The 94,441-nt window shown below is 42.5% G+C and carries 78 protein-coding genes, 2 tRNA genes and 7 pseudogenes; 61 read left to right on the forward strand and 26 right to left on the reverse strand.

Annotation, left to right across the window (positions count from 1 at the left end):
* A pseudogene (locus CKY02_RS09205) lies at positions 1–203 on the forward strand (IS4 family transposase); the annotation flags it as partial.
* A gap of 50 nt (positions 204–253) precedes the next feature.
* On the opposite strand, the gene CKY02_RS09210 reads toward CKY02_RS09205, so the two are convergent.
* Positions 254–329 (reverse strand) — tRNA-Asn (locus tag CKY02_RS09210).
* A gap of 714 nt (positions 330–1,043) precedes the next feature.
* Here CKY02_RS09210 and CKY02_RS09215 point away from each other — a divergent pair.
* Complete coding sequence (locus tag CKY02_RS09215) at positions 1,044–2,120, forward strand: hypothetical protein (RefSeq protein ID WP_112895061.1); 1,077 nt, start codon at positions 1,044–1,046, stop codon at positions 2,118–2,120.
* 146 nt (positions 2,121–2,266) lie between these two features.
* Here the strand turns inward: CKY02_RS09215 and CKY02_RS09220 are convergent.
* Both CKY02_RS09220 and CKY02_RS09225 read right to left on the reverse strand, forming a co-directional pair.
* A tRNA-Asn gene (locus tag CKY02_RS09220) sits at positions 2,267–2,342 on the reverse strand.
* Between the two features lie 144 nt (positions 2,343–2,486).
* Positions 2,487–2,993, reverse strand: a complete 507-nt coding sequence (locus CKY02_RS09225) for a YlaC family protein (RefSeq protein WP_112895062.1) — start codon at positions 2,991–2,993, stop codon at positions 2,487–2,489.
* Positions 2,994–3,602: 609 nt separating this feature from the next.
* Here CKY02_RS09225 and cspE point away from each other — a divergent pair.
* The 20 genes from cspE to CKY02_RS26260 all read left to right on the forward strand — a co-directional run bounded on the left by cspE (position 3,603) and on the right by CKY02_RS26260 (position 22,636).
* Positions 3,603–3,815, forward strand: coding sequence for a transcription antiterminator/RNA stability regulator CspE (cspE, locus tag CKY02_RS09230; RefSeq protein ID WP_011146114.1), 213 nt, complete (start codon positions 3,603–3,605; stop codon positions 3,813–3,815).
* A gap of 368 nt (positions 3,816–4,183) precedes the next feature.
* Positions 4,184–4,318, forward strand: coding sequence for a hypothetical protein (locus CKY02_RS26255; RefSeq protein WP_274382151.1), 135 nt, complete (start codon positions 4,184–4,186; stop codon positions 4,316–4,318).
* A gap of 74 nt (positions 4,319–4,392) precedes the next feature.
* Complete coding sequence (locus CKY02_RS09235) at positions 4,393–5,091, forward strand: MgtC family protein (RefSeq protein ID WP_162120013.1); 699 nt, start codon at positions 4,393–4,395, stop codon at positions 5,089–5,091.
* A gap of 808 nt (positions 5,092–5,899) precedes the next feature.
* Positions 5,900–6,082, forward strand: a complete 183-nt coding sequence (locus CKY02_RS09240) for a hypothetical protein (protein WP_112895063.1) — start codon at positions 5,900–5,902, stop codon at positions 6,080–6,082.
* 2,546 nt (positions 6,083–8,628) lie between these two features.
* Positions 8,629–8,979, forward strand: coding sequence for a flagellar transcriptional regulator FlhD (flhD, locus tag CKY02_RS09245; RefSeq protein WP_112895064.1), 351 nt, complete (start codon positions 8,629–8,631; stop codon positions 8,977–8,979).
* A gap of 3 nt (positions 8,980–8,982) precedes the next feature.
* The gene (gene flhC / locus CKY02_RS09250) at positions 8,983–9,564 is read left to right on the forward strand and encodes a flagellar transcriptional regulator FlhC (RefSeq protein WP_112895065.1); all 582 of its coding nucleotides are present in this window, start codon (positions 8,983–8,985) and stop codon (positions 9,562–9,564) included.
* A 136-nt stretch (positions 9,565–9,700) separates the two neighbouring features.
* Complete coding sequence (motA, locus tag CKY02_RS09255) at positions 9,701–10,588, forward strand: flagellar motor stator protein MotA (protein ID WP_112895066.1); 888 nt, start codon at positions 9,701–9,703, stop codon at positions 10,586–10,588.
* Positions 10,585–11,586, forward strand: coding sequence for a flagellar motor protein MotB (motB, locus tag CKY02_RS09260; RefSeq protein WP_112877896.1), 1,002 nt, complete (start codon positions 10,585–10,587; stop codon positions 11,584–11,586). The genes motA and motB overlap by 4 nt, the downstream gene beginning before the upstream one ends.
* A 2-nt stretch (positions 11,587–11,588) precedes the next feature.
* On the forward strand, positions 11,589–13,634 hold the full coding sequence (cheA, locus tag CKY02_RS09265) for a chemotaxis protein CheA (RefSeq protein ID WP_112895067.1): 2,046 nt from the start codon (positions 11,589–11,591) through the stop codon (positions 13,632–13,634).
* Positions 13,635–13,686: 52 nt separating this feature from the next.
* Positions 13,687–14,184: a chemotaxis protein CheW gene (gene cheW, locus CKY02_RS09270; RefSeq protein ID WP_011146122.1), complete on the forward strand. Its 498-nt coding sequence runs from the start codon at positions 13,687–13,689 to the stop codon at positions 14,182–14,184.
* 170 nt (positions 14,185–14,354) lie between these two features.
* The gene (locus tag CKY02_RS09275; RefSeq protein WP_112895068.1) at positions 14,355–16,049 is read left to right on the forward strand and encodes a methyl-accepting chemotaxis protein; all 1,695 of its coding nucleotides are present in this window, start codon (positions 14,355–14,357) and stop codon (positions 16,047–16,049) included.
* Positions 16,050–16,102: 53 nt separating this feature from the next.
* Positions 16,103–17,737 carry a methyl-accepting chemotaxis protein gene (locus tag CKY02_RS09280; protein ID WP_112895069.1) on the forward strand — a complete coding sequence of 545 codons (1,635 nt, stop codon included), beginning with the start codon at positions 16,103–16,105 and terminating at the stop codon, positions 17,735–17,737.
* A gap of 6 nt (positions 17,738–17,743) precedes the next feature.
* Positions 17,744–18,631: a protein-glutamate O-methyltransferase CheR gene (cheR, locus tag CKY02_RS09285; RefSeq protein WP_112895070.1), complete on the forward strand. Its 888-nt coding sequence runs from the start codon at positions 17,744–17,746 to the stop codon at positions 18,629–18,631.
* Positions 18,624–19,676: a protein-glutamate methylesterase/protein-glutamine glutaminase gene (locus CKY02_RS09290; RefSeq protein ID WP_112895071.1), complete on the forward strand. Its 1,053-nt coding sequence runs from the start codon at positions 18,624–18,626 to the stop codon at positions 19,674–19,676. The genes cheR and CKY02_RS09290 overlap by 8 nt, the downstream gene beginning before the upstream one ends.
* 69 nt (positions 19,677–19,745) lie before the next feature.
* A complete protein-coding gene (gene cheY, locus CKY02_RS09295) occupies positions 19,746–20,135 on the forward strand; it encodes a chemotaxis response regulator CheY (protein ID WP_011146127.1) in 390 nt (129 codons plus the stop codon).
* A gap of 9 nt (positions 20,136–20,144) precedes the next feature.
* Positions 20,145–20,795: a protein phosphatase CheZ gene (gene cheZ / locus CKY02_RS09300; RefSeq protein ID WP_112895072.1), complete on the forward strand. Its 651-nt coding sequence runs from the start codon at positions 20,145–20,147 to the stop codon at positions 20,793–20,795.
* A 27-nt stretch (positions 20,796–20,822) separates the two neighbouring features.
* Complete coding sequence (locus CKY02_RS09305; RefSeq protein WP_193493102.1) at positions 20,823–21,098, forward strand: 3-isopropylmalate dehydratase small subunit; 276 nt, start codon at positions 20,823–20,825, stop codon at positions 21,096–21,098.
* Complete coding sequence (locus CKY02_RS09310) at positions 21,095–21,880, forward strand: class I SAM-dependent methyltransferase (RefSeq protein WP_112895073.1); 786 nt, start codon at positions 21,095–21,097, stop codon at positions 21,878–21,880. The genes CKY02_RS09305 and CKY02_RS09310 overlap by 4 nt, the downstream gene beginning before the upstream one ends.
* The gene (locus tag CKY02_RS09315; protein WP_112895074.1) at positions 21,880–22,143 is read left to right on the forward strand and encodes a GNAT family N-acetyltransferase; all 264 of its coding nucleotides are present in this window, start codon (positions 21,880–21,882) and stop codon (positions 22,141–22,143) included. Before CKY02_RS09310 ends, CKY02_RS09315 begins: the two co-directional genes overlap by 1 nt.
* A gap of 367 nt (positions 22,144–22,510) precedes the next feature.
* A complete protein-coding gene (locus tag CKY02_RS26260) occupies positions 22,511–22,636 on the forward strand; it encodes a hypothetical protein (RefSeq protein ID WP_274382150.1) in 126 nt (41 codons plus the stop codon).
* Positions 22,637–22,688: 52 nt separating this feature from the next.
* Here CKY02_RS26260 and CKY02_RS09320 read toward each other — a convergent pair whose 3' ends face one another.
* The 7 genes from CKY02_RS09320 to CKY02_RS26265 all read right to left on the reverse strand — a co-directional run bounded on the left by CKY02_RS09320 (position 22,689) and on the right by CKY02_RS26265 (position 42,062).
* A complete protein-coding gene (locus tag CKY02_RS09320; RefSeq protein ID WP_112895119.1) occupies positions 22,689–23,048 on the reverse strand; it encodes a nuclear transport factor 2 family protein in 360 nt (119 codons plus the stop codon).
* 57 nt (positions 23,049–23,105) lie between these two features.
* A complete protein-coding gene (locus CKY02_RS09325) occupies positions 23,106–26,297 on the reverse strand; it encodes a non-ribosomal peptide synthetase (RefSeq protein WP_112895075.1) in 3,192 nt (1,063 codons plus the stop codon).
* 28 nt (positions 26,298–26,325) lie between these two features.
* Positions 26,326–27,591 (reverse strand): MFS transporter, encoded by a 1,266-nt coding sequence (locus tag CKY02_RS09330; protein WP_112895076.1) that lies wholly within the window; start codon positions 27,589–27,591, stop codon positions 26,326–26,328.
* The gene (locus tag CKY02_RS09335; protein WP_240002030.1) at positions 27,588–40,115 is read right to left on the reverse strand and encodes a hybrid non-ribosomal peptide synthetase/type I polyketide synthase; all 12,528 of its coding nucleotides are present in this window, start codon (positions 40,113–40,115) and stop codon (positions 27,588–27,590) included. Before CKY02_RS09335 ends, CKY02_RS09330 begins: the two co-directional genes overlap by 4 nt.
* Before the next feature lie 120 nt (positions 40,116–40,235).
* A complete protein-coding gene (locus tag CKY02_RS09340; protein WP_112895077.1) occupies positions 40,236–41,054 on the reverse strand; it encodes a 2OG-Fe dioxygenase family protein in 819 nt (272 codons plus the stop codon).
* 270 nt (positions 41,055–41,324) lie between these two features.
* Positions 41,325–41,654 (reverse strand): hypothetical protein, encoded by a 330-nt coding sequence (locus tag CKY02_RS23765; protein WP_146747420.1) that lies wholly within the window; start codon positions 41,652–41,654, stop codon positions 41,325–41,327.
* Between the two features lie 279 nt (positions 41,655–41,933).
* The gene (locus CKY02_RS26265; RefSeq protein ID WP_274382149.1) at positions 41,934–42,062 is read right to left on the reverse strand and encodes a hypothetical protein; all 129 of its coding nucleotides are present in this window, start codon (positions 42,060–42,062) and stop codon (positions 41,934–41,936) included.
* 547 nt (positions 42,063–42,609) lie between these two features.
* Between CKY02_RS26265 and CKY02_RS25650 the strand changes: the two are divergent.
* Positions 42,610–42,823, forward strand: a pseudogene (locus CKY02_RS25650) (transposase); the annotation flags it as partial.
* Positions 42,824–42,898: 75 nt separating this feature from the next.
* On the opposite strand, the pseudogene CKY02_RS09350 reads toward CKY02_RS25650, so the two are convergent.
* Together CKY02_RS09350 and CKY02_RS09355 are read right to left on the reverse strand one after the other, a co-directional pair.
* Positions 42,899–43,084: pseudogene (locus CKY02_RS09350) on the reverse strand (helix-turn-helix domain-containing protein); the annotation flags it as partial.
* A complete protein-coding gene (locus tag CKY02_RS09355; protein WP_112895079.1) occupies positions 43,081–44,487 on the reverse strand; it encodes a carbohydrate porin in 1,407 nt (468 codons plus the stop codon). The pseudogene CKY02_RS09350 and the gene CKY02_RS09355, both read right to left, overlap by 4 nt.
* 1,378 nt (positions 44,488–45,865) lie before the next feature.
* Between CKY02_RS09355 and CKY02_RS09365 the strand changes: the two genes are divergently transcribed.
* The 5 genes from CKY02_RS09365 to CKY02_RS09380 all read left to right on the forward strand — a co-directional run bounded on the left by CKY02_RS09365 (position 45,866) and on the right by CKY02_RS09380 (position 52,503).
* A complete protein-coding gene (locus CKY02_RS09365; RefSeq protein ID WP_240002031.1) occupies positions 45,866–47,863 on the forward strand; it encodes a dehydrogenase E1 component subunit alpha/beta in 1,998 nt (665 codons plus the stop codon).
* Positions 47,864–47,872: 9 nt separating this feature from the next.
* Entirely contained in the window at positions 47,873–49,438 is a 1,566-nt protein-coding gene (locus CKY02_RS09370) for a biotin/lipoyl-containing protein (RefSeq protein WP_112895082.1), read from the forward strand.
* Positions 49,431–51,281, forward strand: a complete 1,851-nt coding sequence (locus CKY02_RS09375; RefSeq protein ID WP_112895083.1) for a type I polyketide synthase — start codon at positions 49,431–49,433, stop codon at positions 51,279–51,281. The genes CKY02_RS09370 and CKY02_RS09375 overlap by 8 nt, the downstream gene beginning before the upstream one ends.
* 546 nt (positions 51,282–51,827) lie before the next feature.
* A complete protein-coding gene (locus tag CKY02_RS24485; protein WP_205068466.1) occupies positions 51,828–52,031 on the forward strand; it encodes a hypothetical protein in 204 nt (67 codons plus the stop codon).
* 49 nt (positions 52,032–52,080) lie between these two features.
* Positions 52,081–52,503, forward strand: coding sequence for a cupin domain-containing protein (locus CKY02_RS09380; protein WP_112895084.1), 423 nt, complete (start codon positions 52,081–52,083; stop codon positions 52,501–52,503).
* A gap of 392 nt (positions 52,504–52,895) precedes the next feature.
* Here CKY02_RS09380 and CKY02_RS25655 read toward each other — a convergent pair.
* Positions 52,896–53,067: pseudogene (locus tag CKY02_RS25655) on the reverse strand (IS982 family transposase); the annotation flags it as partial.
* Between the two features lie 86 nt (positions 53,068–53,153).
* Here CKY02_RS25655 and CKY02_RS26690 point away from each other — a divergent pair.
* Positions 53,154–53,252, forward strand: a pseudogene (locus tag CKY02_RS26690) (DUF4160 domain-containing protein); the annotation flags it as partial.
* 74 nt (positions 53,253–53,326) lie between these two features.
* On the forward strand, positions 53,327–53,578 hold the full coding sequence (locus CKY02_RS09395) for a DUF2442 domain-containing protein (RefSeq protein ID WP_046397162.1): 252 nt from the start codon (positions 53,327–53,329) through the stop codon (positions 53,576–53,578).
* A gap of 135 nt (positions 53,579–53,713) precedes the next feature.
* Here the strand turns inward: CKY02_RS09395 and CKY02_RS09400 are convergent, their stop codons facing one another.
* The 7 genes and pseudogenes from CKY02_RS09400 to CKY02_RS09425 all read right to left on the reverse strand — a co-directional run bounded on the left by CKY02_RS09400 (position 53,714) and on the right by CKY02_RS09425 (position 57,799).
* Positions 53,714–54,133: a DUF6392 family protein gene (locus CKY02_RS09400; protein ID WP_112895085.1), complete on the reverse strand. Its 420-nt coding sequence runs from the start codon at positions 54,131–54,133 to the stop codon at positions 53,714–53,716.
* Positions 54,134–54,238: 105 nt separating this feature from the next.
* Positions 54,239–54,706, reverse strand: a complete 468-nt coding sequence (locus tag CKY02_RS09405; RefSeq protein ID WP_112895086.1) for a DUF6392 family protein — start codon at positions 54,704–54,706, stop codon at positions 54,239–54,241.
* A gap of 107 nt (positions 54,707–54,813) precedes the next feature.
* Positions 54,814–55,272, reverse strand: a complete 459-nt coding sequence (locus CKY02_RS09410; protein ID WP_112895087.1) for a DUF6392 family protein — start codon at positions 55,270–55,272, stop codon at positions 54,814–54,816.
* Between the two features lie 2 nt (positions 55,273–55,274).
* Positions 55,275–55,679, reverse strand: coding sequence for an S-type Pyocin family protein (locus CKY02_RS09415; RefSeq protein ID WP_338015631.1), 405 nt, complete (start codon positions 55,677–55,679; stop codon positions 55,275–55,277).
* 12 nt (positions 55,680–55,691) lie between these two features.
* Positions 55,692–55,775, reverse strand: a pseudogene (locus tag CKY02_RS26545) (hypothetical protein); the annotation flags it as partial.
* An 81-nt stretch (positions 55,776–55,856) separates the two neighbouring features.
* Entirely contained in the window at positions 55,857–56,114 is a 258-nt protein-coding gene (locus tag CKY02_RS09420) for a bacteriocin immunity protein (protein WP_011146157.1), read from the reverse strand.
* Positions 56,111–57,799, reverse strand: coding sequence for an S-type pyocin domain-containing protein (locus CKY02_RS09425; protein ID WP_112895088.1), 1,689 nt, complete (start codon positions 57,797–57,799; stop codon positions 56,111–56,113). Before CKY02_RS09425 ends, CKY02_RS09420 begins: the two co-directional genes overlap by 4 nt.
* 304 nt (positions 57,800–58,103) lie before the next feature.
* Here CKY02_RS09425 and flhB point away from each other — a divergent pair, with 304 nt between their 5' ends.
* Entirely contained in the window at positions 58,104–59,255 is a 1,152-nt protein-coding gene (flhB, locus tag CKY02_RS09430; protein ID WP_112895089.1) for a flagellar biosynthesis protein FlhB, read from the forward strand.
* On the forward strand, positions 59,248–61,329 hold the full coding sequence (gene flhA / locus CKY02_RS09435) for a flagellar biosynthesis protein FlhA (protein WP_011146160.1): 2,082 nt from the start codon (positions 59,248–59,250) through the stop codon (positions 61,327–61,329). Before flhB ends, flhA begins: the two co-directional genes overlap by 8 nt.
* A 263-nt stretch (positions 61,330–61,592) precedes the next feature.
* Here flhA and CKY02_RS09440 read toward each other — a convergent pair whose 3' ends face one another.
* Complete coding sequence (locus CKY02_RS09440) at positions 61,593–61,859, reverse strand: type II toxin-antitoxin system HicB family antitoxin (RefSeq protein WP_105399072.1); 267 nt, start codon at positions 61,857–61,859, stop codon at positions 61,593–61,595.
* Positions 61,860–62,206: 347 nt separating this feature from the next.
* On the opposite strand from CKY02_RS09440, the gene CKY02_RS09445 reads away from it, so the two are divergent.
* From CKY02_RS09445 to CKY02_RS09525, 18 genes and pseudogenes are all read left to right on the forward strand, one after another.
* Positions 62,207–62,524: a hypothetical protein gene (locus CKY02_RS09445; protein ID WP_112895090.1), complete on the forward strand. Its 318-nt coding sequence runs from the start codon at positions 62,207–62,209 to the stop codon at positions 62,522–62,524.
* Positions 62,525–62,990: 466 nt separating this feature from the next.
* Positions 62,991–63,269: pseudogene (gene speD / locus CKY02_RS09450) on the forward strand (S-adenosylmethionine decarboxylase); the annotation flags it as partial.
* Positions 63,270–63,276: 7 nt separating this feature from the next.
* On the forward strand, positions 63,277–63,960 hold the full coding sequence (locus CKY02_RS09455; protein ID WP_112895091.1) for a radical SAM protein: 684 nt from the start codon (positions 63,277–63,279) through the stop codon (positions 63,958–63,960).
* A gap of 8 nt (positions 63,961–63,968) precedes the next feature.
* Positions 63,969–64,814 (forward strand): coproporphyrinogen III oxidase, encoded by an 846-nt coding sequence (locus tag CKY02_RS09460; RefSeq protein WP_146747421.1) that lies wholly within the window; start codon positions 63,969–63,971, stop codon positions 64,812–64,814.
* 9 nt (positions 64,815–64,823) lie between these two features.
* A complete protein-coding gene (locus CKY02_RS09465; RefSeq protein ID WP_112895093.1) occupies positions 64,824–66,041 on the forward strand; it encodes an MFS transporter in 1,218 nt (405 codons plus the stop codon).
* Positions 66,034–68,034 (forward strand): ornithine decarboxylase, encoded by a 2,001-nt coding sequence (gene speC / locus CKY02_RS09470; RefSeq protein ID WP_112895123.1) that lies wholly within the window; start codon positions 66,034–66,036, stop codon positions 68,032–68,034. Before CKY02_RS09465 ends, speC begins: the two co-directional genes overlap by 8 nt.
* Positions 67,956–68,342 (forward strand): Orn/Lys/Arg family decarboxylase, encoded by a 387-nt coding sequence (locus CKY02_RS09475; RefSeq protein ID WP_112895094.1) that lies wholly within the window; start codon positions 67,956–67,958, stop codon positions 68,340–68,342. Before speC ends, CKY02_RS09475 begins: the two co-directional genes overlap by 79 nt.
* Before the next feature lie 418 nt (positions 68,343–68,760).
* The gene (gene dinB / locus CKY02_RS09480; protein ID WP_112895095.1) at positions 68,761–69,792 is read left to right on the forward strand and encodes a DNA polymerase IV; all 1,032 of its coding nucleotides are present in this window, start codon (positions 68,761–68,763) and stop codon (positions 69,790–69,792) included.
* 48 nt (positions 69,793–69,840) lie between these two features.
* The gene (locus tag CKY02_RS24490) at positions 69,841–69,984 is read left to right on the forward strand and encodes a hypothetical protein (RefSeq protein ID WP_162119998.1); all 144 of its coding nucleotides are present in this window, start codon (positions 69,841–69,843) and stop codon (positions 69,982–69,984) included.
* Positions 69,985–70,651: 667 nt separating this feature from the next.
* A complete protein-coding gene (locus CKY02_RS09485; RefSeq protein WP_112895096.1) occupies positions 70,652–71,071 on the forward strand; it encodes a hypothetical protein in 420 nt (139 codons plus the stop codon).
* Between the two features lie 697 nt (positions 71,072–71,768).
* A complete protein-coding gene (locus CKY02_RS09490; protein ID WP_112895097.1) occupies positions 71,769–72,212 on the forward strand; it encodes a hypothetical protein in 444 nt (147 codons plus the stop codon).
* Positions 72,213–72,390: 178 nt separating this feature from the next.
* Positions 72,391–73,962, forward strand: coding sequence for an FG-GAP repeat protein (locus tag CKY02_RS09495; protein ID WP_112895098.1), 1,572 nt, complete (start codon positions 72,391–72,393; stop codon positions 73,960–73,962).
* 18 nt (positions 73,963–73,980) lie between these two features.
* Positions 73,981–74,385 carry a hypothetical protein gene (locus CKY02_RS09500; RefSeq protein WP_112895099.1) on the forward strand — a complete coding sequence of 135 codons (405 nt, stop codon included), beginning with the start codon at positions 73,981–73,983 and terminating at the stop codon, positions 74,383–74,385.
* Positions 74,386–74,462: 77 nt separating this feature from the next.
* Positions 74,463–75,950 (forward strand): hypothetical protein, encoded by a 1,488-nt coding sequence (locus CKY02_RS09505; protein ID WP_202924519.1) that lies wholly within the window; start codon positions 74,463–74,465, stop codon positions 75,948–75,950.
* Positions 75,951–76,135: 185 nt separating this feature from the next.
* A complete protein-coding gene (locus tag CKY02_RS09510; RefSeq protein WP_112895101.1) occupies positions 76,136–77,599 on the forward strand; it encodes a hypothetical protein in 1,464 nt (487 codons plus the stop codon).
* Positions 77,600–77,657: 58 nt separating this feature from the next.
* A complete protein-coding gene (locus tag CKY02_RS09515) occupies positions 77,658–79,163 on the forward strand; it encodes a hypothetical protein (protein WP_112895102.1) in 1,506 nt (501 codons plus the stop codon).
* A gap of 268 nt (positions 79,164–79,431) precedes the next feature.
* Positions 79,432–79,743, forward strand: coding sequence for a type II toxin-antitoxin system HigB family toxin (locus CKY02_RS09520; protein WP_112895124.1), 312 nt, complete (start codon positions 79,432–79,434; stop codon positions 79,741–79,743).
* Positions 79,740–80,156: a helix-turn-helix domain-containing protein gene (locus CKY02_RS09525; RefSeq protein ID WP_112895103.1), complete on the forward strand. Its 417-nt coding sequence runs from the start codon at positions 79,740–79,742 to the stop codon at positions 80,154–80,156. Before CKY02_RS09520 ends, CKY02_RS09525 begins: the two co-directional genes overlap by 4 nt.
* Before the next feature lie 196 nt (positions 80,157–80,352).
* Here CKY02_RS09525 and CKY02_RS09530 read toward each other — a convergent pair whose 3' ends face one another.
* From CKY02_RS09530 to flgA, 4 genes are all read right to left on the reverse strand, one after another.
* Positions 80,353–81,483 (reverse strand): hypothetical protein, encoded by a 1,131-nt coding sequence (locus CKY02_RS09530; RefSeq protein WP_112895104.1) that lies wholly within the window; start codon positions 81,481–81,483, stop codon positions 80,353–80,355.
* A 340-nt stretch (positions 81,484–81,823) separates the two neighbouring features.
* A complete protein-coding gene (locus tag CKY02_RS09535; RefSeq protein WP_112879185.1) occupies positions 81,824–82,264 on the reverse strand; it encodes a flagella synthesis protein FlgN in 441 nt (146 codons plus the stop codon).
* Positions 82,265–82,275: 11 nt separating this feature from the next.
* Positions 82,276–82,578, reverse strand: a complete 303-nt coding sequence (gene flgM, locus CKY02_RS09540; RefSeq protein ID WP_112895105.1) for a flagellar biosynthesis anti-sigma factor FlgM — start codon at positions 82,576–82,578, stop codon at positions 82,276–82,278.
* A gap of 124 nt (positions 82,579–82,702) precedes the next feature.
* Positions 82,703–83,362 carry a flagellar basal body P-ring formation chaperone FlgA gene (gene flgA, locus CKY02_RS09545; RefSeq protein ID WP_112895106.1) on the reverse strand — a complete coding sequence of 220 codons (660 nt, stop codon included), beginning with the start codon at positions 83,360–83,362 and terminating at the stop codon, positions 82,703–82,705.
* Positions 83,363–83,599: 237 nt separating this feature from the next.
* On the opposite strand from flgA, the gene flgB reads away from it, so the two are divergent.
* The 11 genes from flgB (at position 83,600) to flgL (ending at position 93,797) form a co-directional block, all read left to right on the forward strand.
* Complete coding sequence (gene flgB, locus CKY02_RS09550) at positions 83,600–84,013, forward strand: flagellar basal body rod protein FlgB (protein ID WP_112879182.1); 414 nt, start codon at positions 83,600–83,602, stop codon at positions 84,011–84,013.
* Positions 84,014–84,018: 5 nt separating this feature from the next.
* Positions 84,019–84,423 carry a flagellar basal body rod protein FlgC gene (gene flgC, locus CKY02_RS09555; protein ID WP_112895107.1) on the forward strand — a complete coding sequence of 135 codons (405 nt, stop codon included), beginning with the start codon at positions 84,019–84,021 and terminating at the stop codon, positions 84,421–84,423.
* Between the two features lie 12 nt (positions 84,424–84,435).
* Positions 84,436–85,131 carry a flagellar hook assembly protein FlgD gene (gene flgD / locus CKY02_RS09560; protein ID WP_112895108.1) on the forward strand — a complete coding sequence of 232 codons (696 nt, stop codon included), beginning with the start codon at positions 84,436–84,438 and terminating at the stop codon, positions 85,129–85,131.
* Positions 85,132–85,158: 27 nt separating this feature from the next.
* Complete coding sequence (gene flgE, locus CKY02_RS09565; RefSeq protein ID WP_112895109.1) at positions 85,159–86,373, forward strand: flagellar hook protein FlgE; 1,215 nt, start codon at positions 85,159–85,161, stop codon at positions 86,371–86,373.
* 18 nt (positions 86,374–86,391) lie between these two features.
* A complete protein-coding gene (locus CKY02_RS09570) occupies positions 86,392–87,147 on the forward strand; it encodes a flagellar basal body rod protein FlgF (protein WP_112895110.1) in 756 nt (251 codons plus the stop codon).
* 23 nt (positions 87,148–87,170) lie between these two features.
* Positions 87,171–87,953: a flagellar basal-body rod protein FlgG gene (gene flgG, locus CKY02_RS09575; protein ID WP_112895111.1), complete on the forward strand. Its 783-nt coding sequence runs from the start codon at positions 87,171–87,173 to the stop codon at positions 87,951–87,953.
* Between the two features lie 76 nt (positions 87,954–88,029).
* Positions 88,030–88,782 (forward strand): flagellar basal body L-ring protein FlgH, encoded by a 753-nt coding sequence (locus CKY02_RS09580; protein WP_112895112.1) that lies wholly within the window; start codon positions 88,030–88,032, stop codon positions 88,780–88,782.
* Between the two features lie 12 nt (positions 88,783–88,794).
* A complete protein-coding gene (locus CKY02_RS09585; protein WP_112895113.1) occupies positions 88,795–89,904 on the forward strand; it encodes a flagellar basal body P-ring protein FlgI in 1,110 nt (369 codons plus the stop codon).
* Positions 89,904–90,845 (forward strand): flagellar assembly peptidoglycan hydrolase FlgJ, encoded by a 942-nt coding sequence (gene flgJ / locus CKY02_RS09590; RefSeq protein ID WP_112895114.1) that lies wholly within the window; start codon positions 89,904–89,906, stop codon positions 90,843–90,845. Before CKY02_RS09585 ends, flgJ begins: the two co-directional genes overlap by 1 nt.
* 134 nt (positions 90,846–90,979) lie before the next feature.
* Positions 90,980–92,623 carry a flagellar hook-associated protein FlgK gene (gene flgK, locus CKY02_RS09595; RefSeq protein ID WP_112895115.1) on the forward strand — a complete coding sequence of 548 codons (1,644 nt, stop codon included), beginning with the start codon at positions 90,980–90,982 and terminating at the stop codon, positions 92,621–92,623.
* A gap of 208 nt (positions 92,624–92,831) precedes the next feature.
* A complete protein-coding gene (flgL, locus tag CKY02_RS09600; protein ID WP_112895116.1) occupies positions 92,832–93,797 on the forward strand; it encodes a flagellar hook-associated protein FlgL in 966 nt (321 codons plus the stop codon).
* Between the two features lie 153 nt (positions 93,798–93,950).
* On the opposite strand, the gene CKY02_RS09605 is transcribed toward flgL, so the two are convergent.
* Positions 93,951–94,214 carry a hypothetical protein gene (locus tag CKY02_RS09605; RefSeq protein WP_240002032.1) on the reverse strand — a complete coding sequence of 88 codons (264 nt, stop codon included), beginning with the start codon at positions 94,212–94,214 and terminating at the stop codon, positions 93,951–93,953.
* Positions 94,215–94,441: the final 227 nt, after the last annotated feature.

Below are 94,441 nucleotides of genomic sequence, written 5' to 3' on the forward strand. Positions count from 1 at the left end.
GGCTGATTGGTTTTTATGCCGAAAATAAAGGAATACACCTTAATTATCAGGCAAATAGTATCAAATCAAGAAGAGTCATCTCTCACCTAACATTAGCGGAGAATGTATTACGCCATTCTCCGCTAATATTATTTGAAATAGTGCTTAATAAAACACTCAAGCACCTCGCCAAAATCTACCAAAATATGGTTTTGATTTATTAGCGCTGATTTGTGGGGATTCCTCAGCGCACTTGGCGGGCTTCTTATGAATTTGGCTCCTCCAACTGGACTCGAACCAGTGACATACGGATTAACAGTCCGCCGTTCTACCGACTGAACTATGGAGGAATTGTCCTTGACAACGAGGCGAATAATATCTGGGTATTTTGGGCTTGTCAAAGGGGAAAAGTAAAAATTGAGTTTGATTGGTTAACTGATGTTCAATAATGATGTTTTTTACCATTTTTTTGTCAATTAAATTTTTCAGCTCAAGAAACGCGAGAGTTAACTGATATTTACCCATGATAATTAGATGGTGAAAATACCATCTATATTTTTATTTAGAAAATAATTAATCATGAGCATTAAAAATATAATTAAATATATATTAGATAATTTTTTCTTTGTGTTATTTATGATATTTTTATATTTCATAGTAATTTTCCTATTTTATCTGTTTTAACAGATCACTTATTGTATTTTGATATTTATTATCGGATTTACTTGTCTATAATTATTAACTGAAAAAGTAATTTATTATTTGATATCTGATTTGGAAAACATGATATTAATCCACGCCAAAGCGAATGATAAAGAGTTTGACATTAATAATGAAATATCATTTTTTGCTAATATACTAAGATATTCTCGATTCTAATAATGTATTTGTATATGCATATAAAATGCAATGAAATGAATAAAAACTATTTCAAAAAATATTTTAAATTAAATAATTGGTAAGGAGGTGGAAATAATTTTAAATATAAAATAAGCAGATAATATTCCCCCCGAAAAGAGTGGTTAATTTTCTGGTGATTTTTATAAAACAGATGAGGAGAAGTCATGAAGTTTTTAATTAATACTGATGTAACTAACTGGGTTTCACATAAAGACTGGTTTAACGTTCCATTACGATTGTTTGTAGTTCTACAGGATGATGATGGTTCTGTATCATTAGAAAATTACAAAAGTAAAATCGTGGTGAATGGCTTGAATGAGGGCGAATATGAAATCGTAAATAACAATAGCATATTTGATCCCATTAGTAGAGCATCTGAAATATTAGTAAAAATCAAGACAGATCAGAGAGTTAATGCAACAATTGGCTTTGATGCCGAAGTAACGGATGCGAGTGGTGGTGTGGTAGCGAAAGCCGCTCTGAGTCGATTTAAACTAAAGTCAGTGGGATTGGCAGCACCTGTATATCCGGCACATTATGATAATGTTATTAGCGGTGATGATATAAAAGCAGGAGTTAGAGTACTTTTTACTGATTCTAATATTTTAGATAAACATGAACTGAAATTTGTTTTTGATAATGATAATGTTGAAGTTGTTCCTGGTGTACAAAATAGCGGTGATATTCGTAGTTTGCCGGTGAAAAATGATCTCCTTACTGAAGGTAAACATGATAGCCTTTATTATACTATTAGCGAAAGCGGTACTGCTAGATTTTCTGCTATTCAACGTGTACTTGTAGAGCTTGATGAAGATTCTGCAACAGTCCAGGTCCGTCGTGATTTAGAAGTGCCTTATATTGAAGAGTATGATGAAAATAGGGGCCGGCCAATTGGTGAGAGTATTATTGATTATGACATCAATATTTTGGTCAACGATGTAAAACTTAAAGATAAGGAGTTGAAAAAAGGCACAGTACACATAAGAGGGTATTCTGCTGACAATCAAGATACAGGGGAATTGGTATTAAAGATAGATTCTTTACAAGGTAGTGAAGATAATATTTTTCGGTTAGCTGTAATTAAGCCTGAAGAAAATGCAGATGGTCAACCGGGTGGAATTGATTTCTTTAATTATATAGGTAATGGTCAGGTAAGAATTCACTACGAAATATCATTTGTTGGTGAATTGAATGTATTGCATAAATCTAAAGAGAAGATTTATAAGGTAGTTCTGGATTGATTATTTTGGTGCCGGCGAATGTGTTGCTGCTTACATAGAAAAAAAGCCCAATTCTTATTGGGCTTTTTTGCATGCTAGCCATATTTTTGTATACTAGCTATTCCATGCGTACTAGAGATTCTCTTTAGCATCTCCAAGTTTGAATTTGGCTCCTCCAACTGGACTTGAACCAGTGACATACGGATTAACAGTCCGCCGTTCTACCGACTGAACTATGGAGGAATCGTTCTTGAGAACGGGGCGGATACTAGCGATCAATTGAAACGCTGTCAATGCAAAAAAGCTTACTAGTTTATTATTTGCTTGCCATATGAGCGCATTGTCTTATAACTGTGCTATTTCACTGAAATTGAGTACTTTTGTTCATTATCGGCTATTCATGATCGGTAACGATGTTGCTATATGGGATTGCTCAGGAAACATCATGATATAAACATCATAAAAATGAATTTCACCTTTCATTTGTATAATGCGCTTGATTTCATCTTTTATTGCCAATGGAACATGAGGGTGGGAACAAAGCTCTTTGATTGCGCAGTCTGAGATTTTTTCGCTGACGAACCATTCGCCGTTGTAACATACCCGTAGATCAAGTACGCCGATATCATCAAACCGATACACAGGTTTGATTTCGAGTAATAAAACCGCCGACATAATAATGAAGAGTACTGTAAAAGCTAGCAGTGAAAGTAAACTAAAATATGGGGCGTACCAAATAAGTGCAGCGAGAAACAGGTAGGATACAAGCATAGCCAGGCAGAGATAAGGATGGTTGCTGATAAATTGGCTGTTAAAACGGGGTTTACCATCACGTTGTTCTTCGATGTTGATTCGTTCAAGATCCTGAATCAGTATCTGTTTAATGATATTCATATATTGACCTGATTAAGCAAAAGAAAAGTGAAATATTTTCATAACTATATACCTTATGGATTTCAAGATGCATCGCGGCGGCAAGGGAGCGAATCCCCGGGAGCATAGATAACTATGTGACCGGGGTGAGTGAGTGCAGCCAACAAAGAGGCAACTTGAAGGATGACAGGTATATTGCCCTTAAGGTTAGCATGGGGGAGGTGATCTTACGTAGATCAGTTGTTTTATTTTAATCTGCCAATTGTTATTGACTAAGATTAACTCTAATGCTTTCATTAAGATAAAGGTTGAATAAATCAAAAAAATTTATAACTAATGACATTGTTTGTTAAATTATTGCTTTAATAATGAGCATAAATATTTTTTTTAAAACACCAAAGCATAAAAAGGTTGCTATTCCTTTTCTATCATGAGTTAATGCAGCCGGCCTGATAAACAGACCTACTTTATGTACGACATCTTGAGTTAATGAGTTATGTGTAAGTGTTATCCTCAGATAGCCTTTGTTGACGCGTTTCCTTCTTAGTGCCTCCATAAGTAATAGCTGATATAACTGGCCAATACATGCCCAATGGTGGCAAAATTTTTTTGATATATAGGAAAGTCACAATGTCTGACAAAATGAAAGGTCAAGTGAAGTGGTTCAACGAGTCTAAAGGCTTCGGTTTCATCACCCCAGCTGACGGTAGTAAAGACGTATTCGTTCACTTCTCTGCCATTCAGGGTAACGGTTTCAAAACTTTAGCAGAAGGCCAGAACGTAGAATTCACCATTGAAAATGGTGCGAAAGGTCCAGCAGCAGCAAACGTAATGGCTATCTGATTGTTTGGATGATTTTGAAGCCCGTCACTATTTTCCATAGTAACGGGCTTTTTGTTTGCTAAAGTCATATCTTTCTTTACTTATTAATTACTCCTGATTATACTTTGTACGAATTTTATTGGAGAGATAGCCATTGGATAGTCAAAGTTTTCAGCTAAATAGACAATAAAACGGCAAGCTGTTTATTTCCTTCCGATTTGCTGCTTGCCAAATAAAGCGGGCAGTACCACTCAAAATATCTGAGCTGTACTTACTCAAAGAATGGTGTTATCCGGTACTTGGTCAAGTAGCCGGGATAGTGTGCCCTATGGATTTCAAGATGCATCGCGACGGCAAGGGAGCGAATCCCCGGGAGCATAGGTAACTATGTGACCGGAGTGAGCAAGTGCAGCCAACAAAGCGGCAACTTGAAAGATAACGGGTATATATTGGGTTTTTATTATGCTGTTATATATTTACGCTTTGTTACCTCCTGGTATGGACAGAAAGTAGGGCTGAATTAAACATTCAGCATACGTTTCTGTGTGCAAAATAAATGCACATGATTATTTATCCATTCGGTTGTATGGAGAATGTCATGTTAATAACTCCTTTTGTCTTTCATTTATTATCGGCTATGTGCTTTGGCGCATTAATTGGTGCTGAGCGCCAATGGCGTCAACGTATGGCAGGTTTAAGAACCAATGCATTAGTTGCGACCGGTGCAGCAGTTTTTATCCTCAGTTCAATAACAACTTCACCCGATAGTGCTGGTCGTATTGCTGCACAAGTTGTTTCAGGCATTGGTTTCCTTGGTGCGGGTGTCATTATGCGGGAAGGTATGAACATTCGTGGATTAAATACCGCAGCAACCTTATGGTGTTCTGCTGGAATTGGTGTGCTGTGTGGTCTTGGGCAATATTGGCTAGCTGCGATAGCAACTGCCATTATTCTTTGTGCAAATATATTGTTACGTGAGGCAGCCCAACGTATTAATTTACAACCCAGGCCGCAGGCCATTGATCAAGTACAGTGTTATAAAATTCACGTAGTGTGTGACAGTGATGACGAAATTCTGGTGAGAACTTTGGTATTACAGGCTCTCAATGGAGTAGCTGTGAGGTTAAAATCACTGAGTTTCGCTGATAGAGTTCAACCTGGAAAATTTGAAGTGTGCGTTGAAGTGTTAGCAACACTGGATAAGCAAAAAGAGATAGAAGCAATTATTTGTCGTATAAGTCTGGAAAAGAGCGTTAGCTCAATAAACTGGAAAATTGCTTCTGAACTACCGATCTGAAAATCTTTTGTGTAAAACAGCGATCACTAGTTTGATAAGGAATCACCGTTGACGAATGGTGTTTCGTCATAAGAAACAAACAAAACGTTGCCTATGGTGTGTTCTTTCGGTTAGGCAACGTTAATTAAGAAATCATTCAGCACTGTGTTGTAATTTTGCGGATCCTGGTACTAAGAATGACTGATCGAATATCTTGTACCAGATGATGTTCTTGCTGCTATTTGAGGCAGATATGCGAAGTGGTACCGGTCAAATAGTTACTGTTGTTACAATTAAATCTATAGTTGATGTAGATTTCAGCTGACGTTTAGTCGTAAGCCAAGTTGATTACAAATTTGCTTTATGCTAGCAATAGTTTCGGATGGTATTGTTGATTAATGCTTCTCTAGGTAAAAATCGTTCGATGCGGTATTTTTAGCCTTGGTTTTGTCACTGGACTGACTGTTGAACATTGCTATTCTCATATCAGAATTTAGCCGTGGTAAACCTGATATAGGTATCATACGTGGGTACAGAAAAATTGATGAGTTGATATTTAATTTGGTTCTCCATCAGCTGCTCATTATTGCTCAGAATTTTCAGTGAAAATATCAATTATTTTCAAAGGGTAAGTAGAAGAAGTGATCTAAGTTTGTTCTTATATAAGAGTAAAATAGATAATAATTCTGCTTGATGGAGAATGTCGTGAAAAAATAATGGAAGTGGCTGATGGTTGCCATCAGACAAAATTTTAGAGTATTAATTTAACAGTTCGATATTTATCCGATGATAAAGTAAAAACGTTTGTCATCTTTATGGTGATGAAAGAATGATGATATTACAGGAGTTGCTAACTTTCCTTGATCCAGTGGAGGGGAGTGTGGTCCCTGTTATTTCTGTATTAAGAAAGAGTAACACAGCAGCAGGAGTTCTTACCGTGGATAATTCTGCTATTACTGTCAGGATTTGTCATGATGTAGGGTTAGAACTCAAAGTTATTTTGGCATTCTAACAAACAGAGTTGATGGTGACTGAAATCTTGAGAAATGAAATCAGATTGGTATTTAGCAAACTGTGTATCGTAAAAATCCTGTATTGCAAAAGAACGGGCATACAGTTGGTTTCTTGATGATAACATTAATGGTGCTGTGGTATTGAGATACGCTGATGTAGGAGTTTTTGTTAGCAAAGGTACAGATAGTGCAAAAAAAGCGATAGATATTACTAGGCTTGATAAGAATTTAGGGGTGTCAAATGAAGGGCCGTTAAGAGAAGAGAGGCGAGTGGGAGTATTATCAAGTGCTTGAATATAACGGCAAGTTTGAATTTTGGAATGTTTTTTCAATGTTGGTTACCAGAGTATTTATTCCATTCTTTTTGGCGCAAAATATTCATTTACTAGTACAAGATCTGATGTGTGATATTTCTTGGTTTTTTTACATTGAGGTAAAATGGATTAAACAGTTCCTGAGAAGATCATTATAAATGAGGTATTAAAAATGTTGGATATTCTATGGTATTGGTGGAGCTAGTTTGTTTCATTTTTATCTTATAGATATATATGTTGATATTTATAATTTTTTAGTGAAAAATTTTGTTCATCAGGTTTTATTTTAGCCAGATTAGTGTATTGAATTGTTATTTTTTCAGATATCTTTTGTTCATATATTGTGCATATAAAGGATGTGTTTTGTCCAAAAAACAGATGCATTTCCAGTGTTATTGATTACATAATTGATAATGATTCTCGATAGCTATATTCCCTTCTTGTTTGATGGACTATTGGGTTTAGTGCCTTTGTTCTGAGAGTGTTTCTGTGATTAGGTTAGGTTGTAATCTGTTGTTGCATTAACTGTCATATTTGAGGAATAGTTATAATTACTCGGAAAATTATCACTATTATTTATATAGGAAAATAAATTTCTTATCAAAATCCTATTTTTTTCATCTTTTTTATGGAATATCAGGATATTTATATCACCAATGATTATTGATTTCATTATTCTGATGGGAAATGATATTGATTTTTATCTCTATTCCTATTAGTTATTTGTGCGGTAAATCTCAATTAATTATTTTGTTCCTATAGAGTTAATTGTTTTATCTATTCTTATCATTTAATAAAATGACATTTTTGATATATGTTAATGACATTATTAGCTGTGTTTTTTATATGTATAAATAATGTTTTTGGGATGATAGTCGTAAATATTACATGAAATAATGAAAAATGGAAAAAATGACTTTTAATATTTCACTTGATTTGTATCATAAGAATATGAATTGGGAAATAGCGTGTGTTTTTATTTAAATATTAATGTGTAAACTATTCATTTCTTGTATTATATAAAGAGTGGTAATTTAATTTATGATAGATATTTAATAAGGTTATATATTTATGTGGGTTGGAAGTTTTATTTCTGGAATTGTATCTCTTATAGAATTTTAAAGCAGATTGTAAGGATAATAAATCACATTCAATTAGTTTAAAATACCTAATATATTTAAAATATATATATTGACAATGTGTGAATTTAATTAATGATTAATTTGAGGTATGAAGACTAAAGATGAAAAAGATAAAGTAATCAATAGAGGGGTTTTGCGTATTATTATATTATGAGATACAACTTTTGATAAGTTTTTCTAATTAATTTTGTTGCTGTTTGGGTTGTCAGGAGTCGAAATAGACCGATTTTTCTGGCTATCTCTATGCTGGATATTGATTGTTATGCAATCAATAAAATGTTGTTATAGTTGTTTTTTTATTCATTATCTTACTGTATTTTATGCTATTTTTGTATGGTTAGTGTTATCTGTGCATGGTGGTATGTATTTTTAGTTAAGCCTTTTGGTTAAAAAAGGTACAAATCTAAACGAAAAGTGATCATACCTGTATCTTTTTTGCAACCAAATTTTACATAAACTCAATCTGTTTTATCGTACAAGCGGCGATGCTGAATCTCAGAATAAGATTATTGTTTACACTTATTAGTCAGGGATAAAACTGTCTTTTTTAGTGTTAGTTTGACTCAGGATAGGATTTTTTATCGTTATTTTAAATTTATAAGTTTAATAGATCGTATAAAATCAAAAAATATATCTAATATTTTTATTTAGATAATTTAACTTATTAAAATTGAGAATTCGGATTTTATTTAATTGTTTGAATAGTTAATGAGCAATTCATCGATTAAATGCATATTAAAAGCCCTTGTTTTTGTGAGTTATGTCACATAGTATTTAAAATTGCGCCCTCTTTCCGTTGTATAAGTTGATGATTCAGGAGTAAAGTTGTTCTGCATTAAGAATATTCTTAATCGCTAATGAAAAATGTTATATCAGGTAACGCAATAATACTTTTTCAACTCACTACCGTAATATTTTTGAAGTTAGATGAATCAAAAGTAATACAAAGGATGGTTACTGCTCTGACTAAGCCTGTATATTTTAGTTATGTAAGAGATTATTGATCCCTAAGCTATTTTAGGAATTTTGTCACGAGTGGTTTTTCGAACACTTAACTGATTTTTTAATGTAATCGGACGGGATAGAGAAATGAGTACGGTTGAATTGCTCAAACATATTTATGACATAAATTTATCGTATTTGCTTTTAGCTCAGCGATTAATTAACCATGAAAAAGCGTCAGCGATGTTCCGTTTAGGTATTAGCGATTCTATGGCTGATACGTTGTCTGAATTGACATTACCTCAGTTGGTCAAGCTCGCTGAGACTAATCAATTAGTCTGTAATTTCCGGTTCGAAGACAGTGAAACTATTCAGCAGCTTACTAGGGAATCTCGAGTGGATGATTTACAACAAATACATACAGGCATTTTGTTATCTACTCATTTGTTTCAGAAGTTATTTTCGAAAGACGATACGTCAGTGAAAAAAAGAGCATAAAAGATGGCCGAGAAAAGTATAGTTCAAGAAGCTAAGGATATACAATTGGCGATGGAACTCATCACTTTGGGGGCACGGTTACAAATGCTTGAAAGTGAAACACAATTGAGCAGAGGGCGACTAATTAAGCTTTATAAAGAATTGAGGGGGAGTCCCCCGCCCAAAGGGATGCTGCCTTTTTCAACAGATTGGTTTATGACGTGGGAACAGAATATTCATTCATCGATGTTCTATAATGCCTATCGTTTTTTACTCAAGAGTGGTTATTGTGGAGGTGTAGAGGCTGTTGTTAAAGCGTATCGACTCTATCTTGAACAATGTCCTCCTGTTGAAGGGGACGCGCCGGTTTTGGCGTTGACTCGTGCCTGGACGTTGGTACGTTTTGTGGACAGTGGCATGTTGCAACCTTCACAATGTCGGACCTGTGGTGGAACTTTTATTACTCATGCTCATCAACCTGTGAATAGCTTTGTTTGTAGCCTTTGCCAACCTCCATCACGTGCAGTAAAAAAACGTAAACTTTCCTTTGAGTCTGCCGATACTAATTCACAACTGCTGGATGGACTTGCTCAGCACGCAGTGTGAATTTAAATGGGAAAATTATTCCTACAGGTTACAGATTTTACTTTTTCCTCCTGTAACCTGTATTGAAACCACAACCATTCTGGATTCAAACTGCTCAACTTCCCATCCGCTCACCAACTTAGCTAAAGGATATCGCGTGTTAGTACTTTTAGGATATATCGTAGTTTTTGGTGCGGTAATCGGTGGTTACCTGATTGTAGGTGGTCATTTGGGCGCACTTTATCAACCCGCTGAATTTTTAATTATCACTGGTGCTGGTATCGGTGCTTTCATTGTTGGTAACAACGGAAAAGCGATTAAGGCAACATTACGTGTTTTGCCAAAGGTAATGCGTAGATCTAAATATAACAAGGTGATGTATATGGATCTGATGGCGTTGCTTTTTCGATTGTTAGCAAAATCTCGCATGCATGGTCTCTTAGCATTAGAGCGAGATATCGAACATCCTCAGCAGAGCGATATTTTCACCCAGTATCCGCGTTTGCTTAAGGATAGGCATTTGATGGATTTTATCACTGACTACATGCGATTGATTGTGAGTGGCAATATGAATCCCCATGAAATTGAAGCTTTGATGGATGAAGAAATTGAAACTTATGAGCAGGAAAGCGAGATTCCGGCAACCAGCTTGATGATGGTTGGAGATTCTCTTCCTGCTTTTGGTATTGTCGCTGCTGTTATGGGGGTTGTTAATGCTTTGGGTTCGGCGGATCGCCCGGCAGGAGAACTTGGCGTGCTGATTGCTCATGCAATGGTTGGGACATTCCTCGGTATTTTGCTGGCATATGGTTTTATCTCGCCATTGGCAACATTGTTACGTCAGCGCAGCGGTGAACATCTTAAAATGATGCAATGCATTAAAGTGACATTATTATCCAGCCTGAATGGTTATGCTCCACAAATTGCGGTTGAATTTGGTCGTAAGACACTGTATCTCACAGATCGCCCTTCTTTCACTGAGTTGGAAGAACATGTTCGCCGGGTAAAATCACCTGTTCAACAAGAAACTGAAGAACAGGCATGAAGGCGCGTAACGTCTCTGTCATTAGGGTGAAAAGACGTAAAAGGAATGGCATCAAACATCATGGTGGTTCATGGAAAATTGCTTATGCTGATTTTATGACCGCCATGATGGCATTTTTTCTAGTTATGTGGCTGTTGGCAATTTCCAGCCCACAAGAATTGACTCGAATTGCAGAATATTTCCGTACTCCGTTACAAGTTGCAATTAATAAAGGGGAGCGTAGCAGTGATAGCTCGAATCCTATTCCAGGTGGAGGGGAAGATGTGCTTCATCAAGAAGGCGATATTCTGCGTCAGGTTGAAGTCGTTGAAGCTAATGATGAGGCTCGCAAATTAAATAGGCTGCGTGAGCAACTTGATCAATTGATCATTACGGATCCTCGCCTTAAAGCATTACGTCCACATCTGTTGATTGACATGATGGATGAAGGGTTACGTATTCAGATTATTGACCGGGAAAACCGGCCAATGTTTATGGTTGGCAGTGCAAAAGTTGAAAGCTACATGAGTGACATTTTGCGGGCTATTGCGCCAATCTTGAACGATATTCCCAATAAAATCAGCCTATCAGGTCATACCGATGACTTGAAATATGCTAATGGTGAGCGTGGTTACAGTAACTGGGAACTCTCCGCAGATCGGGCGAATGCATCAAGGAGAGAGCTGTTGATAGGTGGGCTGGATGAAGTAAAGATATTGCGGGTGGTTGGTATGGCTTCAACGGTTCGTCTGAAACAGGAAGATGCCAGTGCACCGGTTAACCGTCGCATCAGTATTTTAGTGCTCAATAAACAAGCGGAAGAGCGGATTGAACAGCAAAACACCGGCAGCGATTCCTTGATTATTAATGATAGTAAGGAAATTCACGAGGTGATTGGAAAGGATTCAGCTGAAAGTAGGCCAACACAACAGTCCAATGAAATCACAGTATTGGCCCAGCCAGCACCAGCGTCGTTGAGTGCTGAGCCTAATCGTGTACCGACCAAGGTGACAAAGTAACGATGGATATTACCGCGTTTTATCAGACTTTTTTTGATGAAGCAGACGAATTGCTGGAGGATATGGAGCAGCATCTATTGCGGCTCGATCCTGATGCGCCAGATCAGGAGCAATTGAATGCTATTTTTCGTAGTGCCCACTCAATAAAAGGTGGCGCTGCGACTTTTGGTTTTATCAAACTACAGCAAACCACGCATGTTCTGGAAAATTTGCTGGACAGTGCCAGACGAGATGAAATGAGTCTGACGACTGATATTATCAACCTGTTTTTAGAAGCGAAAGATATTATGCAGCAACAGTTGGATGCCTATAAAAGTTCTCAGGAGCCGGATGAAAGTGCGTTTACCTACATCTGTGAGACTTTGCGCCAGCTTGCATTGGAAGTACAGAGAGAGAATGAAGGCGGGGTTGAGTCTGTCATAGATGCGGTGATGCCAGAGGTGACTGAATCTGAACCAGAATTAAAATCGGAACCTGTTGCGACTGAAAATCAGCAAGGTAGAGTTCGGGTTCATCTTTCTGGTCTGAAAGAGCGTGAAGTTTCTCTGATGCTTGATGAGCTGAGTAATCTGGGGGAGGTTTATGATGCTGAACAGACTAGGGATAGTGTTGAAGCATCATTGGTAACATCAGCCACAGAGGATGATATCACGGCAGTTCTCTGTTTTGTTATTGAACCGGAACAGATCACTTTCTTGCCGGTAGCTGAACCCAAAGACAAAGTTAAAAATAAAGATACAGCTAAAGTCGTTAAAACAACTACGCCGGAGAAAGGTTCCACACCGCCTGCCGGGCGTCCTGCGCCGATACCACCGGCTGGATCGCCACGTCAACGGGCAGAATCTTCCAGTATTCGGGTTGCGGTTGAGAAGGTTGATCAACTGATAAATCTGGTTGGTGAACTGGTTATTACTCAATCTATGTTGGCTCAGCACTGTAACGCTCTTGAACCGACTTTGCATGGCGATTTGCTAAATTGCATGGTTCAGTTACAGAGAAATTCCAGAGATTTGCAAGAATCTGTGATGTCTATCCGTATGATGCCGATGGAATATGTGTTCAGCCGTTACCCGCGTTTAGTCAGGGATCTTGCTAGCAAGCTGAATAAAAAAGTGGATCTCACTTTGGTTGGCAGTTCCACTGAATTGGATAAGAGTTTAATCGAGCGCATTATTGATCCGCTGACTCATCTAGTCCGTAACAGTCTAGATCATGGTATTGAAGAACCAGAAGCTCGGCTTGCTGTGGGTAAACCTGAAACGGGCAACTTGACACTTTCTGCTGAACATCAGGGCGGGAATATTTGTATTGAAGTTGTAGATGATGGCGCCGGGTTGAACCGTGAAAAGATTCTGGCCAAAGCGACATCACAAGGGCTTTCAGTCAGTGAAAACATGAGTAACGAAGAGGTTGCGATGTTGATTTTCGCGCCTGGTTTTTCCACGGCTGAAGTTGTAACAGATGTATCTGGCCGCGGTGTAGGAATGGACGTAGTTAAGCGAAATATTCAGGAAATGGGAGGGCAAATCCAAATTAACTTCCAGGCGGGTAAAGGGACAGTGACGCGGATTTTGTTACCTCTGACACTGGCAATCCTTGATGGTATGTCAGTGAAAGTGAATGACGAAGTGTTTATTTTGCCGTTAAGTGCAGTAGTAAGTTCTCTTCAACCGCAGGAAGAAGATATTTATCCCTTGGCGGGAGATGAAAAATTATTGCATGTCAGAGGAGAATATTTGCCACTCATTAAGTTATATCGAGTTTTTGATATTCCTGATGCAAAGACAGATCCGACGAAAGGGATTATTGTGATTGTACAAAGTGCTGGCCGACGTTATGCCTTGCTGGTTGATCAATTAGTTGGGCAGCATCAGGTGGTTGTGAAAAATATCGAAAGTAACTATCGCAAGGTACCCGGGATCTCCGCTGCCACAATTATGGGTGATGGCAGTGTGGCGTTGATTATTGATGTTTCTGCCTTGCAGCAACTCAATCATGACCAATTGGCACTCAACAAAGCTGAGTTATTAGCAAAAAATAAGCACTGAATGGGGGGGATCTCCATGAAAAATCGTCAATCTCACAGTAAAAGGTAAGATCATGTCGGCCATAGAAGCGTTTAATAAATTGTCAGGAGAAACTGCCGGGGAAGGATATTTAGTTTTTACCCTAGGTGATGAAGAGTATGGTATCGAAATACTGAAAGTACAGGAGATACGGGGCTATGATCAGGTTACCCGTATTGCAAATACGCCGGCATTCATTAAAGGGATAACCAATCTGCGTGGCGTTATTGTGCCTATTATTGACCTGAGAATTAAATTTGCTCAGGAAACGGTTACCTATAATGATAATACCGTTGTTATTGTTTTGAATCTGTTAAACCGGGTGGTGGGTATTGTAGTTGATGGTGTTTCGGATGTTTTATCGCTCAAAGCTGAGCAAATCTGTCCGGCACCTGAATTTGCAGTAACATTATCTACCGAATATCTAACAGGATTGGGTTCACTTGATGATCGCATGCTGATTTTGGTGGATATTGAGAAGTTGCTTAACAGTGAAGAGATGGCTCTGGTAGATTCAGTAGCTAAAAGTTAATCATTAAATATCACTGCCATCATCGACATCGACAGATGGCAGCTACTTTTTGTCTATCCCTCGTTAATTTCGTCAGAAAAAATATTCAAATTTCTTTTATACGACCAGTAAAGTTTCCTTTGATGATGCCGATAACAGAGCCATGCTGATCTATTGTAAAAAGGGAAAACATGTTTAACCGAATGAAAATAGTGACCGGACTGATGGCGGTCATCATATTATTTGGTGCTCTGCAATTTATATCTGGAGGGCTTTTCTTCCATGAGTTGAAAAGTAACAAGGAAAATCTAGAAATACTGGATAAAATGCGGGAACAGCAGACATTTTTGAATGACACTTGGGTTAATTTGTTACAGGCCCGTAACAATTTGAACCGTGCTGGCATTCGTTACATGATGAAAAAAGATGAGGGAGTCGATAATTACTACACACTGGAGCAGTTACTGACAGATGCCAGAAGTAACCTCTCTATCGCAGAGCAGCGTTTTGAACAATACGAACAGACCGCTAAATTGCCTATTCATGAATCAGAAAGTCTTAATCGCCTTAAAAAAGCCTATGATGTTTATATTTCAGCGCTTCATGAGCTTATTGTTCTGCTTGAACATGATCGGGCGGTAGAATTTTTCAACCAGCCAACGGGCAAATATCAGAGTGCTTTTGAGGAAGAATATAACTTCTATTTGACCCAAAACGATCATCTCTATTCTGATGTGGTATTTGATGCAAGTATCTCTTACCGAAATGCGGTGATTATGTTGGGTATTATCATGCTGATTCTGGTTTCAGCCATGATTTTTAGTTGGGTTAGCATTAAACATAGTTTGCTGAATCCGTTAAACAAATTATTGGAGAATATTAAGGCACTTTCTACCGGTGATTTAACACAAAATGTGACTGTTTCAGGCAGAAATGAGATGAGTACGCTGGCTGTTGGCTTGAAGCATATGCAAAAAGAATTTATCACTACTGTCAGTAGTGTACGTCAAAGCAGTGAAAGTATTTATAACGGAACCAGTGAAATTGCTGCTGGAAATAATGATCTTTCTTCTCGCACTGAGGAACAAGTTGCTTCTTTGGAAGAAACCGCCGCCAGTATGGAGCAATTGACAGCAACTGTACGCCAAAATGCGGAAAATGCTCGTCAGGCAAGTAACTTGGCTGATAGTGCTTCTGAAGTTGCACGCCAGGGTGGAAAAGTCGTGGCGAATGTTGTACAGACAATGCGTGAAATTGCCGGTAGTTCTCAGAAGATTTCCGATATTACCAGTGTTATTGATGCTATTGCGTTCCAGACTAACATTTTGGCGCTGAATGCCGCAGTGGAAGCAGCACGTGCCGGTGAACATGGGCGAGGTTTTGCTGTTGTGGCGGGAGAAGTGCGTAACCTTGCACAGCGTAGTGCTGAGGCAGCAAAAGAGATCAAAACATTAATAGAAGATTCAGTAAGCCGCGCAGATACCGGTTCTGTCTTGGTTGAGAGCGCCGGTGAAACAATGAATAACATTGTCAGTTCAGTCACCCGTGTAACTGACATTATGGGTGAAATTGCATCTGCATCCGATGAACAAAGTAGAGGGATAACTCAGGTTGGCCTGGCTATCTCCGAAATGGATCGTGTAACACAGCAAAATGCTGCTTTAGTTGAGCAATCCGCGGCAGCAGCGGCTGCACTGGAAGATCAAGCCGCTGGATTGAAGAAACTAGTTTCTCTGTTCCAATTGCCAAATCTTGGCGATAAATCTCAACCCGAAATGAAAATTGAGCATTTACCTGTGGCTAAGACTCCTCCTGCTAAATCGAATCCACTGGTGTTGAAGAAAGCCAACAATGTGGAAGAACAAGCTAATTGGGAAACATTTTAAAACACTAAGCGATAACTACGGCTGCACATGCAGCCGTTAACAGAGGTGATTACATGTTAGGCAGGCTTCGTATATCAACCAGTTTATATCTGTTACTGATGATGTTTTGTGTAATGCAGATAATCTCAAGTGGTTTATCACTTGGAATCATTCACGCAGATCAGTCTTATATTGAACGGATTGATCTGGGAACACAGAAGAGGGATACCTTAGGGTTGAGCTGGGCAGCTCTGCTGCAATCGCGTAATACACTTAATCGAATCGCTGTAGGGAAAACGCTGCAACAATCTGAGGATCATATTGGCAGCATGGTTGCTAATGTTAAGGAGACCTTAGATAGGGCTGAGATGCATTTTGCTGAGTTTATTGCGCTGCCTAAATTGAATGACGAGGATGGTAGTAGTGTATTGCTGGCCTCGGTAGAAACCAGTTATAAGGAATATATCAAAGCGCTTAGAGAACTCTCGGCTTTTTTAGAAAGTGGTAATTATGATGCATTCTTAGACCAGCCGACAGAAAAGTATCAGCAGCAACTTGAATCTGATTTCAATCATTATATGCAATATATCGGTGAGGAGATTACCACCGCCGTTCAAGATGGTCGTCTTTATTACCAAATTTCAGTTGCCATGTTTGCAGGTGCGATATTAATGGTACTGGTTGTTGCCTGGGCGGCTCATTGGTGGTTGAAAAAGAATCTGCTCAGACCTTTTGCCAATATGCGTAGCCACTTCCAGAATGTTGCGGAAGGAAAACTCAATAAAGAAGTTTCTGTTTTTACTCAAGATGAAATTGGTGAAGTGTTCCTAAAATTACGTGAAATGCAACGTTCATTGGTTAATTCCATTACTTTGGTAAAAGAGAATACTAACTTGATGTATAATGGTATTCAGGAAATTACTCAGGGTAATACCGATCTCTCTTCCCGCACTGAAGAGCAAGCTGCATCACTGGAAGAAACGGCAGCCAGTATGGAACAACTGACTGCAACTGTGCGTCAGAATGCGGAAAATGCTCGCCAGGCCAGTGAATTGGCGGTATCTGCATCGAAAACAGCCTCTAAAGGGGGCGAACTGACAGTTGATGTTGTGGAAACAATGGATGCAATTGCCAATAGCTCACAGAAAATCAGTGCCATTATCAGCGTCATTGATGGTATTGCATTTCAGACCAACATTTTGGCATTGAATGCGGCAGTAGAAGCCGCACGGGCAGGTGAGCAAGGCCGAGGTTTCTCTGTTGTTGCTGGTGAAGTGAGGGATCTCGCTCAGCGAAGTGCCGAAGCAGCGAAAGAGATTAAGACATTAATTAGTGAATCCGTTCAGCGGGTAAGCCAAGGTTCCGAGTTGGTTAGTCATGCAGGGAAGACCATGAATGAATTGGTCGTTTCTGTAAACCAGGTTACAGATCTGATGGCTGAAATTGCTGCGGCATCTGATGAACAAAGTCGGGGAATTCATCAAGTAGCACAAGCTGTTACACAGATGGATCAGGTTACTCAGCAGAACGCGGCATTGGTTGAACAGTCAGCGGCGGCGGCGGCGGCACTTGAAGACCAGGCCGATATTTTGGTGCAAATAGTGGCACAATTTGAGTTACCCAATAATTCAGAAAATAAGCTTGAAAATGAACTTTCACTGACGCTGAAGTCTGCGGATAGCGAAGGGGCAGTCAATCAGACTCGCTGAGGCCAGATGAAATCAAATTTAATTGCTTCAGTGACAAGTTTGCCATCTTCGCCACTGCATCACATGATTCAGCGTTATACCATGTCAGATGCGCATTTTGAGCGCATCTGCCAGCTCATATATCAACGTGCGGGTATTGTGCTGGCTGCACATAAACGGGAGATGGTTTACAACCGTTTAATTCGGCGTTTGCGTACCCTTGAAATACGTGATTTTGGGCAATACCTGTTCATTCTTGAAAATGACATGAATAGTGAGGAGTGGCAGGAGTTTATCAATGCATTGACAACTAACCTGACGGCGTTTTTCAGGGAAGCTCATCATTTTCCTCTGTTAGCTAAACATGCAAGTAAAAAAAATGGATCGTACCGGGTATGGAGTGCGGCGGCATCGACAGGAGAAGAGCCATATTCGATTGCAATGACGCTAAGTGATGTCTTAGGGGAGCGTTTTCACCGGGCAAAAATTATTGCCAGTGATATTGATACCCATGTATTGGAAAAAGCACGCAAAGGGGTTTATCGACTGGATGAATTGCGTCAACTGACCGATCAACAGAGAAAACGTTACTTTTTTAAAGGTATTGGATCTTATGAGGGTTATGCTCGTGTCCGGCCCCAACTTGCTGACATGGTGACATTTCAGCATCTAAACCTGTTAGATCCCAATTGGCCATTTGAAGAGAAGTTTGATGCCATCTTTTGCCGTAATGTTATGATTTATTTTGATAAAAAGACGCAGGAACGGATACTGCGCCATTTTGTTTCTTTGTTAAAACCCGATGGATTGCTCTTTGCAGGGCATTCTGAAAATGTCACTCAAATAAGCCGGGAATTCTACTTGCAAGGACAGACCGTTTACGGTGTAGGTCGGGCAAGGAGAGGTCATGAATAAAATAACTGTTCTTTGTGTCGATGATTCAGCGCTTATGCGTCAAATCATGCGAGAGATCATCAATAGTCACCCGGATATGGAGGTAGTGGCTTGTGCGCCAGATCCACTGGTAGCACGTGATCTGATTAAAAAGCATAATCCACAAGTGCTTACACTGGATGTTGAAATGCCACGCATGGATGGTATTGATTTTCTGGAAAAATTAATGCGCTTACGGCCAATGCCGGTGGTTATGATCTCTTCTCTAACAGCCAAAGGTTCTGAAATCACATTAAGGGCATTGGAACTTGGTGCTGTTGACTTTGTAACCAAACCTCAATTGGGTATTCGTGAAGGCATGCTGGCTTACAGTGAACTTATCGCGGAGAAAATACGGACAGCAGCACAGGCTAAATTATCTGTACCAATAATCACACCCGTAAGTTCTGCTCCTTTAAGTTTTAAGCCTTTGTTATCCAGTGAAAAACTGATAGCAGTAGGCGCTTCTACTGGAGGAACGGAAGCAATAAAGAATTTGTTGCAACCGTTACCTGTCACTAGCCCGGCACTACTTATTACTCAACATATGCCACCTGGTTTTACCCGTTCTTTTGCTGAACGGCTGAATAAACTTAGCCAAATTACCGTAAAAGAGGCTGAAAATGGTGAACGGATTTTGCCGGGGCATGCTTACATTGCTCCGGGTGATCGTCATATGGAACTATGTCGTAATGGTGCTGATTACCAGGTTCTGATCTCCGATGCACCGGCTGTTAATCGTCATCGTCCGTCTGTAGATGTGTTGTTTCGATCAATTGCTAAATTTGCCGGGAAGAATGCTGTCGGAGTGTTACTGACCGGCATGGGCAGTGATGGCGCAGCGGGTTTACTAGAGATGAAGCGAGCGGGAGCGTACACATTGGCGCAGGATGAAGCAAGTTGTGTGGTATTTGGTATGCCAAGAGCGGCAATACAAATGGGGGCGGTGGATGAGGTCATGGATATACTCAAAATGAGCAAGAGCATGCTGGCAAAAATAAGCTCGGGGCAAGCTGTCCGTATTTAACGGCTATCGGATAAATTTAATTTTTTAAGCGGCTCTATGCTGACTGGTAAATAATTTCAAGGAGTTTTTATGGCGAATAAGGATCTGAGATTTTTGGTGGTTGATGATTTTTCAACCATGCGTCGCATTGTTCGTAACCTTTTAAAAGAATTGGGCTTTAATAATGTAGAAGAAGCTCAAGATGGGGCAGAAGCTCTGGCTAAGATTCGTGCATCGCAATTTGACTTTATCATCTCTGATTGGAATATGCCCAATATGGATGGTTTAGAGTTGCTAAAAATCATTCGTGAAGATGCCCAATTGGCTAAGATACCGGTTTTGATGGTGACCGCAGAAGCGAAGAAAGAAAATATCATTGCAGCCGCACAAGCCGGTGCCAGTGGCTATGTTGTTAAACCTTTTACCGCAGCTACTCTGGAAGAAAAGCTCAACAAAATATTTGAAAAACTGGGCCTCTAAGGAGACATAATGAGTGTAAATCCAGTCATGCCAAGGGATGAGACCATTAGTGCCAGTGAAATTATCAGCCGTATCGGCCAGCTTACGCGTATGTTGCGTGATAGTTTACGTGAATTGGGATTGGATCAAACCATTGCCCAAGCCGCTGAGGCAATACCCGATGCAAGAGAACGCCTGGACTATGTTGTGCAGATGACAGCGCAGGCGGCGGAAAGGGCGCTTAATTGCGTTGAAGCGGCGCAACCTCGTCAGAATGAGTTAGAATCATCGGCAATATCACTGAAAAAACGTTGGGATGAGTGGTTTGAAAACCCAGTTGAGATGCCTGTGGCACGCTCGTTGGTTATGGATACCCGGAATTACCTCAATTCGGTACCTGAACATACTGCTTTCACTAACGCTCAACTGCTGGAGATCATGATGGCACAAGACTTTCAGGATCTTACCGGTCAAGTTATCAAGCGGATGATGGATGTTATTCAGGAAATAGAAAAACAGTTAGTGATGGTATTAATGGAAAACATGCCGGCTGATCAGATGGCGAAAACTAAGAAAGAGGCTGACAGCTTACTAAATGGTCCGCAGGTGAACCAAAACGGCGTGGGCGTTATTGCTAATCAGGCTCAGGTTGATGATCTACTGGATAGCTTAGGTTTCTGAATAAACGTGGCAGGGGCCGCTGAACACATGTACACCGAGCCAGCTCAACTGGCTCCTCATCTGTTTAAAAACCGGTTTACTGAGTTTGTCTCTACACTTCAACCCGGAGATATCATTGTCTGTAATGGTATTTTTGATATTGGCAGTTCAAGGGAACAGGCGGTGAGCACTTTATTAGCGGTTTTTTATCCACTATCCGAACAAATGTTGGCCGTTGTCCACGTAGGTGGACGACTCAATTACATTTTTAATCAATTGCCCGAAATCCCATCACTCAAAGAGAAGGAGCAGAGGATAATATGACACAGCATAAAGAAAAATTTGATGGTTTGGCTAAAGGTTATGATCGCTACCGCCCTCGTTACCCGCAAGCACTTTTCCGTGAAATTTGCCACTGGCTGCCTAAAGACAGGGCACTGTCTGTTGTCGATATTGGTGCTGGAACCGGCATTGCTTTCGAGGGGCTGGCAAATCTGCTTGGTCAGCAACACCACTACACTGCCATTGATATTTCGCAGGATATGATCGACACCGGTAAACAGAAACTGCCATGGGTCAGTTGGTTACATGGCAGTGCCGAACAGCATCTCGCCAATGTGGGTAATCCTGACCTGATCATGGCAGCACAATCTTTTCAATGGATGGGTCGGACAACAGTATTAAATCTGGTCAGAAACAGTCTGGCAGATAATGGCATCATAGCGATCCTGCAAAATAACCGAGATTACCGGCATAGTGAATTTCTGAATGAGTATGAAAATCTGCTGGAAGAATTAAGCCCTAACTATAGCCGTCACTATCGGGATTTTGACTATGCGCAGGAATTGAATACGGCATTCCTGCATGAAAATGTCCTCCATATTACACTCAATACCCATTGGAGTATGCCTATTCCTAGCGAAGCATTTATCGGGATGAGTCGTTCATCGACTCAAGTGCAACGTGCTTTAGCTGTTCACGGTGAGTTATTTATCGAAAGATTAAAAATGCTGGTGGATAAATATCAATTTGAGGGGAAATTGGCAATTTTATATGAAAGCCAACTGTTTATGGTTGTTAAGCAGGTTAATTCTGGAAACGAATAATGTCAGAAATAGTGATCAGCTTCTCTATACCAACTGAGGAAAATATCAAGGGAATATTGGCACTCTTGCAAGACGTTTATCTGCCGACAGCACTGAATAAAACGCCTGTCAGTATTCTGGAGAAGTTAATTTATTGGAGAATTGCTAAATATGATAATCAGGGTGTTGCGGTTGTATTAATTGAGCAAGAAGACGATAATTTAACGTTCAGTTATTTATCTGTATTATCGGCATTCAGGAACCGGGGAATTGCCAGCAAATGACTCAATATCATTTGCCAATTTGAATATTTAGGCCCTTTTAATACCAACGAACACGATCTCTATCTTTTATTATCAGATAAACAGTATTACCCGCCTGTTCTGTGGCAGGGCATACAATTAGCGAAATATGCCGATAATCTGGTTCTCTCATATATTATTTCGCAGGCCTTTCAGGAACACCTCTGGTTATTGAATTTATTAACTCATGCACAAAGCTGAAAACTTAATGAATATCAACTTGAAGATACACATCAGTGGGAAAATACATATACTTATGATAATTATAAAAATATATCACTATACCCTATGGATTTCAAGATGCATCGCGACGGCAAGGGAGTGAATCCCCGGGAGCATAGATAACTATGTGACCGGGGTGAGCGAGTGCAGCCAACAAAGAGGCAACTTGAAAGATGACGGGTATATAGCCGCCGTTTCACCTTTCGCCTTGCAAGCCAGACTAATAAAACAAGAGCGTAGCGATAATATCTAAGCCAAATACAATATCCAGAGAGCTCCAAATTTTTATTACAGCGATATCCTACTTAATGAGGCACTTCAAATTTAAAGTAATCGCTGAGGAGAACTATTTTATCGTCCATAATTTCGATTAATGTCACGCCCATATTGCTATAAATATCACTATTTTTACGACGCCCTTCATTTTCCCAAATAACGCAAGCCTGGCTATTACTAGCAATGAAACCAGTTTGCCTAAAATGTAAATATTCAAAATTCGAGAACAGTTTCTTGAGAAAAATAAGCGACATTTTTTTACCTACCATTGGAGGAATACCCGGATAATAAATTGAAATATCTTCGGAAAAAATATTATCCAATCGTTTAATATCATACTGATTCATTGAGCTGAGAAGTTCTGCGGTTAACTCATCTATTCGGTTCATCATGTTTTGTCCTCTGTTTTATTTATTTACCGACATAATCCCATTAAAAATTTAGGCTTAGCTGATTACTTCATTTTCCTGCTGCAAAACGTTTAATCGTTGCGCCAGTTGGCTGACCCTCGGTGCGTTAAATAGATCGCGTAACGTTATTTCAACGCCGAAGTCACTACGCACTCTTGCTATTACCCGCATTGCAACTAAAGATTCGCCGCCGAGCTCAAAGAAATTATCCTCTGGAGAGATATGTTCTAATCCCAACAACTCGGCAAACAGACGACAAAGCGAGAGTTCCTGTGGGCTGGAGGTGCCACTTTCATTGACTACTACACTGTTCCACGTGGGTTTCGGTAACGCTTTACGATCTAACTTTCCGTTAATGGTCAACGGGAAGTGATCAAGCTGCACTATTGCCGCTGGAATCATCGCTTCCGGCAAGCATGTGGTCAGACTGGACCGTATTAACTGTGATTCAAGCGTAATACCCTTATGAGCAATGACATAACCCACCAACCGCTTCTGTTGACCTTCATCTTCACGCACAATGACCTCAGACTGCACGATATCAGGGTGTGCATTTAACGCTGCCGCCACCTCGCCCAATTCAATACGGAAACCGCGGATTTTAACTTGATCGTCAGTGCGGCCAAGGAAGTCCAGTACTCCATCCCGACGCAATCTTGCCAGGTCACCCGTGCGATACATGCGTGCATCTGTGCCGATAAAAGGATCAGTAATAAAGCGTTCAGCAGTGAGTTCAGGACGATTCAGATAACCATGCGCTACCCCTGCACCGCCCACATATATCTCACCCACAAAACCTACCGGAACCGGGTGCTGAGCCTCATCAAGAATATAAATACCGAGATCATCAATAGGTTCACCAATAAGACTTGAAGCAGGCTGAGCAACGACTTCACGAGAAAGAGGGAAATAGGTCACATGTACAGTGGTTTCAGTAATACCATACATGTTGATCAACTGAGGTGCGTTGTCATCGTGCCTTTGATACCACTCCTCCAGAATATGCGCATTCAGCGCTTCTCCGCCAAAAATCACCGTGCGTAGCACCAAACTCCGCCCAAGCTCAGGGGCTTCGCGATCAGCATGGATCAGCGCCTGAAACGCTGAAGGTGTCTGATTTAACACCGTCACTTTTTCGCTAACTAAAAGCTGCAAAAAATCTGTAGGTGAGCGGCTGACTTCCCAGGGAACAATCACTAATCTTCCGCCATTCAACAATGCTCCCCAACACTCCCAGACAGCAAAATCAAAAGCATAAGAGTGAAACATTGTCCAACAATCAGTTTCAGAGAAATTAAACCAGCGCTGAGTACTTTGTAGCAAACGCATCATATTATGATGAGTCACTACCACGCCCTTGGGCACACCGGTGGAGCCAGAAGTGTAAATGATATAAGCAGGATGCGCTGACATCAGCGGTTGCAAGCGCTCTTTGTCAGACAGATCAGCAACACTTTGCATTTCCAGATGGGTGATCAATTCGGGATCATCTAGCAATACCATGGGGGTATGGGTTGTCAGGCGTTGCGCAATTTCACTGGTGGTGATCACACAAGCAGGTTCAGCATCGTCAATCATAAAATCAAGACGACTTTGCGGATAATCTGCTTCCACTGGCACGTAAGCAGCACCAGCCTTGATGATAGCTAGCAGTGTCACCATCATCTCAATAGAACGAGGTAAGCAGACCATAACACGCTGTTCCGGGCCTATTTGCTGTGATACCAGATAGCGAGCCAGTTGGTTAGCACGTTGGTTCAATACCGTATAACTAATATTCTCCTGCTGATAAGTCAGCGCCACACTATCTGGCATTGCAATTGCCTGTTGTTCAAAGCGCGAGGTCAGAGTTTCCTCATTTAATACTGTGCGCCGTGCAGGTAATAGGCTGCCTCCTATGTGCCAACCTGGCAATGTCAGTTCACCAATGGGGCGTGATATATCCGCCAGCAATTCAGTGATGAAATGCTGAAAAAGAGATTTTTGAAGGTTAATATCGTGGGGAGTGTAGAGGTTATCATTGGTATCGAGCGTAAACTGCAAACTGTCGCCTTCGCCATGATAATAAATGGTCACAGTGAGGTCTTCTACCGGTCCACTGGACAAATTTTTGGTACGCCCAAAATTACCCGCAAAGCTCACATTGCTGTTAAACAGCATCACATTGATATTCTGTGCAAACAAGCGGGGGGCAGAACCATTTCGCTGTAAATCACGATAGATATCTTCAGAACGATACTGCTGATGTTTGAGTAACTGGCGGATTTCCTGGCTGACCTGCTTACTAATGTCACCTATGGAATGAGCAGGATCTATTGTCAGACGCAGAGGTAATACATTGGATACCATACCTGGAATACTACGTAACATACGCCCTGAACGCGCAGTTACTGGCATACCCAAAGTAATATCCTGCTTATCGGTCATACGAGAAATCCAGGAAGCAACGATTGCAATAATAATTTGAGCCATACTACTTCCACTCTCTTCACTCAGAGTACGCAGAATATCATTGACCTTTGCCGGGATTTTACACTGGGTGCAACTGAACGAACCCAAATCGGCGAACTGACCAGGTTTCGCCCCTACGGCAAGGCTCTGTGGCTCACTTCGGCCTGCCATATACTGTGACCACCACTGACGGTCATGTTGAAAATTTTCCGAGCGGCGGTATTCTTCGTCAAAAGCCAACAGATCGCTAAGAGGCCCGAAAGGATTTTCCAGCTCAGCAGCGCCAGTCAATTTCTGGGTATACAGTTCAGCAAGCCGCTGAATCAGCAATGTAGTGCCAAAAGCATCACTAACCAGATGATGGACACGGATAAACAAAAAATAGTGGTCATCACTGATTTTTAGCAGCGCAAAACCAAACAACGGCCCCTGTGTTAACTCCATCGGCCGCACCAATTCAGCTTTCATCCAGATTTCAGCTTCTGTTAACGCATCCGCATGGTTAGATAAATCAATAAGCGGACATTTCCATTGCAGGTTGGTAACAATCTGTTGTTGTAGTCCTTGTGGGTGCGGTACAACCACCACTCGTAAACATTCAGCTTCATCTATCAACTGGGACAATGCCGAGTTAAGTGTCTCAATATCGATAGCGCCTGAAATATCGATATAACAACCCGTGTTATAAATTCCTGCGCTTACATTTAATTGTTCAGCCAGCCAAATTTCCTGCTGTGCTGCGGTCAGGGGGTAATAGCTCCCTTGATGTTGTTTCATAATTAATCCTCACAAGCTGGTGATATTTTTATTTATATAAATTGCGTAATGTGATGTCTGCCTGAGAACCACGTAGCAAAATCAATATGGCGCAGAAGCAAACAACGACAGCAATAACAAAGGGAAGCCCTTGAAAATAGAGAGATTGTCCTTGACGAGATGAAAAATGCAGCAATAATGCTCCCAACAGCGGTGAAGCAGTGATAGCCAGACCCAACATACAGTTCTGTGCTCCCAGATATTCCCCTTGTCGCTCATTACCGGCACGCAATGAAATCAAAGCACGAAGCGTTGAATCGCTGATCAACGCCAGTGCATGCAAAGCAATTGCACCAGCAACAATAAGTGGTGATACCGCCAGGCTATAAGCGATAAACGCCAGCATATAGAGTCCGTAACCGATGATCGCTGTGCGGTATTCGTTACAGTGCGCTACGAACATTTTTAGCAACCAAGTTTGCGTTATGATGATCCCGACGCCGAGCCCGGTGAGAGCCAGACCGTTTTCACGTGGTCCCCAGCCCAAACGCATTTCATTGAGTAAGACAAAACAGGCCAGAAAAATGCCATAAGCCACCATGCCAAGAGCCGAAGCATAAACCAGTCGTCTCAATACCCCATCCGTCGCCAGTAGTTTCAGGCTGCCCAAGGGGTTGGCACGGCGCCAGTCGAACGAACGCCGGTTCTCCTTGGTCAGACTTTCGTTCAGAACGAACATAGCGGCAATAGCGTTCACGGCTGCCAGTGAGCCAGCAATCACAAACGGAAGGCGCGGTGCAATCATGCCCAATAACCCTCCGAAGGCTGGCCCGGCAACCATGCCGAAGCCAAGAACACCGCTGACCAGACCGAAACGCGCTGCCCGCTGTGCTTCTGGTGTCACATCTGCTACGTAAGCTGATGCAGCGGAAGTACTGGCGGCAGTGGAGCCTGAAAGAAATATACCGGCCACCAGCCATCCTAATGACGGTGCTGTCGCCACCAACGTATAGCTCAGCGCTGTGCCAAACAGTGTTGAAAGTAATACCGGCCGTCTTCCCCAAGCGTCGCTAAGCGCCCCTAACAACGGGGCGAAAAGGAACTGTGCAAAAGCATATAGTGAGACAAATAACCCGATTAACGGCACATCCGCTTCCAGTGATTGAGGGGCAACCTCCCGCAACAGATCGGGTAAAACCGGGAGTACAATCCCGATACCCAAAGCATCCACAGCCAATGTCATTAGGATCACGGCCAATCGGCGTTTATGCTGGCGGTTTTCAGGAAGGTGAACCGTTGGGGAAGAATCACTCATACCTGTCCTCCTTTTATTATTGACGGAAAGTGATGGATTATCGCCTGCGATACATGTGCTACGTGCTCTTCCATCAGGCAGCTATAGTGATTCCCCGGCACTTCTGCGATACGAATGGGAAGACTGGAGAACTTCTCCCAACCCCAGGCATTGGTCTCGCGGATCTCCGGCACAACAACCCCTTTCGGTAGTGGTTCCACCGCTTTTACTAACAGCATGGGAATTGGCAACTGTACGGGTATTGGACGATATTTCGGTGACATATCCGACGCAGCCCGATAGACATTGAACAATCCGTTAATTGAGCCCATATCATTCTGCGCCTGAATCAACGAGAAACGTTTTAGCTGCTCTTTGATATAGCTTAGTAACGCCTCGCGGGGTAATGCACGCATTTCGTCGTCATCCAAGCTGTCGATCATTTCCAGTCGGTCAGTGTAGTAGGCAAAAATACCAAGAATAACTTTGGCAATATCAGCATCTTCCTGATACGGAACTGGTGCATAGGGTGGCGCGGCAGAGTCGAGTAGCACCAGAGAACCGATGCTTTCTCCCTCGGCATGAAGCTGCCGGGCTATTTCATAAGCCACTTTTCCACCTAATGAGTGACCGCCGATATGATATGGCCCCTGTTTTTGAGCCGAGCGCAAACAGGCAATATAATGTGTTGCTATCTCTTCCACCGATTGGTGCGGCGCAGTTTTTCCATCAAGCCCCAAATATTGCATACCGATAAATGGCAGTTCTCGTGGTAATGCCGCGGCCAGGGGCATAAATTGGGTAACATTGCCGCCCATACCCGGCACACAAAAGAAAGGTGAATAATTACCATTACCGCCGTGATTAATTGGTACCAGGCAGTAGCGGATATGAGCATTTTCAGGAGCCAGGCTCTTTTTATCGTCAGATAGTGAACGGACAACACGTGCCATTGTCGGCTGTTCGAGAAACTCCGCCAGCGTCAGACAGTGCTGGAAATGGTCACGCAAACGGGAGATCATCTGCGTTGCCAACAGTGAATGACCGCCCAGCTCGAAGAAATCATCTTCCAGGTTAATCGTCTCTTCACCCAGTAGCTCATACCACAATTGACGAACTGCTTCCTCTGGGCTGGCAGAATCAGATATCGCCGATGAATTCTGCAATTGTACGCGCCGAACAGGAGTCAATTTACTGACAACGACCTGTGCTTCCCTTCCAGCAATGGCCAGATCGAAAATAGCGCAGCCTTCTTGATTACTGAGACCGATCACACTTTCTTGACGGCGTGCGGCATAATCCACGGCCATTCCCACTTCTGCCCAGGTGTCCCAGTTAACTGACGTTACCGGTATAGCCTGTTGTCGCCAGTAGTGTGCCACGGCATCAAGATAACGGTTCGCCGCCGCATAGTCTGCCTGACCCATTCCACCTACCAATGAGGCAAGTGAAGAGCACAACAGAACAAAGTCGAGAGAGTCCTGACTCATCGCCGTCATCAATTGCTGTGTACCACTGACTTTTGCCGCCATCACATGCCGCCAGTCCTGCGACGTGCCATGCGCCAGCAATCCACTGGCTTCAATACCCGCTGAATGAATCACACCGTTGATAGCACCAAATCTTGCTCTCATCTGTGCCAATGCTTCATTTAATGCCACACCGTCAGCAACATCAGCGCACAGCATCATGATTTCAGCACCAGATTTCCGTAACACATCGAGTAAAGCTTCACTTGCCGCATGAGTTCCCCGGCGGCTCAAAATACCGAGTTTAACCTTACTGCATTTATTGCTGATGTGACGCGCCAGTGACTGACCGATACCTCCCAGCCCACCAGTAATTAGATAAACACCGCCATCACGCAGAATTTGCCGGTGCGGGATCTCATCAAGCTCAGTAAATGTCTGCAATTCACGCTCACCCTGCTTAAGCGTAATGCTGGTAACCGGTATTCCTTCTGTTGCTTCTTCCGGTTGCATATCCGTATACAGTTCCGCAATCAGCGATTGATATGTAGCAAAAGTGTCATCATCCAGATCGATATGACGTGCGGAACACCCCGGGTACTCGGCCACCAATATTCCGAGCAAACCAAGCGCGGGTGCGGCATTACAGGCTTCCAGCACCTTGGCTGCCTGTAACCCACGGGAAATTAGGGTAATATTAAAAACCCTGTGATGACCGGTAAGCGCTTTAATTGCAGCCGCCAGTTGTTCAAATGCAGCCTCTGGTTGAGAAATCCCTGCCGCAGTCCAGCACCAGATAATACGTTCTGGTAGCATTTGTTGCTGTATCAGACAATCTATCAGTCGTTGATAATCTTCGGGCTGATCCTTACGCAAACGAAAGCGGTAGGTACTCTGTTGCAGAAATTCATCAGCATCTTCAACAACGATACTGCCGGGTGCCGCCGCTTCCCATAAATCACTCAGCTCAGCGGCTTGGGCACCAAAAATCAACCACGGCGCACGATTCTGTTTTGCTTCGCCTAGAGGCTTCGGCAACCATCGAGGGTAACGACACCACCGTACTACATTCGACTCGTTCGCTGGCTGGAATGGTAAAGAATTGAACTGCCGTAAATTGTAACCGTGGATTTCAACCAGCACCTGCTTGCAATTCTGACTCTCATCCCAACTAAATAGCGTTATGTCATAAGTCCGTGGAGCCGTTTCAACCGCCAGACTGTAAAATTCGGCGCATAATGGCTGGTGCAGCGTCAGCGAACCATAATGGAACGGTATTGAAGCATCACCCGGCAACAGACAGGCATGTAAGAACACCGTGCCTAAGTCGAGCAAAGCCGGATGTAATGCAATATCAGGCAAATCATCGATAAATGCCTGATTGAGTCGCAACTGTGCCAACGCACAGCGATCACCCATCCATACACCTGCAATGCATTGCCAGCGCGGTCCATAGTCAGCGAATGCCTGATTGAAACGCTCCGGCGCCTCTGCAACTTCTTCAAGCTGCAAATTCCGACGCAACTCATAAGGTGAGACAATCTCTGCTGGTGGAGAGCATATGGCAGTAACGTTGCCGTTTGCATGAAGTTGCCACATATCATTACCATCATCGCGAGACTCCAGCGTAAAGGCAAAGCTGCGATCAATGGTGGTCAAGCTGATGCGTATCTGACGTTCAACACCTGACGATAGTACCAACGGTGAGGGGAAGTAAACTTCACTGAAAGTAGCTGTGCCACCGGGTTGCAATTCGTTAAAAGCACGACGCACTAATTCCAGGCAACCTGTGCCCGGTAATACACCTTGCCCTGCGAAAATGCGATGTTCATCAATAAACCAGACATTATCATCTAGCTTACAAGTAAATTGTGTGGCCCCCTCTCTATCCGATAACTGTGTGAAAATCGGTAGTTTTCTCTGTTGTGTACTTATGACAGCGGCTGATGTAGTGACAGGATGTTCCAACCAGAGATGTTGGCGTTGGAGGGGATGCACTGGCAGCATAACCCGATGTAATTTGTGTGAATGACCAAATGCAGCCCAATCGATAGCGACTCCTTGCTGCCATAACTGCCCGATGGTATTGAACAGTACCTCTTCATCCAGTTTCTGCTGGTGAGTATGGCGCATCGTGGTTAGTGTCTGAGCCTGGCCGTTCTGCTGTAGATCTTTCAGCATGCTGGTCAGTGCACGCCCTGGACCGACTTCAAGCAGGATTGGATTGTCAAAATGGTTCAGCAACGTAAGAATACCATCATAAAAGCGTACCTGCCGACGCAGATGATCTCCCCAATAACCAGAATTATCGCGATCTTGTTCACTGAACCAACTGCCACTGATATTGGATATCATCGGAATGGTACTGGATTGTAGCGTGAAGCCTGCGCTGAATTCCCGCATCTGTTGCGCGGCAGCATCCATCAATGAACTATGAAACGCATGTGATGTCGTTAGTCGCCGGTAAGAAATACCTGCCTTGTTGCATTGCTCTTCCAGTACCGCGATATTGTCATGGCTGCCAGTTATCACGCACTGTTCAGGTCCGTTGAGCGCTGCAAATTCACACTCTGGTGCCAGCGAAACCATACGTTCAGATGATGCCTGTACCGCCAGCATTGCCCCTGTGGGCTGGCGCTGCATGATTGCAGCTCGATTTGCTACCAATGCCAGTGTATCTTCCAGCTCAAGCATACCCCCTACACAGGCCGCAACCAATTCACCGAGGCTATGACCAATCATTGCTTGGGGGGTAATACCCCAAGCTTGTAGCTGGCAGGCCAGCGCATACTCAACAGTGAACAGCGCAGGCTGAGTATAACGTGTAGCATTTAACCGGTTGACAGCATTGTCGCGTTCCGATTGCGGATAAATTAACTGCCTGATATCCAGTTTGATGTGTGGCTGTAGCAGTTCGGCACAGCGATCAAATTGCTGGCGGAATACACCATTACGCAGATAGAGCGATTGACCCATTTCAATAGACTGACTGCCTTGTCCCGGAAACATAAAAATCACCGATCGAGGCTGTTGTTTGCGACTCATAGTCTTAGTCTGTGGTGATAGTCGGCGTAGTTGATTGATTAATTGCTCCCGATCTCTTCCCACAACAAAAGCACGCTCGCTGAAAGCGCTGCGTCCTTGTTGCAAAGTCCCGGCAATATCCGCCAATGGCTCATTACCGGTAGTCAGTGCGACTGCCAAGCGTTCCCCTTGCTGAATTAACGCTTGTGGCGTTTTCGCTGAAATCGGCAGCAGATGCCAGCGCTCGTCATCTAATATACGGACATCTTGCTGACGCGGAGCTTCCTCCAGAATAAGGTGCGCATTAGTGCCACCAATGCCGAAAGAACTTACACCGGCACGACGTGGCTTACTTGTTTGCGGCCAAGGGCATGCTGTATTGATTACAGAAAACGGGGTCTGTTCGAAGTGGATCGCAGGATTGGCTTGATGATAGTGAATACTTGGTGGCAAAGTCTGGTGACGCAGCGCCAACACGGTTTTGATTACACCGGCTATACCGGCGGCAGCATCAATATGTCCTATATTTCCTTTCACAGAGCCTATTGCACAACTCCCTACAGGTAACACTTCACCATCAGATTGTTCCAGGAAAGCCTGAGTCAGCGCACGTATTTCTACTGGATCGCCTAAAGAGGTCGCCGTACCATGTGCTTCGATATAACTGATGCTGGCAGGCAATACCCCGGCATTACGTAGTGCGTCTTTGATCACTGAAGATTGGCCGTCAATACTTGGTGCCGTGTAACTCACCTTTTGTGCACCATCATTATTGACAGCAGAACCTTTAATTACCGCATGGATGGTATCGCCATCTTCTAAAGCAGCGGACAGACGTTTTAGTAATATCATCCCACCGCCACTGCCGCTGGCTGTACCGTTGGCCGCCGCATCAAATGGTCGGCAAAGGCCATCTGGAGACATAATTCCACCACTGACATGGACAAAGCCAACCTGTTGCGGGTCCAGCGCTACAGCACCTGCCAATGCCATGTCACATTCACCGCGTCGTAAGCTTTCGCAGGCAAAGTGAATAGCGGTGAGTGATGACGAACAGGCGGTGCCAATACTGACAGCCGGTCCGCTAAGGTTCAGCTTGTAAGCAGTACGTGTAGCGATAAAATCCTTGTCATTACCTATTTGCCACTGACCGGGGTCGAGGTGCATCCGGTCTTTATTTGGCATGACGTTTTCCAGCAGGTAATAATTGAAGCCACTGCTACCAAAGACACCTACTGAACGCGGTGTACTATCATTGCCATAGCCAGATAGTTCCAGCGTTTCCCATGCCATTTCAAGAAACAACCGCTGTTGCGGGTCCATCACCTGCGCTTCACGTGATGAATAACCAAAGAAACGCGCATCAAACTCCGCACAACCCTCCAGCAAACGTGCGCGTCTGACAAACTGTGGGTGACTTAACAGCGCTGGATCGACGCCACGTTGTAACAATTCCTCGTCAGACAACTCCACACTGGCATCGTAACCCGCCAACAACCGCCGCCAAAAAGTGTCGAGATCTGGCGCTTGTGGGAAACGGCCAGTCATACCAATAATCGCAATAGCCTTGCTATCCTGAGTCGAAACATCCAACGTTGGTCTTGCTCTCTTTTCAGTGACTATCGGCGGTGTCATTGCAACTGCAACAGGTGTTTTTTGCTGCGACAGCGTGTCCAGTAGTTGAGCCTGTTGTCGAATGGTGGGATGAGCGAAAATATCGGTCACAGACAAGCCTCCACCAAACGCCTCATTCAATTGCTGGAATAGCGCCATAACCCGTAGTGAGTGGCCGCCAGCATCGAAAAAGTTTTCGTCATAACCGATCTCATCCCTCTCCAGCAGTTCACGCCAGATAGCCTCAACGCGACTGAGTGATGACACGACTTTGGCTGGCAAGGGAGAAGATTGATGCTGACCGGCACGTGTCAGTTTCATTTCAGCCAACGCTTTCAGATCGACTTTTCCCGTAATGCCGGTAGGCAGGGCATCAAGGAAGAACAGCGCTGTTGGCACCATCACTTCATTAACCTGTTGGCGTAATTCGCTCAGGATCTCACTGCGGCTGGTTTCGCCGACAATGTATCCCGCCAACTCTTTATTCCCTTGGCTATCGGTGATCGCCAGCGCTTCGGCCTGACGTACACCCGGTAACGCACTTAGGGCGGCCCGCACAGCATTCAGTTCAATTCGATGACCACGGATTTTTACCTGACGGTCAACCCGACCAACAAACTCCAGTGCGCCATCCATGCGTTGGCGCACCATGTCGCCGGTACGGTACATACGAGCCTTTAATTGTGGTGCAAAGCTATCGGGTAAAAACACCTCAGCGGTTTTTTCATCCATACCCAGATAGCCCTGTGCAACACAGGTTCCCGCTAAATAAAGTTCACCCATTTCCCCCGGTGTCACGGGCTTTCTCTGTTCATCAAGCAGATGGAAGCGAACATCGCCCATTGGACGCAGCACTAGATTTTGTCCTTCGGCATGATAATCGGTAAGGGATACCACAATCGCACATTCAGTAGGGCCGTATCCATTCATCAGCCTGCGCCCTACAGACCAACGTTGGGCGACTTCGGGCATACAAGGTTCACCGGTTACGATAAGCACCTGGAGATTAGGCAGCGGAACTAACGGCACTATCGCCAACGCGGAAGGTACAATCCACATATGCGTAATCTGTTTATGTGTCAGCCACTCTGTCAGATCACTGCCAGGCAACAGTTGCTGTTTCTTACCGAAGACCACGCAAGCACCTGTTGCAAGCGCCGGAAAAATTTCTCCCAACATCACATCAAACACGGGCGAAGAGTACTGCACTATGCGAGAAGAAGGTTCAAGCCTCAGCTCATCGCGGATGACCAGAATGTTATGGCAGACACTGCGGTGGGTGACAGCAACACCTTTCGGTTTACCCGTTGAGCCAGAAGTGTAAATAACGTAAGCGCAATCATCCGGCTGACAGATCGCCTCCATAGTCATATAGGGTGCATTGGCTATATCTAACTCATCGATATTAATTGCCGCCAGACCAAGACGCTGGCACAGAGGCGCTGTTTCATTTCGGCACAATATCGCTTTTATTTTCGCATTATCAATCACATACCGATTTGCTGGTTCGGCGTTATCAGGAGCCAGTGGCACAAACACCGCGCCGATCCGGTTAATTGCCAGCATCGCCGTGACATTATGTGGATGGTGCCCCATTAGAATGCCAACTCGATCACCTCGGCCTACACCTACCTGTTGGAGTTGCTGCGCCACATATGCGGTCAATGTATCAAGCTGCTGATAACTCAGACTTAATTCATCACTTTCCAGCGCCACATGTCTGCCATACCGGGACAGGTTCTGCTGAAACAACTGAAACAATCCCTGTGGCTTATCAGCCATGAGTTCTGGTTGAGTACTACGGCCAGCATTAACCGTCAACAAATCCGCCAATGCAGTATCTGGTTTTTCAATGATTTGTGGCAACATAGCCAGCAAATACTCACTCATCCGTCCCAGAGTGACGGCAGATAACCCCCCCGGCATTGCCATAAAGTGAGCGTAAACCTGACCATTTACACGATTAATAGCCAGCTCCAAATCAATTTTGGCGCGATAGTCCCCCAACTCAACATCCGAGACCTTCATGTCCCCGAATGTTGCATCGTTTGGTTGATCCAGTTCACAGGAGAAAATAGTTTGGAACGCAGGATTTTTACCCGCCACACGCGGCAAATTAAGTGTCTGCACCAAATAATCGAACGGCAAATCACGATTTTCAAGGATGTCGAGACTAACCTGTCGCGTATGCATTAAGAGTTGCTGAAAAGTTTGCAACTCACGGCTATTGATACGTACCGGCAAAGTATTAGCAAAGTAGCCAATCAGCGCATTCCATGCAGGTATGGTACGCAGCGACACCGGTGTTCCGACTATAAGATCCTGCTCATTGCTTTGCTGGCGCAGCAGGAGTGCAAATAAACTCAACCAGACCATAAACGGTGTACAGTTCTGTTCACGAGCCAATTTCTCTACACCTTCAACGTACACCTGGGGAACAACACAACTTATTGCAGCCGCTTCGTCAGTTGGCGCAGCCATCTCATTCAGTATCAGAGTAGCTGGCGCATCCGCCAATTGTTGACGCCAGAAATGAATCTGTTGCTGTACCGCTGGTTCAGCCAGTCGAGTGCGCTGCCAGGTAATGAAATGCCCATAGTTTGCTTCCAACACGGGTAGCATGGGTGCTTTACCGGCCAGACGTGCCTGATAGCAATGCCGTAACTCATCAAAAAGTATTGCCAGCGAGCGGCCATCGGAAATAATGTGATGCAGAGTAATACAAAGCACATGCTCTTGCGGAGACAATGTAAACAGTACCGCACGGATGAGAGGCCCATTGGCGAGATCGAAACTTGCCATCACTTCTTCTCGCAACTTCGATGCCAGCGCAGACTCACCGCCGGAGATATTCTGTTGGCGCAGGGTTAACGTTAATTCAGACGCAACCTGATAATTGGGTTCAAAACTGGATGTTCCATCCGATGCGTTTACTTTGCTGACTTGACTGGAGAATGTGGTACGCAATACATCATGACGTTGCACTACATCATTCAGCGCCTGCATTAACGCACTAAAATGCAGATTACCATGCAGACGCAATGTGAAAGGCACGTTGTAACTGCAATCATCCGGCCGTTGCATGGCAATCAACCACAAACTGCGCTGACCGAATGAGAGTAAATCACTGACCTGCGAAACGTGCTGCACAGTAACACTCTGTTTCGCACCGCTCTTTTCAATACTGTCCTTTTCAATACTATCCTTTTCAATACTATCCTTTTCAATACTGTCCAGTAACGAGGCCAACCCGGCGATAGTCGGATGATTGAAAATAGTGGAAAGCTTAAGCTGAACATTAAATGTCTTATTGATCTGTGTAATCAGATTGGCAGCAATTAATGAATTGCCACCACAATAGAAGAAATTATCTTCCGTACCGATGACCTGAACCCCTAATGCTGTTCTCCATAATGCCAGCAATTGTTCTTCACGGGCGTTAGCTGGTTCTGTCATAGATTCCTGATTTTCTGGTAGCGAAAAATCTGGAACTTGCAAGCGCTTGCGATCAACCTTCCCGTTGGGGGTGGTTGGTAATTTATCGAGAAACACCAAAGCACGTGGCATCATATGGCCGGGTAGCCGCAGGGACAAATAACCACGTAACTTGTCAGTATCAGCCGATGACACAACATAGGCGACCAGTACTTTATTATTTGTACTGTCATTACAGGCGACAACCGCACACTGGTGCACATCTGCGTGTTCCAGTAATGCACTCTCCACCTCGCCTAACTCGACGCGAAAACCGCGAATTTTAACCTGATGATCACTGCGTCCCATGAAATCAATAGTGCCGTCAGCCAGGAAACAGCAAATGTCTGAGGTACGATAGAATCGTGTACTACTATTATTGTTATTGTCTGCCACAAAACTGTCTGCCACAAAACGGCCTTGGCTATCGAATTTGCCGGTAATAAATTTCTCTGCCGTGAGTTGAGGATTATTGAGATATCCTTTTGCTACGGTAACACCCGCAATCAACAATTCACCACTAACGCCAATCGGCACTTGTTGCAGGTGTTTATCAACAATGAATAGCTCACAGCTAGCCAGCGGCCTACCCAATGGAATTACTCGCCCGGCTTCCAATGGATGTGTTTCCGGATCAAAAACAGTGCTATCAATGGTTGCTTCAGTTACACCGTAAGAACCCAGAATACGCGTGTCTGGGCGGCACAGCGCTTGTGCTGCATGCAGCTCATGACCGAACCAGACATCAGCTCCACATACCAGTGTTGATAATCCATCCAGACGTTTCCCATTATCCTGACAGAACTGAATTAATTGACGCAGTACCACAGGAGGAAAATCACCGAAGGTCACGCCTTCGCTCATCATTAAGCGGTGCATTTCAGGGGCATCTAGCAACCACTCACGCGGACACATAACCAAGCATCCACCACAGCCCAGAGTACGACTGAAATCCCCTATACTGAGATCGAAAATCGGTGCGGCAAGTTGTAGTGATACCGGCTCACCGGGTTGGGTGAAACGATAGTCATGGCACCAGGCATGGAACGATGCATGCAGACTACCGTGGCTTACCTCTACTCCTTTTGGATTACCGGTTGAACCAGAAGTGTAAATAACATAGGCTGAATCACTCTCCTGAACTGACCAGATTGGCTGCACATCCGGCGGCGCTGGTTGACGAAACAGCCCATCAACTTCCAGCACAATGGCACGAAAATCAAGCAAACCAACAGCATCCTGTTCACTGGTGAGGATCAGTACTGGCTGTGCATCATTTATCTTATCGGCGAAGCGAGGATCAGAGGGGGACAACGGCACATAAACCGCACCGGCAGAGAGAATAGCGTAAAAAGAGATGACAATTTCTGGCCGGTAGCTCATCAATACTGCAACCCGGCTACCCGGCCCAACGCCACACTGGCGCATCTTCGCGAGCAGGCATTGCGCGTACTCGTCCAGTTGAGCATAGGTGAAACGTTGATCACGCCAAACAATAGCTCGTGCATCTGGATTATTACGCACCTGTGACTTGATGCGTTCAGCTACCGAAATAAACTCCAATACCGGCAGAGGTTCTGCTGGCCGGGAGAAGCGAGCCAGTGTTTCCAGCTCTTCTGGCGGCAACATGCTACATTTGGCGACAGAACGCTCAGGTTCACTTAACAATGTATCCAACAATTTCTCATAGTGATTCACCATGCGAGTAATGGTGAGGTTATCAAATAAATCGGTATCAAACTCAACCAGACAAAGTAGTGAATTTGGGGATTCTTCTATCGATAACGTCAAATCATATTTAGCAGTACCAGAATGGATAAATTGTACTTCTGCTGCTAACCCATCCAGTTGCAATGCTTGTCCCGGACTCTTCAAATAATCAAACATAATCTGAAAAACAGGGGGATGACTCAGAGAACGCAGGGGTTGTACCACATCGACGATCTCATCAAACGGCAAATCAGCATTTTCATATGCATCAAGCAATATATCGCGCGCTTGAACTAATAGATCACTGAAACTTATCTCTTCGTTAAAGCGAAAACGCAACGGTAATAAATTGATAAAAAAGCCAAGGCGGACATGCTCATCAATACTGTGACGATTCGCAAATGGACTGCCAATAACGATGTCGTCATCATGTGAATAACGATTCAGCAATACGGCAAAAGCGGAAATTGCCACCATATAAGGTGTTAGTCCATAACGTTGGCAGATTTTAGAAATACGTCCAACGAGAGATAAAGGAAGTGATTTCTGATATACCGCACCACGTCCCCGTTGTTCTAATAGCCGTGGCCGATCGGTGGGTAATTTATGTAGTTCAGGCAATTCCGCCAGCTGTTTTCTCCAATAATCGCGTAAGCGTTGCCGACGAGCGCTATTCATATGAATATTTATTACAGAGTCACTGGCATGCGGGTAGGTAATTGTCGCCAACTTAGGCTGTTGACCTACTTTATACTGGTTATAGGCATGGCTAAAATCATTAAGAAAAACGTGAGTCGACCAATCATCAAATACAATGTGGTGAAGTGTAAATATCAACTGATGATCGTTCTCTTGCCGGCGAAGCAGTAAATAACGAAAAGGCAAATCGTTATTGAGATTAAAACAATATCTGGCTTCGTTATCACAGATAGACTGTACTTTGGTTTCGCGTTCCTCTGGGGAATAATCGCTGAGATCACTGATACGTAATTCAGGCCACTGCGGATTCAATGCTATCTGCAATTCTCCATTGAGAACATGAAATTGTGAACGCAACACCGGATGGCGTTCAATCATAAAAATAATAGCTTGTTCAAGCGCTTCCTTATTTAACAAACCATGCAAACGTAACGAAAATGGCACGTTATATAATGCTAAGTCCATATTTCCTTGGCTGATGAACCATAGCCTGCGTTGAGCAGGCGTTGGCAATAAGAATGGAACATTCGGTAAGGTGTTTGAATAATTACTCACAAAATTTTTCCTAAGATAAAAAGATTTTTGCAGCTTAGTGATTGCCGTAAAAACTATCACTCCTGGCACTCCTGGCACTCCTGGCACTCCTGGTTGTCAGCCACTTTCATGGTAAAAGAGCTACTGGGAACGCCTATCACTCTGTTCTAGCGGGGTGAAATCAATCAGAATGATAGTGCGAACGCCAACGCTGGCATTTTCATCGCAAGTTACGGGATTGATATAATGACAAATCGCTGCATCATCGATGATGTAGCTATCAAGGGGATCATTAAGGAGAAAACGAGTTATCTCATGAGCAGGGACTTCTTCAAGCTGGCAATTTGCATAAGAAGGGGGTGCGATATGCGTTGCACCGCCTTCGACATTGTAACGTTCAATCAAATGTACAGCAGTGAACGGCTGACCGTCACGATGAAAACAGTTAGGCGTAATTTTTGCCGGTTTACCAGGTAGTGCCTGCATTCTGATCAGATGCACACCACACAGCAAACGGGAATAATGCTCTGCCATGCCGGTTAGACTTAGATCGTGCCAAATGAGTTTATTAAGTAGTCCTTTATTAAGTATCTCATCAGACATGCGCAGGAATTTGCGTACTACACCACCAAATTCAGGTTGATATTCACTTCCCTGATGATAATCAATCTCTATGCTATCATCGGGCTGCGGATAACCTGTTTTCCAATGAATAGTTTCTGTTTCACGGCTCCACACTCCTTCACAATAACTGCGGTGACGACCATCTTCACCAAATCGATCTAACGGCAGTGACTTCGATAATTCACACAGAGAGATAAGATCGATTTTTTCACTGTCAGAAAGGTCAAGATCGGTGGCATTGAAAGTGGCAAACCCTTGTTGCTGCAAGCTGTTGCGGATATGTGCGGCAGTAAGACGGTAACTATTTGGTGCGTTAATAAATATATTCCAGCCCATTGTAATATCTCTTTATTAGGGTGAACTACGATGACATCGTATTAAATTAATTACGATATCTTAGGAAAAACCAGTTAATACTAATTAACTTAAAAGATTATTTAGTTATATTTAATGATTTAAAAAAACACCTATAAATAAGAATATCTCGATTTTGCATAGTAAGTGCAACAACATTGCCATGCTTTTTGTCGATCTACAAAATCAATCAATCAATTTCTGACAAATCAGATAGTAAAGAATATTGCTAGATAAATGAGAGAGATAATTTTAAATCAATAGGCCATTAGACAAATCTACTATATACCTGTCATCCTTCAAGTTGCCTCTTTGTTGGCTGCACTCACTCACCCCGGTCACATAGTTATCTATGCTCCCGGGGATTCGCTCCCTTGCCGCCGCGATGCATCTTGAAATCCATAAGGTATAGTATAACAACCGTTTTTTGAGTGAATTAATCACCTCAATAGCATTGCCTTTCTTGCTGGGTGAAACAATAGCATCCTCCGACAATACTTTGACATCCATCTTTCCTTTATCATCCCTGGCTAGCAGCGCATAAGGATTAGTAAAGTCAATTTTTTTATCTAAATTCTTCACTGATCATTTCATGACTCGAAAATCCTAACTCATTATTAAACATCATTATTTTAACCCTTTATTTAATGGGTGAAGCGCCTTTGCTGTAACTTCCGTCAATCATATAAACAGCCTAACAATAAAAATATTTTCACTAAAATTTAATTAGAAAATAGATCTCAGAATATACAATGTCAACTTGGGTTTTTATTTTTTATTTGGCAAAAAAAATTTACATATAAAGGGGTGTTAGAATATTATATTATTTTTAATTGATTTTAAATCTGGTATATCATCAACTCAAGAAATTAATGGACTATCTAGTACCAGTTTAGCTAGTAAAGGCTTGTCAGTAATAAAATTCTGCCTTTTATACCCGTCATCTTTCAAGTTGCCTCTTTGTTGGCTGCACTCGCTCACCCCGGTCACATAGTTATCTATGCTTCCGGGGATTCACTCCCTTGCCGTCGCGATGCATCTTGAAATCCATAGGGTATATATTGTTTGAATATAATAGATTGCCAATTTTTCAAATATCCATCAATTCTTACTATCTTCGGAAGAAAACGTGGATTTAATTTCTCGTGCTAATTTTTTATTAATACGATCTTTGTCTGATTATTCCTTGTAGGAACGGCACTATACTCATTAAATTCTATCTTCCATTTATCTGTTTTACGGATTTTAGTATTAATACTGGTACTCAACATGGATTAAAATAGATCTTTAAACCATATGAATAATTGGGGAATTATAATAAAATTGGGGTAATGGTACTGAACGTGGTGTGTTTAATGGTGACTAATATGCTTTAAAAGTACTTATAATATAATTATTAATTTTTTCAATAAGTTAATTTAATATGAGATATATTTCCACGTTATTTGTTTTTATTTTTTTAGATTAAATATAATGCTAAAATACGTAATCAAGGTGAAGAATTTAATATATTATTGATGTGTCTTTATCTCTCAGGGATAAACTGATGTTAAGAAGGCGATTTTTGATAGAACCAGTCGTGGACCAACTCAAGAAATATTTCTCAGATAGAGCATTTAAGACACCGTAATCAGATCGGTTTTTTATTGGAAATCGTCGCTGGACTAATTGCTTATACATTCCAACCTAAAAAACCGAGCTTGAGTTTACGGGATTGTGATATCGCTATTTTTAAACGAAACCGAGATTAATTAAACCAAAGTGCCGGATAAAAAACAGCACGTTGTCAATGATCTGAAGAAAGTCCGCTCTGCGGACTTTCTTCCTTAAAGGTGGAAAGCTATGCGCTTACCTGTTGGAAGAGTCACCTCAAGGCTTAATTCACCGCCCAATGCTTTCACATAGCGCTTAAGTGTTGATAGCCTTGGATCATTGTCAGCTTGTTCCATCCGAGCAACGGAAGGCTGTTTAACCCCCATAACAGTGGCCAATTCTGTTTGTGAAATTTTTAGAAAAGATATTTAAATCTGGCGCGTGCGCCGTAGCGTCGGTCATTATTACTGTTGGCAATTTTGTTGTTGGCATTTGCTTCCAGCATAGAGACGTAGGCACCAAGATAGAGATTAAAGTTTTTCATATTCATAATATTAGGAATCTGATATGACATATGGATGGTATTTATATCGTATTTACCCGGCTCATTGAATGGGTGATTAATATATGCGGTTGTATCGTCAGTATTGAACGTTTTGATATTGTTATGGGCATAGATATAACCCAGTTCGAAACGATGCCACATCACATTAATTCCGGTAGTGAAATTATGTTCATCTGAGGCATCCAGATAGGCGGTATTCAGGTTAGCAACAATGCCATCATCAGGATCGGCCTCCAGACCGTTCCAACTTAATGTCATGCCGTAACCATTGCGTCTGGATTGATCGACCCATTGCCCTTGATTATTCTGGTAGCCATAGGCGTTATTGACGACATTACTCTCCATCGCTATGGCTGCACTAAACTGATCTTTTTTCCAGGCTGCTACCGGGCGCAAATAGGCGACATTTTTTTTATTTTCCAGTGTGTTGCCGTGGTAAATGTTATCTCGGAATAGTGAAGTGCCATCTTCAAGTAGAGTATTGAGTTCGAAATACCAGTTGCCTGCGTATTTGCTCAGCATCAAGTTACCACCGCTGTTACTGCGGCCACGTCCTTCTTTCATCATGTAGATATAGCCGAAACCGTCGGCATACAAATCATTGGCGGTATTACCAGAATACTGAATAAAAGTATCTTGGTTGAGTGGGAACATATCGTAAGCTTCAAAACGCCCGATTTTTACCTGCCAGTTTTTCTCATTGCCGAAGAAGAAAGCGGCGTCGTCGAGATTCATTTTGCCAGTCATGTCTGCTAATGGTTGCACTCTAAAGCCGGCAAAGTTGTTGTTTTGATCACGGCGGTAACCGTCCAGCCCGATCAAAATGCGGCCATTAACATTCCAACGCTCTTTGTCGCCAGGTTTCCAGTCTTTATTATCGCTGGTTTTAAGTGAAGTAAGCTGACCGGTTCGGCTGGCGCTATCGAGATTGAATTCTACATCGCCGTACAATTTTAGATCGCCAAAATTATTCAATTTCAAGTTGCTAGTTGATGAAGCACTGTTTTCCAGCGGAGTGGTGCTTTGTGCTATTTGTATGGTCTGTTGTTTGGTTTCGATAGTGTGCTGTTCTAGTTGCTGCGCGCGTTGCTCGGCGGCGGTGGCTCGTGCTTCTGCTTGGGCAGCCCGCTGTTCTGCTTGTTGCAGTCGCTGCTCCAGTGCATCCAGGCGTGCCTCGATGCTATTGGTGGGTGAAGCAAGGGCAGAGGCTGAAAATATTAATCCTGGTGTGACAATCAGATAGTGAAGGTTTTTCATGGTATGCTACCCTTTTGGGATATGAGTTATTATATCGTAGTTAAATTATCAAGCTGGTTTTTGGGCTAAAAGATAATTGAGTTGATTAGCAGATCGCAATCAACTCTACTAACCAGATAAAGCTATTGTGATCGAATACTCAAATTCGGTATGAAAGATAAGTAACGGTGGAATGGATTTCCACCACCGAGTGGTCAGGGTTGCGTCTTCAAGATCAACAGGAATGATTGGCATGGTACGAAAGTGCTGGAATTGTTTGTCAATGTTAAACAAAGGGGGCTGTCAAAGTTGTTGTTATTTGAAATGAGAAAGAGTATCTGAAGTAGAAATAATTGCATGAATTAATCATTTTTCGAAGTGTGAAAATGATGCATTCGATTCTATTATTTATAGAGATAAATTCATTAAAATCAATCTATTGGGAATTATATTTTATCTTATCATTTTTTAAATTTACTATTTGAATGATTGGTAATATATTCAAAAGGTTATGAAATATATTTTTATATGTTGATATCCTACTGATTGCATTATAATATCAGCGCTGTTTGGGATGATAACTTCATAATAATCATATAGTTAAATTTTTTGCTACCCTTTTTGTGATCATTCCCGCATTACTACAGTTTTTTTTATGATAAAACATAAGAGATAATAAGCTAAATTTTTATAAAATATCAGGATTGATGCTGGATGATGTCGTCAATTCAGCTTTATCTATTGTTTGATATGAGGAGGTCATTATTGATATTCATCACAAAACATAATGAATTCTAATGTGAGCATAAAGGCTCAAGTTCGATTGATATAATACGTGTTATTATTGAGGCTATGTCTTGGTTAAACATAAAAATACCTAATGAAAAGCTTGTCGAAAAAATCTGATTATCAAAATAATTTAGCAAAGTAATGAATTATTCCTATGTCTTATCATTGCAGAGCTCAAAGATATAGGTAAGAACCTATTTTTTTAATTGTATTGTGATTATATTGTATTGTAATCATGGAAATGCCGGTGCTTGTTGGCCCTACTCTTAACGAATGGCGGTTGTTCATCGGTTGGAGTTTTTTAAATGGTGTCACATTATGTTCAGGACAATGCTAAAAATTTAGGAAATACCATGACAGCCGAAGCCATTTATGGTTATGGAGATAATTTTTCCCTCCATGTTAGGTGCATAAACGTAATTAAAAATTGTGACCGTATACCTCTATCTTTTGCAATTCGTGTAGGCAATAGCCCTACATTCACTTCTTATATCGGGATCTATAGTCTCTCAAGTAATCATGAACGGGACTACCCCGTATTCGCTTTTTTATCAAGCATTAAGCGCAATAACGACAACTACCACGTTAACTATTTGTGAGGAAAAAGAGAGTGATAGACGTACAGATCAATGAAGTACCTCTTAAGGAACACAGCCCTTCAATTAATGATTGTTTGGATGAGCAAAAGTTACTTTATGACATGCTGCTGTCACGGGAATTTGATAATCGTAGTGCGATAGTCACACGACAAGGTCGAGCTTGGTTCCATGTGTCGGCTGCTGGACATGAAGGGTTGGCTGTGCTGCCTCAGCTTATGGAAAAGAATGATGTACTGGTTCCTTACTATCGTGATCGGGCATTAGTATTAGCGCGTGGTATGTCTATTGTTGAAATGACAAGGGAACTTATGGGTAAGGCCACTTCTCACTCGGCCGGCCGAACCATGTCGAATCATTTCTGCTCCAAAGAGCATAATATCTTCTCGGTAGTCAGCTTGACCGGAACCCAATGTATTCCCGCGGCTGGAGCCGCCTGGGCAAGTGTGTTAGACAATAAAAATGGGCTTGTCGTGTGTGGTGTCGGCGATGCGGCGACCCGGCAGGGAGAATTTTATGAAGCGGTCAGCTTTGCAGTTGAAAGGCGTTTGCCGGTAGTCTTTGTGGTTTCCGATAATAAATTGGGTATTAGTACCTCAACGGAGAAGATGGCTCCGTATCGGTTGGGAATATTTAACGAGTGTTTGATTCGCCGTGTTGATGCCCGCAAACCGGAAACTTTGTTTCCTGTTGCACAGGAGGTATTCAATAAGGCGAGATTTGAGCGGACTCCTTGCATATTGGTTTGTCGTATGGATCGGTTAGATTCTCATTCCAATTCAGATTCTCACAAACTGTACCGTACCCCGGATGAACTGGAGGTACTACAGGATCCTATTGAAAATTATGTCGCTTATTTAAAGGAAAAAGGAGCGATTACCGAGCAAGCTCTGGCTGGACAAAAAGAGCGCATTAAAGCGGATGTCGCGGAAATATTTGAGCGTGTTTACCACGAAGAAGAGCCGGATCCTGCAAGTGTCAGTACCTATTTATGCAATCGTGAAGGAACGCCTACCGTACATGTTGAGATGGAAGCCGAAGAGACACAGGTCAAAGCGGTAAATCAGGTTTTGGACGAGGCATTGAGTCAGCATCCGAATGTGCTGCTATTTGGTGAGGATATTGAAGATCCTAAAGGTGGTGTTTTTGGTTTCACCCGTGGCTTATCCACTTGCTATCCTGATCGTGTTATTAATGCTCCCCTTTCGGAAGCCACGATTATTGGCTCGTCTGTTGGATTGTCCGCCTGTGGTTGGCGTCCGATTGTTGAACTGCAATTTATTGACTTTGTTGGGCTAGGTCTCAATCAGTTACAGTCACAACTTGGCACTTTAAGTTGGAGAACGGTAGGAAAATGGCGCTGTCCGGTAGTGATATATGCTCCTTATGGCGCTTATCTCCCTGGTGGTGGTATATGGCACAGCCAAAGCTCGGACGGTATCCTGGCGCATATTCCCGGTATTAACGTTCTTGTTCCAACGACACCGGCTGATACCGTCGCATTGTTCCGTACCGCGTTAAGTCTGGATATGCCGAGTCTGATCCTGATCCCTAAACACCTTATGAGAGAGCGCCATGAGCGTCGGTTGGTGAGTCCGGTGTCGCTTGGGCAGGCAAATATTGTCAGGGCAGGAAAAGATATTACACTGGTTGCTTGGGGAAATACGATTCAACTTGCGACTATGGCGGCTCTTCAGGCGGAAAAAGACAATATTGACATTGAAGTGATTGAATTACGTAGTCTGGTACCTTGGGATAAACAACGGATTGCGGAATCTTTACGCAAAACCGGGCGGCTTATCGTTGTACAGGAGGATACCCGGACGGCCAGTGTTGGTGCATCCATTATTGCTGATATTTTGGATGAGAATGACAATTTCTTCTCTTTATTGGCACCTCCGCGCTTGGTGACGCGTGAAGATATTCATATTCCTTTTAATCCTTGTTTAGAGAAAGCTGTTTTACCCGGCACGGATGACATTTTGGCCTCCGTCCATGCGGTAATGAGCTAAGGAGAACTTATGGCACAGTTGCTTATTCCCCCGATGGGAGAAGGAACCACTGAAGTCGTCATCATCCAGTTACTTAAGCAGGTGGGGGATCATGTCAAGCGTGATGAACCTGTTTATGAAATGGAGACGGATAAGGCCGCCTTTACTATTGAGTCTGATGTTGAGGGGATCTTGGAAAAATGGTTGGCGGCGGAAAATGATATTATCCCTGTTGGATCGCCTATTGCAGTTATCAGAGCTGTTGGCGAGATGGCAGAGCCTTCCTCTGTCAGTGAAGCGTTAACGCCTCAGCCGGAGAAAATGGAGAGAGTGGCGGAGGAAGTAGAAAAAATAGAGAAAGTGGAGGCGGCTCCAGAAGTATCCGCTCCTCCTGCGCGTATTCCGCCAAAAACCCGTCAGTATGCACAAGAACACCAAATTGAGCCGCACATTCTTAGCCAACTGGCGGAAAAACATGGGACATTATTGCCTGGTCATATAGATGATTACCTCCAGCAGTACCGCGAAACTAAGATATCAGAAGAAACCAGGCCGTCAGAAAAGAGCAATGCAGAAAATGACAATGTGGGTTTTCTGTCCAGAGATCAGCAGCGTCTTAATCGTGCAATACGGTTAAATAGTGCTACGGTACAACCTTGTTGGGCAGCTAAACCACTACCGATTGAGCTTGTTGATAACGCCATTCATCATTTAACGGAAACCTCCGGGCAACAGGAATGGATAACGCCATTTCAGGTCATCACTTATGCGATTTCTCAGGCATTGAAAAAATTCCCGATGTTGCGTTCGAGACCGCTTGATCAAGAGCGTTATCACACTTATACGGATATCAACCTAGGTATTGCTTTTCTGGATGAAAAAGGCGATTTGAGCTCGTTAAAAGTACCGGGAACGCAAACCATGAGCTTTTTTGAGTTCAGGCAACAATTGAATGGTGTACTTGATCCCGATGTGGAAAAACTGCCCGTTGATATTGATGTTCCTATGATGATCTCGTATACCGGCAACGATGGTGCTACCTTTGCCGTACCGGTTATTGTGCCGCCATCTCAGTCAACATTGTTCATCGGTGCGCCTCACAACAAAGAGATGAACCTCGTTCTGGCATTTAATCACTATCTGCTCAATGGGGTAGAGGCGTCTGAATTTATTACCGAGATTATTACTCAGGTTCGTGTTCTGTCTGGGCCACGATCTACCGCGCATCAGATAGAAGGTAAATCAGGTAAATCGGTTTCCGGGCAATTACGCACGCTGCTGGCGGATTTCCTGAATTGGGACGAAGATTTTACTGAATCAATGATGCAGCGCACTTGGGCTGATTTGGGCATTGATTCGCTCAAGGCAGTAAAACTTGCAGAGTTGATGTCGGCGCATTTTCGTCGAAAATTATCGCCGACGCTGTTCTGGCGTTATAGCTCGCCGCATCGATTGATTGAATATCTGGACGTTTCCAAAACTGAACTGACTGAGAATAAACATTCCTTAGATGACTTTATTAATGCGATGCGTAGTCTTGATGGCGAAGCAGCATTAAGGTTACAGCGCCTCATAGAAGGAGGAAAGCATGGATAATCTGTATCACATATATCATTCGCTTAGTCCGGATGAACAACGGATAGCTAAATCTGCCTTGTTGGAGCATTTAAGTTCCATTACTTCCTCGGTAAGTAGTGCGGGTGATACGAAACAGATGCCTATTGCTATTGTGGGCATGGCTTTCCGACTTCCTGGGGCGGAAGATTCTCCAGAGCAGATGTGGGAGATCTTAAGATCTGGACGCAGTGTGATAGAAGAGATTCCAGAGCAGCGGTTTGCATCCGGAAAACCTTACGTCATTCCGTTACCTAAAAAAGCCCTGAAAGCGGGGTTACTCAATAGTATTGATGGTTTTGATGCGCCATTCTTTGGTATTTCTCCGCGAGTCGCGGCCATGATGGATCCGCAACAGAGAATGCTATTAGAGCTGACCTGGCAAGCGATCGAAGATAGTGGTGCCAATCCGCTTGGCTATTCAGGATCAAAGACGGGTGTTTTTATTGGTTCGTGCAGTAATGATTATCGTGAACTTGTTGCGGCCGATATGGCGATGGCAAATGCTTATGCAACGACAGGGACACTGAATTGCCTTCTGGCTAACAGATTGTCATTTTATTACAACTTTATTGGTCCAAGTTTGCAAATTGATACCGCGTGTTCAAGTGGATTGACGGCACTGACTCAAGCGGTGAATTCATTGCGTTCGGGGGAATGCCAACAGGCGATAGTTGGCAGCGTTAACCTATTGAGCAACACATTCAACATGGCTGCTTATTACCGGGCGGGAATGTTATCCAAAGATGGCTGTTGTAGGGTTTTTGACGCGGATGCTAATGGTTTTGTCCGTGGTGAAGGGGCTGTCTGTCTATTCTTGAAAACGCAAAAACAGGCCTTAGAGGATCGGGATCCGATTTATGGATACGTTCGGGCATCGGCAGTCAATCATGGCGGACGTGCTAATTCATTGACTTCACCTAATCCTGAGCAGCAAATTGCGTTGGTTAAAGATTGCTTGCTACAGGCTGGAATTTCTGCGGAACAAATCAGTTACCTTGAAGCACATGGAACGGGAACCTCGTTGGGTGATCCTATAGAATTTAATGCGCTTAATGAGGTCTTTAATCGTGATGAATCAGGAGAAACGCTACAACCTTGCTATATTGGTTCAGTAAAAGCCAACATTGGGCATTTAGAAGGCGCTGCGGGGTTAGCTGGCATCGTTAAAGTTTTACTAATGTTGCAGCATAAATCTATTGTACCTAGCGCCGCGTTTCAGCGTTTGAATCCTGAAATTGATAGTGTGGATTCACGTTTACAACTGGCTACAGAGGAAAATTCTTGGCGAGTGGGGGCAGGGCAAAAGCGTTTCGCTGGACTCAGCTCTTTTGGATTGGGAGGCAGCAATTCTCATGTCATTTTAGAGGAGGCGCCAACTCAAGCGCAGCAACAGATTAAAGCCAATTTGGAGGGGTATTATTATCCTATTTCGGCTAATAGCCTGGTATCGTTACAAAAAATGGTGACTATGCTAGGGGATTTTATCGAAAACGATGAAAGCATTGAACTGCCAGCGGTTAGCTGGACATTACAGTTTGGCAGGGCAGCGTTATCCTATCGGGCACTGTTTGTTGCAACATCACGGCAGGATCTTTTGAAGCAGTTACGGGATTTTGCTTCGTCTACTTCAACGAAAGAAGATCAGTGGCTTCATATGGCAGAAGACGACTCTCGATTTTTATGGTTACGAGGTCAGGATATAGATTGGCGTACCTGCTGGCCTTCCGGGCAGAAACCGTTGCGTATTCGATTGCCCAAATATGCTTTTGAACATCGGCGTTACTGGTTACCTCACAATGAATCCGTGGTTGCAAAACAGTAGGCAGTGAAGCGAGACAGGAAAACCAGAGAGCATGGTGGAAACCCCACAATCTCGTAAGAGGTTGTGGGGTTTCTTTTGTTTGTCTGATGTTCCGGTTTGCATTGAAAGAGGAGCCTCTGCGGATTTGGCTAAGAAATTAGTATTTAATTGAAACGATACTCAAGCAGTCACAGGGTATTTTTTCATGAGTACTTTAGCTGCTGTAGCATAATAAGATTTTTATTGAGAGTGGTGTCAGGATTAATTATATCTTTCTTAACTAAAATAAAAAAATTGTGTTTATATCTATTTGAAATGGTTGTTTTTAGTGAGAGTTAAGGCTGGTTTAATTAACGCTATTATTGTCATGATTTAATAATGTATTTAATCTAACTTTTGTTTGGTATTATTTTAAACTTAGGTTATCTTCTACAAAGATATTTAAAATAAGCGTTTTTCAGTGATTGTTATCACAAAGTGAGTTTTTGTAAAATACTACTATGGAATTACATATTACTATTTGATATGTTGTAAATAACCCGTTAATTTCTTTGTCGATATAATTTTGTGATGATTGAAATTTTACTGGGAAATATTATTTATTTGATAGAGGTATATACCTTATGGATTTCAAGATGCATCGCGGCGGCAAGGGAGCGAATCCCCGGGAGCATAGATAACTATGTGACCGGGGTGAGTGAGCGCAGCCAACAAAGAGGCAACTTGAAAGATAACGGGTATAGTGTAATTTCAATTAATAAAGAGAGATGATAGTTACTTTAAAATAAAATCTTATTTATAGAGATAAAAGGAAAGTAATATGGAATTTATTAAAAATAGATTTTGTCACTGGAACGGTGAACATCTCGTTGTCGATACAATGGCTAGAAGTCATAAAATGGTAAACAGTATGGGAACGGGCGAGGGATTAGTTTCGTTTGATGGCTTTGGTGCTGATCTAATTCGTTTCAGCAAAGATGAAGGGATGCAGAATCATACTCACTTAGGTCATCATATCTTATTTGTACTCGCAGGAACAGGTTATGTTATTTATGCGGGTGAAAAGCATAAAATAGAGCCTGGAGTTTGCTATTTTGTGAATGGGCAAATAGATCACGCGATTAAAGCAACTAGCGATTTGGTTATGCTTGTTGTCGGTAATAATCATTGTGCGGTTGATTCGCAAGATAGGACGACGCTGGTGCCATATAGGGAAGGAACCCCAGAAGAATTAAAGATTTAACTTGGGATAAATTGAATTAAACATGTGCTAGTGCTTGGTGAGTTGCGAGAATGCCATGATATTTTGCCAGAGATAAAGTATCTAAGATTATATTCATGAAGATAATTATAAATAAGGATAAATTATTGGAGTGATAAAAGGATGATATAGGATTTTTTCAATTAATATAATGTGGGAATCTTATGAAGGGGATCAGGCACTAGCCTATGAAACATTAGATTTACTGGAAATAAAATGGAGAAATATATTAGAGATAATGTTTTATTGTAATAATAAAGGTTGGAATGATTATTGAAATTATTTTAATGTGACATTTAAATTGGGAAATAATTTCAATGGGTGGTGGTAATGAGTTTTCGAATTGAAATTAATTTAAATAACCTGAGTTCTGGTTAAGCCGTTACTAACATATCCATTTCTAAGCAGGAAATATTCAGTGATTTTGTTCTCTTTGTGACAATAAGTTATCTGTCGCCCTAACACATTTAACATTAATCCTTGCACACTACAGTGTCGTGAATGTTCTATCTGAGAAATATTGGGTATCCGTATTTGGGGATTGATGAACCAACTAAAGGATTCCCTTTCTCGATATTTATATCTCGTATTTAATAGTTGAGTAGTGTCAATCTCAGTGCTACGGTGAATATGAGGCTATTATCTCAATTGAAACTTTGGAGGTCATGGAAGGTTCATTGCCCAAACGAGCAAAGGCTCTGGTCATCGAATGGGCGGTTGAGTACAGGTAGTATCTGCTGAATGATTGGCAACTGGCTGAACAACATCGGCCTCTCAACAAGATTGAACTGCTGGAGTGATTATCATGCGCAGAGTAACGAAAGTGGAAATAAAGCCAGAATACACCCTGGCGGTGACGTTCGATGATGGCACCTATGGAGAGGTATGCATCGCAGATCGGTTGTTCGGACCCATGTTCGAGCCACTGAAAGAGCAGAAATTCTTTGCCCAAGCGCGTGTTGATGAGTGTGGCGCAGTGTGCTGGCCGAATGATGCTGATCTGGCACCCGACGCACTCTACAAAAAGCTCAAATCTCACTTAAGGGAGAATATATGATTGAACTGTTTGCATTGCTTGCGTTTGGATATTGGTAAAATCGAGCGTTTTATTCATTTTCTAGAAGGTATATACCTTATGGATTTCAAGATGCATCGCGGCGGCAAGGGAGCGAATCCCCGGGAGCATAGATAACTATGTGACCGGGGTGAGTGAGTGCAGCCAACAAAGAGACAACTTGAAGGATGACAGGTATAGTTCGGTCCAACCAATATCTTTCTTTAATCTTTTCCTCGGAGGAAGTGATTTTTCAGGTTTACCAAACTGTTTATGAATCCATTCCCGGGACATTAGTGGCACCAAGGGAGATGGTAATTCGTTAGGAAACTGATATAGCGGTTTTTTTTCATTTAGCAAAGTTAAGGTAATTTCTTTTAAACGCTTTCCTTCCCGATAAAATGCTAAAAATACGCCTTCTTTTACCATATCTAAATAAATAACATTATTACCGGAAAAACCTTTTGGTTTCGTTTTATAAGGGATTAATCCTTTATCAAAAATTTCCTGATAAGATTTATCCAAACAATTAATCAATGCTTCAATATTTATCGCCATTATTTATATAACCTCTTTTCTCAATTAAGCCAATTCATCTTCAATTTAACCTTTTAAGCTATTGATTAATGAATTGGCTCTCAAGAAAATCTCCTCTTTTATTAACTACCAGCCCACTTCTGAGGTGAGTAAAAAAGTCAAAGATTCAACCTGTTCAGTGAGATCATAAGAAATTTGCATACTTGTAGGAATACGAAAATTGAACAATGTATATAATTCTGTCCAACCAAATTGGTGTCTCATAATCATCTCTGGAGGATGAGATTTTTCAGGCGCACCAAAATGTTCATGAATCCATTTACGTGACATTTTGGGGACGAGTGGTGATGGTAATTCATTAGGAAATTGATACGATGGCTTATCCCTATTAATTAAAGTGACAGTCACATCAAGCAGTTCTTTATTATCTCTTTTAAACGCTAAATACACACCTTCTTTAATCATATTCAATGATATATAATCACAGTCTGGATCTCCTTTAGGCTTTGTTTTATAAGGAATAAATCCTTCACTATAAATTTCCTGATAAGTTTTACCTAAACTATTAATTAGTACTTCAATGTTAATCGCCATTATTTATATAACCTCTTTTCTCAATTAAGCCAATTCATCTTCAATTTAACCTTTTAAGCTGCTGATTAATGAATTGGCTCTCAATAAAAATCTCCTCTTTATATTGACTACCAACACACTTCTGAAGTAGGTAGGAATGTCACTGATTTGACTTGCTCACGTAAATCATAAGAAATTCTCATACTGATTTTGTCTGTGAAACGATATAAATCTATCCAACCAAATTGTCTCTTTAAAATTTCCCTTGGTGGTATTGATTTAATCGGAGTCCCTAAATTTTTTTCAATCCACCTTCTATCCATAGAAGGTTTTAATGGTGATGGTAATTCACTTGGAAATATAAAAGAAGTTTTATCTTCTCTAAGTAGCCTTAATGTAATTTCATTTAGTATTTTACTACTCCGTTCAAATGATAAGAAAATCCCCTCTCTCACCATATCAATATGAATATCAGGATCACCTGGAAAACTACTCGGCTTATTCTTATAAGGAATTAATCCTTCACTATAAATTTCCTGATAAGTTCTACCTAAACTATTAATTAACGCTTCAACATTAACCGCCATTATTAATATAACCCCTTCTCATGGTTTAACTTATGCATCTTAGATCGAGCTTCTTCTAACTGCTCTTCTGTTGCTCCATAGTTCTTCAATGCTGGTTTTATAGTATTAAAATCACGATCTAACGCTGCTCTTAAGTTTTGTGCATCCTGTTCTATTTGAGTCTGGGAATTTCGACCACCATAGGTTGTACTGAATTTTTGATGAACCTCTGCTGGAATGATAATTGCTGCAACATCTTTTGCTAAAAGATTTAATTCATCCTTATCTAAATCAGGATATAACACTTTCAATTTTGTCCGAACCGCAGCAGCCGAAGGCATATGATCAGCATGCATCCCATTTCTTGGTCTCCCCGCAAAATTACTATACAAATCCACGTCTAACAATTTCACCGGCGGTTTACTCAAATACACATACACCGGCGGCATATTCGGGATGGGGAGTATCAGAATATAATCCCGAAAATCCTTCTCTTCCGGCATCGTCAGCGATTCAATACCAATATGATAGCTGTGTGAGGTATTAACCTTACTTAACCGTGATAAAAAGGATTATAAAAATCCTTTTTATCACTGACTTAATTGCTATTTTTTAAAGCCAGGTTTACCGCTTTTGGCTCGCCATTCTTTGATTTGCTTCACTATTCCTTCAGGAGAATCATCCTGACCAGACGATGGGTAAAAAAGGATATCAGTACCATCTGGATGCTCTGATAAACGGATAAAATCTTGAACTGCAACATTAGCTTCATCTTCCGTCGCATAGTCTGCATTGCATACTTTTCTGGCAAATTCTAAAAACTCAGCTTCTGTATAATCTTCTAACTTTTTATTTAACTTCATTTTATTCCACCTTTGCTTGAATGAATTTCGATATGCCTTTTTGGTGTTGTTACACGAAGGTTATCGAGATTATAGACTTCACCACCGTCTTTAATAAATTTAACATGATGGATCTCATATTTTTCTCGATTTCCAATGTGTTCCTGTCGTGGTGAATATGGAGAGTAACTCTTTTTTAAAAACTCTTTATTATGTGAATTAAATTGCTGAGACAACTCAGGATCATTACCAACCTCTTTCCAAAATGCCCTTCTGAAATCATCAAAGTTATTAAATCTCCTCCCTCGTAACTTATCCGCTATCTGGCTAGGGATGGGTGCCCCCATATCTTGTCCTGCGAGATTTAACCAATTACCTTCAACTCTTTGTCCTTGGCCAGTTACCACTCCCGGTTGGTTCCGAGGAGTATTAAACATCACATAAACTGGTTTCATTCCTGAACCGGCGGGAAAGACCAGAATATAATCCCGAAAATCCTTCTCTTCCGGCATTGGCAACGATTCAATATTGCTGCCGACTTTATCTGGGATCGGCAATACGGTTATCTGCGACGGAATAAATGGCTGTTCCTCATTCCCGGTATGGGGTGGAACTTTGAATTCCTGCTCGTTTGGTGTCCATAAAATCGTTGGCCGGTGTTCTCCTGGTTCCCAGAACTCATAATTACCGGTGGCCGGATTCAGTTTCATCATATGAACCGGCACTTTATCCAGACCACTTTCCGGGCTGACGTGATACCCCTGAACTGTCATCCTGCCGCTTTCTTCATCTCTGATCCAGCGAAAACGGACACGGGTCGGTGCTTTACCATACTGACTGGCAATTTCACTAAGATGATATTCGTTTAAGTAATCTTCCTCACCTTCATTTAGCCCCGATGAATAAAACAGCCCCATTAGTCCGACTGTCAATGGATTCGGCACCGCCAGCCAGCGCCCGGCACTGCTAGTGCCACCGCCAATGTAACGCATCACCAGCGTTTCGCCATCCGCCACCGCGCTACGGGTCGTTGCAGCTACAACAGTCGCAGCGGCTTCGGCCTTACCTTTGCTGTCGCTAAACCACCGTTTATACCACGGTAATTTTTTATCCTGTGGCTTATCCGGTTCTGGTGGATGTTTTTTGCCTTGCGGAGGCTGTTCAGGCTTTGATTCCGTGACAGGGGTGGGCGATGATAGAACCTGATATATCCCCATCCTACCGAAATTATTTGCCGGTTCAGCCTCCGTACCGGCGTCGGTACAGCCTTTGCCCCGTTGACGAGATTTGGCAAATACCGGGATCGGTGGAGGCGGCACTTGTGTCACCGGTGGAGGATTGGACTGAACTGTTGTTGCTTCCTTCATTGGTGATGAGAAGTTTTGCGTCGCCGTATAAGCAGGTGTTACCGCTTGTTGACGAGGCTGTTCCTGCTTCTCGTAGCTGTCCATAACCGAATTGATAAACCGGGCCCGACAAGGGCAGGTGCTGACACTATCCAATGTGCCGGCTAATCGTTGCCCCATATCAAACATATCTGATATGCCGCCGACAATCACATAAGTACCGGGATGCTTACCGCAGGTAACCTTATCCCCTTCACGCGCGGTGGCTCGCCCATTAAATGTCATGGTGTGATCACCCGTAATAATCTGTCCACCACAGGTAGTTTTGTCACCAACCAGCAGGTAATACCCTATTGCCATCTACTTCACTTCCCCTTTGACTAACCACATTAATCATTTGTTTAACTAAAATAATTACCATATTGTTACAACTTAAAAGGTAATAATTGATCGGTAATACAATGGATTTGAGTTAAAGAGATATGGAAAAGTTCAGAATTAATGAAAATAAAATCGAATTTTTTGCTGCTAGCTCTATCCCGCAAATACCCGGTCAAATTTCTCATTGTTCCAGCCATCGGATTTTTTCTCTTTTGTCATGCTAACCGCCATTTGATTCCATATTTTCTGATTGATAGCGTTTGAAAATCTGACAAGGAAAGCCGTGGCTGAAGATAGCGATCTTGAGAAAACAGAAGAACCCACGTCCCATAAGCGGGAAAAAGCGCGAAAAGAGGGGCAGATAGCCCGCTCCAGAGAACTGAGTTCTATATTGATGTTGACCAGTGGTTTAAGTTTGCTCTGGATGAGTGGTCAGTCAATGACGCATGAATTGTCGTTGATGGTGTTTGAAGGGTTTAGCTTTGATCACAGCATGGTCAGCAATGATAAGCAGATGGTTCAACAGATTGGCAGGTTGCTGCAACAGGCTGTTTTGGCCCTGCTGCCAGTTTTTGCTGGATTAGTGTTAGTTGCATTAAGTGCCCCGGCGCTATTGGGTGGATTAGTATTCAGTACCAAATCCATCAAATTTGATCCGAAAAAATTGAACCCCATTTCTGGCCTGAAACGTATTTTTTCAATGAATGCGTTGGCGGAATTATTCAAAGCGCTACTTAAAGCGGGATTTGTCGGTATGGGTGCTGCTTTGTTCCTGTGGATGAACTGGCCTGCCATGTTACGGCTCATAGCTCAACCGCCACTGTTGGCACTGGATGATGCTATGCAAATGCTAATATTCGCCGGTTATGTGGTGGTTTTCATGTTGATACCGATGGTGGCTTTCGATGTTGTTTACCAGATATACAGCCATTTGAAAAAACTGAGAATGACCCGGCAGGAAATAAAGGATGAATTTAAAGAACAAGAGGGGGACCCACATGTTAAAGCGCGTATCCGTCAGCAACAACGGGCGGCTGCTCGTCAGCGTATGATGGCGGATGTACCGAAAGCGGATGTCATTGTCACCAACCCAACTCACTATGCTGTTGCGCTGAAATATGATGAAAAAGCGATGAGTGCGCCAAAAGTATTGGCGAAAGGGGCGGGGATTATTGCATTACGGATTAAAGAAATAGGTACAGAAAACCGCGTTCCATTACTTGAAGCGCCGCCACTTGCCAGGGCACTTTATCGCCATAGTGAAGTTGGCGGGCAGATCCCCGCGACACTTTATGCGGCGGTCGCGGAAGTCCTTGCTTGGGTCTACCAATTGAAACGTTGGAAACGGGAAGGCGGCTTGAAGCCTAAGAAACCTGAAAATCTGCCAGTGCCGCCAGCACTGGATTTTGCTGGAGAAAATAATCGTCATGGCTAACCTGGCCTCTATACTTCGTTTACCGGGCAATATGAAAGGCTCGCAATGGCAAATGCTTGCCGGGCCGGTATTGATCCTCTTGATTTTGTCTATGATGGTATTGCCATTGCCGCCATTCATGCTTGATTTGCTGTTTACGTTTAACATAGCGCTATCAATCATGGTGTTGCTGGTGGCGATGTTTACCCGGCGCACGCTAGATTTTGCTGCATTTCCGACCATTTTGCTGTTCTCCACGTTATTGCGCTTATCTCTTAACGTAGCTTCAACCCGTATCATTTTATTGGAAGGGCATACGGGTTCTGCGGCAGCGGGGCACGTTGTAGAGGCATTTGGCCATTTTCTGGTTGGTGGCAACTTTGCTATCGGTATTGTGGTATTTATCATCTTGGTATTGATTAACTTTATGGTCATTACTAAAGGTGCAGGGCGGATTGCCGAAGTGGGTGCCCGTTTTGTGCTGGATGGCATGCCAGGTAAACAGATGGCAATTGATGCCGATTTAAATGCCGGATTAATTGGTGAAGAAGAAGCGAAGAAACGCCGTGCTGAAGTGACACAAGAATCGGATTTTTATGGTTCGATGGATGGTGCCAGTAAGTTTGTGCGCGGCGATGCGATTGCGGGATTGATGATCTTAGTTATCAACGTCGTTGGCGGCTTAATTGTTGGTGTAGCCCAACATGGTATGAGTTTGGGGGATGCGGGAGAAGCGTATACCCTGTTAACCATTGGTGATGGTTTGGTTGCACAGTTACCTGCTCTCATTATTTCTACTGCGGCGGGTGTTATTGTGACTCGCGTAGCAACGGATCAGGACGTTGGTCAGCAGATGGTGACTCAACTGTTCAACAATCCCAGAGTGATGATGTTGAGCGCGGGTGTTCTCGGATTGTTGGGCATGGTACCGGGAATGCCCAATTTTGTTTTCCTGTTATTTACCGCGGCATTAGCTGGTCTTGGCTGGTATCTGTATCGCCGTACTGATGCGCCGGCGATAAATACAGAAAAACCAAAAATAGAAGAGCAGCAACAGACATCAGAAGCTTCATGGTCCGATGTTCAGCTTGAAGATCCTTTGGGTATGGAAGTGGGATATCGCCTGATCCCGATGGTTGATTTTCGCCAGAATGGTGAGTTATTGGGGCGAATCAGCGGCATTCGTAAGAAATTTGCCCAAGAGATGGGATACTTACCGCCGGTTGTTCATATCCGGGATAACCTTGAACTGGCTCCAGCGGGCTACCGTATTCTGATGAAAGGGGTAGAAATTGGTCGTGGTGAAGCGCATCCGGGGCGCTGGCTGGCGATTAATCCCGGTGGTGCCGTGGGGGAATTGCCAGGTGATATCACGAAAGATCCCGCTTTTGGCCTGTCTGCGGTTTGGATTGATGATAGCCTCAGAGAGCAAGCTCAGGTTCAGGGGTACACGGTGGTTGCCGCCAGTACGGTGGTTGCGACCCATATGAATCATCTGTTGACGCAATATGCCAATGAATTGTTTGGCCGTCAGGAAGCCCAGCAACTGTTTGAGCGAGTCAGCCAAGAGATGCCTAAACTGACCGAGGACTTTATTCCTGATGTTGTTAATCTGACAACCTTGCACAAGGTGCTTCAAAATCTGTTGTCCGAACAAGTGCCGATTCGAGACATGCGGACAATTATTGAAACCTTGGCTGAACATGCACCTGGACAAACTGATCCTTATGAATTGACATCTTTGGTTAGAATTGCGCTTGGCCGGGCAATTGCTCAACAGTGGTTCCCCGGAGCGCAGGAAATTCAGGTCATCGGATTGGATGCGGGCCTTGAGCGCTTGTTAATTCAGGCGTTACAAAATGGCGGTGGTTTGGAACCCGGATTGGCGGATAACTTACAACGGCAAGCGACGGAAGCACTGCAACGCCAAGAAATGCTGGGCGCGCCTCCGGTGCTGTTGGTCAATCATGCATTACGCCCGCTGTTATCGCGTTTCTTACGTAGAACTTTGCCTCAATTAGTGGTTTTATCTAATCTTGAAATCAGTGATAACCGTCAAATTCGTATGACCGCGACCATTGGTGGTAACGGATAGCGGTATCAATAGAATAGTGGGCCATTTTATTCCTAAATGGCCTGATATAATCATCTTTCGACATTAATAGTCATTTTTAGTCATCAAAATTAATTGATTTTTAATTTCTGTGCGGAACCTGCAAAATCGGTATGGCAATTATTCCAGCCGGGATATACCGAAGACTATCATTGATCACAGTATTTTATTAACGATAAGCAAATATCAAATCAGATGCTGCTATGGCGGTTTTTATGTTTAGAGCAGTTTCCCGCCCTAATTCGTTAGTGATGAACTATTTCTTTTCTAGTTAACTCAGCTAGAAAAGCAGAACGATTTTTATGGTGGTTGTTTTCCTCAATGCAGCGATCTATAGCAGTTAACAGATTGCTAAGTATGGTTAAATTGAATTTGATGACCTTTGACTCATATTTCTCTGGGTCTAATTCAATAAGAGTAATAACCCCTCCATCTCCAGACAAACGAGGAGCACCGATGTAATCGGATGAGTTGTTGGGGACATAGCCGCCCTGTTCGGTTAAAACATCCATATGCTGCCCGAATTGCTAACGCTGATGGGAGAAATTTTTCGTATCAGTCAGAGTGTAGGTATAACTTTAATAAAAAAATATGTTTCAGATATCGGGACTACAACTTCAATTCAGAAAAAATAAAAGGAATTATTATTTCATTGTAGCATCAGGTGTAAAATGTGATGGCAATGAAATTTCCATTGCACATGATAGAGTTATAGGCAGGGAATATATTGATGCTTATAGTGTATCTACGCGAAAAATAAATATGTATGCTATGTTTTTTTAATAATTAAAATAAAATATTTTCATTATGTGGCAATAAGTTTCCTGAATGGGAAGGCTTAAAAAGCATTGACGCAGCAATGAGTTATCATATTGATAAAACAGGAAAAGAGTCACTTGACTATCATTACTACATCAGTTCAGCGGAACACAGTCGCGCCGACTTTGCGGCTGCTGTTCCGGAGCCACTGGAGGACAGAAGCACGGTTACACAGGGTTTTGATGTCTGCATGAAGGAAGATCTCTGTCTCCCCCGCAAGGGAGATTCCTCTGAAATATTGACGTGCATGCGACATCTAAGCCTGAATATGCTTCTGGTAGAAACGACAAAACAGCCAGTATTTGCCGAAAACGAAGAATTGCGAGTATGGACATTGGCTATTTGGATAGGGTATTAGATGCCGGAGCTAATATGTTGGGCAAGAAATAAATATTCATGCTATTGACCTGATTGATGAGTTGGACGTGATTAGGATCGAAAAATAAAATAAATAAATAAATTGAAAAATGATATTTATTCTTTGACATTGACAATTTCCTAACATACGATTCATTCAGCTCAAGCATTAGGGCTAATAATGAAGTGGTACACTAATCAAATTATTGTGAGGAAAAGTATCATGGAATCAGCAATGGAACTTTTTGAAGTAGATATTAATGATTGCGACCTGCAAGGTCTCTGCATGTGGTAATAAAATGTAAGGGAAGCTAATGCTTCCCTTACTTGTCTATCTTATTATTCATTATCAACAGGGGCTCTCAAATTGGACGATCGTGGATTTCACAATGTCTGGGATATTGTCTTGCATGATAATGAGATATTATCTGATGCGGATTCATTGAACACTTTTTTTTTATGAAGCGCTAAAGAGATCTGGCTTCAGAATAATAGGTCATCTCTGTCATAAATTTACTGATGGGGGAGAAGGTGTCACTGGATTATTCCTTCTTTCTGAATCACATCTATCATTTCACACATATCCCGAGACAAACTACATAAGCATTGATGTTTACACTTGTGGAAAACAAGATACATGTATACATAACGATATAGAAAAGTTTTTCAAGGATAGTAAAAGATTTACTGTTCGTGGTTTGCAAAGAGGGAGTAGTCTAGATACCTATCCATTAACAACAGGGTGATTTATTTATGAAATTAATTAATAATGGAATAATTAAGTTCGATTACCAATTCCCTATATACAATTTTTTCTTCCCAAATCAAACATTTAATTCCTTTAGTGGAGATGAAAACTCCATATCAAGGATATTAGGAAATGCGAATTCTGAGGTCAATTCGAGAGCTCTTTATTTCCATATTCCGTTTTGTGAATCTATCTGTACATTTTGCCCCTTCACCAAGGGACTATACAAAAACCATGAAGTGATAGACAGGTATGTAAAAGCACTTATCAATGAAGTAGAGTATAAAAGTAGATTTATTGACTATAAGGCAATTCCTATACGAGCAATATTTTTCGGAGGCGGAACCCCGTCATTATTATCGCCTGAAAATATTATCGATATAGGTGAAACTATTAAGAAATATTTTGACTTATCCTCTCTACAAGAATTCTCTTTCGAGCTTAGCATAAATAGTGTAACTAGGGAGGGAATTGATGCTTTAAAAGAAATAGGCGTTACACATACTCGATTTGGTTTGCAAACAATGGATCCTACGTGGAGAGAACTATTTAATCTCACTGCGTCAATAGATACAATTGAAAAGTCTTCACATTTATTGGTTTCGAATTTTGATTATGTTTTATGTGATATACCTTATGGATTTCAAGATGCATCGCGGCGGCAAGGGAGCGAATCCCCGGGAGCATAGATAACTATGTGACCGGGGTGAGTGAGTGCAGCCAACAAAGAGGCAACTTGAAGGATGACAGGTATATAATATATGGAATGCATGGTGAGGATGAAGAGGTTATTATTTCTGACCTAGATAAAGCTATTGATCTGGGTTTAAGTAATGTTGATATATATCCAATAAATAATGTTGTCACATCATCTAAACTTCATAAGTCTGTTCGTGATTATACAGATAACATTACATCTGCTACACGAAAATTCTCAATGAAATTATTAATTGATTTACACATGAGAAGTAAAGGTTTCATGCCTCATAATGGACATGGTTATGTGAGATCGAGTATTACGGATCAAGTGGTCACTGATAATTATAGTTTTATTTATCATGAGCATGTATATGGATATGGAGATCATGATTTTCTCGGTTTTGGCATTAATGCCATATCTTCTCTGAGGGGGCACGTTATAACTAATATTACAGGTAGGGAAAAATATATTGATTCAATGAATAAAAATATTTATTTGTGTAAAATCAGCCAGCATGATGAATTATTAGATGAAATGAAGCCTCTGATATTGAGATTACCTTATCATGGGTATGCAGATAAGTCACAGATTAAAATGAATCTAGTCCCCGATCGGCTATATGGTAGGCTTAATGAACTGATCGACTCTGGCTTAATTGTAGATGATACACATTCATTTCGGCTAACAAAATTGGGTTGGTATTGGTATAGTAATATTATGTTTTATCTTATGCCTGAGGCAGAGCAAGCTATACTCAAGAAAATTGTTCACGAGGAATTAAAAACTCCTGGGAAATTTTTGTCGAAGAAAGAAATAATATATACCGCTGGTTTAAATGTATAAGAGTATAGCATGAAGAATGTCATTTTTAACAAAAGAATACTACCTCTATCCTTATCTAGTTTAATATCGAAAATAGGTGACTTTGCACATGATGTTGTATTTGCAATTATCGCAATTGAGTTGCTGTCGTTCAATTTTATGTACATAGGGATAGTATATTTCTTTAGATTTATTCCATATTTATTTTTTGGGCCTGTGGGGGGATGGCTCGCGGATGTTTTTCCGAAAAAGAATAATATGATACTTAGTGATATATTACGTTTTGTCATCACGTTTATATTATTCATAACCTATCTAAATGATTTGTTAAATATATACATCCTCATCGTTTGCTCTATGCTCATGACAATTGGGAGAAGCCTTTTTCAGCCTAGTTTTAGAGCATATTTACCTGAAATGCTAGAAAAGAAAAATTTACCAAAGGGTAATAGCTTATTTCAAGTTATCGAAGATCTGGCATCCATAATTGGTCCATTGGCTTGTTCCATAATAATTGCTATGGGTAATAAATCATATGTTCTTCTAATGGATAGTGCGACATATTTTCTTTCAGTGCTTTTTTTGTTTTCTTTAAAAAGAAATGAGCCTCATGGGAGAGAAAAATTTTCTGTTTCGAGAATTATCTATGATACTAGGAGTAGTATCATAGATATGCGGAGAAACAATAAAAATTTATTCATGGTAATAATTGGAACTTCTATATGTGTATTATTTACAGCGGCTCTATTGAGATATGTTTTGCCAGCCTCAATTATTGATATTTACAAAAATGAGGAACTTGTTGGATATGTATTTTCAATAACAGCTATGGGAACTGTATTAGGTGGGGTTTTTTATACACGTATAATCAAAAATTCAACCCCGGTGCAAGTAATGAAATCTTGGATGATATATGGATTTTTCTTCCTGACTGTTTCATTGGTTATAAAATTCAGCTTTGTGCTTTTAATTGTTTTTGCGTTATTTCTTGGATTCTCTGGAGCCATTGTAGATATATCTATAATTACTAATATACAGTCACTATCAAAGGAAAATGAAGTTGGCAAAAATTATGGATTGTACTCCACAATCGCTAATACATGTGAGTCTGTTTCTGGGGTGGTATCAGGATTGTTTTCTGTCATCAGTGGTGGGTTTTCGTTTTCAATAATGGCTCTTTTTATTGCAATGTCAGCTAGATTAGTTATTTCTAGGTTAAAGGGGAAGGATAATGAGTATGATGTATGATTTTAGAATAGCAATAAGTGAAAATGTAGCTATTCAATTTGAGACTAATAGGGAAATAATAAGTATCAATAAGATACGTGATTTTAGTGAAATAGCTGCAATAGTTTTGTCTTATGAAGATCTTTCTATGCAAAGAGTCAGTGATATAGTTAAAAGCGGCTTAGATATTCCTATATTTGCGGTAGTTAAAAATAATGATGAGATAGATGAATCTATATTGCCAAGTTTAACGGGTGTATTCAGTGAATGTAGTAAAAGCGCATCTTCCTATAGCACTCAATTGGAAGCCTTTGCTAAGAAATACGAAGATGAGTTGTTTCCGCCATTTTTTAAGACATTAACACAATATATTTCTAAAGGTAATATAACCCTTGCTTGCCCTGGTCATCAGGGAATCGATTTTCTTTGCAAACATCCTGCGGGTAAAAAGTTTATAGATTTCTTGGGGGAGAACATTTTTTTAGCAGATGTTCCTCATGCAGATCCCATTCTTGGAGTTGTTTTGACTCATGAGGGAGCACCCGATGCAGCACAGCAACACGCAGCAAAAGTATTCAATTCGGATAAGACGTATTTTGTTTTAAATGGTACTTCAGCTGCGAATAAAGTAGTAACTAATGCTCTGCTTGCACCAGGCGATCTTGTGTTATTTGACAGAAATAACCATAAATCTTGTTATCATGGAGCATTAATACAAGCAGGTGCGACTCCAATCTATTTAGAAGCTGCGAGAAATTCATTTGGGCTTATAGGAGGTATACCAGAACATTGCTTTGATGAAGGCTACTTGCGGCAGTTAATTGGCAAGGTATCCTCAGATAAAGTAAACATAAAAAGACCTTTCCGATTAGCAATTATACAAGCAGGTACTTATGATGGAAGCGTGTATAATGCACGCAGTGTAGTAGATAAAATAGGGCACTTATGTGATTACATTTTGTTTGATTCTGCATGGGTGGGATATGAGCAATTTATTCCGTTCATGAAAGATTGCTCCCCTTTGTTATTAGATTTAAATGAAAACTCTCCAGGAATCATAGTCACTCAGTCAGTGCATAAGCAGCAGGCTGGTTTTTCGCAAACATCACAGATTCACAAAAAAGATGAGCACATAAAGCTGCAAAGTAGATATTGCGAGCACAGACGCTTTAATCATGCGTTTATGCTTCATGCATCTACAAGCCCATTTTATCCTCTTTTTGCTGCTCTAGATATTAATGCCAAAATTCATTCAAATGGGTATGGTGAAAAAATGTGGGGGGAATGCGTACGAATTGGAATTGAAGCACGTAAGCTTATATTTTCATCATGTAAATTGGTAAAACCGTTTGTACCACCTTTCGTTGATAATAAACCATGGCAATCTTATGATACAAATACTATTGCTAGTGACTCACGTTTTTTCAGTTTTGATCCTGATGAGAAGTGGCATACATTTGAAGGTTATGGCAAATCTCAATATTCACTTGATCCTTGCAAATTACTATTAACGACACCTGGTATAGACTCTGAAACTGGGCAATATGAAAAATCAGGAGTGCCCGCAATCTTTTTAGCAAACTACTTAAGAGAAAATGGTGTTATACCTGAAAAATCCGAACTTAACTCAATTGTTTTTTTGCTAACCCCTGCTGTAAATAATGCAAAAATTCAACATTTGATATCGAAAATAATTCAGTTCGAAAAGCATGTAGAACAAGATTCCATGATATCTGAAGTCTTGCCTGCTATATATACCCTATGGATTTCAAGATGCATCGCGGCGGCAAGGGAGCGAATCCCCGGGAGCATAGAGAACTATGTGACCGGGGTGAGTGAGTGCAGCCAACAAAGAAGCAACTTGAAAGATGACGGGTATATAATAGTAATATTAGCCAATGCCGAGGTTATACAATTGGTCGTCTTTGTCAGGAAATGCATGATATTTACGCCAGCTATAATATACAATATCTCCAACAAAAAATATTTAAAGAGCGTCACTTCCCTCGTATAGTTATTACTCCCCATGCTGCTAATGTGCAATTAATCCGTGGGCATGTGGATTTTATCCCTATTGCACAAGCAAAAGGAAGGATAGCGGCAGAAGAAGCTTTACCATACCCTCCAGGAATTGTATCTATAGCTCCTGGTGAGATTTGGGATGGTGCTGTTTTAGATTATTTCTTAGTGTTAGAGGAGCTCATAAACAAGCTGCCATGCTTTGCCCCTGAGATGCAAGGGGTGTACGTAGATACTGATATAAATGGAAGAAAACGTATTTATGGGTACGTAATAAGGCAGGCATATTGCAAATTCGACTAATTGAATAACCAATAGCTGACTGAAGGTTAAATTATCAGGATAGAACAAGCAACAGACCAAAAGAGTGTTCGGGGTACAGGTCATATTTAGTGATATTCAGGAAATTAAAAAAGTGCCCTAGTGCTGTACTTCGGACTTGAATTCACCCATTAATTGTGGCATTTATTTTATCACTTTTGGACAGACAGATTGCATATTTTGATTCAAATGAGGCTGTAAGCAATTCTATTAGTTAAAATAGTTATGTATTCATCGAAATAGGTTTGCATATGCGTAAATTCATCCATATATACCCTATGGATTTCAAGATGCATCGCGGCGGCAAAGGAGCGAATCCCCGGGAGCATAGGTAACTATGTGACCGGGGTGAGTGAGTGCAGCCAACAAAGAGGCAACTTGAAAGATGACGGGTATAGACATGGATTGCTTTTTTGCTGCTATAGAAATGCGGGATGATCCTTTTTTGAAGGAAAAGCCAATAGCTATAGGCGGCAGTATTGAAGAACGTGGGGTAATTAGTACTGCTAATTATGTCGCGAGGAAATTTGGTATTCACAGTGCAATGTCAACAGCAAAGGCGCTTAAATTGTGTCCTCAATTGAAAGTCATCCCACCGCGCATGCATATATATGAGGAAGTTTCTCTTCAAGTAAATGAGATATTTTCTCGATATACCGATCTGATTGAACCTCTCTCTCTAGATGAAGCATATCTTGATGTAACGGAGTGCCGTAGTTGTCATGGCTCGGCTACGTTGATAGCTCAAAAGATACGGCAATCCATATTTGAAGAGTTAAAGCTAACCGCTTCAGCAGGAATCGCTCCTGTTAAATTTCTTGCTAAGATTGCCTCGGATATGAATAAGCCGAATGGGCAATTTGTGATAACTCCTGAACACGTTGATCAATTTGTTTTATCGTTGCCACTGAGAAAAATCCCAGGAGTTGGTCCCAAAACAGAAAACCGTCTATCAGATATGGGATTAAAAATTTGTGCAGATGTAAGACAATACGATTTTGGGGCTTTTATTAAAGAATTAGGGAAATTTGGATTAATGATTTGGCAGCGTTGTCATGGACTGGATGATAATTCTATTTGCGTAGACGTACCAAGGAAATCCGTTGGTGTTGAGATCACGCTACCAAAAGATATTCACATATGGGAAGAGTGTGAAGCTATAATTGAACAGTTATATCCAGAGTTGATAAGAAGACTTGAAAAATACAACTCCGAGCTAAAAATTTCTCGTCAGGGAGTTAAGTTTAAATTTGATGATTTTCATTTGACGACTCATGAACATATTTACCCCGTTCTAGATTTAGGTGATCTACTCTTCATTGCTCGGAATACGTGGGATTCTCGGCGTAAGGGGAGAGGAGTTAGGTTAGTTGGTATACATGTAACATTACTGGATCCACAACTTGAGCGCCAGCTAGTATTTGAGTGGTAATCAGTTTATACAGGATGAGATCACGAATATTATCTAACATCAGCGTATATGCGCCATCTGAGCCTGAATCTGCTTCGGGTAGAAACGACAAAAAATGCTGATATTTGTCGAAAGCGAAGAATTGCCAGTATGGATATTGGTTATTTGGATAGGGTATTAGCCGCATGGTTTAATATGTTGGGCAAGAAATAAACATTAGTGCTATTTCCCCGAGTATAAATATGCAATATCTATACATGTCATTGATTATTATGTATATCCTAATAAAATTATTGGTTGATTAATTTAATTCATTGAATTCACATGATAAACGAACTTTCTTTATTTGAAAATAATTCACTGGATGCTTTGCATCATAATATTTTACGAGGAGGATTATTCAGCTTGTTCATGACGAATAATTGTGCCCTGTTCTGCCGTCGATGAAAAATTGTATTTTATGGTCGAATTAATCTTATGTATTCATATTGAAATTGTGAATAATGAAAATAGTATATTTATATCAATTAATTCCCTTTTATAATAATATTTCTTTAAATGTATTTATTTTAACTTTTCCATCTTGGATAAATATAAATAATGGAAATAATCTATATGTTATTTATTTCCAATATGCTTTTTATTTCAAGTTGATAAGTAATGATTCTATATCCTGGCTGATGTTAAAAGCTTTCGAAATAGCTTAAAAATAGATCAGGCTGTACTGAATGACAATAATAAATAACGGGTTGAACAGCCTAATGTTGAATAAAAGAATGATAAAGGAAAGATAAAAAATAATACACAAAATTGGGTGACGAGAAAGGAAAATTCAGTAATATCTGATGCCCTAAACAATTCAAAAGGATGAGAGTTAAATATGTATAAAAATATGTTAAATCCCGTAACATTAAGAAAAACAGCAAACGGACCTCAACTAAAAGGAAATGAGGGTACATATGACACATCAATATTAAAAGGCAGTCCTGTAGGAAGAAGGGATATTGGGAATTCCGCGCCATTACCCGCTCAAGCAGAAGTTTTTCAAAAAGTTGTTGACGAAAAAATAGCAAACTTCAAAACAAAGGGAAATCCAATATCAATTGTTGTCTGGCATAATAGTCGGACAGGGCTTACCCATATCATGGATGGTCAGCATCGATTTATTGCTGCATGTATACTTGGAGTACCCGTTAATTTGATATGGAAAAAGTTCGGCATACCGCCTAATCAGATAGACTGGAGTGGTACAAAATTCTCAGATGGAATACCAGCCAAAACCAAGATATTTGGAAAATGATCGATTAAGTTAATTTAATGTGTATTAAGCGCAACTTGAGCTGATACAGCACCTTAAAAAATTGAGAGTTGCCGGTTTTGGTATAGATTTAAAATCTTAAATAAAACGTCAGGTAACTCTCAGACTTCATATTACCAGTCCTATTATCAAATATATAAATCTGGAGGATGAACTCTATTTTTATATTTTGTTAATTTTAAATCTCTATATTTTTAATTCCTTGCAATTAACTAATAAACTTCTTCATTTAAATGGATTATTAGTCATGTTGGAAAAATTAGTTTTAATTGTTGTATTTAGTCTGATTCGCTAAATGTTTTTATTATGTAGCAGTGAGATGTCTTGGTATAAATATGTAACATTTATAAACATCATTGATTATTATATTTGCTCTAATAAAATCCTTGGTTGATTAGTTTAAATCTAATTAAATTAATAGTTGTTGTGATACCAGTGTAATATTGTTTAAACGATATCTTTTTATGTGAGATTTTTAAAAAAAAGTAATTAAAAATTTATTAAATGGCTGGCAAAAATTCACTTTTCTATAATGCTTAAATATATCTGATTGTTTCACACGAAAAACGAATAACGTAGTCAAATTAAATATTAAATAAGTGTTATCGGAAGCGAGTCTGCCGAGGGCAGTATCAGCTATAAATAACCAAGGTCTGACATTATTAATAGGGGGAACATTATGTCCACCGAACCGCCGCTATATCAAGAAGATATTGTCGTGATACATGTTGCCACACCCAGTGATTTGGCGAAGTTTGCCGATCAATCACTCTTCTGGAATGAAAAAACCTATGAGCAGATGAAAACTGCGGAAGTGTTGTTTACACCCGCCGGAGAAACTCCACCTGGTCTGGGCGTTAAACATGTCGCCACGCCCGATAATTTGGCGAGGTTTGTCGATGAAGAAGGTTACTGGAATGAGAAAACCTACAAACAGATGGAAGCTGTGAGAGTGTTGTTTATACCAGCAGAAAAAATACGTGGTGTGGGGATCAAACATGTTGCCACGCCCGATGATTTGGTGAAGTTTGCCGATAAAGAACTTTTCTGGAGTAAGAAAGACTACGAACAGCTAAAAGCCGCAGAGGTGCTGTTTGTACCCAGAGAAGGAATGCCCGGTTAGGGGGAAATATATCGCCACGCCCGACGATTCGGCAAAATTTACCGATAAAGCGGCCAATTAGAATGAAAAGAAACATTAAGAGGGGGATAAAGCCAGAATATTGTTTATTCCGAAAATAAAAGAATAGAACGGCGTGTAACAACGTTAATTTATTTGTCATTCTGCATTGGAGGTATTAATGGCTCACAACAAGATATTTACATCCAGCGAGAATAATTTGTTGGATAAAGAGGAAGTTAAATCCTGGTTTAAATTATATTCCCTGCCGAAAAGTGAAAATTATACTCAATTGGTGCAAATCTCGGCGGAAGGTCGGCGTTTAGCTGGGCTGGACCTAGGTCAGATCGATAATAATCCAGGGGCAGGATTGAACCGGGATCTGGATGAAGTGAATTTACTCTTAGTGAATCCCGGTGATGGGGTGCGTATCGGAGAAGACCGTGAAATTGCTGTCAATATTGATAAGAACAGCGGCTTACAGTTTATTAATGGTGAATTGGGGTTACGCCCCGACTTTAAATTGTCGCTGGAATTGTTTGAGAGTTTTACAGAGGAACAACAAAGAGAACTTTACCGTTGGCTGATTCATGCTGGGGAGATGGCAGCGAGTAACGTGCAGTTGCCCGCGTTTGACTTGCCGACCAACGGTAACAATAAAAACCTTGGCGCTGTTGTCAGTGTCAGCGGCGATGGGAAAACTATCGCGTTTAGTGGGGCAGAAGGAAAGGATCCTGTATATCTATTTTCTTATACCGATAACGGTTGGCGGCAGCAATTCGCTGATTACGTCAGTGGTTATGGCGGCAGAGCATTAAGTCTGAATCGAAACGGTAATGTTCTCGCGGTGGGTATTGATAACCGAAACAGTGATGGTGGGCATGGTTCGGTGTTCGTTTATCGCAGATTGGAAAATGGCGCGTGGGAGAAATCGGCCAAACTTTGGCTGAGTGAGGCGAACGTTCAGCAGCATTTCGGTTGTTCTGTGAGCCTGAGCGCAGATGGCACCCTATTAGCAGTAGGTGCTTATGGCTGGGGATCGGGTTCACTGACTAATTGTGGCGCAGTGTATCTTTATCAGTATGACGGAAAGAAATGGTCACAGCTTGGTGAGCGTCTGACCTTGGCTTCTCCGGCACAGGGCGATATGTTTGGCGTCAAACTGAGCTTGAGTGCGGATGGTTCAACCTTAGCGGTGGCGGCAACGGGGCGTAATGGTAATAGCGGTGAAGTGACGCTATTTCATCGTCACGGGGAATACTGGCAGCCGCGACCGCCACTCAATTCGCTGACTTCTCCTTCACTCGACGGCAGTGACGGCTTTGGTGCTAGTCTCAGCCTGAACGATAGCGGCGATATTTTGGCGGTGGGGTGTCCGGGAGAGAAGGGCAATGTTGGTGCGGTCTATTTGTACCTGCGTCACCGTAATGCATGGCAATCCATGGGGATACTGAGAGAAGCGGTGACTGCCGGGGAAAGGTTTGGTAGCGAACTCTCTTTGAGTGGTGATGGTCGGGTACTGGTGGTGTCAACACCTGTTGGTAAAGATAACACAGGTGTGCAAACCGGTGCGGGATGGTGGTTTAGTTATCAGGATGAACAATGGATTACGCAGGGCAGATTACTGGCAGTGGATGGGGAATTAAACCATAAATTTGGTGCCGGCATTTGTCTTAGCGGTGACGGCAATACATTGGCGATTGGCGCCAGTGGCTGGAAGAGTGGAGAAGGGAAAGTTTACCTTTACGACTAGCTGAATGAGGAAAAAACGATGGCAAAAGAGATAACAGATGAAACGGTTAGCCAGCTTAGTGCTCACTTCGCCCCTGGCAAGATCCCGACTGAGGCGGCATTTTATTCACTGATTGATTGGGCCATGTTGTGGCGACAGCTTTTTGGTTGGCGGGATAGTGATCAAACTTATCATCCGGGAGTTGGGTTGCAGGTTATCGACAACCGTTTGGCGGTTAAGATTGGTGATGGCATCTCGTTGGAACCGAAAGGGCTTGCGTTAAAGCTACAGCTCGATGGGGGATTGATGTTGGATAAATCCGGAGTGTTGTCGGTGGATGGGACTGTAGCGGTTTCGGCCCAAGCTTTTAAATTGCTTCCTGAGGAGACGCAGAAACAAATTGCCAAGTTGTTATTGAATGCGGGCACTAAGCATTCTCAATAACCGGGTGGCGGGTTTAAATTTCCCTGAACAGAAACTGGTGGCAGTGACTGTCTAATTACGGCTTTTGAGGAAATATTATGACTGATAAAGAAATTAGTTCTGTTGACTCATTGAAAGCGAGTTTTAAGTCCGGTGTTCCGCCCGCGCCTGAAGCCTTTTTCCATTTGATTGATGAGGCATATAAGGCATATGAAATCATTGATGGCGGTAAGGGTGATGGCCCAGCCGCAGGGCTGAAACGAGATGATAAAGGAAAACTGGCTCTCAACACTCACCTTTCTGGTGGGTTAAACCTTGAACAGGGGGCTTTGGCCCTATCACTGAAGCCAGAAGGTGGATTCTCTTTTGATGGAGGAAGGCGTCTGAAATTGGATGCCGATCGGCAGGTTCAGTTTGCGGATTTCTTCAGTTTATCGCGGTGGGAACGGATGGAGATCACGCAGTTGTTGGGTTTTAAACGTGCCATGATGGCGCGTATGGTTTCTCCTTCCCCTAAAGCGAATGAACATTTTGGCACTTCTGTGAGCCTGAACGCGGCGGGAGACTGCTTAGCGGTTGGGATGGATAATAAAGTCTGTGTGTATACGGGCCGGAAGGGTGAGTGGAATATAAACGCTCCCACTGTGTTTGAGGATGATCAAGATCAATCTCGTCGTTCTTTATGGGACGTCAGTTTGAATGCGGTAGGAGATTGCCTGGCGGTGGGATATTTAATTGATGTTATTCCAAAAGTGAAGGCTTGTGTGTATACGCGCACGAATGGCGTCTGGGATACCAAAAATCCCATTGTGTTTCCGCTGGAAGATCAACGTGGATACTCTGGTGGTCACAATGTTAGCTTGAGCGCCACAGGAGACTGTCTGGCGGTGGCGGGCGACTCTTGGTCCTACATATATACACGCACGAATGGGATTTGGGATACAGAAAACCCCTTTAAGTTGATGAGCTCGTTTATCAAGGTTTGTCTGAGTGCCTCGGGAAATTGTCTGGCGGGATATTGTGTTGATTATTCTCATGATCCAATAAACGTGGTTTATGTGTATACACGCACGAATGGGATTTGGGATAAAGAAAACCCCATTAAGTTCATGGCTGCTAAAGATCGTTCATCCAGTTTTAATCGGATTTTTAGCCTAAATGCAGAGGGAGATCGTCTGGCGGTGGGGGTAGATTATGATGTCCCCACTAAGGGGAAGGTTTATCTGTATACGCGCACGAATGGGATCTGGGATACAGAGAGTCCCATTAAGTTTTCGGCTCCTGCAAGTGACGTAACGTATTTTGGCAGTGCTATCAAACTGAATGATGTAGGAAACCGTCTGGTCGTGGGGGCAGCTTCCCGGGTGTATGTGTACACCTGTCTAAATAATAAGTGGAATATGGAAACACCTATCGAGATTTTGGATCCTTCAGGCAGTTCAGGTAATTCGGACAATTTAAATGGTTTTGGTAAGGCTGTCAGTTTGAATAGGTGGGAGACAAGTTTGGCTGTTAGTGCAGTTTCAGCCGAGGTTGGTTCTGTGTCTGAAGCTGGTGCGGTCTATGTCTTTGAGAATGTTAAATGATGCCCATCATCACTAACACTAAGCGGAACATTGTCGGCATGGGTTTTTAAGGGATGCGGGAATAAATTGTCAGAGTTGTTATTGAATGCTGGCAGTTCGCATTCTTAATAACCGGGTAGTGGGTCTAAATTTCCCTGAACGGAAACCGGTGGCAGCGACTGTTTAATATAGCTTTCGAGGAAATTATGATGACTGATAAAGAAATTAGTACTGTGGACTCATTGAAAGCGAGTTTTAAATCTGGTGTGCGGCTCATGCCAGAAGCCTTTTCCCATTTGATTGATGAAGCATATAAAGCATATGAAATCATTGATGGCGCTCAGGGTGATGGCCCAACCGCGGGGCTGAAACGAGATGACAAAGGAAAACTGACCCTCAACACTCAGCATTCTGGTGGGTTAAACTCTAATCAGGGCGCTTTGGCCTTATCACTGAAACCAGAAGGGGGACTCTCTTTTGATGGAGGAGGGTATCTGAAATTGGATGCAGATCGGCAGGTTCAATTTGCGGATTTTTTCAGTTTATCGAGGGGGGAGAGGATTGAGATCACGCAGGTGTTGGGTTTGAAACGTACTATGATAACGCGAATTGTTTCTCCTTCTCCCATAGAAGATGAGTCCTTTGGTAGCTCTGTTAGTCTGAACGCGGCGGGAGACTGCTTAGCGGTTGGGTCGAATCGTAAAGTCTGTGTGTATACGCGTCGGAAGAGTGGTGAGTGGAATATAAGCAAGCCGATAGTGTTTGAGGATACTGAACCTGGATATGTTCTATCTTCATGGAGTGTCGGTCTGGATGCGGCGGGAGATTGTCTGGCGTTGGGAGAGATATGGCACGAAGTGGTTCATGTATATACACGCACGAAGGGCGTTTGGGATACAAAGCATCCCATTGTGTTTTCGCGGGTTGCTGTAAAATTTGGTGAGAATGTCAGCTTGAACGCCGCAGGAGACTGTCTGGTGGCTGGGGGCCAATACTCCTCTCCGTTCCGTATGTTTATACGCAGGAATGGGATCTGGGATACAAAAAACCCCATTCTGTTTCCGGCCCCTTCAGGTTCTTATGCGTTTGGCGCGATTGCCCACCTGAGTGCTTCGGGAAACCGTTTGGCGGTGTGTGATGATTACATTTCCGTGATTTATGTGTATACACGCACAAATGGGATTTGGGATACAGAAAACCCCATTAAGTTCCGTCGCCCTGATCATGAATCATCTAGTTTTAGCAGGGTTTTTAGCCTGAATGCAGAGGGAGATCGCTTGGCGGTGGGTACGAAATTTTATGGACTCTCTGATGGGACGGTTTATCTGTATACGTGCACGAATGGGATCTGGGATAGAGAAAATCCCATTAAGTTTTCGGTTCCTGCAAGTGACGTAAAGAATTTTGGCGGTTCTCTCGAACTGAATGACGCGGGAGATCGTCTGGCAGTGGGAACGTCTTCCAGGGTGTATGTATATACCTGTCTGAATAATAAGTGGAATATGGAAACACCGATGGAGATTTTGAACCCTTCAGACAATTTAAATGGTTTTGGTGGACCTGTTGGCCTGAATAAGGCGGGAACGAGTTTGGTTGTTGGGGCAACGTCAGAAGGTGTTGATTCTAAATCCAAAGCCGGTGCGGTTTATATCTTTGAGAATATCAATTGATGCCCATACAGAAAACAGATGACGGTGACTGTCTAATACGGCTGGCTTTTGAGGAAATATGATGACTGATAAAGAAATTAGTACTGTTGACTCATTGAAAGCGAGTTTTAAGTCTGGCGTTCGGATCATGCCGGAAGCCTTTTCCCGTGTGATTGATGAGGCATATAAGGCATATGAAATCATTGATGGCGCTCAGGGTGATGGCCCAACCGTAGGGCTGAAACGAGATGGTAAAGGAAAATTGGCCCTCAACACTCATCATTCTGGCGGGTTAAACTCTAATCAGGGCGCTTTGGCCTTATCACTGAAACCAGAAGGTGGACTCTCTTTTGATGGAGGAGGGTATCTGAAATTGGATGCAGATCGGCAGGTTCAGTTCGCGGATTTTTTCAGTTTATCGAGGGGGGAGAGGATTGAGATCACGCAGGTGTTGGGTTTGAAACGCACCATGATAACGCGAATTGTTTCTCCCTTCCCCAAAGAGAAGGAGTACTTTGGTAGCTCTGTTAGTCTGAACGCGGCGGGAGATTGTTTAGCGGTTGGGATGATTAATAAAGTCTATGTATATACGCGCCGGAAGAGTGATGAGTGGAATATAAGCAAGCCGATTGTGTTTGAGGCTTTTGAAGATGAATATCATAGATCTTCATGGGATGTCTCTCTGGATGCGGCTGGCGATACCCTGGCGTTGGGAAACATGTTGCCGTATCCCACTTATAACCGAGGGCGGGTTTGTGTGTATACGCGCAGGAAGGGCGTTTGGGATACAAAACATCCCGTTGTGTTTCCGATTGTAGGTGAATACTTTGGTGTGAATGTCAGCTTGAGCGGAGCAGGAGACTGTTTGGTGGGTGGGGCCAGATACTACTCTCCGTTCCGTATATTTATGCGTCGGAATGGGATCTGGGATACAGAAAACCCCATTAAGCTTCCGCTCCCTCTTAATTTTTATGAGTTTGGCTGGATTGCCCACCTGAGTGCCGCGGGAAACTGTCTGGCGGTGCATTGTCACGATTCTTCTTCTGGTCCCACAATAAGCACGATTTTTGTGTATACACGCACAAATGGGATCTGGGATGGAGAAAACCCCATTAAGTTTAATCACCCTGAAGGTGGATCATCTAGTTTTAGCCAGACTTTTAGCCTGAATGCAGAGGGAGATCGTCTGGTGGTGGGTACAGAGTTTTATAAATCCACAGATGGGGAGGTTTATCTGTATACGCGCACGAATGGGATCTGGGATAGAGAAAATCCCATTAAGTTTTCGGCCCCTGCAAGTGGCGTATATTTTGGTAGTTCTCTCGAACTGAATGATGCGGGAGATCGTCTGGCAGTAGGAGCGTCTTACAGGGTGTATCTGTATACCTGTCTGAATAATAAGTGGAATATGGAAACACCGATGGAGATTTTGAACCCTTCAGGCAATTCAGACAATTTAAATGGTTTTGGTGGACCTGTCGGTCTGAATAAGGCGGGGACGAGTTTGGCTGTTGGGGCAACGTCAGAAAGTGTTGATTCTCAACCCAAAGCTGGTGCAGTTTATATCTTTGAAAATATCAATTGATGACCGTATAGAAGACAGAAGACAGGTGACGGTGACTGTCTAATGTGGCTTTTGAGGAAATATGATGACTGATAAAGAAATTAGTTCTGTTGACTCATTGAAAGCGAGTTTTAAGTCTGGTGTTCGGCTCATGCCGGAAGCCTTTCCTCATGTGTTAGGCTGCTCGGTCTAAAGAAAATCTTTTTCGGAAACATAATTTGTTTCCATTTTGTCAACATAATAAACCTGCGGTATACTGTTTCCATATTGGAAATGATAGGGTATGGAAATGCATGTTATTTCAAGGGAGTCGTTTGATTTAGCTACACGCCGCTACCCAAATAGTTCCGTTGCACTTGATGATCTATATCAGTCGTTGCTGCGCTTAAAGTTCCGTTCTCCAGATGAAATGAAGTGCGTATTTCCTAGTCTGGATCGGATGAAATATCGGGAAAAATGGTGGGTCGTTGATGTTGGCGGCAATAATTTAAGAGTGATGTTTTTTGCAGATTTTGAGCGTGGGGAAATTTTTATCAAGCACATATCAACCCATGCAGAATATGACAAATTGATGGATTATTACCGGAGGAATAAAGAATGATGATCAACGAAGCAATTCAGGCCGTAAATGGCTTGGTAAGCATTGTCCCTCTCTTAGGGGGTAGCACTTCCCGCAAAGATTATGATGAGGCTATGCAGCTGGTAGAATATCTGATCGAGCACAATCCAGATAGCCCGCTGGTTGATATGCTTACGGCTAAAATTGACATCTACGAAAGTAGTGCGCCAGAGTTCACGGAGTTCAATGAACGTATTGCTAGCACACAAAGCGGTGTAGCAATTCTACGTACATTGATGGATCAGTACGGTCTGAATCAAACTGATTTTGAGGACGAAATAGGAAAGCGTTCTCTTGTTAGTCGTATTTTGAAAGGTGAACGTTCGTTAACGCTTGAAGCTATGCGTAAACTCTCAGTTCGTTTTGGTGTACCGGTTAGCGTTTTTATTGATTAAACTGGATGCAATGGTGCAGGATAATGTAGATATCATCACCCTCAATTTCGGCCTATACCCGTCATCTTTCAAGTTGCCTCTTTGTTGGCTGCAAGCTGTTGGTCTCCAGCCCTCCGCCTACACACGGAAGGCGGCTGGATCTGCTTTATGAAAGTATAAGAGTAAACCGCTGAGATCTTCGTCAGATTACGTGGATTCAATATTGTTTGAAAAGATAGTCGATAATTTCCTGTTCAAATTCAAAGGTATTACGTCGTTCCGCAAGGTAGCTTTTTAGTACGGTGAGTGAACGTAGGCTTTCGCGCAGTTGGATTTCGTTTTCTATATTTTGCCGCAATTTTTTGCAGTGTTCGCGGAGGTTATTTTCTATTGCCTTCGATGTTTCACCTCCCAGTGTGCTCCAAATCATACCCGGTAACGAATCAGATTTTTTTAGCTGATTAAGCTCATTGGCTAATATGTCTATACGTGCTTTGAGCAATTTATTGATGTCGGATATATCCCGGCTGTTAAAACTGAAAGTTGGATCAATGTACTTGTGGTACATGTTTATTATCGTCCAGACATCATTATCTTTCTTGGCTTTTGATAACTGTACCATCAACTGGTTTTTTTTCTTTTTCTCATCCAAATCTTGTTCACGATCCGGATGTAATACCTTGGCTATTTTTCTATACATTTGGCTCACTTCCTGCGATTTAAACAAAGAATCCAGTTTTTTCTGGTCTTCTTCCGCAGGGTCGAAGTCAAAGGTGTCTTCTGCATCATATTCATCGTAGAAATGTTCTGATTCCCGTTGAAAATGCTGCTCTATGGTGGCACGCATTTTTTCGGGATTTTTTATCATATCAAGTAATTCTTCATCAGATATTTCTTCACTAAAATCAAAATATTCACTAAAAGTCTGTCGGATATCATCCATCTGTTCTGGTGTCGGAATTTCCTCTTCTTTCAACGCATGAAGATTGGAAAAGTGATTGTTCAACTTATCGAGATCAAGGTTTTCGTTAAAGGGGTAAGTATATAACTCAGTAAGCTCTTCTTCTATCCAGAAAAATAATTCTTTTCGTTGGTGTTTCCCCAGCGATTTTTTATCGGCAAATGAAAGCAACCGCGCCGCTTTATCATATCTGGACTGCATATATTGATGTTCTACCGGTAAGATCTCCTGTTGAAAGCGCATGAACAATTCGTCTTGTTGCTGTTGTAGCTTGGCGATCTTCAATTGGTATTTTTCGATGGACTTCCAGTAAGTTTTGAATTGTTGCTGAGGCGTTTTTGGTATCTGTTGTCCGCTCGATTTTCTTTTTTTTAGTTGCTTGTGCATCAATATTGTTCCTGAAGTTGAAACTCGTACGTTGCGTGATTAAAAATTATATTGTCAATATTCGTTGTCGTTTATTCCTATTCTGCAATATATTTTCGTAACATGCAAAACGTTATCGTTGCACAATTGTTACGTTGGCTTACAAATGGTGATTTTTGCTAATCTTTTCTTCCCTGATTGCAACAACTGTTTCACAGTACATTTCGTTTCGTTTGAATTATTCATGCTTGAGGACTCTGTGAGCAGCGACGAAGCTCGGTTTGAACAGGAAGGTGGTGCTTACAAATACTATCAAAATAATAAAAAGTAGCACTACCGCAATGGGCGGTAATGCACTGAATCAAACCTGAACTTTGTGGCCGGAAAGCATGCTGTAACGGGCAGCCTGGCCGTCTGAACCATAAAGAGAGGGGCTATGATGACTTTTTAGGAAAGCAATGGCTTTGCTATTTAAATCAAGATGCTGGGTTAACAACGAACCGTTATGGGTGTTTAAATCACGAACCCGGATAACCGCTTTGCCGATCTGTTGCCATAATGTGGCCAGCAAAGGTTGCTTATCATAAGGCGCAATGATGTTTAATGCTTTGCTCAAATTAAGACGTTGCTGTTCTGAATGGCTAAGCGCGGACAACAGGAAAATTTTTCGTTCTGTTATCTGGTGCAAATCTCGTGCTTCAATAAAACCCTCACACAGAATACGTTGTTCTTCCGCCATAGCTTGGGTCAGCGAGGTCAAATAGGTCACTTGCTGTTTGAGTAATTGTTGAAGTTCTTCCATAGCGGGTTTAATTATTTCTTATCGTATTGAAAGTTTTCGGCGGCTTCTTTGAGCAGAGCGTCTGCTATTTTACCGCTGTTCATTTTTAAGGTTCCGTGAGCAATAGCTTCTTTCAACTTTTGCACCTTTTGGATATTGATATCCTGGCTGCTTGGTTGAACCAGTTTTGTTTGTGCTTCGCTCAGTTTTACTTGTGCATCGCTGCTTTGTAAGGTAACGCCGGAGGTTTTGCGGGTGCCCTGAGCGCTTTCATTAGTTGGTCGCTGTTGAACAGCAGCGATAGCTAATAAGGGGTGAGTGCGTTCGATACTCATAATCATTATCCTTTATGGCCAGGCATAGGTTCACCTATGGATCGGAGCAGGTTACATGCCATTTGCATACCTGCAAATCGTGCTCTGCTGGTTATATCGGCACAGTGAACGAAAACTTTAGAACTTATAACATGATTTTTACATTGCCGTTTTCTAATGCCTGGCCGGTTATAACATGTCCTGAATTTATTCGAACCCTGACTTTATCAGAAATAGCGGCGTTATTAATAGCTTTCCCTTCGTTTCGTATCTGAAAGCCATTTCCCTGTATAATCACCGCCACACTCTGGCCTGACCGTACAACCCACGGGCGGCGTAACATATTATGAGTAATCGCCTGCCCCGCCGGGATGTTACGTATCGCAATACTATTTTTTATCTCATTTTTGTTAATGACCAGATCATGCGGTAGTCTTTCCAGTAATCCACTTCTGACCTGAAAATCTTTATCTGATAAAACATCATTACGCGAGATAGCTCGGCGGGTAACCAGATAATTCCCTGTCACACTGACAGAGACTTGAATGAATTTGCGTTGTTGATGGCAGATCACAGGTAAAGAGAGATTTCCCCAGTTTTGACCACCGATAGCGGGTTGAATTTCTGGCCGTTCACACTGGGGCCATTGTTGTTCAGGGGTTTTGATGTTAACAGAAACTTTATGATGATTATCCCGGTGTATCCGCTGGAAATAGTGCTCTATGGCTTGGGGTAAATTATTGCCCCATGCCATCGAAGTGATAAAGAAAAATGCGAACAGCCCGATAATATTTATAGCTTGCATCTTCTCGCTCTCATTATTTCTGTAGGTCAATATGCCGCCGTTTAGTCGCGTACATTTAGTCGTATATAAGTGTACCTACATTGAATATCGGCCAATGGGATAAATAGCAATCCAATTAGCGTCTATTCATCCGATAGGCTTTTCCTTCTGCGTTTATTCTGTTTACTGCGAATTTCGCGATCGCGAAAAGCGCTATTAAGGTTCACAACATAAGTCAGTCACATTAGAGGGAGGAATATGCTCGATAAATTAGATGCAGCCTTTCATTTTCAGCAGGAAGCCCTGTCATTGCGATCACGGCGGCAAGAAATATTGTCCGCTAACATCGCCAATGCGGATACGCCCGGTTATCAAGCGCGGGATATTGATTTCGCCACACAACTGAAAAAAACCATTGCACACGGTCGGGTTACCGGAAACGGGATCGGGCTGACGCTGACATCCGATCGGCATATTCCTATTCAGCCTCAGAAGAGAATGGAGATGGACTTACTGTATCGGGTGCCTTATCAGGCAGCGATGGATGGCAACACGGTGGATATGGATATGGAACGCAGCAATTTTATGGATAACAGCTTGAAATATCAGGCTGAACTGACTGCGACCAGCTCTCAAGTTAAAAGCATGATGTCAGTCTTACAGCAAGGATAAGGGCAATGTCTTTACTCAGTGTTTTTGATATTGCTAGTTCGGCATTATCAGCGCAATCCCAACGATTAAATGTCAGTGCCAGCAATATGGCAAATGCCGATAGTGTTGCGGGGCCTGATGGTCAGCCATATCGGGCTAAACAGGTGGTTTTTCGTGTTGCCGCAGCGGCGGGGCAAGAAACAGGCGGCGTCAGAGTCAGTGAAATTGTGGATGATCCTACCCCTTTCCGCCTTGAGTATCAGCCGGGACACCCATTGGCTGATGAGAGGGGTTATGTACGGATGCCAAACGTTGATATGGTCGGAGAAATGATTAACACCATTTCCGCTTCCCGTAGTTATCAAGCCAACGTTGAAGTGTTTAATACAACTAAATCGATGATATTGAAAACATTGATGATAGGTCAGTAACAGGAGTGACTCATGGCTATTACCAGTTCAGTGAATGGAGCACGGGATAACACGATTGTTGGAGAGTCAGCATTGGCTAGCAAGAAAAAGGGTAGTGAAGAGCTGAATAGCAACTTCATGAAATTGCTGGTCGCGCAAATGCAAAATCAAGACCCAACTAACCCGATGAAGAACAATGAGCTGACTTCCCATTTGGCGCAGATTAACACACTCGCGGGGATCGAAAAGCTGAATACCACACTGGGGTCTATTGTCGGTCAGATAAATAATAATCAGCCTGTACAGGCATCAGCCCTGATCGGGCGAGGCGTTATGATCCCTGGGAATACTATTTTGGCTGGTTTAAACAAAGAAGCTGGGAACGTCAGTACGACACCATATGGTATTGAGTTGGAAAGGCCTGCGGATAGTGTGCAAGTCACCATTACTGATAAACAAGGCGGGGTTGTACGCCAAATTGATCTCGGTGGATTGGAAGCGGGTGTCCATAGCTTCCACCCTTGGGATGGCAAAAAAGAAGATGGCACGAATGTTGAGGATGGCGCTTATAACTTCACCATTACTGCCAGCTATAAAGGCGAACAGAGAGTATTTCAGCCGCTGAGGTTTGCGAAGGTAAATGGTGTTACTCGTGACGCGGACGGCGCTAAGCTAGATTTAGGGCGGATCGGTGCCGTCACTATGGATCAGATACGTCAAATTCTTTAACCAGCAAGAATTTTAACGGAGAATAATATGGCTTTTTCACAAGCAGTAAGTGGTTTGAATGCCGCGGCAGGTAATTTGGATGTTATTGGTAATAATATCGCTAACGCGGCGACATATGGTTTTAAATCCAGCACGGTTGCTTTTTCTGACATTTTTGCCGGTTCTCAGGTGGGTCTGGGGGTAAAAATATCGGGTGTTAATCAGAATTTTAAAGATGGTACGCCGACGACGACTAATCGCCCACTTGATCTGGCGATCACTCAGGGCGGTTTTTTCCGTATGCAAGGCGGTGATGGTGAGATCTACTATTCCCGTAACGGTCAATTCAAGATGGATGAGAACCGTAATATTATCAACATGCAAGGCATGAAATTGACTGGCTATCCCGCAGTCGGTGTCAATGGTGGCGCGCCGGAGATTCAGAAAGGGGCTAACCCAGAGCCGATTACAATACCTCAAGGTATACTGGCGGCTAAAGCAACAACTAAGGTTACGATGACAACCAACCTTAATTCGATGCATAAAAAACCGGCAGATGCTTTCTCGCCAGAAAATAAGGATTCTTATAACTATCCTACCAGTGTTACCACCTTTGATAGCCTGGGTAACCCACATGCTATCAAGGTTTTCTTTGTGAAAACGAACGATAACGAATGGCAGGTTCATGCTCAGGATAGTGCGGTTGAGGGCGCTAAAGCAGCTCCATTGGGGACGTTGAAATTTGATGGTAATGGTAAGCTGATTGGTGACAATAATCAGTTTACATTTAATGTTCCCTCTCTGAATGGTTCTAATGCCGCTGATATCACCATTGATTTTAATGGCAGTAAACAGCAGAAAATTGATGCTGATAGCATATCGACACTCAAGCAAGACGGTTATGCCGCAGGTGAATTCAATGGCTACCGTATTGAGGACGATGGTCGTGTCATCGGCACCTATTCCAATCAGCAATCCCAATTATTAGGCCAGATCGTTCTGACTAACTTTGCTAACCCAGAGGGGCTGGCAGCGCAGGGTGACAACGTTTGGATAGAGACGGGTGCTTCTGGTAGCCCAGTTGTTGGCATTGCGGGATCGGGGGGTTTTGGTAAATTGCTCAGTGGTTCTCTGGAAGCATCCAACGTCGATATGAGCCAGGAGCTGGTTAATATGATCGTGGCGCAGCGCAACTACCAATCCAGTGCGCAAACCATTAAAACTCAAGATCAGATCCTGCAAACGCTGGTCAGTATGCGTTGATAGTTTCAGGATAGCATTATGGATCATGTCATTTATACCGCAATGGGCGGTGCTCGTCAGACACTAGAACATCAGGCAGTGACGGCAAATAACCTGGCTAATGCCTCGACGCCGGGTTTTAAGGCGCAACTGGCTGCTTTGCGGGCGGTGCCTGTGGAAGGTGCTACCTTTAATACCCGTACTTTAGTTGTAGCTTCAACGCCGGGCTTTGACAATCGTCAAGGGCCGATGAACTATACTTCTCGTCCGTTGGATGTGGCGATTGGGCAGGGGGGATATCTGGCGGTTCAGCTTGAAGAGGGTTCTGAGGCTTACACGCGTAACGGCAGTATTCAGATTTCAGCGGAAGGTCAGCTAACTGTTCAAGGTAACTTGTTGATGGGGGATAACGGCCCGATCAATGTTCCGCCACAGGCTGAATTAACCCTGGCGACGGATGGTTCTATATCTGCACTGATTCCTGGTGATCCGCCAACACAGTTGGGGCAGCTTGGCAGATTGAAAATGGTGAAACCGGAGAGCGATCAGCTAGTCCGTGGTGATGATGGCCTATTTCACATGACGGAACAGGCGCAGGCGTTACAGGGTGATGTTTTGCCAGCCAGTGATGAGGTGAAATTAATTCCCGGAGTGCTTGAAGGAAGTAACGTCAACCCAATGGAAAGCATGGTGAATATGATTGCCAATGCCCGCCGTTTTGAAATGCAGATGAAAGTCATCCATAGCTCAGATGAAAATGCACAACGTGCTAATCAGCTATTAGCAATGAGTTGATTTAGACACAGAGGATAAAACCGATGATCCGATCATTATGGATTGCTAAAACTGGGCTGGATGCTCAGCAAACCAATATGGATGTGATTGCCAACAACTTGGCAAACGTCAGCACCAATGGTTTTAAACGCCAGCGTGCCGTTTTTGAAGATCTGCTTTACCAGACCATTCGTCAGCCAGGAGCGATGTCATCGGAACAAACCCGCTTGCCTTCTGGTTTACAGATAGGTACCGGGGTGCGTCCGGTAGCAACAGAACGTATACATAGTCAGGGAAACTTATCTGAAACTAATAACAGCCATAACGTTGCCATTAGAGGAAAGGGTTTCTTTCAGGTCCAGTTACCTGATGGTACCAGTGCCTATACCCGTGACGGTTCATTTCAGGAAGATCAAAACGGGCAGTTGACAACCGCTAACGGTTTTTTGATCTTCCCTACCATTACCATTCCTGATAACGCGACGGACCTCACCATTAGCCGTGATGGTGTTGTCAGCGTGAAAGTACAGGGGCAATCGGCACCTCAGCAAGTTGGTCAATTTACTCTGACAACCTTTATCAATGACAGTGGGTTAGAAAGTATCGGCGAAAACCTTTATGTAGAGACTAGCAGCTCTGGCATACCGATTGAAAACACACCGGGAATCAATGGCGCTGGGTTGCTCCAGCACAAATATGTCGAAACATCCAACGTCAATATCGCTGAAGAATTGGTCAACATGATTCAGACTCAGCGTGCTTATGAAGTTAACAGTAAGGCGGTGTCGACGTCTGATCAGATGCTACAAAAACTGACTCAGTTATAACCTAAATCGTCAATCAGAACCGCGGGGGAACATTCAAGTTTCCCCGTTATTCAGGGATAAATTAAGAGTATCGAAGATGGATACAATGGCTGTTGCCGAGACCAGCGCCGTTTGTCAGTTCCGCCATTTACGGAAAAATGTGGCGAATAAATGGCGTTGTAGTATAGCACTGGCGGTATTGTCACTAACGGGCTGTGCGTATATACCGCAAAAACCCCTGGTTGAGGGAGCAACCACCGCAGCACCTTCCGCGGCAACCGCGCCAGTCCCTAATGGCGCTATTTTTCAAGTAGTACAGCCGGTTTATTATGGTTATCAGCCGCTATTTGAAGATCGCCGACCACGAAATATTGGCGATACCCTGACGATTACATTGCAGGAAAATGTCAGCGCCAGTAAGAATTCTTCGGCCAATGCCAGCCGTAATGGAAAAAACACGTTTTCCGCGGCACTGACACCCCGTTTTCTGAAAGGGCTAATTGGTGGAGATAAAACCGATCTGGATATGGAAGCTGAGAATACTTTTGGTGGGAAAGGCGGCGCTAATGCGAATAACACCTTCAGAGGGACGATTACCGTGACAGTCGATCGGTTATTGGCAAACGGTAACTTACATGTGGTCGGTGAAAAGCAGATTGCTATCAATCAGGGAACCGAGTTTATTCGTTTCTCCGGTGTCGTTAACCCACGGACAATTAATGCTAATAACACCGTCAGTTCCAATCAGGTCGCTGATGCCCGCATCGAATATGTGGGGAATGGTTATATCAATGAAGCGCAGAACATGGGCTGGTTACAGCGTTTCTTCCTGAATGTTGCACCATTTTAACAGGGGATGGTTATGATAAAACAATTTGCTGTCAGCCTTCTTCTTGTATTGCTGACTCTGGTGACAACGACGGCATCAGCAGAACGTATCCGTGATCTCACCACGGTTCAAGGAGTACGGGAAAATGCGTTGATTGGTTATGGATTAGTGGTTGGGCTGGATGGAACGGGTGACCAGACGACTCAGACGCCATTTACCACTCAGAGCTTAAGCAACATGTTATCCCAATTGGGGATTACCGTTCCTCCGGGAACCAATATGCAGTTGAAAAACGTGGCTGCCGTGATGGTCACCGCGAAGTTACCGCCGTTTGGCCGTGCCGGGCAGAATATTGATGTAGTGGTTTCCTCATTGGGGAACGCGAAAAGCTTACGTGGTGGTACCTTGCTGATGACACCACTAAAAGGTGTCGATAATCAGGTCTATGCTTTGGCGCAGGGTAATATATTGGTTGGCGGTGCCGGTGCCAGCGCGGGGGGAAGCAGTGTAAAAGTCAATCAGCTTGCGGGTGGTCGGATTAGTAACGGTGCAGTGATTGAACGTGAATTACCCACGCAGTTTGGTGAAAATGGCGTACTGAATCTTCAATTAAATAACGAAGACTTCTCACTGGCGCAGCAAATTAGCGATACCATTAATCGTACGGGCGGAACGGGAACAGCAACGCCGTTGGATGCCCGCACAGTACAATTGCGTATGCCGAGAGATAAAAGTGAGCAGGTTAAATTCCTCTCCCATGTGCAGAATCTCACTGTCCGTGTTGATGTCGGTGATGCCAAAGTGATTATCAACTCTCGCACCGGCTCTGTGGTAATGAACCGTAATGTCATGCTGGATAGCTGCGCTGTTGCTCAAGGGAATCTTTCTGTCATTGTCGATAATCAGGTGGTTGTTAGTCAGCCCAATACACCGTTAGCAGGTGGCAGTACCGTTGTTACTCGTAATCCCGCTGTTGCTGTCCGTGAACAAAATGGTGCGTTGCAGCAGGTTAACGCCAGTGCAAGTTTGAGCCATGTTATTCAAGCCTTGAATGCACTGGGTGCAACACCGAATGATTTAATGTCAATCTTACAGGCAATGGAAAGTGCAGGTTGTCTGCGGGCGAAATTGGAGATCATTTGATGAATGATTTTTTAACCCTGCCCGGTGCGGCTTATGATGTACAGTCGGTTAACACGTTAAAATCCAATCTGGCAAAAGATCCACAACAGGGGCTACGGCAAGTAGCCCAACAAATGGAAGGGCTATTTGTTCAGATGATGTTGAAAAGCATGCGTTCAGCTCTGCCTAAAGATGGCATGTTGAGCAGTGAACAGACGCGCCTTTATACTTCGATATACGATCAGCAAATCGCGCAAAATATTGCTCAGAAGGGGCTAGGTTTTGCCGATATGATGCTCAAGCAGCTTTCTAGCGCTAAAACTGCCCCTGGCGAAATGGCGGGTAAGATCCCCATGACTCTGGATAACGAAGTTTTACAAACCTTGCCAAGGCAGGCGCTTGAGCAATTTATACGTCGAACGGTACCGAAACCCGAGACGACACCTAAACCGCTGCCGCTGAACAGTACGAATTTTGTATCTACGCTCTCGTCCCCTGCCCGGATAGCTAGCCAACGCAGTGGTATTCCTCATTTGCTGATTATTGCTCAGGCCGCATTAGAGTCTGGTTGGGGACAAAGAGAGATTCTGACCGCCGATGGTAAGCCAAGTCATAATCTGTTTGGTATTAAAGCGGGTAAAGGTTGGAAAGGGCCGGTAACCAATATCCTGACCACGGAATATATCAACGGTGAGCCTCAGAAAATGAAGGATAACTTCCGTGTTTATGGCTCTTATGTGGAAGCGATTGAGGATTACGTCAAATTACTGACAGAAAGTCCCCGTTACGCCAACGTTGCCCGTTCTGTTACCCCGGAACAAGGGGCTTATTCCTTACAACAGGCAGGTTATGCAACAGATCCCGGATATGCGAAAAAACTGGTCTCAGTTATTCAACAGTTAAAAGGTGCTGGAGAGCAGGCGGTAAAAGCCTATACCTACGATTTGAGTAAACTATTTTGATCTCTATTTTGCTCAAGTTTTATTGAGCTCAGCCGATAAATTAAAGCAATTCAGACTTTGTTTTTAGTTATCTGAAAGATTGTTTGCCGCCACCCACTAGCGGAGACATAAATAAAACGCAAAAGGATCTTCTGATGTCCAACAGTCTTATTAATACCGCGATGAGCGGTTTGCAAGCGGCTCAAATTGCTCTGGGAACCGTGAGTAATAACCTTGCAAATTCCAAAGTTCCTGGTTACAACCGGCAATCGACAGTTATCAATCAAAACGGTGGCACGATGACGTCCGTTGGCTTTATCGGAAATGGTGTTACTGTTACCAGTATTAACCGTCAATATAACGAATTCATTAATCAACAACTGTCTGCGGCTCAGGCGAAACAAGGTGCATTAACCACTTATTCCCAGCAAATTTCCCAGATTGATAATTTGCTGGCAGACAAAGCGAATAACCTGTCAAACACCATTGATGACTTCTTTACCAGTTTACAAAATGTCGTCAGTAATGCGGAAGATGATGCAGCCAGAACGACAGCGATGGGTAAATCAAAGGGGATGGTAAACCAGTTGAAAAGTGCGGATGCCTTCCTGCGTAAAATGGAAAATAACATTAATCGGGGAATAGCTAACTCGGCTGAGTCTATTAATAACTATGCGCAGCAAATTGCTAAACTCAATGGTGAAATTACCCGTATGAGAGGCGGTGGTAGCGCTGAGCCGAATGCATTACTGGATCAGCGTGATCAATTGGTCAATGAACTGAATAAACTGGTTGGCGTGAGTGTGACTCAGCAGGATAGTGATTCTTACAATGTCGCTTTTGCCGGGGGATTAACACTGGTTCAGGGAACAACCGCTTACCGAGTAGAAGCGATTTCATCCAATGCGGACAGCAGTCGCATGACATTAGGTTATGATCGTGGTTTTGGTGATGTTGTTGAAATTGATGAGAAATTCATTGATAAAGGGCAATTAAGCGGCACATTGAGGGCGCGTAGTGAAGTGCTGGATAATTCCCGTAATCAGTTAAACCAATTAGCGTTGGTATTGGGCGATCAATTTAATCAGGTTCACCGTGCTGGTTTTGATTTAAAAGGCAAACCGGGTGAAGATTTCTTCACATTTAATAACCCGGATGTAATTGCCGATAGTAAAAATAAAGGTTCTGTTGATTTTAAAGTGGAATATACAGATACCTCGGCGGTGAAAGCTAGTGATTATCATATTAGCTACGATGGGGCTAATTGGAAAATCCAGCGAGCCTCTGATAAGGCGGATATTGCTGCCAAAGTAACAGGTAATACACTGGAATTTGATGGATTAAAAGTTGAAGTTGATCCAACCGATGCAAAAGAACACGATCGATATACACTGAAAGCGGTCAATGGTGTTATTAGCAGTATGGCGGTTAATATTAAAGATGCGTCGCAATTGGCGGTTGCCGGTACTAAAGATGGTGGGCCGAGTGATAACGTCAATGCTAAAAAACTCATTGAATTGCAGAACAAAAAATTGGTAGAGGGTAAAGCATCATTTTCTGGTGCTTATGCTTCGATGGTCAGTACTATTGGTAACCAGACCAGCACGGCGAATGTTGATTTAGAAACTCAGAATAATATTACTAAACAACTTTACGCTGAACAGCAGTCGGTTTCCGGCGTCAACGTAGATGAAGAATATGGCGCATTACAAAACTTACAGCAATATTATCTGGCCAATGCTCAAGTTATCCAGACTGCCACAACGCTATTTAATGCTATTTTGGAACTCCGTCACTAATAAACGAGCCATTTAATATACCCAATGGATTTCAAGATGGATCGCGACGGCAAGGGAGCGAATCCCCGGGAGCATAGGTAACTATGTGACCGGGGTGAGTGAGTGCAGCCAACAAAGAGGCAACTTGAAAGATAACGGGTATAAAAAATAGCCTGAGAATACTCGGATACCTTGGGCATTTAGTTGAATATTTAAAAGGAATGAAATTGTGCGCGTAAGTACCAATATATTGTACGAGCAGAAAATGACGAGTATCACGACTGCTCAGTCGAAATGGATGCAGCAGGGAGCACAGCTATCCAGTGGTCAGAGGGTGATAAATCCATCTGATGATCCGATGGCGGCATCTCAGGGTGTCATGGTTGCTCAGGCTGAATCTCAGAACCAGCAGTATATAACCGCTCGCTCGTTTGCTAACAACGCGATTTCCATGCAATTGAGTGTGGTATCCAAAGCTGTCGGTGTGGTTCAAAATATTCATGAAAGTTTGGTAGCCACAGTAAACGGTGTATTGAGTGATGAAGATCGTAACTCGTTGGCTATTCAACTGACAGGGTTTAAAGAACAACTGGTGAATTTGGGTAATACTACCGATGGTAATGGCCGCTATATTTTTGCCGGTTATAAAACGGATGTGAAGCCTTTTGATGAGAGTACAAGCGGTACAGTGAGTTATCGAGGTGGCTCTGAGGAAATAACTCAGAAAGTAGATAGTAACCGCTCTATGATTATTGGACATACCGGGGAGCAGGTCTTTCTCTCGTCTACCAGTAATCCGATAAAAGAGCCGGATGGCGGCCCGAGTGAATCTGATATATTTAAAACCATAGACATGGCGATTCAGTCATTGAAAACACCATTTACCGGGGCAGATCAAAAGAGTCGTGATGATGCGCTGGAATTGTTGAATAAGGCTAACCGTGGCGCTCGCAACGCGTTGAATAATATCTCTTCTGTGGAGTCGGTATTGGGTTTACAACTGAGAGAAATAGAAGACTTAAATAACTTGGGGGCAGAACGCAGCCTGGCGAATAAAAGCCGTTTGAGTCAATTGGTTGATGTAGAATGGAACTCAGCGATTTCGAATTATTATCAACAACAAGCCGTACTTCAAGCATCGTATAAGACATTTACCGATATGAAAGGCATGTCGTTGTTTGAAATATTTCGTTAATTCGGTTTTCCTCATTTATATTAATCGCTGGTTTTCAGGCCAGCGATTTTTCCAATTGAATGTATTTAATTGTGACAATTAAATATCCTACATATTTTCAGTTAAATAGATAATGAAATAGAAATTTTCATATTAAAAATATATTGTTGAAATTTAAACTTCCGCCAGTGGATGAACGGGGAGAAACTGAGTAATTACCGCTTCTGTGTGTTGGTAGTTACTGAGATTAATAACTACAACTTTGTAGAAGTAAACCGCGTTAGGTACTCTGCGGAAAAATTTAGTTTCACCGGGTTGAATGTCGATAAAAGCATACTGATTGTAATCTCCGAATGGAGGCGCCCAGTAATTTACTGCTCTAATTGGTGCGGGACCTCTATTTTCTATATTGAAACTAGGATGATGAGTAGTAGGCATTATTATATTTCCACCAGTATAAAGCTCAAAAGTTTGATTAGGGTTTATATATATCAGTCTCATTTTATTGTTTCCTTATCATGACGATTATTATGTTACATATATACCCGTGCTCATTGAAACTGCTTGATTTTCGCCCAAATGAGGTTCATGGTATCAGTCATGAAAATCTTCATTACCGATGAACAAAAAGCCGAACTTGAACACCTCCATCACACCTGCCGTGA

This window comes from Photorhabdus bodei (assembly GCF_003287735.1).
GTDB lineage: Bacteria > Pseudomonadota > Gammaproteobacteria > Enterobacterales > Enterobacteriaceae > Photorhabdus > Photorhabdus kayaii.

Excerpts from the sequence above, each read along its gene's own strand:
- CKY02_RS09215 (WP_112895061.1), top strand. The coding sequence starts at position 1,044 with ATGAAGTTTTTAATTAATACTGATGTAACTAACTGGGTTTCACATAAA.
- CKY02_RS09225 (WP_112895062.1), bottom strand. The coding sequence starts at position 2,993 with ATGAATATCATTAAACAGATACTGATTCAGGATCTTGAACGAATCAAC.
- cspE (WP_011146114.1), top strand. The coding sequence starts at position 3,603 with ATGTCTGACAAAATGAAAGGTCAAGTGAAGTGGTTCAACGAGTCTAAA.
- CKY02_RS09235 (WP_162120013.1), top strand. The coding sequence starts at position 4,393 with ATGTTAATAACTCCTTTTGTCTTTCATTTATTATCGGCTATGTGCTTT.
- CKY02_RS09240 (WP_112895063.1), top strand. The coding sequence starts at position 5,900 with ATGATGATATTACAGGAGTTGCTAACTTTCCTTGATCCAGTGGAGGGG.
- flhD (WP_112895064.1), top strand. The coding sequence starts at position 8,629 with ATGAGTACGGTTGAATTGCTCAAACATATTTATGACATAAATTTATCG.
- flhC (WP_112895065.1), top strand. The coding sequence starts at position 8,983 with ATGGCCGAGAAAAGTATAGTTCAAGAAGCTAAGGATATACAATTGGCG.
- motB (WP_112877896.1), top strand. The coding sequence starts at position 10,585 with ATGAAGGCGCGTAACGTCTCTGTCATTAGGGTGAAAAGACGTAAAAGG.
- cheA (WP_112895067.1), top strand. The coding sequence starts at position 11,589 with ATGGATATTACCGCGTTTTATCAGACTTTTTTTGATGAAGCAGACGAA.
- cheW (WP_011146122.1), top strand. The coding sequence starts at position 13,687 with ATGTCGGCCATAGAAGCGTTTAATAAATTGTCAGGAGAAACTGCCGGG.
- CKY02_RS09275 (WP_112895068.1), top strand. The coding sequence starts at position 14,355 with ATGTTTAACCGAATGAAAATAGTGACCGGACTGATGGCGGTCATCATA.
- CKY02_RS09280 (WP_112895069.1), top strand. The coding sequence starts at position 16,103 with ATGTTAGGCAGGCTTCGTATATCAACCAGTTTATATCTGTTACTGATG.
- cheR (WP_112895070.1), top strand. The coding sequence starts at position 17,744 with ATGAAATCAAATTTAATTGCTTCAGTGACAAGTTTGCCATCTTCGCCA.
- CKY02_RS09290 (WP_112895071.1), top strand. The coding sequence starts at position 18,624 with ATGAATAAAATAACTGTTCTTTGTGTCGATGATTCAGCGCTTATGCGT.
- cheY (WP_011146127.1), top strand. The coding sequence starts at position 19,746 with ATGGCGAATAAGGATCTGAGATTTTTGGTGGTTGATGATTTTTCAACC.
- cheZ (WP_112895072.1), top strand. The coding sequence starts at position 20,145 with ATGAGTGTAAATCCAGTCATGCCAAGGGATGAGACCATTAGTGCCAGT.
- CKY02_RS09305 (WP_193493102.1), top strand. The coding sequence starts at position 20,823 with ATGTACACCGAGCCAGCTCAACTGGCTCCTCATCTGTTTAAAAACCGG.
- CKY02_RS09310 (WP_112895073.1), top strand. The coding sequence starts at position 21,095 with ATGACACAGCATAAAGAAAAATTTGATGGTTTGGCTAAAGGTTATGAT.
- CKY02_RS09315 (WP_112895074.1), top strand. The coding sequence starts at position 21,880 with ATGTCAGAAATAGTGATCAGCTTCTCTATACCAACTGAGGAAAATATC.
- CKY02_RS09320 (WP_112895119.1), bottom strand. The coding sequence starts at position 23,048 with ATGAACCGAATAGATGAGTTAACCGCAGAACTTCTCAGCTCAATGAAT.
- CKY02_RS09325 (WP_112895075.1), bottom strand. The coding sequence starts at position 26,297 with ATGAAACAACATCAAGGGAGCTATTACCCCCTGACCGCAGCACAGCAG.
- CKY02_RS09330 (WP_112895076.1), bottom strand. The coding sequence starts at position 27,591 with ATGAGTGATTCTTCCCCAACGGTTCACCTTCCTGAAAACCGCCAGCAT.
- CKY02_RS09340 (WP_112895077.1), bottom strand. The coding sequence starts at position 41,054 with ATGGGCTGGAATATATTTATTAACGCACCAAATAGTTACCGTCTTACT.
- CKY02_RS09355 (WP_112895079.1), bottom strand. The coding sequence starts at position 44,487 with ATGAAAAACCTTCACTATCTGATTGTCACACCAGGATTAATATTTTCA.
- CKY02_RS09370 (WP_112895082.1), top strand. The coding sequence starts at position 47,873 with ATGGCACAGTTGCTTATTCCCCCGATGGGAGAAGGAACCACTGAAGTC.
- CKY02_RS09375 (WP_112895083.1), top strand. The coding sequence starts at position 49,431 with ATGGATAATCTGTATCACATATATCATTCGCTTAGTCCGGATGAACAA.
- CKY02_RS09380 (WP_112895084.1), top strand. The coding sequence starts at position 52,081 with ATGGAATTTATTAAAAATAGATTTTGTCACTGGAACGGTGAACATCTC.
- CKY02_RS09395 (WP_046397162.1), top strand. The coding sequence starts at position 53,327 with ATGCGCAGAGTAACGAAAGTGGAAATAAAGCCAGAATACACCCTGGCG.
- CKY02_RS09400 (WP_112895085.1), bottom strand. The coding sequence starts at position 54,133 with ATGGCGATAAATATTGAAGCATTGATTAATTGTTTGGATAAATCTTAT.
- CKY02_RS09405 (WP_112895086.1), bottom strand. The coding sequence starts at position 54,706 with ATGGCGATTAACATTGAAGTACTAATTAATAGTTTAGGTAAAACTTAT.
- CKY02_RS09410 (WP_112895087.1), bottom strand. The coding sequence starts at position 55,272 with ATGGCGGTTAATGTTGAAGCGTTAATTAATAGTTTAGGTAGAACTTAT.
- CKY02_RS09420 (WP_011146157.1), bottom strand. The coding sequence starts at position 56,114 with ATGAAGTTAAATAAAAAGTTAGAAGATTATACAGAAGCTGAGTTTTTA.
- CKY02_RS09425 (WP_112895088.1), bottom strand. The coding sequence starts at position 57,799 with ATGGCAATAGGGTATTACCTGCTGGTTGGTGACAAAACTACCTGTGGT.
- flhA (WP_011146160.1), top strand. The coding sequence starts at position 59,248 with ATGGCTAACCTGGCCTCTATACTTCGTTTACCGGGCAATATGAAAGGC.
- CKY02_RS09440 (WP_105399072.1), bottom strand. The coding sequence starts at position 61,859 with ATGGATGTTTTAACCGAACAGGGCGGCTATGTCCCCAACAACTCATCC.
- CKY02_RS09445 (WP_112895090.1), top strand. The coding sequence starts at position 62,207 with ATGAGTTATCATATTGATAAAACAGGAAAAGAGTCACTTGACTATCAT.
- CKY02_RS09455 (WP_112895091.1), top strand. The coding sequence starts at position 63,277 with ATGAAATTAATTAATAATGGAATAATTAAGTTCGATTACCAATTCCCT.
- CKY02_RS09465 (WP_112895093.1), top strand. The coding sequence starts at position 64,824 with ATGAAGAATGTCATTTTTAACAAAAGAATACTACCTCTATCCTTATCT.
- speC (WP_112895123.1), top strand. The coding sequence starts at position 66,034 with ATGTATGATTTTAGAATAGCAATAAGTGAAAATGTAGCTATTCAATTT.
- CKY02_RS09475 (WP_112895094.1), top strand. The coding sequence starts at position 67,956 with ATGCATGATATTTACGCCAGCTATAATATACAATATCTCCAACAAAAA.
- dinB (WP_112895095.1), top strand. The coding sequence starts at position 68,761 with ATGGATTGCTTTTTTGCTGCTATAGAAATGCGGGATGATCCTTTTTTG.
- CKY02_RS24490 (WP_162119998.1), top strand. The coding sequence starts at position 69,841 with ATGCGCCATCTGAGCCTGAATCTGCTTCGGGTAGAAACGACAAAAAAT.
- CKY02_RS09485 (WP_112895096.1), top strand. The coding sequence starts at position 70,652 with ATGTATAAAAATATGTTAAATCCCGTAACATTAAGAAAAACAGCAAAC.
- CKY02_RS09490 (WP_112895097.1), top strand. The coding sequence starts at position 71,769 with ATGTCCACCGAACCGCCGCTATATCAAGAAGATATTGTCGTGATACAT.
- CKY02_RS09495 (WP_112895098.1), top strand. The coding sequence starts at position 72,391 with ATGGCTCACAACAAGATATTTACATCCAGCGAGAATAATTTGTTGGAT.
- CKY02_RS09500 (WP_112895099.1), top strand. The coding sequence starts at position 73,981 with ATGGCAAAAGAGATAACAGATGAAACGGTTAGCCAGCTTAGTGCTCAC.
- CKY02_RS09505 (WP_202924519.1), top strand. The coding sequence starts at position 74,463 with ATGACTGATAAAGAAATTAGTTCTGTTGACTCATTGAAAGCGAGTTTT.
- CKY02_RS09510 (WP_112895101.1), top strand. The coding sequence starts at position 76,136 with ATGATGACTGATAAAGAAATTAGTACTGTGGACTCATTGAAAGCGAGT.
- CKY02_RS09515 (WP_112895102.1), top strand. The coding sequence starts at position 77,658 with ATGATGACTGATAAAGAAATTAGTACTGTTGACTCATTGAAAGCGAGT.
- CKY02_RS09520 (WP_112895124.1), top strand. The coding sequence starts at position 79,432 with ATGCATGTTATTTCAAGGGAGTCGTTTGATTTAGCTACACGCCGCTAC.
- CKY02_RS09525 (WP_112895103.1), top strand. The coding sequence starts at position 79,740 with ATGATGATCAACGAAGCAATTCAGGCCGTAAATGGCTTGGTAAGCATT.
- CKY02_RS09530 (WP_112895104.1), bottom strand. The coding sequence starts at position 81,483 with ATGCACAAGCAACTAAAAAAAAGAAAATCGAGCGGACAACAGATACCA.
- CKY02_RS09535 (WP_112879185.1), bottom strand. The coding sequence starts at position 82,264 with ATGGAAGAACTTCAACAATTACTCAAACAGCAAGTGACCTATTTGACC.
- flgM (WP_112895105.1), bottom strand. The coding sequence starts at position 82,578 with ATGAGTATCGAACGCACTCACCCCTTATTAGCTATCGCTGCTGTTCAA.
- flgA (WP_112895106.1), bottom strand. The coding sequence starts at position 83,362 with ATGCAAGCTATAAATATTATCGGGCTGTTCGCATTTTTCTTTATCACT.
- flgB (WP_112879182.1), top strand. The coding sequence starts at position 83,600 with ATGCTCGATAAATTAGATGCAGCCTTTCATTTTCAGCAGGAAGCCCTG.
- flgC (WP_112895107.1), top strand. The coding sequence starts at position 84,019 with ATGTCTTTACTCAGTGTTTTTGATATTGCTAGTTCGGCATTATCAGCG.
- flgD (WP_112895108.1), top strand. The coding sequence starts at position 84,436 with ATGGCTATTACCAGTTCAGTGAATGGAGCACGGGATAACACGATTGTT.
- flgE (WP_112895109.1), top strand. The coding sequence starts at position 85,159 with ATGGCTTTTTCACAAGCAGTAAGTGGTTTGAATGCCGCGGCAGGTAAT.
- CKY02_RS09570 (WP_112895110.1), top strand. The coding sequence starts at position 86,392 with ATGGATCATGTCATTTATACCGCAATGGGCGGTGCTCGTCAGACACTA.
- flgG (WP_112895111.1), top strand. The coding sequence starts at position 87,171 with ATGATCCGATCATTATGGATTGCTAAAACTGGGCTGGATGCTCAGCAA.
- CKY02_RS09580 (WP_112895112.1), top strand. The coding sequence starts at position 88,030 with ATGGATACAATGGCTGTTGCCGAGACCAGCGCCGTTTGTCAGTTCCGC.
- CKY02_RS09585 (WP_112895113.1), top strand. The coding sequence starts at position 88,795 with ATGATAAAACAATTTGCTGTCAGCCTTCTTCTTGTATTGCTGACTCTG.
- flgJ (WP_112895114.1), top strand. The coding sequence starts at position 89,904 with ATGAATGATTTTTTAACCCTGCCCGGTGCGGCTTATGATGTACAGTCG.
- flgK (WP_112895115.1), top strand. The coding sequence starts at position 90,980 with ATGTCCAACAGTCTTATTAATACCGCGATGAGCGGTTTGCAAGCGGCT.
- CKY02_RS09605 (WP_240002032.1), bottom strand. The coding sequence starts at position 94,214 with ATGCCTACTACTCATCATCCTAGTTTCAATATAGAAAATAGAGGTCCC.